We start from the raw sequence: 115343 nt of genomic DNA, 5'->3' as shown, positions 1-115343 counted from the left end.
CCTACCCTGGCGACGATCCCGAGGGCTTCATGGGCCGCGACGCCATTGTTGAGTACATCGAGCGCTACGCCAACCACTTCGACCTGCCGCTCAAAACAGGGATTAAGGTAGAACGGGTGCGCCAGCCCGAGGGCGTCGGTTTTGAAGTGGTGACCAACCAGGGCATCTTTACTGCTGATCAGGTAGTGGTAGCCACAGGCGGCTACCACACACCCAAAATTCCCCGACTAGCGGAGCGTTTGGCACCCGATATTGTCCAACTGCACTCGGCAGAATATCGCAACCCTGAGTCGTTGCCTGAGGGAGCTGTGCTGGTAGTGGGCACCGGGCAGTCGGGCTGTCAGATTGCCGAAGACCTGCATCTGGCAGGCCGCAAGGTACATCTATGCGTGGGGGGTGCGCCGCGATCGCCCCGCCGCTACCGAGGCAAAGACGTGGTGGAATGGCTCGACCAAATGGGCTACTACGACCTGGCGATCGACGACCACCCGCAAAAAGAGACCGTGCGCTACAAGACCAACCATTACGTCACCGGGCGCGGCGGCGGGCGCGAAATTGACCTGCGCCACTTTGCCTTACAGGGCATGGGGCTGCATGGGCGACTTACAGATATTCAGGGCACCCAGCTCACCTTTAGCGACGACCTGAAGGAAAATCTCGACAAAGCCGATGCCGTCGCCGAAAGCATCAAGCGCACCATCGACACCTACCTTGAGAAGAACGGCATTGACGCGCCCATAGACCCGCCCTATCAACCGGTGTGGGAACCGGAGATTGTTGATACCGAAATCGACTATCGGGAGGCCAACATCACCTCGGTGATTTGGTGCATCGGCTACGGTCTCGACTTTCGCTGGATCGAGCTACCCGTGTTTGACGGTCAGGGCTATCCTGGCCACCGCCGAGGAGTTACTACCGTGCCGGGGCTATATTTCCTTGGCCTGCCGTGGCTCTACACCTGGGGTTCTGCCCGGTTCTCCGGCATTGCCCGCGACGCGGAGTATTTGGCGGAGCAGGTTGCCGCTCGAGCTGGGATCAGCCCGCTTCGCGCCCTGCAGACCGTCAATGAAGTGGCAATGGGTTCATAGAAAATCTCCGAGATAGTGCATTGCTGAGCGTTTAGCGTTCGTGGCAAGAATACTCTTTCCTCAGCCACACTTCAGCACTAGGCGTGCTGCGAGCTTCGTGCTTGAGGAGTTCGGTTTTCGAGCCACCGTTGCAGCGAGGTTTGACTTTCTGCCGAAGGTTGCCCCAGCAAAATATTCTTCAAGCTAATGTCTCCATCAAGTTCTGGCCAGTGGATACCTGCTTGACTACCCATTACTTGCCAGTTGTCACGTTCTGCCGAGGTGCCGTGGAGCAGTCGAGGGTACCAGGCCAGCGGTACAGCGATAACGCGCCCATCAGATAGATCAACCGTGAGCAGGTCGGCAGAAATGGAAACCTGTTTAATCTCAGGGATGTTGAGGATTTCAACCATTGAAGAAGTCATGCCAAGCCTCCAATAACTGCTGCTGATTGTCCTTGGTCAACGCTTGAAGGCAATTTATCTCGTTAGACGAAAACCCCTTGTTGAACTGAAGCCTGACTGGAGTCAGCCAAAATTTGGCCTCACTACTGTCACGCTCAATATGAACGTGGGCTGGCTCATCGCGCTCGCCCGCGTAACAGAAGAAACGGTAGGGACAACGCGAAGTAACGTGGGCATCGTGGCTATATACGCTCCCAAACACTTCAATTGTATGTCTGCATCGTCTGAAGGTTAATCAGGACTGCCCTAGTTCCTTAGACCGCACATAGGCCGATCGCACTGCTTCGATCAGGGCCGATCGCAGCCCACCTGCCTCTAGGGCCGCAATTCCTGCAATGGTTGTGCCGCCGGGGCTGGTAACCCGGTCTTTGAGCACAGCGGGATGGAGGTCGCCCTGGTGTAGCAGCTCACCAGTGCCGCGTACGGTGGCGATCGCCAGCTCCAGTGCCGTTGCCCGAGGCAGCCCCACCGCCACGCCGCCGTCGGCCAGGGCCTCTACCACCAGCGCAATGTAGCCTGGCCCAGACCCTGAGAGCGCGGTCACCGCATCCATCTGCGATTCGGGCACCTCGACTACGGTGCCCACACTGGCAAAAATAGCGCGAGCTTGTTCTCGTTGGGTAGCGCTTACAGTCTCTCCGACGGCCAGGGCCGTTACCCCGGCCCCCACCGTAGCGGGAGTATTTGGCATCGCTCGCACCACTGCCCAGCCCGAGAACTCTTTTTCTAGCCGAGCCAGGGGCACCCCGGCCAGGATAGACAGCAGCAGCGGCGGTTGCTCGCGCGCTGGGGTTTCTAAATCTGCCGCTACCGCCGACAGCATCTGGGGCTTAATTGCTAGCAAAACTGTTTCAGCCGCATCGACAACCGCCTGGTTATCGCTAGTAGTCTGCACACCGTAGGTGTGGTGCAAGACCTCTCGTCGCGCTGCCTGGGGGTCGCTCACCACTACCGCCCCAGGCTCAAAAATCCCTTGATCAAGAAGGCGGGCGATGAGAGCTTCTCCCATCATCCCGCCACCGATAACCCCAAATGTTGCCTCAGGCATAACCATCCTCACCGACGACTCGATTATTTGCGATCGCTAGTGAAGACAATAACCTAAGGTAGCCCCCGGCACTAGACCGGGGGCAGTGATAGTCACGTGTTACTTAAGCGTGGATAACGCTAGGCCATGCGGGCCATAGCCTCGGCACCCCAGGCTGGAGCGGGGGGCATTTGGCCAGGCATGGGCATACCTTGAGGCTGACCCATGAAGACTTCTTCTTCATATTCGGTGGGGGTGCTCACCTGCACGCAGTTGGGCGTAAACAGGAAGATGCTTTCGCCAATGCGCTCTTGGTGCCCGTCGATGGCATAGGTGCCGCCTGCCACGAAGTCAACGGCGCGCTGAGCCTGATCAGGATCCATAATGGTGAGGTTGAGGACAACCGATTTCCGCTCCCGCAGGGCCTGAATGGCCTGGGGCATTTCCTCAAAGGAGCGGGGTTCCATCACCACCACTTCGGAGGTGCCGTTCATGGCACCGGGCATACCAATTACGTTGCTGGCCATTGGGGTCATTCCTGCATCAGTGGGCATCATTCGTTCGCGGCGGGGGCGGCTCCGGCGAATTTCTTCGGGCTGGGGCTGCTGCACAATGGGCTGGGTGTTCTCTTCTTGGTAGAGGTTCTGGTACTCCTCTCCATCCATTTCTTCGTATTCGTAATCGTAATCTGCTGGGTCGTTGAGGCCAACGAAGTCCCGCAGTTTAGAAAACATGTTGCTCACAACTTACACTCCACGATGACTATCACTCTGGTAGACCAACCCCGTGGCCTTCGACCAATGGGGCACATCATGCTCCGGTTATCCGAGGGCCATGATAGCGCCAATTTTCCATTTGCAACGGCTGTTTTGAAAATTAGTGGGGCTAGCCTGGGGTTATGGGTTAGCCAGGCCCTTTAGAAGGGTTGCTGACTGCCTAAACCTAATCTTAAAAACCCAGCGATAAAAACAACACTATCAGTGACGCTTCTCTCTGAGCTAGGGAAGACTTAGGGTTTTGCCTTAATATCCTGTACATAGAATATTGAGTCCACAGTATACACGAAATCAAAAAAAGGAAAAGCCGATTCACAATTAGTTAAGGTTTTCTCAATCTCGTTTCAGTTGTGCGTCAGAACACAGATTTTTGACTGGAAGAATAACCGGTATCAGTGGCCGCTAGCGATCGCCCCAACCCGTTACCCTACCGCTGTCTCTGCTCCCGGTTCAAGTTAGGAACCCAGGGCGAAAATAGCCGGATCCTGTCCTAGCTAATTTGGGGAGATGGCGGTCGAGAGCCAAACAGTATGGTGCCTAGGCGGACCATAGTAGCTCCACAGGCGATCGCAGCCTCATAATCCCCTGACATGCCCATAGAAAGTTGGTCGATATGCAATCGGTTAAAACTGGTTTGGTTGATAGTGTCAGCCAAGGATTTGGCCCTCGCAAACACCTCTCGTGCCGTAGCTTCGCTCGAGCCCTGGGGAGGAATGGTCATCAGCCCGCGAACTTTGAGGTGGGCGAGCTGATCAAACTGGGGCAGTAGCCCAGGCAGTTCGGCGGCATCAAGGCCAGCCTTAGGCGGGTCGGGTACCAGCTTGACCTGAAGGCAACACTGGGGCACTTTCTCCAATTCTTGAGCCGCTTGATCGAGCCGCTGGGCTAGATTCAGGCTGTCTACTGAGTGAATCCAGTCGAAGTGTTCGACGGCTTTGCGAGCTTTGTTGGTTTGCAGGCGACCGATCAGGTGCCAGGTGATGTCGGGCAGGTCGCTGAGGTCGGCTTGTTTGGCGATCGCCTCCTGCACCCGGCTCTCGCCAAAATGGCGGATTCCTCTGTCGTAGGCAGAGCGGATTGTTTCTACCGGCAAAAACTTAGTGACCGCAATCAGGGTTACCGTGGGGGGAATGCTTTGCTGAATCCGATCAAATTGCTCAGGTAGAGCACCGGGGGCAGCGGTCATTGAAAAGTTTGCTTGTAGGTGTGCTGAAGGCGATCAAAGTCGGCTTGCTGACCTGCCCGCCGCAAAATACGCAGGCGACTTTCTAGCATCATACGAGCGTTACTCCGACCTAGGGGTTGAAACACCAACCCCTCAGCGGGGGAATTGGTGACCAAAAAAAACAACCGCTGGGCATATAGCGTAGCGTACAGTTCTTGACCGTCGTCTACTATACACACTCTAAAGAGCAGGCCAAAATTTGGGTGATTTAGATAGGTTTCTGTGCTCATTCAGGTATGAGAGAGGCTCTTCCTTACGGTAGGACGATGGTTGTGTCTGTTCAATTCGCCACATGCATTCTAGAACCTGGTGCGCTGTCTGCATGCATTCTCAAGCAGATCAACCGTTATTCACGGGGAATGGCGAAACTACCCCAACCCCAATGCCAGCAGTTGTGCCCTGGCTTTTTGCAGTGATTCTTGCCACTCTTTCGCGGGATCGCTGTCGGCCACGATGCCAGCGCCGACTTGCCCCCACACAGTAGATGCCGTCGATAAGCTATCAGTATGCCCAAACAATAGCGTGCGGATCAGAATATTTAGGTCGAGGTGGCCGCGGCGATCGAGATAGCCACAGGAGCCGTAGAACAAGCTGCGACGGACGGGCTCTAGGGTTTCGATAATTTCCATGCAGCGCACCTTGGGGCAGCCGGTGATGGTGCCACCAGGAAAGACGGCGCGGATCAAGTCGATGGCGGTCTGTTGGCGCAGCTTCCCGAAGCGAGAATCGCTGCCGAGCTTCCCCACCACGTTGCTTACCAGATGCATGACATGACTGTAGTATTCTACCGTCAGCAGCTCATCCACCTGCACAGTGCCCCACTGGCACACCCGCCCCAGGTCGTTGCGCTCCAAATCCACCAGCATAATGTGTTCGGCTCGCTCTTTGGGGTTGCTGAGCAAGGTTTGGGCCAGCTCTGCATCCTGTTCTGGGGATGATCCCCGAGGCCGGGTACCGGCGATGGGGCGAGTCTGAGCAATACCATCCTGCAGTTTCACCAGCCGCTCAGGCGAGCAGCTAATTACATCGCCCCAGGGAGTGCGCCAGTAGCAGGCAAAGGGCGACGGGTTGATGCGGTGCAGCTGGCGGTATAGAGCCCAGCTGTGGGCCGTGGTGACCGTCGAAAAGCGGAGGGAAAGATTGACCTGAAACACATCCCCCGCTTGAATATGCTGCTTCGCCCGAAGGACGGCCTGCTGGTATTCTGCCGCCGCCATGCCCAGGGTCACAGAACGGGGATCGCCCTCTGGCAGGGCAGAGCAGGTCTCTGGGGCAGGCAGTTCTAACTGCTTCTCCATAGCATCTAGCCCTATGGGAGAGGGGGCCGCTAGCCACAGGCGCTGATTCTGGTGGTCGAGGACGGCAAAGGTAGCTGGCTCGTACCACAGAGCTACCGGAAAGGGTAAGAGATCACTATTTACTGTGGGCAGCCGCTCGATTTCCCACGCCAGATCGTAGCCTAGCCAACCTAGCCAGCCCCCCGTAAACGGCAGCGTTTGCTCGGCAGTCTCAGCTTCATCACCTAAGAGCTGGAGCTGTGCTCCCTCGGCTAGACGTTCGCTCAGCATGGGCAGAATGCTTCCCACCGCTGGCGTCCATACCTGGGGCGCTCCGGTGGGGCAAGGTGGCCCAGCACAGATGGAGTAGCGGCTGTGAAGAGCGTGGGGCTGGGCCGCAGCGGTTAAAGGGTAAGGACTCTCTAGCAGGGCAACCAGGGTGGCAGAGGTAGGGGGCTGCCGCAACAGATCGCCATAGAGGGCCTGGAAGATGTCGCTGCCGGTGCGGTGCGCTAGGGGCTGCGATCGCACCCACCAGTTCAAATCTCGCCTCCCCAGACCCACCGCGCCCACCAAAACACCACCAGCAGCCCCAGGGCAAACCAGTCCCACGACCGGAGCACCATCTGGTACCAGCGCACTCGGTGCTCATTGGGGCTGGTGAAGCCGCGCACCTCCATCGCTGCTGCAATCTGTTCAGCCCGCAGCAGCAGATTTTGCAGCAGGCGTTCCATCACCGATAGCCACACCTGGGCCGAGCCGCGAAAGCCCAGCTTCTTCCAGTTGATGGCGCGGGTCTGCACCGATCGCACTAAATTCTGCACTTCCTCCAGCACCAGGGGAATGAACCGCAGGGAGAGCGTCACCGTAAGGGCAATCTCCGTCACCGGCAGGCGAAACCAGCGCAGCGGGGCCATCAACGCCTCTAGGGCTACGGTGATTTCTTCGGGCGCAGTAGTGAGCAGGTAAAGGTTGGTGCCGTAGATCAGCGTGAACAGCAGGGTGCCAATGCGAATGCCCAGATCGAGCGATCGCCGCGTTACGTTGATCGGCCCCCAGTCAAACATCACATAGCGATACGACGTGGGCTGAGGTAACTCTGGCAGCACCTCCGGCGGATTTTCCAGGGTAACCATGTCAGCTGGAGTAGGCAGCCGAGGCGTCTGCGCCACCTGAAGCCCGTCGGGCATCACAAAGGTCAGCAACATCACGATGCCGCTGAGCGCCACCAGCCAGCCCATCTGCTGTCGCCACACCCGCAGCGGAATTAGCGCCACCAGGGTCAGCAGCACTAGCAGCGCCACCAGCCCAAATCGCCAGTAGGCATTGGCCAAAATGGGCGTCACCAAAATGCTCATCAGCCAGGCCATCTTGACCCTAGGATCAAGCCGGTGCAGCCAGGTTACCGGCTGCTCCAGATAAAGGCCAATGGGAAGAGAGCGAAGAAGATCCATGGAGTTGTGGGTTGGTCTCTGACTACCTTTACCGATTTCGGATTTTGAATTTGCGGTTTTGGGTTGCGGCTATCTCGTCAGAGAAAGCTTGTGAACTCAAGTCGCAAAGATTTTAACCAACACGCCTAACTAATCCTAAATCCAAACTTCACTTCACCTTCGTCGCTCGGTTGGGGTTGTTGCGCTCTAAGTCACGCATCGCCTTGCCCCGCCAGAAGATACGAATCGGCGTGCCCTCAAAACCCAGGTTCTCGCGGAACTGCCGCTCCACGTAGCGACGGTAGTTGTCCTTCAGAAGGTGGGGATCATTGACAAACAGGGTGAAGGACGGTGGCCGCACGGTGACCTGAGTGCCGTAGTAGATGCGGCCTTGGCGACCCTGGCGGGTGGTGGGCGGCGTGTGCCATTTCACCGCATCTTCCAGCACTTCGTTAACGACTGAGGTGCTGACCCGACGACGGTGCTGCTCCACCGCGTGATCCACCAGTTCTAGAATTTTGGGCACCCGCTGGCCAGTCTTGGCGCTGACAAAGATGCGCTTGGCCCAATCGAGAAAGTTGAGGCGAGCAGAGATTTGGTGGTCAAAATCGTAGATGGTATGGCTGTCTTTTTCCACCGCATCCCACTTGTTGACGACGATGATGCAGGCGCGGCCGTCTTCTTCAATGCGGCCCGCCAGCTTTTGGTCTTGCTCGGTAACGCCGTCGAGGGCGTCAATCACCAGCAGCACCACATCGGCGCGGCGAATGGCCTTGAAGGCGCGGTTAATACCAAAAAACTCTGGCCCGTATTCCACACTCTTTTTCTTGCGAATGCCGGCGGTGTCGATCAGGCGATAGATTTTGTCGCCGTGCTGCACCTGCATGTCGATCGCATCCCTAGTCGTCCCCGAGATCGGGCTAACAATGGCGCGAGTTTCCCCCACAAAAGCGTTCAGCAGGCTCGATTTGCCTACGTTGGGCCGCCCCACAATGGCGACTTTGACTTCCTCTTCGGCCGCTTCTTCTACGGTTTCGGGTAGGAACTCTACTAGGGCATCCAGCAGTTCCCCCGTGCCGTTGCCGTGGATGCCGGAGACGGCGTAGGGCTCACCCAGCCCCAGTTCCCAAAACTGCGCCGCCTGCACTAAGCCGTTATCCAGCGATTCGCATTTGTTGACTGCCAGCAGCACCGGCACCGACTGCTGCCGCAGCCAGGAGGCAATTTCACGATCTGACTCGGTAGGGCCAACTTTCCCATCGACGACAAACACCGCAGCGCTAGCTTCAGTAAGAGCGAGTTGGGCCTGTTCGCGAATGTATGGTAAAAATTCGGTGTCGTCGTCAAATACTAGGCCGCCGGTATCAACCACCAGGTAGTCGCGATCGCGCCAAAAGGCAGGCTGGTAGGTGCGATCGCGCGTCACTCCTGGCTGGTCGTAGACAATGGCGTCTTGAGCCCCGGCCAGGCGGTTCACTAAGGTAGATTTGCCCACATTTGGGCGTCCGATAACCGCAACAACAGGCAGTGGCATAGATTGGGCCTTTTAGGCAGATGAATGGTTCAGTAGACCTGGAAGCCACACATTGCTAGACGCCCAGATCATCAATGAGAAAATCTTCTCAATCTTTCCATTGTAGTCAAGAGATCACTGTCTGGGGAAGTTAGGCAATTAATAGGAGCTAAGAGTTCTACTGATGAAGAGACTTTGACACTATCTATCAAATTGAGTAAAGCCTTGGGTTGCGATCGCCACAACAACCACTCTCAGCTCGGCAACAACAGCTTTACCAAAAATGCCGCCGCATCGATAATCAAGGCCACCGTGGCCGAAATCAGTAGCGCAAAGGCGAGTTGCACCACCCAACGCATACCGGTTTTATAGGTATCCAGCTGCCCGTTCAACCGCCCGATATCATCAGTCACTTGTCAATCGCTGCGGCATTCTTTTCGATCAAAGCTTCGAGGTGATCATTGCTGGTGGTCATAGCACGGGAGATAGCCACCCCGCCATGATTACTCAGACATAGGGTGGGCTATGCCCACCCTGCCCACTCATTGCGAGGGCTTTTACGCCGCTAGAATTTTGTCGTCTAGGGCAAAATCGACCTCAATTTTGTCTGCGCCAGAGGCAAGATAGTCGTTCTGGAACGAATCTTTTAGACCCGCAACTAGGTCGTAGGTGGGTGCCCAACCCAGTTCTGCCTGAGCCTTATCAATGGCAGTAAAGAAGTGCTGCACCCGCATGGGGAAAGCCTTGGCTTTGCCAAAGTCAAAGGCTTTGGGGTCGTAGTGGACAATCTTGAGGGCGTCGGCATCCTTGCCAGCTGCCAGCGCACAGGCGCGGGCTAAACCGTCGAAGGTAACGGCTTTTTCGCCGGAGATGTTGTAGATTTGGCCGATCGCCGTCTCGTTGCCCAGCACTGCCGCCATTGCTGCCGCCAGGTCTTGCACGTGGCCCAATTGGGTGAGGTGCATGCCGTTGCCGGGGATGGGAATGGGGCGATCGCGCACCACCCGATCAAAGAACCAGGCCTCTAAGGGGTTGTAGTTCTGTGGACCATAGATGTAGACCGGGCGCACCGAGGTAAAGGGCACCCCTTGGGCTTGCAGGTAGGCTTCGGTTTCAAACTTGCCCTTGTGGCGGCTCTTAGGATCCACCGCATCGCCTTCAATGTGGGGCATTTGGTCAGACTTGAGATAGACTCCAGCAGAGCTGACGTAGACAAAGTGCTGAAGCTTGTCGCCAAACAGTTCTACCAGCGGCTGGGTATCGCTCAGCTCGCGCCCGTTGTTGTCGAAGATGGCGTCAAAGGTTTCGCCCGCCAGCTGGGTTTTGAGGTTGTTTGGGTCGGTGCGATCGCCCACAATGGTCGGCACCCCCTCCACCGGCGCGGGATGGTTGCCCCGGTTAAACAACACCACCTCGTGGCCCTGCTCAATCAACAGTTTGGTTAGATACACCCCAATAAACCGGGTGCCACCCATGACCAGTACACGCATTGCCCTCTCCTTCCTGCTAACCAGCCGCCTAGAACATGCTGAAAGCAACATGCTGGAAGACGCACTGAACTTAATGTATGTATATTAAGCTGCGTCGATCCCCCAAATTCTTTCGAAGAATCAAGGGATTTAGGTTCAAACCCGTTAAGCAAACCAGTAGATAACGGCCCAGGTCTTACGCTAGCGGCGGGAACCCGCCTAAAATGTTATGAGTTGAGCACTGGCCTTAACACCCTAAGCGCGAGATTGTCTCTACATGCGAGAGCTGGACAACGCCTATAGACTTTTGGAGCTAGAGCCCGGTGCCTCGATCGAGGATGTCAACCAGGCGTATAAAGATCTAGTGTTTGTCTGGCACCCCGATCGCATTCCCCAAGACAACGAGCGACTGTATCAAAAGGCCCAAGACAAGATTAAAGCGCTGAACCACGCTCGAGATTTGCTGCGATCGCACAACCGCAACAGTCGCAGCAGCGCCAGCTCGGCCAGCAGTCGCTATGGCACCGCCAGCGGCTATCGCCCCTCGTCCGCCAGCGGCTACGGCACCAGCGACTATCGCTCGTCCTACAGCAACGGCTATAGTAGCAAGGGCTACGGCAGTGCCCAGTCCCGAGATGACGACAGCGAAGAGGAGCAGCGATCGGGCTCCCACAATCGCTATTACCGCTATCAGCGCAGCACCTACGGCAGCAGCTACTACGGGGCCAGCCAGAGCGACGGCAACCCATCCTCAGGCTCTAGCACATCTAACGGTGGGCCCTCTTCAAATTCCAGCACCTCCGGCAACGGCACCTCTTCCTCAAGCTCTAGCACCGGCCAGTCGCAAACCTACCGCCAGCGGCGCGATGCAGCGGCGGGGGTAGGGGGCGATACCGCCAGCGCCAAAGGCAGTTCGGACACCCAGAGCAAGGCCAGCTCTACCAACGGCAAAGCACCTAGCTCTCCCCCCAGCAGCCAGGCCAGCTCCAAACCCGCCAACGACTCCTACAACAGCTACAACGCCCACACCCGTAGCGGAGCCGCGCGATCGCGCCAAAGCCCCGACCTCAGTGGCACCGACATGAGCGGGGCCAACCTGCGCGAAAAAGACTTCGGGGGACGCAACCTCAGCGAGGCCAACCTCAGCGGAGCCGACCTTAGCGATGCCTTTTTGCACAAGGTCAACCTCAATCGGGCCAACCTCAGCAAGGCCAAGCTGTTTCGCGCCAACCTGCTTCAGGCCGACCTCAGCCACGCCAACCTGCGCGAGGCCGACTTGATTGGGGCTGACTTTAGCGGGGCCGACCTCAGCGGGGCCGACCTCAGCGGCGCAAAGGTGGCAGTTGGGGGTCGCACCATGGTCAAGCTCACCGGCGCCATTCTCACCGGGGCGATCATGCCCGATGGCTCTATTCACGATTGATTTGTGATGGGTTGGAATTAAGGTTCAGGGTACAAGGTATAGGGTTCAGGGATCAGAACGCTGCCTTAAACCATATACTCCCGTCCCCAATCACCGTCCCAGGTAGTCGGCCACGCTTTGATTAAACCCCTCAGGTTCCACCAGGTGAGGCTAGTGGTTGCCAGGGATGGTCTGTATTTTCAGATTGGGTAGGTGGGTGCAGTAGGGTTTGAGCTGCCAGGCCTTGCGGTTGAGCCCGGCTTGGGGCAGCAGCAACAGGGTCGGCACCGCCAGCTCTGTGGTGAACCCTGCCCGATGCAGAGTGTCGCGAAACACGCCGTTGCGGGCAGCGATCGCAAACTTGCTCCCCCAGCGGCCATCAGGCTTCTGCTCTATGCCGGCCTTAAACACTGCCGCTTGCAGGGGGCTCCAGCCCCGGTACTGCTTCAGGGTGCGAGCAACAGATTCTGCTGCCTCACAGCTCTCAAATGGCCCCATCACCTTCAAAAAGGGCAGAGTGCGATAGAACAAGGGGAACGTGGGCTGCAACCACCTTGGCAGCTGATTCACAAAAAACGGATCCACCAGTACCAAAAGACGAACGCGCTGGGGTTGCCGCTTGGCCCACAGCAGCGCTAGTTTGGCGGCCCAAGAATGGGCCACGACGGTGAGCTGCTCAGCGTGACAGGCGATCGCCAGAGCTTCTAAATCGTCAACCAGTTCAAGCGCATCGTAAACGGCAACATTGTCGGGCTTGCCGCTGTCGCCATGACCGCGTAGGTCGGGAGCCAGACAGCGATAGCGCGTCCTCAAGGTTTCGGCCAAGCTCTGCCACACTAACCCGTGGTCGGCCAGCCCGTGGAGCAGCATCAGTGGTTCTCCGTCTCCCCACTGCCGGTAGGTCAGAGGCACAGACGCGCTAGATAACGTGTGGCGAACAGGAGACATCGTTCTATTAGCCTCTGCCGGAGAACAGGCAGGGTTGCCACTTGGGTAGGGTATCTGAGCGCGATCGCCAGGCCACTAGCCTGAGCAATCCCCTACCGCTCAACGTTTTCACCTTGGACTGCCTCTGGCAAAACTAGCATGGCATCGCCAAAGGAATAGAAGCGATAGTCGTGCTGAATAGCGGTTTCGTACAGCCCCAGCAATCGCTCTCGGCCTATCAACGCGCTGACCAGCATCAGCAGACTAGAGCCCGGCAGGTGAAAGTTGGTGATCAACCCATCGATCGCTCGGTACCTGTAACCGGGGTAAATAAACAGGTTTACTTTGCCCTGGTAGGGTTGCAGCTCGCCGCCTTGGGCAGCCCCTTCTAGGGCACGCACCACCGTCGTACCGACGGCAATCACGCGCCCGCCTCGGGCTTTGGTGGCGTTGATCTGCGCTACGGTTTCTGGCGAAACATCAATCCATTCGCCGTGCATTTTGTGGTCGAGAATGTTGTCGGCCTCCACCGGGCGAAAGGTGCCCACGCCGACGTGGAGGGTGATGTGCGATCGCCCCACCCCCTTCTCTTCTAGCCGCTCAAACAACTCTGGCGTAAAGTGTAGCCCCGCCGTCGGAGCCGCCACCGCCCCCGGAGCCTCAGCATAAACCGTCTGGTATTGCTCAGGGGAAGCCGCCCTATCGGTGATGTAGGGCGGTAGGGGGACTTCCCCCAGCCGCTCAAACAGGTCTAATAGGGACTCATTTCCCTGGGGCTCAAACTTCAGCAAGCGACCGTTGGTCTCAGGGTCGGTAGCCAGCACCTGGGCTATTAGGTCAGGCTGGTTGGGATTGGGGCCAAAATGCACTGTGGCTCCTGGCTTCAAACGGCGGCCGGGGCGCACTAGAGCCAGCCACTGGTTATCGCCCTGGTCTTCCAGCAAAAACACCTCCACTTGGGCACCACTGGGTTTATACCCAGGTAGCCGGGCCGGAATCACCCGGGTGTCGTTGAGGACAAGTAAGTCGCCCGGCTGCAGCAGCGTAGGTAGGTCGCGGAAGTGGTGATGACGGTGGGTAGTGGGGCTATCGACCACCAGCAAACGAGACGAATCCCTTGGTGTGACGGGAGTTTGAGCAATTATTTCTGGTGGGAGAGAATATTGATAGGCCGCCAGGGAATACTCATCAGAAGGGCTTTGAGCCCTCGGATCCGTCTCTGGAGCAAGGTTTGAACTATTGCACATCGCCTAGCAGGTTGGGTGGATACACCCAGGTCGAGTAGGGGGACTTAACCCTAACAACCTGAGAGCTGATCCCAGACAATAAGGACATAAGAACTCTAGCACCTGCCTAAAGGTCAACGATGGAATACACCTACTATCTCGCCAATGCCAGTTTGACCCTCCGCGTAGTCGAACACCTGCTGGGCACCCCGAGATTGCCTCTGGAGTTTATGACGGTGATCCATCAGATCGATGGGTGGGTCGTCCGCGTCAAAATGAACGACAACATTGGCGTTCCCGACGCCGAAGATTTTCGCGCTTACATGAATGAACTGGGCGTAGCCTACGACCCCGGCATTCGAGTCCGCATGGCTCTGTGGGGCCTAGAAACTGGGCAGTCACCTATTGATGTCATGCGCCGCTACCAAGTAGCGATCGTGTCCCACGGCAAGCCCGATCGCGAAGAGATTGAAGCTTTTCGCCGTCAGTTTGTGATGGGCCTGGGCTACTGCCCCGAAACCTTAGCCTAAGCGGCTTTGCAGGGGCATCCCTACCGTTGGCCTCTGATCATCTCAAGACATGTCCCTTCGGGGCTGGGTTGACCCCGCCCCTATTTTTTGACCCAAAGGGCCAGCCCCCCGCTGCGCCCCCGAGCGGCAACATAGCCTTCCTCGGCCATAAAGAAGGAGAAAAACGGCAGCTTAGCCACCGAAGTAGCCACAAAATCGCCTGCTTTAGCGGCTTTGCTGCGTAGGGGTAGATTGATCAGCGTTAAACTACCCACCAACACCTGAAGGCGAACGAAGTCAAAGGCCAGTAGGTTCTTCTTAGGCAAAAACTTGGCTGGCCCCGTAAACCGCAGTTTGACCGGCCCCACCTGAAGCTGGTTTTGAATCGTCAGCTGGTCATTGTCGTCTCGACTGAAGCAGAGAGAGGCGATCGCCAATCCCGGCATATAAAATCCACTCCCCTGGGGTTTTCCCGCTTTGTAGGTAGGCTTTTTAGGGGCCGTAAACCGCAGCCGCCAGTTGCCCAACAGCGCCTCGGGGGAAAACTGCCGCCGCTCTACCTTGGTTTGCCGCTCGGCGTCTAGCAGGGCGGCCGTTACTTGCTGAGCACTACGTTTTGCCCCAGAGGCAGCGGCCTCCAGAACCTGCGGTGTAACAGTGGCGCTATTGGTGACGGTCATGAGGGCTCCAGAAAGATCGGTAGGGCGATCGCGGTCTCGCCGTGCTTGCCAAAATTTGGCCAGACACTAGGCTAAGGTCTAGCTAAATTTATTATGACAATGCCAGCCAGTGAACTGGGCGATCGCCTTTAGCCCCAGTCTTTGACCCTGCCTCTGGCATAATAAGAGCCTATTCACTACTGCCCGGTGCGCTGCTATGGCTACCACTCCGCGATTGCCCCTGCTGCGCAACCCAGCCGCCAAACCGGCCACCAACGTATCTATGGTGCTGATGGGGGTGGGCTTGGCCATCACCCTGGCGTTCATTCTGATTGCCCTGCTAGCGCCGCTAATGGCGAGCTGGGGCTGGCTGATTGACCCCACCACCGCCCTACAGAATCCCATCCACGAGCCCCCTGGGGGTGCCCACTGGTTTGGCACCACGCGACAGGGTTATGACGTATTTTCGCGCACGCTATTTGGCACCCGCGCTGCCTGGCAGGTGGTGCTGCTGGCCACGCTGCTCAGCGTAGCGATTGGGGTGCCTCTGGGTATGGTCAGCGGCTACCTGGGCGGCTGGCTCGATCGCGCTTTGCTGTTCTTTATGGATACGATCTACACCCTGCCGGGGCTGCTGCTCTCGGTCACCCTGGCCTTTGTGGTGGGTCGAGGAGTGGTGAATGCCGCGATCGCCCTCAGCATTGCCTACATTCCTCAATATTACCGAGTGGTGCGCAACCACACCGTCAGCGTTAAGACCGAGCTATTTATCGAAGCCGCCCAGGCCATGGGGGCTTCGACCTGGACAGTGCTGTCCCGCTATCTGTTTCTCAACGTGATTCAAAGCGTGCCGGTGCTATTTACCCTCAACGCCGCCGACGCCATTCTGGTGCTGGGGGGTCTGGGCTTTTTGGGATTAGGTCTGCCCGAGCAGGTACCCGAGTGGGGGGCCGACATTCGCCAGGCACTCGATGCACTGCCTACGGGCATCTGGTGGACGGCATTATTTCCCGGGTTGGCCCTGACCCTGATGGTGACGGGGCTATCCCTGGTGGGTGAGGGGCTAAATGAGTTTATGAACCCCCTGCTGCGCCGCGAAAACTGGCGCTAGCGCCCCATCAAAATACCTCTCGAGATACTATCAGTCCCAAGCTGACCCTAGCCTGGGCAGCAAATCTATGTTGAGGATAGGAGATCTGCCATGACGAAACCCTTGAGACCCCTAGCCGTTGTGCTGGTAACGGCGGCGATCGCTTGCGGCTTAAGCCCTACTGCCCTGGCCCAAATCCCCAGGGCCATCATTCAAGGCCTGCAAGAAAATCAAGGTTTAATTCGCCAGTGCCGCCAGCTCAACCAGGCCGCTGAGGTGTTTGACAACACCAGCCTCGGGCCAGTCACTAATCGCCTGGGCACCCTGCCAGGGGGTACCCAAGTGCGCTTAACCGGGGTGCTGGCCCAAGGCCGCGCCCAGATCTTTTTAGGCAATAACTTTAACGGCCTGTCGTCTGTACAGCCTATGGGCTGGATTAGTGCCTCATTTTTAGGCCCCTGCGGCAGCCCACCGCAAGCGGTGCGAGCCTGCTTTCGAGCCAATGTGCGGCTGCCGGTGAGGGCCACAACCACCAACAATGCCGCTATCTTGGCCAACTACAACGCTGGAGACACAATCTACACATCTGCCAATCCGCCCCGGCGCCGGGCACCTGGCGATGGTAGCACCTGGCTAGAGGTGACTATCTTTGACGGCAGCACCGGCTGGGTGGTGGAAACCAGCGCCAACGGCCAAGTGATCGGTGCCAGCGCTGTGCCCTGTCCCTAGATGGCGCCAGGGCACTAACCGTTGGCAAGCTTTCGTCATAGGCTGCGATCGCTCCCTCGAGCCCGCAGCGCCGTGACGGAATATAGCAGCAGCGCCGTCCAAATACAGCCAAAGGTGACCACGTGAACTGGAGTGAACGGCTCGTCGTAGACAAACACCCCCAGCAGCAGCGATAGCGACGGAGCCAGGTACTGAAAGAAGCCGAGGGTAGCCAAAGTCAGCCGTTTGGCCGCTTTGTTGAACCACAGCAGTGGCATCGACGTCGCCACCCCAGCCCCGATAAACAGCAGAGTGATCGGCAGGCCTTCCCCAAAGTGCCCCTGGCCGCTGGCCGCGAGCCAGCTCACAACTAGCAGCACCAGGGGGGTAATCAGCAGGGTTTCGACTGCCAGGCCCACCAGCGGGGCCACCGCCACTACCTTGCGGAGCAAGCCGTAAAACGCAAAGGAAACCGCCAGCGCCAGGGCAATCCACGGCACGGTGCCCAACTGCCAAATGAAGTAGCCCACACCCACCACCGCCAGCGCTACGGCCACCTGTTGACCTCGGTACAGGCGCTCTTTGAGAAAGATAAACCCCAGCAGCACAGTCACCAATGGGTTAATGTAGTAACCCAGGCTGGCTTCGACAACGCGATCGCTATTCACCCCATAGATATACAACCCCCAGTTGAAGGTCAGCAGACTGGCGGTGAGCAGCAGCACTAGTACTTTGCGGGGCGATCGCAGTAGCGTTTGCAAATCCTCCAGCCGCCGCTGCACCAGCAAAATGCCGACTAAAAATACCGCTGACCAAATCATGCGGTGGCTGAGCACCTCTACGGCAGAGGCAGTGCCCAACAGCTTCCAGTAGATGGGCAGCAGCCCCCAGGTGCTGTAAGCCAACAGAGCATAAATCGCCCCCGTCTTGGCATCGGAGCGATCGCCCGGGGCAGCCGGCGCAGATTTAGGTGAGGTCAAAGAACAAATTGCCGATCAAAGCACACATTCTAACGGTCAGGAACGACGATGGTGAATGGGCAGCCGCACCACCATCGTTGTCCCTTCGCCGGGCTGGCTGCGGGTTACTACAGTGCCGCCACAGTACAACAGCAGCTGCTGCACAATCGATAGCCCCAAACCGGCCCCCTCGGTTTCAGCAGGCGGCAGGTTGCGGCCCCGATAGAAGTGCTCAAAAATGTGGGGCAGATCGCCAGCCGAAATGCCGATACCAGTATCACGCACTTCGATCTCGGCGTGGTCTGCGGTGCTAGAAGCCGTCACCCAAACCTGACCGCCGCTGGGGGTGTATTTCAGGCTGTTGTTCAGCAGATGAATCATCACCTGTCGCAGCCAGCTGTCGGGGCAAAGCACCGGCGGCAACTGGCTAGGGATGGTGTAAGCCAGCATAATGCCCTTTTCTTCAGCCAGGGGCTGATAGGTGCTGACTACTGGGGGCACGGTTTCCGACAAATTTAGCGGGTCAAGCTGGGCTTGGCTAACGCTGGTCTCCATCTGTAGCAGGTTGAGAACGCCGCTAATCAAAGCACTCTGGCGATCGCACTCATGGCTAATCATCTCCATATACCGCTGCCGCTGGGGAGGCTTAAGGTGGGGCGAGTCAAGCAGGGTCAGGGCGGTTTTGATGGTGGTCAGAGGAGTGCGTAGTTCCTGGCCCACCGTGTTGAGAAAATCATCCTTGAGGCGGAGAGTATTGATTAACACCTCGTTTTGGGATGACAGGCTCGACATATTCAACGCCTGTCGGCGGTAGGTCGAGGCCGACTGGCGCAGGTGCTCCTGACGCTTGAGCTGCCAGTTGAGCCAGCGATCGACCAGGGTGAGGTAGGTCGGGGTGAGTGAATGGGTGGGTCTCAGCTGGGGCCACTGCTGGGTCAGGGCGGCCAGATCGAGCCCGACATCGGCGGTGCCCAGACCTTGATCAATCTGGCGGCGAATGGCGCTTACCACTGTCGCCACCAGGTCAGGATTGATAGAACAGCACACTGATAGATACGACGATCGCGCCGCCGTCGCTTCTTCTAAGAGCGGTGAGGCCTCTTCGTCATCCTCGGGGTCATGTTGGCCCTCAGGGGTCAGTCGTTGACTCTGCCCTGTGGGAGTAGCCGACAGCGGCTGCAGCCGATGGGCGATCAGCATGGCCGCAAAGGACTCAGATTGCACCACCACAAAGTAGTCACCTCGCCAGGTGTGGCTCTCTGGCAAGGGCACCACTACCTCGTTGCCCAAGTTGGGCGAGGGCTCTGCATCAGGGCGCGCAAACCGCAGCACTCGATAGGGCAGCTCCAGCCCTTGACCGTAGCGCAGCACATCCTCATTCCACGGATCGCCCACTGGCAGCTTTACCAGCAGGTGGGCTTGAATGTCGTGGGCTTCAAGGAACTCTACAGTCGATTGTAGAATCGCCTTAAACCCCTTAGGTTTTACCTGGACATAGTCTGGGGCTGCCGCAGTCAGCTGTAGAAGCCGGTGCAGCGACACCTCTTGTTCTTGGTAAGACTGCATAGTGCTCCAACGGGCCGGGGCCAGGCTAGCGCCTACCCAAAACGAGGTCAGCACTAACACTTATTAGGGTATCTTTAACCACTAAAAATGGCGGCGAGAATGTTGCGTGTATTCACATAACGCCGCCATGTCGCCCCTGAAATGTTAGCCTGAATACCGTTTTTCAAGAAAATAGCGGGCCTGCTCGCGATCGTCAAAGTGAATTTTTTCGGTGCCGAGAATCTGATAGTCTTCGTGCCCCTTGCCCGCGATGAGAATGCCATCCCCCGGCTGGGCCAAGTTGATCGCCAACTGGATGGCGGTGGCGCGATCGCCCACCACCTGATCTTCCCCTAGCTCCGCCGGGATGCCAGCCACCACATCCTGCAAAATCTGCTCGGGGTCTTCGGTGCGGGGGTTGTCGGAGGTGACGACCACCACGTCGGCCAGCTCATAGGCAATGCGGCCCATCTGGGGGCGCTTAGTGCGATCGCGATCGCCTCCGCAGCCAAACACACAGATCAGTCGCCCCGGTACAAACGGCCGCGCCGCCTGAAGGGAGTTCTTCAAACTGTCCGGTGTATGGGCATAGTCCACAATCACGCTGATGTCCTGGCTCTCGGAAATCTTCACCTGCTCCATGCGCCCCGGCACGCCGCCAAAGCCCGGCAGAGCGGCTGCGATCGTGTCGAGGGCCACGCCCAGGTGCAGGGCCGCCCCCACCGCTGCCAGCAAATTCTCTAGGTTAAACTGCCCCACCAGCGGCGAGCTAAAGGGCACGGTGCCCGCTGGAGTCTTGAGCGTGCCTGTGACGCCGTTGGCCTGATAGGTGAGGTCCCCGGTATACAGGTCAGCATCAGGATTTTGGGTGCTGTAGGTCCAGACGCGATCGCGGGGCAGCTGGGCGACCAGTCTCTCTCCGTAGGGCGTATCGATGTTCACCACCGCGCGACCCGCCAGGTAGGCCTCGCTAAACAGCAGCGCCTTAGCGTTGAAGTAATCCTCCATGTCGCGGTGGTAGTCGAGGTGGTCCTGGGTCAGGTTGGTGAAGACCGCCACCTCAAAGGGACAGCCCCAAACCCGCTTTTGAGCCAGGGCGTGGGAGCTGACTTCTAACACCGCGTAGCGACAGTCCGCATCCCTTGCCGTGGCCAACTCAGCCTGAAGCTCGACCGCAAAGGGCGTGGTATAGAGAGCGGTTTTCTGATGCCCCGGCCAGCGGGTGTAGAGCGTTCCCAACAGCGCCGTGGGTTGCTCTGCCGCATTCAACAAATGCTCAATCAGGTGGGTCGTTGTCGTCTTGCCGTTGGTGCCTGTCACCCCCACCAGCCCCATCTGTCGGGCCGGGTAGTTGTAGAACCGGGCGGCCACTTCAGCACAGGCTACCGCCATATCGGTCATGGGCACCACGCAAGCATCGCTTTCGGCAGGGCGAGCCTGTAAGGCCTGGGTAGACACCAGCGCCGCTGCTGCCCCAGACTCCATCGCGCTGGGCCAAAATTCGCCGCCATCGACCCGCGTACCCGGCATGCCAATGAACACATCCCCCGGCTGGCAAGCGTGGGAATTGGTGCAGATGCCTTTGATGTCAGGGTCGCCCATCCCCTGCGGCAGCGAAAACCCAGTCTCGATCAGCCTACCGGGAAGGTTCTCAAGCAGTTGGCGCAGCTTCATGTCAGCAACTCCTCACATCATTGAAGTTGCCCTATTCTGCCTTACTCTGACCCACATAAGTCTGTATCAATTGCTCCACCTTGGCCTGAGGTGCCCTGGGCGACAGACGTGGCAGGGGAATTTCTTGAGGGCCAGAGACACCCTCGCGTACGCAGCACAGCACCGGAATCTCGTACTGGTAGCGCTGAAACCAGTCGTCGCGGGTAGTGATGTCGCGCACTTCTAGCTCAAAGGGCAGGTGAGCGGCGGCAGCCAGTTTTTCTTCGAGCCCTTCGCACAGGTGGCAGCCGGGCTTGCTGTAGAGCACAAATTTGGTCACGGGGTCAGTCACGGGAAGGGCGGTTACTGCACGATCGCTCGGTAGGCGCTGGGGGTGGTGCCGGTGGTCTGGCGAAACTGCTTGCTCAGGTGGCTATGGCTGTTGAACCCACACAGCAGGGCGATTTCCACAATAGAGTGGTTGGTTTGTTTCAACAACTGCTTGGCCCGCTCGACCCGCTGTTGCAGCACGTACTGGTAGGGAGCCATCCCCATCGCCTGTTTGAACTGATGGCTGAAATGGAAGGGGCTGAGACCTGCGATCGCCGCCAAATCCGCCAGCTTAAGGTCGGCATCTAGGGCTTCGTGAATGTGATCTAACACAGGCAACAGCTGGCGCTGGGGCAATCCGCTGGGGTGAATGGGCAATGGTGGTCTAGCGACAGCGTACTGCCGCAGCAAATGCACCGCCAGCAGGTTAGTTAACGACTCGACGTAGAGTTTGCCGCCAGGGTTTGCCTGGTTGAGTTCGTCGAGCAGCATCAGGGCGATCGCCTCCAAGCGCCCATCGCGCAGGCGAAATTCTGGAATTAGCTCGATGCGGTTGGGGTTTAGCCCCAGGGATTCTTGGGCGATGGTGGCCATAAAGCCGGAGTCAAGCCGCAGCTCAACGTAGTGATCGTCATCCTGCCAACGGGCAAAAAACGACGTCTGGGCCGGCGTAATGGAGATGTCGCCTTTGCCGTAGAGGCTGCTGTGGGTCTTGCCGTCTTTGATCTGCAAAAATCGTACCGGACGGGTCGCCAACGACAGGCAAACCGTATGCTCCGCTTCTGAGGCGATCCGACATTCCCCCGGCGGGTGCTGGAACTGCTCCACCTGAACATGATCCCAACCCAATTCCCGACTTGATAGCTTGGGTAGACAGGTGAATTCAGCGCTATCCGTCCCTAGGCGGTTTTGCAAACCCTGAGCATGCCTGGTTTTAGCTGCGTTCATAGCTAAATTCTCTGTTGGCGACAGGTGACGCCAGGCCCGTCTGCCCAGCCCCTCAAGTCTATCTGGCAGAATGGAACAATAGGCGAGTTCTCACTCTCATAGCGGTAGATAAAAGCGATGACCCCCAACGTTGCGATCGCAAAATGAACCGCTTGCTAGGTTAACCACCAGTTCACCGCAAGATTTTGACAGCTTCCCAAGAATCAAATAGCGCCCAGCCAACCAGGTTTTCTAGGCTAAACGGGTACCGACTTGGAGGCCCTATGGCGCACCTTTTGCATATTGACTCAAGCCCGCGGGGCGATCGCTCCCACTCTCGCCGCATGACCCGCGAATTTGTCGCAGCCTGGCAACAGACCCACCCCAACGACACCGTCACCTACCGCGATGTCGGTCGCCAACCCGTACCCCATGTGGATGAGCCCTGGATTGCCGCCGCTTATACCCCCGACGACCAACGGACACCCGAGCTATGGGAGGCGATCCGGGTGAGTGACCAGCTCATCGACGAACTAATCGCCGCCGATGTTTTGGTGGTTGGCGTGCCCATGTACAACTTCAGCGTGCCCAGCACCTTCAAAGCCTATATCGACCAAATTGTTCGCCTGGGCCGCACCTTTGCGATCGACTATGAGAACGAAGCAGACCCCTACAAACCGCTGCTCCATGGCAAAAAAATGTTTGTCATCACCGCTCGGGGAGCGTCAGGGTTTGGCCCCGGCGAACGTTACGGCCACATGAATCATCAAGATCCTTACCTGCGGGTAGCGTTTGGCTTCATTGGCATCACCGATATCACCTTTGTTCATATCGAAAATGACGAGCACAGCAGCGAAAGCTTAGCCGCCTCGATTGCGGCGGCCCAGGCCCAGGTGGCAGAACTGGTTGCCGCTTGATAAAACCTTTGTCTCAAATAGCGGGTGTGATTTCAAAGAGCAAGCCTTCGTCACCATCACACCCTATTCCCCATCAGGAGCCACTATGCCCTCTATTGATGCTGGATTCACCCTCAGACTCTGCACCGCTCTGGGTTGCGGGCTAGTTGCAGGCGTCTTCTTTGCCTTTTCTACCTTTGTGATGCAAGCCTTGGGCCAGCAACCGCCTGCCCAAGGCATCGCCACCATGCAGTCAATCAACATCACGGCGATCAACCCGTGGTTTATGGGCGTGTTGTTTGGCACAGCGGCAGGCTGCCTTGGCCTAATCGCTGCTTCGCTCACCAAGGGATTGCCTGGCGCTAAGTATCTGCTCATCGGCAGTCTGCTCTACCTGCTCGGCACCATTCTCGTCACCATCGCCTTCAACGTACCGCTCAACGATGCGCTGGCGAGGGTAAACCCAGACAGTGCCGAGGGAGCCAGTCTCTGGGCCAAATATTTGATCAACTGGACGCTGTGGAACCACGTTCGCACCGTAGCAGCCCTGGCGGCGGCAGCATTGCTTACGCTCTCCCTCCGTCTGTAGGGTGGTAAGTTTTGGGAATGTAACGGTTTGTGCGATCGCACAACCACTGAATCCATCCAGCACATTGATCAACGCGGTTAAATATAACTGCATGCCACCGGCCCACCCACTGACTGGTCCTTTTGCACTCCAGCTACCCCACGGTGGGTTTGCTACTCAAACGGGCAGTTGAGCAACCTGGGAATTCGGTTGACTGGCGTCGTAGCGCTGATAGATCTAGCCGTCTTCAACCCTGCATAGGCTAGACAAGTACCCAGGTACTATGTACAGTTGATTCCGCGCCAAAAAATTGCCCTTTTAGGAGATCAATATTGTGGATCGTGCCTATCGATGGTTCTTTGGGTTAGCCGTCAGCGGCTTGGTTGCTATGCCGATGCTGCCTACCGCTGCTCAGTCCAGCGTGGAGCCGATCGCACCGACGATCGCCCAGCAAACGGCCAGTTTAGAAGCTCAATTTGCCCAACATTTTCAAGCTCTGGGGGTGGAAGGGGCGATCATCATCCACGATGTGAACCAGAATGTGACCTATGAGCACAATCGCGAGCGCAACCGCCAAGCCTTTCTGCCCGCCTCCACCTTCAAAATTCTCAATTCGCTGATTGCGCTTGAAACTGGGGTCATCCCCAACGATCTGGCTATCTTGACCTGGGATGGCGTTGAGCGCATGGTGCCCGCCTGGAATCAAGATCAAAACATGCGAACAGCGTTTAGCCTGTCCGCCGTTTGGTTTTACCAGGTGCTGGCGCGGCGAGTTGGGCACGATCGCATGCAGCAGTGGGTCAGCGAGGTGGGCTACGGCAACCAAACCATCGGCAGCCCCGATGCGATCGACAGCTTCTGGCTAGAGGGCGACCTGCGCATTACGCCCCAGCAGCAGATCGAGTTCTTGCAACGTCTGCACCGCAACGAATTGCCTTTTTCTGAAGCGACAATAGCTACGGTAAAAGACATTATGATCGCCGAGCGCACCCCCGACTACACGCTACGGGCCAAGACCGGCTGGGCAGGTTTGGGGGAAGCCGATCAGCCTCAAATTGGCTGGTATGTCGGCTATCTAGAACGGGGGGACAACGTTTACCTGTTTGCCACCAATATTGACATGCGTCAAGACTCTGACGGTCCAGCTAGGCTTGAGCTGACCCGCCGCTGCTTTGCCAGCCTAAATCTTTTGTAGCGTAGTTCAGACCGCCGAAAACCTGACTTCATACCGGGAGCAAGAGATCGGATATGGCCACCATTTACTACACGGCTACCAGCTTAGATGGCTTTATCGCCGACCCAAACAATTCCCTCGACTGGCTATTTCAGTTTGGGGAGCTAGAGCCCAACACATTTGACGATTTTCTGGCTGGGGTGGGCGCGATCGCCATGGGTTCCACCACCTACCAGTGGATCTACGACCATGATTTTTCTGCTGAGGCAGAGACCCCCCAGCCCTGGCCCTACAAAGTACCGTCCTGGGTCTTCAGCTCGCGCCAGCTGCCGACGATTGAGAATGCCGATGTTCGCTTTGTCAGCGGCGATGTCAAGCCCTTTCACGAGGAGATGGCGATCGCCGCTGGCGACAAAAATGTGTGGATTGTCGGCGGCGGCGATTTAGCGGGTCAGTTCTACGACGCCGGGCTGCTGGATGAAATCGTGGTGCAAATTGCCTCGGTCACCCTGGGGGGCGGCGCTCCCCTGTTTCCGCTGCGGGTCGATCCGCCCCTCAAGCTGTTGTCAGCCAAAACCTATGGCCACAACTTTGTGGAATTGCACTACCAGGTTCCGCGCCAGTAATACAGATCAGGCAATTTCGCGGCCGCCTGCATTGACGCCCTTGAAGATTGATTTCGCCTTCTGACGAAATAGCATGCAAAAACTATAGTGGTTGGGCGGCTAGCCAACATTGAATCAGCAGGTAACGACCATGCCTGAGTCAAGCACCATTACCCTGCGGCCCGCTACCCTAAGCGATGTAGACCTACTCCACCACTGGGATGAGCAACCTCAGGTGATCGCCGCCGACCCCAACGACGACTGGGGTTGGGAGGTAGAGCTAGCCCGCACCCCCACTTGGCGCGAACAGCTCGTAGCCGAGCTTGGCGATCGCCCCATTGGCTTTATTCAAATCATTGATCCCGCCCAGGAAGACAGCCACTACTGGGGCGACGTACCAGACAACTTGCGGGCGATCGACATTTGGATTGGCGAAGCTGATGAGTTGGGCAAAGGCTACGGCACCACCATGATGCGGTTGGCCCTAGCTCGCTGTTTTGCTGATCCCCTAGTGACAGCGGTGCTGATTGATCCGCTAACCAGCAACACCCGCGCCCACCGCTTCTATGAGCGCCTGGGGTTCAAATTTGTGGAACACCGTCGATTTGGCGACGACGACTGCTCGGTTTATCGCCTCGATCGCACCGATTGGGCCAATGCAACACCTGCTCTGGAGAGCGTAGCAAATGATGATCAACCGCAGTTAACCTAATGGTTCTACCCCTTCTGAACTAGTTTGACCCAAGCAAACTGCTTTTATCTAGACCCGTCAGGCTAAAGCTTTATGACCCTTGAAGAGCTACAAACTGAACTCGCCGAGATCAACCACTTGGTGTCTAATTTGCAAACATCAGTGGTTTTGGAGAAATACTATGCCGAGAACATAGTCATGATTGAGGGAGATGGCACAGTGACTTCAGGTAAAGAAGCTTGTCGCCAGGGTAGAGAAGTCTTTTTTAGAGACATGCTGGTCGAGTTTAGACAGTCACGGTTAATTAGCCAAGATGTTGCTGTTTCGGCAGATCAAGATTATGACTTTGTCGTTGTCTCTAATTGGTATAACGATTTCACTGTAAAAGTTGGTGATCAGTTAATCGAAAACAAAAGCAACCAGCTTTCAATTGGCTTTTGGAAAGATGGATTGGTTGTCAAAGAGAGCTACAACTATCCTGTCATGTCAATCAGGTAGTAACCCCTCCACAATTTCTCAGCCATTCATACCTAAGCTGTGTAAAATTTAGAGCCTTCAACATTGTCACAGCTACAATATCCTGCTCGATAGGATGTTGTGGCCGTACCTCATAGTCAAGGACAACAGACTCTATCGTTATTGACGCCGTAGGGCGATCGCTCGATCAGAGTTTGACTGAGAGGCTGAAAGCATCAGAGAACAAGGCCTTAAGGGCATGTCCGATCGCCGGAGTTGCAGGTTGTAGTCCTAAGGGCGATCGCGCCTTGCCTGCTTGCAGTATTTTGTAGTACGCTGTAGCATACTGAGGCGCGATGCTTGTGCGTCTCCAAAGTTACGCAGAAATAGTTGCTCAGGCTAATGACAAGCTTTGGCAGTCTGTTGGTGCTGAAAAGCGCAGCGGGCTGGTGTTGTTCTGCGGGCAAAAACCCTCGCGGGTTGCTCATCACCAGAACAACTGTATTTTTAGTCTTAACCACCGAGCGCTAACACCCAGTCGAGAAAAATCATGCTGCTCTACCTTCGCATCCCCGATTACTTCAAAGATAAAAGCTCCAATCCGCCGATTCCTGAGCCGACAAACGTTCTGTTGCAAGACTCACTTGCTCGCCATCACCAAGTAGCAGCGAGCAAACTTTACCAACGCGCCAGGGAGGACTATTTTTGTCAGCGGCGTTTAATTCTCTGATCTAAATTCTGGATTTGGCCGTTTCAGCTCTATTGCTTTCAGATGCAGCGATCGCTTTGCTGCTGTTGCGATCGCGTAGCACTTGAGCTTTAGCCACCAAATCTTGGAAAAAGTCAGTTTCGACAATTTCTTGCACCTGTTTTTGGCGCTTGGTTTCATCGATTTCGATCCGGAGGTCGCGCACCTGCTGCTTCAGCTTTTGTTCGCGGCTGTAGACCTGCTGAGCCATGCGGTCAAACACGCGAGCGAGTTGGCCAATTTCGTCAGTGCGGCGGGCGATCGCCCCGAGCTGGCCCAGATCAAACTTCTCAGCCTCAATGGCGGCCGCCGTTCGAGCAATGCCGAGCACCGGGCGGGCAATCAGGCGATCGGCCATCAGCACCGCCGCCCCTGCCGTTAGCCCTGTAAAAACAGCGATCACACCCAGCAGCGTGCGCTTGTTGCGGTTGACCTCTACTAGGTAGCTCGACTCGGGGATGACCGTGCCTACCACCCAGTCCAGCTGTTCTAAGGGGGTAAACGAGATCGAGTAGCGCTCCCCTGTAGCGGGGTCTTTAAAGGAAAACCGCTGTAATTCGTTTAACCCCTCCAAGTCAACCCCCTGCTCCCGCAGGGTCTGGCTGGCAATTTTCAGCAACGAGTTTTCTACGGTCTCAAGCTGCTGGAGGTGAGGGTCAGCGGCATCTTGTCCTTGGGCGGGCATCACTTCGGCCACGTCGGTAGAGGCAATCAACTCTTGCTGAGCGTTGACGATAAAGGCCTCGCCCCCATGGCTACCCTTTAACTGCTGCAAATAGTGCGAGAGCTGAGTCAGCTCAATACCGACTCCAATCACCCCCCATACGTCTCCCTGGGCATTGACCAAAGCCGTAGTGGCATCTAACCCTGGGCTTTTGGTCGTGCGGTAAACGTATACCGTCCAGGCCCGTTTTTGAGGAGATTCTAGGGCGCTCCGATACCAGGGGCGATCGGGGGCAAAGAACGACGGCTCCATTTTGTAGGTCTCAGTACCCACTGGTATGAACCCTTCAGCTTCGGCGTTGTAGGTGTTGACCGTAGCGGTAGTACTTTGGCTTTTCTCATCCCAATCGCGCAGGTGAAAGTGCATCTGGCCATCAGGAGTGCGCTGAGCGCCGAAAAAATCGCCGTTGGCTTCGCCGTACTGCACCCAGGTAAAGTTGGGGTTGGCCCGCAGCACGCTGAGCAAAAACAGCTCTCGGTCCTTAGGATTCGTGAGATCGATCAAATTCTGTCCCAGGCTGCTGTTTAAGAGCGACTGCGCCGAGTCGGCATTATTAAACAGCTTCTCCACCTCCTGAGAGGTACCTAGGGTAATCTCCTGGTTCACCTGATCAACAATGGTGTCAATGTTGCGCTTTGACACCAGCGACCAAGGCACATAGACGATCGCTGCCGTCGTCCCCACCGTCAGCAGCATGGCTCCCACAAGGGTGGCTTTAAGACCGGGCGGTTTAGGAAAGCGAAGGGGCATGGGAAGGAGGAGGTAGAAGGCAGAGAATAAACGGGTGTTTGAGGGCAAGAAGCAAAGGAGACAGGTGCCAACCCCCTTATCTCTCTACCTTTCGCGCTCCGCCACCAGGGCCGTAGCCGCCATTCCCGTGTGCACAATGCCCAGGGTGCGGAAGGGGTCCATCAACGGGTCAATGGCAATAAATAGAACGAGCACCGCTTCTAAAGGAAGCTTGAGAGGATCCAGCACCAGCCCTAGCATGGTCAGAGTAAGAATGCCTGTCACCCCAGAGGTGGCCATCCCCGCGAGAATAGAGCCCACAATTACTATGCCCAGACCGGCTAGTCCTAAATCGCGCTGATAGAGCTGCACCACAAATAATGTGGCGGAGGCAAAATACACCACTGAGCCAAAGCGACACAGGGTAATAGCCAGGGGCGTTACTAAATTTGTGGTTTGCGAGTTAAATCTGAGGTGATCGCTGAGGCTAGTGATTGCTGCTGGCAAGCAAACTAAGCTGCTAGAGGTGGCTAGAGACAGAATGGTGGGATCTTTAAGGGCTAGCAGAGTGGGCCATAGCCCAGCCCCCGATCGCCGCCAGATCACCAAGGTGCTGATCAGGTAGATCAGGGCAAAAGTGGCGATCGCCACCACCACAAAATCGACCATCGACAGCAGCACCTCTATCCCCACCTGAGACAGTTGGTAGGCCAGCAGGCTGCAAAGGCCAAAGGGCAGCAGATAGGTCAACCCATAAATTACTTTGTTAAATGCTTGGTAGAGGCTGTCGAGGGTGTCGAATAGGGCAGCCGTGGTCGAAGCTTTGACCAAGCCCAGCGAAACCCCAAAAATCATCGCAAACAGCAGCACCTTCAGGGTTTGGCCTTCGCTAAGGGCAGCAAAGATATTGTCGGGCACCATACTGTTGACCAGGGCGTTAACATCGCTCCCTGAGGCTTCCGGCAGGGGTCCGCTTAGGGCCATTTCCAGATCCACACCCGACTGGTTGACCAGCACCCCCAGCGTTTGCAGGGTATCTGTGGTGAGGTTGCGCCCAGGGCCAGCGAGGGCGGCGATCGCCGCGGCGATCGCGCTCACTCCCAGCAGGCTCAGCGGAAACACCACCACAATGCGCTGCACATACTGCCGAGCATCGTGGCTCTGCATCAGTCGCCCCAAGCTGTTAGTAATGGCCGCCAGCAAAATCGGCAGCACGCACATCTTCAGCAACCCTAAGTAAAGGGTGCCAAAGGGAGCAATCCACAACGCCACCTGGGGTTGGGTGGTACCAATCAATACGCCCAAGCCACCGCTGATCAAAATTGCCCAGGGGCTGCGTAACCATTCAACAGAAACCCGACGGGGAAGATAAGCTTTCAAAGGGACCATGGGTGTTGTCAAAAACTACGGTTGCGGCGGGCTTTGGGCAGCCCAGTAGGCGGCATATTCATCCAGCACCGTATCTACGGTGTATTGGGCCGTCAGAGTATCCAGATACTGATCGACAAAGGCGAGCAGATGGGCACTGCTCCAGGGCAGCACCACGGCCAAAGAGTCTTGGGTGTCGGTCAGGGCAATAGTTTGCAGCTGTAGCGCCGCATCAGGTCGGGTGCGGACCACCTTCTTCACTTCCAGCTCATCCCGGTAGGCGGCTAGAATATCGCCCCGCACCACCGCTTCCACAACGTCTTCCCAGGTGGGATATTCCACGATGGTGGCCTGGGGAAACTTCTGCTTCAAAAACCCCACGTAGGATGATCCCTTGATCACCCCCACCTGGCCTCGCAGATCGCGAATGGTTTCAACTATCGATCGCCCCTGGGTTTGCTCCGCCATTTGCAGACGGTTCACTAGCAGCCCCTGGCGCATGCGCAGGTAAGGCTGCGAAAAGCGCACCCGCTGCGCCCGCTTGAGGGTGCGGCTAATTTTAGAAATTGCCAGATCGGCCTTTTGCCCATAGACCGTATCTACCACCTGATCAAAGGTTTGAGCCGAGCGGGTAATGTCGAGACTCACCCCTAACTGATCAGCCAGGGCGCGAGCCAGTTGAATGTCTAACCCACTGAGCTGTGCCTCCGTCTGCATAAAAAAAGGCGCATTGTCTTTGGCCAGCACCGCCACCGTCAGCTTGCCTCGCTGCAAAATGCCTTGAATATCTGGCGGCATCGCTGGCAGCTGCGCTGGGGTTGGGGCAGAAGCCGGTGGTCGAGACTGGGAAGATCCAGTAGCACGAGCCGCTGTGGCATTGACGCTAGTAGCCACCTTAGGAGCCGCTTGGGCGACATCGCTCAATCCAAGAGTCAAGACTAAACAGAAAGGCAGCACGAATCCAAGCGCCAGATTACTTAGCCACTCGCTGGTTCTCGCTCTCCTCAATCTGAGCCATGCTTTCGGAGAATAAGGATCTGGAATTGCCATCAATTTCTGCGCCATCTTTCTCCTAAGCAGCTTGCCAGAGCGGCAGAGACCGAACCCCCCAAGCTAAATCCAAAGTGATGTCGGCCACCACCTCTAACGGATCCACCCAGGGCAGGGGAAGCGATGGCATTTGGGCAAAAGCCACAGACAATTCTGTGCAACCCGCTATTACTACCTCAGCCCCTTGGGTTTTAAGCCAGCTCGTCGCCTGCTCCAATACGGTCAGTGCTTTAGTAGATACCTGAGTCCCTGTGGTCTTTATGCCCCAATCGGGGTGGTAGATCGACTGCATCACCAAATCTTGCCAAGGAGACTGCTGCTCAAAGCCCATAGGGATGAGTCCCACCTGACTCAAGCTGCGGCTATACAAACCGCACTGTAGGGTACCGTCAGTGGCTAGCACTCCAATCCGCTGCATTCTGGGATGGGTCTGGCGAATGTAACTCGTGGTGCAGGCCATGAGGTGAATCCAGGGAATGCCAAGCTGAGCCTGCACCTGGTCGTAGACGCCGTGGGCCGTGTTACAGGTGACGATTAAAAAGTTAGCCCCGGCTCGCTCTAGCAGCTGACCGTAGCGCACCAGATCCGGCACGCAGTCTGGACCAGTGCCCTGCAAGCTTGCCGTGCGGTTAGGGATTGTGGTGCCGTTGACCAGGAGCCACACGGGATGATCTTGATCGCCGGTGGCACCTCGGCTCACATTGCGCTGAATTAGCCGCTGCTCAAACTGCACATGGGCCATGGGGCCAAGGCCGCCTAAGATCCCTGGAACAGCGACTTGTTGATTCTGGGAGAGTAGCGGCGCAGTCATGGAGATCCTTAGATGAATCTGAAGTCAGCAACAGAATCCAGCGACCTTTGAGAGCTGCGTTCCCTAGCTAAAAGCAACTAGCTAGTCGGCTAAGTCTTACCCCACCGCTATCACCAAGGAATGCCCTCACTTAGAAGGGAAACATGCGCGTCTGCTACGAGCACAGGGTTCAGGAGGGCGGGTACTAGCCCCAGACACCGACCGAAGGGCTCAGCTAATGCCACGCTTATTCATCGATCGCTGGCCTCGACACAAAAGCTCTGCCTGAGATTACCCAAGAGGGTTAAACGAATAGCAGTGATAAAGCTCAGAATTTAGCTATTTAGCTAAGAACCCGTAAGTTTTGACCACCAGCTTAGAAAACTGGTTTGTTTTCTCGGGGTAATTACTCAAACATCAAAAAAGGGACCCTCCACAGAAGATCCCTATCAAGTCCAAAATCCACAGCGGCCTACAGTGTTTTAGTCTCCAAGGGCAAAAATACCGTCAGCACTTCGCCAGCCTGAGGACGCTGCCGCACGATGAGTTTGCCGCCCAAGGCCTGAAACAAATTCTTAGTGGCGTTGAGGTTAAGGCTGAGGCCGCCGGTTTCAGGCTGAAACATCAGCAGCTGCCCCAAAGCTTTAAAGGGCGATGAGAAGGGATCATGCTTGAGCTGATCATCACTGCCTGTGGGAGGCAGCGACTGAAACTGTAGCTTGAGCTGGTGCCCAGCCAGGGTGACCGCCAGCTCAATGTGGCTGTAAGGGGGCAAGCTGTGGGTAAAGCGATCGATTAACCCAGTCAGCACCTGGGTCAACATGGCTGGATCGCTATTTACCATGGGCAGACAGGGGGGTACATTCACCGTCAAACTGAGGTTGCGGCGACTGGCCTGCTGCTGCCAGCGAGGAATGGCATCGTCAAACAGCTGGTTGAGAGAAATTGCCGACAGGGGCGATCGCGGCCTAGCCGTCCGATCAGTCTCTAGCTCTACGGCCCGAAAAATCAGGCTAAAGCGATCGATTTGCTGGGTGCATTCGCGATCGATCAGCCGCAGACGCTTACCCACTTCATCGCTGATATCTTTGCGCTTGAGCAGCGATCGCGTCAGCGTGCGAATCGTTGTCAAAGGCGTGCGAATTTCGTGGGCCATCGCCTTGAGCAGCTCGGTGTCGGGGCTACTCTCCGCAGCGGGCTCAGGGTTTGCCTCAGCAGCACTGCCGAGTACAGGTTCAAAATGAGGGGGCGAGTCAGTCTGAAAGGCTGCCACGGTAGGACGAGCAGGCAGCGCCAAAGCCGGCATAGTCACAGCCGATCCATGGACCTCAGCCTCTGCTGCCCCATGAGGCAGATGGCGCAGTTGTGCCATGAGCAAATGGCTGTAGCGAGTCACCAAACGATAGTTGGGCTCGACTGGAGGAAACTGTTCGATCAGGCGATCGAGGGCCTGCACCAGGGGGGGACGGGTAGCCACAACGCGATCGCGCAAGCGTTGCCAGCCCTGCTCCACCACCTCAGGAGCAAAGGAAAACTGAAACTGGGGGAGGCCATGGGCATCGTAGCCCAACACCAGCAGCAGGCTGAGGTGCTGGGTCAGCAGCAGACAAAACCGTTCTCCCACCAGCGGATCACTGCTGGTTAGGGGCACCATCTGTAGATCACAGGCGGGAGCGGCTGCCACTCCCTTGCCTTGGCCTGGCAGCAGCGGGCGGGTTACGGCCAGAATCTGCTCCAGTTGTTCGGGCACCAAAAGCCAGTGATTCAACCGCTGCCCATTGAGGCGATCGGGCAGCACCGGGAATGGCCCCGACAGCACACCTCCCATCAGCGGCATCAGCCCCCCCACCTCTGACTCAGCAGAGTTGGGAGGAAACTCGAGTAGCAGTCGGATCAGGGCTGTAAGGCCGCTCAGCCACTCCTGCTCAGCCTGAATATGGGCCTGGGGTGCGCTAGCACCAGCTCCAGGCTGCCAATGGGCCGCCTCTGGCCGAGGGCCAGAGGGAAGCTGCTGCTCACTGAGCAATGGACTAAGGGGTAGAAACTGCTGCACCAAGGCGTCACCTGTCTCTGCGATCGGCCAACTACGGCATTTAGGCCACAGTCAGCAGGTTGCCCACTCAGACAACCCACCGTCTATTACGAGACTACGCCCTTAATCATGATTGAGCTATGGGTAGAACCGAACGGAAACCCGGCCAATCTATCCGAACCAGCTTGATGGAATGGGCTCAGCCTCAACCCGCTCAGCGCTAGGGCGACGCTGCTCAATCTCAGGCCGACCCAGCAAAGCCTCAATTCCTTGATGAATCAGCTGATTGATCTGATTGTGCTGTTCAGAGGAGTAGCAGTGCCCTGTCGGTGCCATATCGCCGGCAGTTCTGCTGTCCATCGTGACGTAGACAACGGGCAGCCGAGCTAGAACGTAGGCGGTCAGTTTTTGCCGCAGTTCAGGAACCGCAAAAACCTGGCGATATTCGTAGAGCGGATAGGCTGCCAAAATAGCGTCAATCTTATCTGTTACGATCGGTAAAGTTAGGTTGACAATGGTTTGAGCCATTTGAATTAAACTCCAGGAGTATTAAGCGGCAAGATCAGGAGTAGATACTTCACTCACGAACTGGGGATCAGTCTAAACAAGCTAAGAAAAGCCTGTGAGCAATGTTAAATAGTTGAAAAACTGGTTCACCGAATAGACCAGCTCAGCTTAGGGATTGATTTGAAGCGACGGCTAAAGCCGGTCAATAGAAATGTTCTAAAGCTTTGCAGTGAAGCACCTCCCAACTGACCTTAGATATTCCCTATATATGTGCGCCGATGGCGATCCCCTTACCTAAGTTTTAGGAAAAAATCATTTTTCTCTTTCGAACGATTATAAAAACTACGTAAACTGACTCGTTTCTCAATCGTTGTTGTTTCTAGCAGGAGTGTTATTCTCCTAGCTATTACGATGCGTGTCTGTTGAGCAAATCTCGACCCAATCAACAAAGAATGTGGTAAGCGGTGGCACTGCGGCAAATTGTTTTATTGATCTGTGGCGGCATACACCCGCCTAGCTACACAGGGCAGATTTTGGCTACGATCGCCAAAGATGAGGCCCTGAGCCAATACAGCCAGGTTGTTTATGCGCCTCGTTCCACTCTGGGCGTGCTCTCACCTTTTGCCCTGCGCCAAGCTCTTGAGGCTAGGGTTGAGTTAAGCAACGAGCTAACAGGAGCGTCAAGCCTCACAACTCCGAGAAATAACCTAGACCACACCCTCCCTGAAGGTGCACCGCCAGCACTTGTGATTTGGGCATTTAGCGCGGGCTGTGTAGGGGCAGCGGCCCTGGCTACTCACTGGCACCGTTACCAAGGGCCAGTGCTGGCCCTCTTGATGGCAGACGGCTGGGGCGTGCCCCGCGACCCCAAGGTGCCAACCTATCGACTCAGCCACGATCGCACCACCCACAACACCTCTCGCTGTTTGGGAGCAGGAGATGTCGATTTTTACGCCGATCCGGCCGTGCCGCATCTCCACCTCTGGCAGCATCCTCAGTCGGTAGTGGGTTGGGCCACGGCGCCAGGGAAAGCTAAGGAAAGCTTAACCGCCGCCGATTTTCTCTGCCTGCGATCGCGCCACGCCATTGCTCGCTACACCGCCGGTTCACTGTTGAATATCAACACCCCATAACCAGACGGCCCAAACTAAGCCCTGCGGCTAGGATGACCCTAGCCTCTGCTGCTAATATGATGAGGATAATGAGGAAATGTTCTTCATTTAACAGCATTTAGCACCACAATTCCTGTAAAGCAGCGGCGGTGAGCCTATTCACTGCCCGTGTGGCCTGAGGGAGAAAATGTTCTGACTTTATTTTCTTCTTAACTAATGCAACCTAGCCCTAGCCCAACTCAAGCACCCGCCGCTATGACAACTCCCATTGCCGCTCCTAATAGTGTTCTTGTGCGCCGCGCTTCTGGCGCTTTTGCCCTGATCGATAGTCTCAGACGGCACGGGGTAGAACATATTTTTGGCTATCCGGGTGGGGCTATCTTGCCAATCTATGACGAGCTGTACCGCGCCGAAGCCGCCGGGGGGATCAGTCATATTTTAGTGCGCCATGAGCAGGGCGGAGCCCATGCCGCTGATGGCTATGCCCGCGCCACGGGGAAAGTGGGCGTTTGCTTTGGCACCTCTGGCCCTGGAGCCACCAACCTGGTGACCGGCATTGCCACCGCCCAAATGGACTCGATTCCCATGGTGGTAATTACGGGACAGGTGCCCAGCCATGCGATCGGCAGCGACGCCTTTCAAGAGACCGATATCTTCGGCATTACGCTGCCCTTGGTCAAGCATTCCTACGTCGCTCGCACCCCTGAGCAGATTCCGCGCATGGTGGCGGAGGCCTTTTACATTGCCCAGACCGGTCGCCCCGGTCCGGTACTGATCGACATTCCTAAAGATATCGGTCTAGCAGAATTCGACTACGTGCCTGTGGAGCCCGGCCAGGTGAGTCTGCCCGGTTACAAACCTACCGTTAGGGGCAACCCCCGCCAGGTCAATCCGGCTTTGCGCCTCCTGCGCCAGAGTGAGCGCCCCCTGCTCTACGTGGGCGGTGGTGCCATTACTGCTGGCGCCCATGCCGAAATTCGCCGCCTGGCAGAATATTTTCAAATTCCCGTGACTACTACGCTGATGGGCAAGGGCGCCTTTGATGAGCATCACCCCTTAGCCCTTGGCATGCTTGGCATGCACGGCACTGCCTACGCCAACTTTGCCGTCAGCGAATGCGATCTGCTGATTGCCGTTGGCGCTCGCTTTGACGATCGTGTTACCGGCAAGCTAGACGAGTTTGCCTCCCGCGCCCAGGTCATCCATATTGATATTGACCCAGCTGAGGTGGGCAAAAATCGCGCTCCCCAGGTGCCTATCGTGGGCGATGTGAAGCACGTACTGACCACCATGCTCAGCCGTCTAGAGGAAGAGAATCAGCTGCCGCCCCCCAACCAAACGGCGGCCTGGCGCGATCGCATCGATCGTTGGAAGCGCGACTATCCCTTGGTCGTACCCACCTATCCCGACGAGCTGTCTCCCCAGGAAGTGATCCACGAGCTGGCCATTCAGGCTCCCCACGCCTACTTCACCACCGATGTCGGGCAGCACCAGATGTGGTCAGCTCAGTTCCTCAAGAATGGCCCCCGCCAGTGGGTGTCAAGCGCGGGACTAGGCACCATGGGCTTCGGCATGCCCGCCGCCATGGGAGTACAGGTGGCGCTGCCCAACGAAACGGTGATCTGCATCAGCGGCGACGCCAGCTTCCAGATGAACTTGCAAGAGCTAGGTACCCTGGCTCAGTACAACATTCCAGTCAAAACGGTGATTGTGAACAACGGCTGGCAGGGCATGGTGCGCCAGTGGCAGCAGGCCTTCCACGGCGAGCGTTACTCCTCTTCTAATATGGAAGTGGGCATGCCCAACTTTGAGGTGCTAGCCCAAGCCTATGGCATCAAGGGCATGGTGGTGCGCGATCGCGACCAGCTCACCCCAACCGTGGCGGCGATGCTGGCCCACGACGGCCCCGTACTGCTTGACGTGCGCGTGCGCCGCAACGAAAACTGCTACCCCATGGTGGCCCCTGGCAAAGGCAATCACCAAATGATCGGTCTACCTGAGGTACATGGCACTGGCAGTAGTACAGGTCTGACACCCTGTGTTAGCTGTGGGCACCAAAATGTCTCAACCAGCAACTTCTGCTCGGAGTGCGGCACAAAGCTATAGAGCATAAAAACATCATTTAGGGCTGTAGAAAGGGTCAAGATTTAGAGAACGATCCTACTTTTTGGACCTTAAACTCCAGCCCTTAAATGACTCATTCATTTTGCTGGTTAATAGATCAAATTTTTCAGAATGCAGTATCCTGACTTCAGTTTCATTACTGGTGTGGGTCATCTATGTCCGCTGCGCTGAAATCCTATGTGCCCCGTCCGGTGCCGTCTCGGCCTAGGGCAGCGACAGCACATGTCCAAGGCTCCGCCACTCGACCAGCAGAAATTAGGCCAGGGGTTTCTGCGCCCGTAGTTCTGCCCCAGGCCCCAGGCTTAAATTCTCCGAGCCCAGCGGTGCGGCGATTGGCCCAGCTGCACTTGGTATCGTCAGCGCTGACCGCGTCTTTAGTAGCGCTGACTTTGGTGAGCTATGGCACGTCAGTTTATGTCAATCGCCAGCTCAATCAGGCCAGTCAGCAGCTCAATCGCCTGCAGCGCAACGAGCAGCAGCTCACCACCGCCAATGAGGTGCTTAAAAATCATTTAGCCCAGCAGGTAGAGGGGAGTGAAATGGGGTTTCAGCCACCTCAGCCGGGCAGCGTCATCTTTCTCAAGCCGGCGTCACAGGCTGCTGTGGCGATGCCGGCTCCCGTACCAACATCGCTGATGGGACGATTGGCGTTACCCAAGGTGGATGTCCCTTTAGGTTACTAGGCCCTAGCCTCACCGTTTACCCGCGTTGCACCCATGGCTAGCTCTGCCTACTCTACCCGTCGTCGCCGTCGCCGCAAACAGCCTCAGCCTCGCCCACCGGCGGTGGTTCCCTTCAACCCAGCAGCTAACCGGGTCAGAATCCTGCTGGTGTGGGGGTTGCTGGTGCTGTCGCTGGTCGCGATCGCCGGGCGATTAGCCTGGCTACAGTTAGTCCAGGGCGACAGCCTATCTAGTTTGGCCCAGCAGCAGCGCCTCACATCGCCAGTGCAGCGGCAGGTGCGACACTCCATTGTCGATCGGCAGGGCAATGTGATCGCCGTCGATCGCGTGGTCTATACGCTCTATGCCCATCCTCAGCTTTTTGATCTATCGATTCCAGAGATGGCAGCGACCCTAAGCCCGCTGCTAGAAAGCCCAGAATCTGATCTAATTAATCAGTTTAGCCAGCAGCCTACCGGCATTCGGCTAGCCGACGGATTACCCGAAGCGACGGTCGATCGCCTGCGCGCCCTGCGCCTTGACGGTCTCGAATTTAATCCGCAGCAGCAGCGCTTTTATCCGCAGCAGCAACTGTTTGCCCCCATCGTTGGCTTTGTCAATTTTGACGGACAGCCCCAGGCGGGTTTAGAAATTGCCTATCAGGATCAGCTGGCTCTGACACCGACTGAAAAGGAATCTCCAGCTGAGACAGAAACTCCGTTAGAAATCTATGGGCCGCCAGCGCCTGGTGCCACCGCAGAGGTTACCGCTGCTAGCCCTGCAGATCAGCTTGATACTGAAAGCAGCACCGTTGACTCGGAGCTAGACAGCACTGCCAGCCTGCGTCTTACCCTCGACAGTCGGCTGCAACGGACTGCCCAGCAGGAGCTACAGGCGGTGGTCGATCGCCATAACGCCAAACGCGGCACGGTCATGGTCATGGAGGCCCAAACAGGTGAAATGCTTGCCCTGGCAAGTGTGCCTACCTACGACCCCAACCAGTATTTCAAAACCGACCCCGAAGCTCTCAAGACCTGGGCTGTGAGCGATCTCTATGAACCCGGCTCTACCTTCAAACCAATCAACATTGCGATCGCTTTAGAAGCTGGACTAATCAGCCCCGACGAATTCGTTAACGACAGTGGTCAAATGCAGTTTGGCGAATGGAAGATCAGAAACCACGACTACGCCACCGCTGGTGGTCGCGGGCCGATTTCCATCACTGACGTGCTGAAGTACTCCAGCAACGTGGGCATGGTGCGAATCATGCAGAAGATGCCCGCCGCCGACTACTTTACCTGGCTGCAGCGACTCAGCCTCGACCAACCCACCGGCATAGATTTACCCGCAGAAGCCACTGCTCAGATGAAAGACCGCGAGCAGTTTGTTCGCAGTCGAGTCGAGTCAGCCACCACGGCCTTTGGCCAAGGCTTTTCGCTGTCACCTATCAAGATGGTGCAACTGCTTGGCACCCTGGCCAACGGCGGTAAACTGGTTACCCCCCACGTAGTCAGCGGTATGGTTACTGAAGGTGACAACGAGGTATGGACGCCAGATCGTCCCCAGCCTGAGACCGTCTTTTCGCCCCAAACCACCCAGCAGGTGCTCACCATGATGGAGGCCGTCGTCAGCGAAGGCACTGGCGATGCCGCCAAGTTATCTGGCTACCGCATCGGGGGCAAAACCGGTACGGCCCAAAAGGCGACCGTATCGGGGGGCTATGGCCGAGGCCGAGTCACCAGCTTTGTAGGCATTTTGCCCATCGAGTCACCCCAATACGTGGTGCTGGCCGTTATCGACGAACCCCAGGGAGACGATGCCTATGGCTCAACGGTCGCTGCTCCTCTGGTTAAGAAGGTAATCGAAGCGCTGGTGGTGCTTGAAGGGGTACCACCCAGTGCCGCTGCTACGCCATAGCAGGGCGATTTCTCAAAAGGGAGCTTCTGTCACTGTGCCGCCTAGGTTTTCAACGATCGATCGCGTATTGGCCACCACCATTTTGAGGTAGCTATCCCCGTCGCTACCAGGAGCACCAATAGAGTCGGAGTAGAGAGGTTGGGGTGCCAGGTCTACCCTAGATTCGTTGGCCACGGTGGTAATGAGCTGGGGGTTAATGGTGGTTTCGGCAAAGATAGCGGGTACTCCCAACCCCTGGATGGACGCAACCAGCTGCTGCACGGTGCGAGCGCTGGGTTGCTCCTCGGTACTAAGACCAATTAGGGTGCCCGCTACCGTGAGACCGTAGGCGTTGGCATAGTACTGAAAAGCATCGTGGGTCGTGACCAATTGCCGCTGCGTTGGGGGAATGGTAGCCGTTTGAATCTTGACCCAGCCGTGGAGCTGCTCAAGTTCAGCAATGTATGCAGCGGCGTTAGCAGTAAACAATTCTGCCTGGTTGGGGGCTAGCTCAATCAGCTGATCCCGAATTGTTTCGACCATAGGCACCACGTTGCTCACATCGCCCCACACATGGGGATCGGGTACGGTGGTCGTCCCTTTTTGCAAATCTAGGGGCGGTACCACCTCACCTACGGCTACTCGCTGGGCATCTACTCCGGCCGCATTGAGCAGTCGCACCAGGTTGGGCTCTAGGTTATAGCCGTTGTAGAAAATTAGGTCAGCATCTTCAAAGGCAATAGTGTCGGCAGGTACAGGTTCATAGACGTGAGGGTCAGCACCAGGCTGCAAAATGCTGGTCAGGGCAACTTGATCGCCACCCACTTCGGCTACCCAGTCAGCAATCAGGGTGCTGGTAGCCACCACGGCAGGACGCGAATCGTCGGCTTCACCGGATGCAAGTTCTGACTGTTGAGCAGAGTCACAGCTTATCAATCCCAGCCCTAGGAGCAATACCGCAGCAGCGGTTCTTCCATACCGTGGATACAGATTCACGCGTTGCATAAGCTACTTTTCATAATCATTTCATTTTCAAGATACAATACATTTCATAATCATTTCATTTTTGAGATTGCAGCTCCTCACCCCTGCGTTAGAGATACCATCATGGCTCCTGCTCCTTACATCACCATCGATCACCTAAGCGTCAACTACCGCGATGTGCAGGCCCTGCGCAACATCAACCTCACCCTGCGCCCCGGCAAGCTGGTGGGCGTCTTTGGCCCCAACGGTGCGGGCAAAAGCACACTGATCAAAGCCATGCTAGGGCTGATGCCATTGGTTACTGGACGCGTCACCTATGGCGAGGACACCTTGGCTCACCAGCTCGATCGGGTAGCTTACGTGCCCCAGCGATCGCAGATCGACTGGACGTTTCCCGCCACCGTATGGGACGTAGTGATGATGGGCCGGGTGCAAAAAACCGGCTGGTTTAAGCGGTTTTCGACCATTAGCCACCAAATTGCCAAAGAAGCCCTAGAACGGGTGGGTATGGCTGAGTTTTGTGATCGCCCCATTGGAGCTCTTTCTGGCGGGCAGCAGCAGCGAGTGTTTTTGGCTCGCGCTCTGGCTCAGGAAGCCGACATCTTCTGCTTTGACGAGCCCTTTGTCGGAGTCGATCAAAAGACTGAGGATGTGATTTACAAAATTTTCCGCGAGCTGGCCGCCGCAGGCAAAATCGTTCTGGTCGTAAACCACGACCTGGGCGAGTCGATTATGAACTTTGACCAGCTCATTCTTTTGAACAAAGAACTAATTGCCACTGGCCCCCGTGACTGGGTACTCACCCGCGACAACATGACCCGAGCCTATGGCGGCCACGTAGGCTTCTTTGGCCATGTCGCCTGATCTGGCATTGCTGAACGGGCTGACTGAGCCATTGCAGTACGCCTTTATGCAGCGATCCCTAGCGGTGGCGATCATGGTGGGGATCATTTGCTCAGTGGTAGGCAGCTACCTGATGGTGCAGCGATTGGCTCTGCTGGGCGACGCCATTAGCCACTCGGTACTGCCGGGGCTGGCGATCGCATTCTTGCTAGGCGTCAATATTTTTATCGGTGCCTTTATCGCTGGGGTACTCAGCACCGTGATAATTGGCTGGATTCACACGCGATCGCCCATCAAAGAAGACGCCGCTATGGGACTTGTCTTTTCGGCCTTTTTTGCCCTGGGCATAACGCTAATCACCACTATCCAAAAAGACAACAAGATTGACCTTAACCACTTTCTCTTTGGCAACATTTTGGGCGTAACGGCCGGAGAAGTGCGCGATACGGCCATTATTGCCGCCTTAGTGCTCCTGGTCGTGGTTCTGCTCTACAAAGAGCTACTGTTCTATAGCTTTGACCCCCTCGGAGCCAAGGCCAGCGGCCTGCCTACGGGGCTGCTCCACGCCGGGCTAATGGTGCTGATTGCCCTCACCGTTGTGGCTAGCATGAAGGTGGTGGGGGTGATTCTGGTGCTTTCGCTGCTGATTGCGCCAGGAGCCACCGCCTACCTGCTGGTACCCCGTTTGCACCAGGTAATGCTGCTGGGCGCAGGGGTAGGGGTATTTTCGAGCGTCAGCGGCATGTACCTGAGCTATTACCTCAACCTGCCCTCCGGCCCGGCCATTGTGATGGTGGTATCGACGTTGTTTGCCTTAGCGTTTTTGTTTAGCCCCCGTCATGGGGTGCTGATGGGCCCAAAGCGATGGCCCTTTAGGGTCAGTCGTTAATCATCGCAGTTATAGGAAAAACTATCCTACCCTTCTGTCTGGGTGCGCAACTCCTGGGCACGCAGGTAAAGCTGCACCCACTGAGCCTGAATTTGCCGACTTTTGAGCCCTAGACGGCGGGCTAAATCGTCGGGGGGATGCTCAGATTTATAGGCTGTCAAAATTGCCTGTTCTTCTGGGGAGAGATCTTGCCAAAAGCCTTCCCATTGGGCCGGGGTGAGACCAAAGTTATGCTCTTGCAGCGAGGTTTTTAGCCAGCCGAGCACCATGGCCGGCTGCTCTCGTAGAGCGAAAATTCGAATTGCGTGGTAACTAATCTTTTCGCGCAGCCGATAGACCTGCTGCACAGGCATACCGAGCGCCTGGGCAATCTGCTCTTGGGAAAGACCGTTGAGGTGTAGCTCTAGCCATCGAGCCGCCGTGTCATCTAGGTTACGGCTGAGGTAGTTGACAAAGGAGTTTTTGACCTGCTGGCGCATACTCTGCTGCTCCAGTTCGGTTTGCTCGTCCTGGTACTGGTTCCAAGCCTCTACATCGAGCAGGCTGAGCGAGTCTTCACTGTCGTTGGGGGCAATTTCGTCAGAGACTAGGCGAATTAGTTCTCCAGTGGGCACCTGAGTCATGCCGCCCTTTTGACTGCGGTGCAGATAGTTAACGAAGCGATAAATGATGAGGGGCTGGTTGCGAATGGGGCGCAGGCAGTATTCCTCAATGCTGGCCAACATCAGCAGATTGCGCAGCCGTGAGTTTTGGGTGCAGGTTGAGATCCACTTGAGCTGCTGGGCTAAGTGGCGATCGCTGCGCATCATCTCCTGAATCACTTCCTGGATCACATCAACCACGGTGCGGCGGCGATCGCGGCTGAGCGAGATCCAAGTTTTAATCTTGTTGCGAATTAAGAACAGGCTGCTGAGCCGCTTGATCAGCCGCTGATAGCCCTGCTCTGGGCTCACATCCCAATAGCGCTGCTGCAGAATGCGGTAGCGATACTCAATCGCCTGACGAGCGATCTTGAGGTCAGCATCAGCTAGGGTAGCTAACCGCTCTGGCGATTCTCCTAACAGCCAGCTGACAACGCTTTGGCAAACCGACTGGGGCTGATTGGGAAAGTCCTCCCGCAAACGGGACAACCAAACCTCGGCTATAGTGTCTGCCGCGACCATGCAATCAAATCCTTTCCGGGTGTGCCCAAGCTGGCTGTAGGCTTTATCTTAGTATCTGATCTCTTCAGACTCACGCTCTAAAGCGTGTTTTTTAGCCTGCACGGACTGCGGTAGCTAGCACTGAGTCAAAAGCTTTACACAAAATTTATGTCTGTTGTCGCTCTAGTAAGATTGTGCGAAGGGTGTTCTCTGCGGCCAGATTTGCCCTTTCTAGGCTGATAGTGTGCACATGAACCCATATGTACTTATACGGTAATCGCTCTGTGACAAAGGTCACACGGATTACCGCTCAGCTCCAGTACAATTTCGGTTAAAGCAGTATTTACGTAAAAAAAAGCACAAACTCACTTGTTTTTTAAGCGTATCTACGGATAGATTAGTATAAATTTTTCAAGCATCTCAGCACACGCGTTCCGTCAACAGGGTCTACCATGTTATCCCTTCAGACAGATAGCTCTGGAAGTGCTCCTCCAGAGATTTCTATATCTATTGCTCATCCGTCGGCCCGGTGCCTAATTAAGCGCTCTATAGATATTTTGGGCGCCCTGGTAGGATTGGCCATACTGATTTTGGTAGCGCTGCCAGTTGCTCTGGCCATTAGGTTAGATAGCCCTGGCCCTATTTTCTACGCCCAAACTCGCTACGGTCTCAAAGGTAAGCCTTTCACCATCTGGAAATTTCGCTCCATGGTGCAAAATGCTGATGCCCTTAAGAGAACAGTATCAAATCAGGCCCAGGGGCTAATTTTTAAGAACGAAAACGATCCCCGCATCACCCGAGTTGGCCGTGTTTTGCGAAAGACGAGCCTAGATGAGTTTCCACAATTTTGGAATGTACTCAAAGGCGACATGAGCCTGGTTGGCACTCGCCCTCCCACCGAAGATGAGGTCTCTCGCTACAGCCCTCACCATTGGCGGCGACTCGATGTTAAGCCTGGCATCACAGGACAGTGGCAAATCAGTGGTCGCTCAGCCATCAAAGACTTTGAGGAAATTGTGCACCTAGATTTGCAGTATCAGGCCATTTGGTCGCCCTGGTACGATCTTCAAGTCATTCTCAAAACGGTCACAGTACTGCTCGATCGCAAAGGTGCCTTTTAAGGTTACTAATCGTTACTAGTCCTGCAGATCGATGCCCTCATCGGCCTCAGTATCTGTAGCAATAACTAGGTTATCGCGATGGATTACCGTATCTGCTCCGGCGTAACCTAGAATGGCGGGAATATCTTCTGACCGGCGACCCAGAATCTGGCTGAGATCTCGGGCGCTGTAGTTGATAATGCCTCTGGCGATATCTTCGCCGCTGGCAGCACAGATCAAGACAGCATCCTGGGCTTCAAAGTCTCCCTCTAAACGAGTAATACCGGCGGCCAAGAGCGACTTTCCCCCCTGCAGAATGGCTAGAGTTGCACCCTGGTCTAGGTAAAGGCGGCCCGAGGGAGCAAGGCCAGCAGCAATCCAGCGCTTGCGGGCACGGCTAGGTCGGGGCGAGGGGGCAAATTGAGTGCCTACTGCTTCTCCCGCGATCGCCTTGATCACATTCTGGGGCTGACGACCATCGGTTATGACGGTGCGCACCCCTGCCGTAGTAGCGATTTGAGCAGCTTCTAGCTTAGTTAGCATACCGCCCGTACCCCAGGCCGATCCCTGTCCACCCGCTACTGCTTTAAGCGCCTGAATGTCTGCTAACCGATCGATAGCAATAATCGGCTGAGCCTCGGGGTTAGAGCGGGGATCAGCAGAATACAGGCGATCGATATCGGTCAGTAAAAACAGCCACTGAGCACCAATCAAGCTGGCGACCAGGGCCGAGAGGGTGTCATTGTCGCCGAACTTGAGTTCTTCCACAGCAACAGTGTCGTTCTCGTTGACGATGGGGATCACGCCCATCTGCAACAGCTGACGAAAGGTGCGGTAGCTGTTGACATAGCGCGATCGCTGGGCTAGGTCGCTGCGAGTTAGCAGTACCTGGGCAATGGGCTGGTTTAGGGCCGAAAACAGGTCGTCATAGATGCGCATGAGGCGTCCTTGCCCCACCGCCGCTACAGCCTGCTTCATCGCCAAAGTTTTGGGACGCTCAGCTAGGTTGAGGCGGCGGCAGCCAATGCCTACAGCCCCTGAGGAGACCAAAACGACCTGATGCCCCTGCTGACGCAGAGTGCAGAGGGTTTCAACCAGTGCAGCCAGGGTGGAGAGGGCAAACTGACCGGTGCTAGTGCCGGTCAGGCTGGAAGTACCGATTTTGACCACTAGGGTTTGAACTGAACTCACGGGCGGGCTGCATCAGTAGAGATAGCCCTGGCAGTATAACAACCGACCTAGACGTAGAGCACAGTCGCGTTGGTTAAAGAGCGGTCTAGATGGACAGTGAAGTCCCCAAAAAACTTTGGGTGCCAACCCGAAAGTCGACACCCAAAAATGGCTTATTAAATTTAAGAGCCTATATAAACTGGCCCCTGTTTATGTATTACTACTATCGCAGCGGTCCTAAGGTTTCAACTTAACTCTAATGTTTTCTTTATATTTAGCCCTACGAAGTTTCTCGCATCAAAGATTGCGCTGTGTAAACTTTTCCTGGCTGTGTTAAGTCAATACTTGAGCCGCTAATCTTAAAACGTGACTCCAAAATATTGGGAGATTATCACCTCAATCGTCCGTAGGGGCGAAGTGCGCGCTACCTGGTTGAGCCCCGGCATAGGGTTGACCAGAATAGTAAACAACCCCACTCGGTTGCCAGCTAAAACATCGGTAAATAAGCGATCGCCTACCATCGCCACCTGATCTACCGGAAGATCCATAGCCGCCAAAGCCAGCTTTAGCTTGCGTCCTGAGGGCTTGCCAGCACTGGTCAGGTAAGGCACATCAAACAACGAGGCAATCCGACTGATGCGGTGAGCGTTGACGTTATTGCTCACGAGCCACACCGTCGCGATCGCCTTCATCTGATGCATCCAGTGGGCTAGGTCAGGGTTGGTTTCAGCCTGACGCAGAGGCACTAGGGTATCGTCCACATCCAGAATTAGCCCCTTCAGGTTGTGCTGAGCCAGCAGCTCAGGCGAAATTGCCAAGACGTTGCCGTCCAGCACTAGATCGGGTTGCAGCAGGCGAGAAAACGACATAAAAAAACCATAGCCCCAAACGTAGCATAGTCTAGATCGACGGCCTAAAGCTGCTTAAAAGGACAGCAGCAACCTATCCACAGCGGTTGAACCACGGCGATCGGTCAAAGATGTTAGAGCCCATCTATGGGGGCTAGTTATCAATAGTGGCGCGAATCGCGTCGCGGGCGGCTTCGTGCTCTGCTAACGTGCGGCTAAACACGTGAGTTCCGTCATAGCGAGCCACAAAAAATAGATAATCGGTAGCCTCGGGGGCTAGGGCCGCTTCTAAACTGGCCTTACCCGCGCTAGCGATCGGAGTTGGGGGTAACCCTGGGTTGATGTAGGTATTGTAGGGCGAAGGAGTGCCCACCTGAGTCCATGTGAGGGGCTGCTCCGGTGTCTGCACAATGCCCAACCCGTATTCAACTGTAGGATCGGCCCCTAGAGGCATGTTCTGCTTGAGCCGGTTGGTAAAAACTCCGGCAATGGTGCCGCGCTCATCGGCAATTACGGCTTCTTTCTCGACGATGCTGGCTAGGGTAGCCCACTGCAACAACGTTAGGTCGGTCGTTGCCTGTTGGTACACTGGTAGCGCTACTGTCTCAAAACGGCTCAGCATTGCATTGACCACCGCCTCCGGCGTCACCCCCTCAGCCGGAAGCTGATAGGTATCGGGGAATAAAAAGCCTTCCACGTGGGGAATACCATCCGGCAGCCAAGGGTACGCATCCTTTGACACTCGCTCAGTAGCCGATAGAAAGGCATCGGCAGAGAAAAACCCCTCTTCCTGAAAATAAGTTGCCATTTGGCGACGGTTCCAACCCTCAGGCACCGTGAACGAGGTTTGCACCACCTGACCACTGCGAATCACGTCGGCGATCGCGGTCATCGAATCAGCAGGGTTCAAAGCATAGGTGCCCGCCTGAAACCCACCCTCGGCATTTTGCCAAGTTTGCCAACGCGACCACAGCTTCCAAGCCAGGGCTGAACGAATCAGACCGGCCGCCTCCAGATCTTGGCCAATTTGCTGGCCTGGAGTGCCCGGCGGAATTTGAATTTGCACCGTTTGAGGCGCAGTTTCGGCAGGAGTTTCGCTGACCGGTTGATTGGCCCAGCTCCACCAGGCCCAACCCTGCCAGGCCGCTACCCCCGCAGCCAGAGGCACCAATAATCCCAAAAAACTCAACCGAACCCAGCGTGAACCTTTAGCCATGATTGCACTATCGATAATCGCCGTTACCGACGTCCCTACTCTAATAGATCAAACAGTTTTTCCTCTAGCCCGCCGCGAATGGTTTGAAATTCTTCCGGGGTCACCACTTCTAGAGAACCATCGCTAGTGCGGTGAGCAAAGATCAGCAGCGGGTCGAGGGGAGTGCACAGAGTATATTCTTCGTCATCGTAGAAGCAGGTTGCCAAAATCTGAAATTCTTCAGTGACGGGGTTACCCGCGTCATCGAGGTCATCTAGTTCCAGGGTAAGGCAGTTATCTTCCTCAGCCTCGGGAATCTCTCCCGAAGCCGTCAGAGTAATGGCGGTACGCTGGAGGGTCAAATTTTGCTCAGCTAGCACGGCCTTAGCGGTAAGAAAGACTTGATCGATCTCCTCTTCTTCCACATCCATCAAGACGTCGTCGTCATTGTCGTCTTGCTGCCAAACAAAAATTTCGATGGGGGCATCAATGGGCAGCAAAAGCAGGTATTCGCGATCGTTGAGCTGAAAGCTCTGCTCTACCTGACAGGGCAAAAACCGCCCGGCGTCATCGGTGAGCACTACGGCTGACTCGTCAATGGGTTGTGTGTTATCCGCCATGGAGGCTACTCTTCTCTCGGTAACCGGGCACAGTGGGTCAACACCGCAGCCCAGTATGAATACTGAACGGTGTTATCAGAATATCCCATTCGGTTACGTCTGATTACGATGAGCGCCGTTCATCTAGCCAGCGCTGCAGGATGATGGCCGCCGCTTTACGGTCAATCAGGGCTTTCTCCTGGACTATCGAATGACCCGCGGCACGCATTAAATGTTCGGCCTCCACAGAACTCAGCCGCTCATCGACATAGACCACGGGCAGCGCCAGGGCCTGACTGAGGCCCTCGGCCACCTTGCGCACTTGACGAGCCTGAAAGCCTTCTTCCCCGTCCATAGTTAGGGGCAACCCCACCACCAACACCTGGGCCTGTCGAGCTGTGACGAAGTGCTGCAGATCGGCCACCAGGTCTTGAAACGATCGCCGCTGTAGCGTCGTCAGCCCAGTGGCAATCAGACCCGTGCCATCGCAACCCGCAACCCCAATCCGCCGCCGACCAATATCTAACCCCAAGGCTGAAACCAGCGCCATAGCCTTGCGGAACCTCAGCGATCGCCTTCTGAAGGCGCATCAACATCGGCATCTGGTTTTTGTCCTAGCACAGCCTGCCAACGCTCTACCGACCAGGTCATGCGTCCAGGCACCGGCTTGCCTGCAGGCTGTAGTCCCGTCAACACGTCTGATAGCTGGAGCCCCTCTAGGGAAAGGTGGCGAGCTTCGCGCACTTTATGCCATACCGATCGCGACATCAGCAGCGCGTGGGACTCAGGAGTCGCTTGAATTTGAGTAAAGCACTCCTCTCGCTCGGGTTGATAGTCGAGGGAGGTCAGTCGTAGGGACTGAGCCGGGAAGGGCTGCAGAATTTTAGCCATCTGCGTCATCAGCTCGGGGTAGAGCCAGGTGTAGGCCGGGTGCACTGTTAACCCTGCCTCGTGGGGCTGCTGCCCATCGCGGGAAATAGCGAGCTTAAATTGGCCGATCGCCGCTTTGCGCTGTTGCTCAAACACATAGGCGCTGACGGTTTCTACCTGGTTGACCAGGCGATCAGCAGTGGCGGTAACGCTGCCCAACAGCCCGGTCTTAAAATCTTGGATTTGGTGATCAAACACCTGACGGACCAGCGGTGGCATGGAAGCTGTGTCTAGCTGATACAAAAGCTGAGAATCAGCGTTGCTGATTGGCAGCAGATTCGGCAAATCAGGCTCACGCTGGGCCAGGGCTTCGATCTGCTCAGCCGCCATTTCCCAATAGGTCATCTGAGCTAGAGGCTGAAACCCATTGAAGCGATAGAGCGCTAGAGCCGAGGTGTGGTTGACATCCACTTCGAGCATCCAGGTTCTGGCTTCCCAAAGTACCTCAAAGCAGTGACGCAGCAGTCTTGAACCAACATCCATATAGCCCGAGGCCGCCACATACCCAGAGGTTGCCGTATCGGCTAAAGCGCGGCGGTTGATGACCACCTGCTCGACTCGCCAAGTGCTGCGAGTTTGATTGAACGGCGACACGTGAATGAACCCCACCAAACTTTTTTGGCGCTCGGCTACGAAGGTGGTCTGACTTTGCCGCTGCACAGAGCGGGGCAGCCAGCTTAAAACTTTAAGGGGACCATACCAGCGGCGCTGATGATCTAGCCATGTCACAATGGCCTCGGCAGCGTCAAGGTCACCGCCAGCTTCCAGATCCTCTGGCTGCCACTGCTTTAGGTCGTCTAAATCGCGATATTGCAGCGGCCTTACTGTTAAGGTATGGCCAGGGGTCGTCATAGGTGCCATGGGATCTCAGAGATCTGACCTGTATGCCGTCATCCTAGCCGATTTTCCGGATTTCCACACCGCCCCTTGGCGAAGCGAGAGCCGTGTCAGCTAGCTTCTGGCCAGGTATAACTTCTTTTATACAGAATAAGGATTCAGCGTTGGAGAGGCTGCAAAACTCACCATTTACAAAACTTATGATTTAAGCGACGATTGCAACTATGGCTGTTGCTCAGCCCTCATTTATGAAGAACAGTTAGAGGTCGAGCTACACAGCCCGACCAGCGGTATCTAGGAATTACCATGAGAAATCTTTTAGCCATCGAACGGTTTTGCCTATACGGTCACGTTGTCTCCATGGCCTTTGGCCTGGCCGGGCTGCTGTGGGTGGTGCCTCACCCTGGCATCGTGGAATACTTACCAGCAGGGCCCACCCTCTTCCAGTGGAGCATGGCCGGGGGCGGCGTTGGCTACATTTTGCTGGGAACCGTGGCAGTGGCTCTATATGCCTATCGCACCCTAGGACTGGGTAGCTTGATTACGTTTGCGATCGCAGCAGTCGGCGTTTCGCTCACGAGTGAGCTGCTGGGCACCCGTACTGGTTTTCCCTTCGGCAACTACACCTATCTCAACGGGTTGGGCTACAAAGTAGCTGGTCTCGTGCCTTTTACCATTCCGCTATCGTGGTTTTATCTGGGACTGGCATCGTTTTTGCTGGCTCGCAGCGGTTTGGCTGCTGGGGGAGGTGCCGGCCGCTATAACTGGGCGCGATCGCTAGCTGCCGTATTTCTAGGGTCTATACTCCTCACCTCTTGGGATTTTGTGCTCGATCCAGCCATGAGCCAGACCGCTTTACCCTTCTGGTACTGGCATGAGCCGGGCGCGTTTTTTGGTATGCCCTACCAGAATTTTGCAGGCTGGCTTGGCACCGGGGTCGTATTTATGGGTGTAGCCCTAAGCTTATGGAAAACCTTCAAGTTTTCCCCTGAGTTAGACCAGGGGCAACTCACCCTACCCCTCGTCGTATACCTGGCTAACTTCGGATTTGCCCTGGTGATGAGCCTGGCGGCTGGCTTCTACGTCCCCATCGCTTTGGGAATTTTGACCGGAGCCCTGCCTGCGGTGCTCTGCTGGCGTGCCACCGCCCAAGAAGATCTGTCAGGTGTATTAGTCGAACCTACCCAGGTCATTGAGGCTCCGGTAGCCGCGACTAAGGGTTCTTAAATAACACAGCTCTCATTTCTGCCCAATTTCGGGATTAACTTCTAGGCCTCGGATGGTAGATACTATCCGAGGCTAAATATTCTGAAATTGAGCTCGTGAGCTTACAGTCAGTAGATTCAATAGTTGTAATGTCCGTTTTGAGGTGTTCCCTTGCCCACTAATGCGGCCGCCCTATTTCTCTGGCCAAGTTTTGTAGCGGTCGTGCTGCTGTTGGTGCAGTTGCCGATGGCGGCGATACTGCTGTCACGGTTGATGCAGGGTCCCTTTCGCAGACCACCTCTAGCCCCAGCGACCCCCGACCTCGATCTGCTAGGCACAGTTTCGGTGGTGGTGCCCACGCTCAACGAAGCGGATCGGATACGTCCCTGCCTAGAGGGTCTGATCCGTCAGGGCTACGAAGTGCGGGAAATTTTAGTCGTCGACAGCCGATCAACCGACGACACCCAGTCAGTGGTCAGGGCTTACCAGGCCCACGACCCACGGTTGCGGCTGCTAGAGGATGACCCTTTGCCCCAGGGTTGGGTTGGGCGTCCCTGGGCCTTGGACTACGGCTTTCGCCAGACCTCAACCGCTAGCACCTGGGTGTTGGGCATTGACGCCGATACCCAGCCTCAGCCCGGCCTAGTGGCAGCTTTAGCTAGAGCGATGCACAGCGAGGGCTATGACCTAGTCTCCCTCGCGCCCCGGTTTATTCTGAAGCACCCTGGCGAATTCTGGCTGCAGCCCGCTTTGCTAATGACACTGGTGTATCGATTTGGCCCAGCGGGCAGCCCCAGTGGCTCGTCTCAGCGGGTCATGGCTAACGGCCAGTGCTTTATGGTGCGGCGATCGCTGCTCGAAAAACTCAATGGCTACCAGTCCGCCTCTACCTCTTTTTGCGACGATGTGACCTTAGCTCGCCACGCTGCCGCCCAGGGTGCCAAAGTGGGCTTTTGGGATGGCACTCGACTGCTGAAAGTGCGCATGTACGAAGGCATGACCGAAACCTGGCGCGAGTGGGGCCGCTCCCTCGACCTCAAGGATGCAGCTCCAGCCGCTCAGGTCTGGTGGGATTGGATGTTTCTTGCCCTGGTGCAGGGGTTGCCCTGGGTGCTCGTACCTGGGCTGTGGATACTTCAGCACTTTGCACCCGTATCGTGGTCTTTGGCGCTACAGATCTTGCTCGTCGTGAACATGGTCTTGATCTTCATGCGCTTGGGTATGCAGGTGGCGGTAGCGACGGCTTACGATCTCAAAGGAGCGCCAGGAGCCTGGGCCTTCTGGCTGTCGCCTCTGGCTGACCTGGCAGCGGTGGCGCGCATTGGTCTCTCTTCCCTGCGGCGACCTACCCAGTGGCGGGGGCGACAGTATCCCGTTAACGAGCCCTAGTCGTTCCAGTTTTTGAAAGGGTGGCGGGCGAGGTTGGAATTTTGGTAACGCGGATCGTAGCTCACCTCTGCCCCTATCCAGGCGGGCAGGTCGATAGCTTGATCGGGACTGGTTAGCTCAACCTCTGCAACAATCAGTCCCTGGTTTTCACCCAAGAATTCGTCTATTTCCCACACCACATCCCCCAGGGGAAGGCGATAACGCGTTTTTTCAATTAAGGGTGGCTGACAGAGGGTTGCCAGTATTGTTTGGGCATCGGCAACGGGAATGGAATACTCAAACTCAGGGCGCACTAAACCCACGGCAGGGCCTTTTAGGGTGAGATAGGCGCGATCGCCCACTCGCCGCACCCGCACAGTACGCGCATCCTGGGTAGGAATGTAGCCCTGGCACATCAATTCGCCCTGGGCGCCCTGACGCCAACTGTCGCCCACCACCAAAAATTTGCGCTCGATTTCCTGACCCATCGGCTTACTCTAGGAGCTACCTTTGCAGCGTAACCTAACCCCTGGCCTAAGAGATTCGGTTAAAGCTATGCATCAAGCGCTCCAATACCTTAGGAAATACGCCGCAGTACATAGCTAGTCAGGTCTTGAAGAGCCTGGCGAGCAGCGGAAGGGGGCAGATGCTCTAGGCAAGATGCCGCTAAGCGAGCGTGAGTAGCGGCAAGTTCACGCGATCGCGCAATACCGCTGCTCTGATGCACTAGGTTAATGGCCTGGTTAAAATCATCCGCCTCAGAAAACTCCCGCTCAATTAAAGTCGTGAGGAAGGGATGCTCAGCCATGGCATAGAGCACAGGAGCCGTTAAGTTGCCGCTCTTGAGGTCAGAGCAGGCGGGCTTACCCAACACCTCATCAGAGCTAGTGAAGTCGAGAATATCGTCAACCACCTGAAAGGCCAGGCCCAAATGCCGACCATAGTCGTAGAGCTGCTCGATCACGGTTTCCGACATGTCGCTCAGCACCCCTGCCGCCTTAGCGCTATTAGCCATTAGCGATGCTGTTTTGAAATAGCTCTTGTCTAGGTAAGCATCAATGGAGAGGCTAGTATCAAAGCGGTTAAGACCCTGCTGAATCTCACCCTCGGCCAGATTCATGATCACTTGGGAGAGGAGCTTGACCACGCGCAGGTTGTCGAGGTTAGCCAAATACCATGAGGCTTGGGCAAACAAAAAATCCCCTGCTAGCACCGCAATGCGGTTGCCAAAGCTGCTGTGCACGGTGGGTACTCCACGCCGCACGCTGGCTTCGTCGACCACATCGTCGTGCACCAGGCTAGCCGTGTGGATCATCTCGGTAATCTCGGCCAGGCGACGGTGCTTGGGAGTGATCTCTTGCCCCGGCAGAGTGGCCTTAGATAACAGCAGCACAATGGCTGGGCGCACCCGCTTGCCCCCAGCACCAAACAGGTGCTCGGCCGCCGCCGACAGAATGGGATGTTGTGCCCCAACCAACCCCTTTAGATTTTGGGTCATCAGGTCGAGGTCGGACTCAACCGGCGCGAAAAGAGAAGTTACTGAAGTCATAGACCCCGGCAAGAGCGCTAAAGTTACGAATTTTTACATATTCTATCGTCATTCTAAGGCAACCCCGGGAGGAGTATTGGTAAAAGCTTGGCCTTTTTTGCTGCCTGTCAGTCTACGGTCGTAGCGTAGCCAGCTATTGGCCATAGGCTTGAACCCGTTGTTAGGCCTGCGTTTCACCCTCCCAAACCGGCACCGCAGCACTGGACTATACAGCGCAAACCGAGTTCCAAAAATAGCTAAAACTTAAGCGACTGTACACCTCATATTTCTCACCCGGGGGCAAAATACCGTGGTAGGATTAACTTAAGAATTTCTAAAGGAAATGCAACAAAGTCGACAAGTTTTTTGCTTGGATTTTGTCTCGTTTCCTCAATTAAGTCGATCGCGGTGCTAAGTGGAGTTTCCACTGGCTTCTTGAGCGCTCGGTCGTGTTTTTACTAGCGTCTACGGGCGGGTTGTCGCCCGAGATTGTTGGCGAGCAATGTTCTTTCTGTAGAGAGGGAGCTGGTTTTTGCAGCACCTTGCTGCTCTCGGCCGTACCTAAGCTCGTCACGCATTTACGGTCTTCTCCCACCTGCTGCTGCCGACCATGACTTACTCTGCTTCTTTAATCGTTATTCCGCTGCTAGCGATCGCCTACCTACTCCTAATCTACGGCATGCTTGTGCTAGCCCAGCGACTGAGTACTCGGCGCCGCTCCCAAGGATAGCCTTGGGAGTTTAGCCTTGGGGATTGGCCACCAGCTCAGGCAGACGAACCTGGCGCACAGTGGGTTGGTGACCTAACCACTGCACTGCCAAGCTCTTAAACTCAGGAGCCGAGCCACTCACATAAAACTCTGTCGACCAGGCAGGGATACTACTGCGGAGCCCTAAGGCGTCGAGTTCTTTGGCAGCGGCGGCCACCATAGAAATCGCTGGATCAACGTACTGGGTTGTGACTGGCAAAATCGGCTTCAAGACTGGAGCCAGGTGAGGGTAGTGGGTACATCCATATACCAGAGTATCAATGTTGGCAGCAATTAGCGGTTGTAGATAGGTAGCGGCAGTGCGCTGGGCCTGAGGCGATTGAATCTGGTTCTGCTCGACGATAGGCACAAAGTTAGGACAGCCCACCTCCCACACTTGGCAGGTTGGGTTGATCTCTTGAATGGCATGGGTATAAGCGCGGCTAGTAACAGTAGCCTGAGTCGCAATCACGCCAATGCGACGACCCTGCAAAGCTGCCGCTTGAGCCCCTGGCCGAATCAGCCCCAGCACTGGAAAGGGGAACTCCCCCTGCACCGGGTCGAGGGCTAGGGCTGAGCTGGTGTTACAAGCCATAATCACCATCTTGACTCCCCGCTCAGCCATCCAGGTCAGGATTTGGCGCACAAAGTAGAGAATTTCTTCGGGCGATCGCGAGCCATAGGGCAGTCGCGCCGTGTCGCCAAAGTACAGTACCGACTCGTTGGGCAACTGGCGATAGATTTCTCGCAGCACGGTGAGGCCACCCACACCGCTATCAAAGATACCAATAGGAGCCGGTCGCGTAGCCAATAGGCGATGGTCTAACCCGTTGTTCATGGGTGCTTGTGCTTAGGGATGAAAAATAATCTCACTGAGTCTACCGGTTTTTGAGCAGTCGCTAGCAGGTTGTGTGCCAATGCCGGTGAGATCAGGTTAAGAGAGCCATCAGGTTGTAGTATGCCGCTGTCCCGCCATAGAGTTGCCATACCGCCGACACACCCCTGCTACACAGTTTCAGTACCCTGGAACTTGAGAAGTCTTTACCTACTTTTACGCCTATATACATTCAACAGGTTCGGTTTTCTCAGGAGGGAAACCCCCACGCCCAAAGGCCTCGATCATTGAAAATGAAGATGTTCTTGTAAAGCATCAGTCTCAAGTTCAGTTTGGAACTGAAACATCTGATGCAGACCGCCTGACTGCAGTTGGCTAACCTAAATCCCTAGGGAAACAAAGTGACCGCTACGCCCGTCAAACGCATAACTACACCTGTAGCACTTTACGCAACCAGAGAGTTGTTATATTCTGGAGGAGTAAACTCATAATGGCTTCGAGTTTTGTTGAGAACTCTAGCCCTCCGTATCGGCCTTAGGCTTTGCAACTTTGGTCAGACCGCAGCTTCAGCAGATACAAATCTGGATAACTGTTGGATTGGTGACTCTGCATTGCGAGTGATTAACTTAGTCCTGATCTCTAAGGATCAGGGACGAAGATTGTAGAACCGCATCTCGTCAGAGCAAAGGGATGTGTGTAAGAGACAGAACTTAAGGTTGATTGCTCTCAGTTCAGTATTGAAGTCGATACAAGGCCGAGAAGCTCGCTATCTCTCCGTGATTCGGCCCAGGCATTTTTGAAAGGTGATGGTTTTTTTATCAATTTTTGGGTTTCAGCATTCAGCGTTTGCTGCATCGTCAGTGGAGGACAAAGGTTAATTCATGGCTAAAACAAAGACCCGTACGTTAAAAAGCAAGCCCCTCTACAGTGCTGACGCTGTACGAACCTACCTCCATGAGATTGGCCGAGTACCGCTGCTCACTCACGAAGAGGAGATTATCTTCGGTAAGCAGGTGCAGTCCTATATGGCGCTGCTAGAGCAAAAAGAAGGCCTGACTGAGACCTTGGGCCATGAACCCAGTCTAAACGAGTGGGCCGAAGCTGCTGGTTTAGACGAAGCTCAGCTCAACCATACTGTGCGTCAGGGCGAGCGAGCCAAGCGCAAAATGATTGAGGCAAACCTGCGTCTGGTAGTGGCGATCGCCAAAAAATACCAGAAGCGCAACCTAGAATTTCTAGACCTCATTCAAGAGGGCACCTTGGGTCTAGAGCGTGGCGTTGAGAAGTTTGACCCTACTAAGGGTTACAAATTCTCAACCTATGCCTACTGGTGGATTCGCCAAGCTATCACCCGTGCGATCGCTCAGCAGGCACGCACCATTCGACTGCCCATTCACATCACCGAAAAGCTCAACAAGATCAAGCGGGTACAGCGCGAGCTGTCTCAGCAGCTAGGCCGTAGCCCTAACGCCAACGAGATTGGTGAGGCGTTGGAGTTAGAGCCTAAGCAAATTCGCGAGTTTTTGGTGCTGGCGCGGCAGCCCATTTCGCTGGATGTGCGCATTGGTGACAACCAGGACACCGAGCTGCAAGAGCTGCTAGAAGACGACGGCATTTCGCCCGAAACCTTTACTGCTCAAGAGTCGCTGAAGCAGGACATTCGCAATCTGCTCTCTGAGCTTACCCCTCAGCAGAAAGAGGTGATTACCCTACGCTACGGCCTTGAGGATGGCAACGAGCTGTCGCTGGCCAAGGTGGGTAACCGCATGAACATTAGCCGCGAGCGGGTGCGCCAGCTAGAGCAACAGGCTCTTAAACACCTGCGCCGCCGCAAATCTACCATGCATGGCTATATCGCCAGCTAGGTGATTGCGCCAACTATTTACCGCCCCTTGCTTAGGACATGTTTTCCTGAGCAAGGGCCGGTTTTTGCGTATGTAATTTGGCTATTCACAGTAGAACTAAGCTATGTCACATGCACCCATAGGTAGTGCCCAATGGAGAGTGCGATCGCCTATTTCGCCATCTTTGAGGGGTTAGGTGGTCGTAGGCAGCGGCAGCAGCTCTGTTAAAACTCACCAGTGACGCGCTTCTCAAACTCTTGCCGCACGTCCTCAGCAATTTCTAGCGCCTTAGGATAAATGTCAGCGTGGGACTCCTTGAGCCAGGCGAGCAGACGACTGAACTGAGCGTTGCGCAATTCTAAATCGGCCTGAAAAATAGAAGCAGTAGCCATGTGCTGAGCATAGCTGGGGGGATGACCCTGCTTAACAAACTGGGCCGTTAGAGCCACAAGGGCTTCCTTGCGAACATCGGGCTGGCTAGAGGCCATTGGAAAGTCCATGTGCAATCTCTCCCTGGGTACAAAAGCCCGCGGCCGTTAGTCAAGCCTGTGACCCGAGCAATGGGCTTAGAATGCCCATCCTTCAGCTACTACCCCGATGTGCAAGAAAATGTAACTTGGCGGCCCAGCACTTAAGGCAGCGGCTATGCCCCTGTTTTAGCGACGTTTAGAGAGGACTGAGCTCTAAAGAACCACAGCCAATCGCTAATCGTCTCCAATTCGATAGGATTTGCGTTAGACCCTAGTGATGGTTATTTTTTGAAGTCCTAGCTTCTTGACGACCTCAGGAGTTACACAACTTCACAAAGATGCCGCGGTTCGTTGACGGAGTTGAAGCAAATCAGAAGTTTCTTAAGCCAGACTAGATCTGACCTTTAGCATGCGAAGAGACATGGCTGATGGTTTTTTAGCCCTGGTAGTTAATTCACGTTCCAGGTGCATATCCTCATTAGGGTGAGGTTTGCATCTTTCGCAACATCTCCTTAGGAGAGTAGCCATGAAACAAATTCCCGCCCCCTTTTGGACGCTGGTTCTCGGTATCGTTGTCACCCTGGTCAGTCTTTGGGTGGGGCAAAACCACAATCTACTACCGGAGCAGGCATCTGAGCAGGCACCCTTGGTAGATGACCTGTTTAACGTCATGATGACTATTGGTACGGCCCTGTTCATTGTGGTGCAGGGGGCGATCGTCTATTCGCTAATTCGCTTTCGCCAGCCCAAGGGCGATGAGACTGATGGTCTGCCCATCGAGGGCAACCTGCCCCTAGAGGCATTTTGGACCGCCATTCCCGCTGTGATCGTTGTGGGTTTGGGCCTATATAGTGTTGTGGTCTTTCAAGAGATGGGCGGTTTTTCGCCCGGTGGTCACCACGGACACGGGGCTATGGTGGCCATGGCTCCACAGCAGTCGGTGATCGATATTGCCCCACTAGTTGCTCAAGCGGCGGCGACTGACGAAGACATTTTTTCTAAAACCCAGGTCTATGGCTTTGGTGCCAGTCCTTTGGTGCAGATGAATCAGCCTGACGTGACGGTGAACGTCACAGGTATGCAATTCGCCTGGATTTTTCGCTACCCCGATACGGGCATTACCGATGGAGAACTGCACATTCCCGTAGGCAAAGATGTGCAGCTCAAAATTGAAGCTCAGGATGTAATCCACTCTTTTTGGGTGCCTCAGTTTCGCCTGAAGCAGGACGCCCTGCCCGGTGAACCTGGTGAACTGCGTTTTGTGGCAACCCGCGAGGGCACCTATCCGGTGGTCTGTGCTGAACTGTGTGGGTCCTACCACGGCGCTATGCGGACCCAGGTGATTGTGCACTCCCCCGAAGATTACGCCGACTGGGTAGCGAGTCGTGTAGCCGAGGCGATGCCCACCACTACTGTGGCTCAACCCGCTGATGCTGCTACCGATGCCGAATATTTGGCGGGAATTGCCCCGGATTTGGCAAAATCTCCGGTTCAGATCGCCCAGATGACCTCGATGAGCCATTAAATTCATCTCTGCTGAACGTCTCTCTGGGAGATTGCTTCCTCAAATTTTCCACAGTTTTTATAGCCGTTTAGACAACCCCAATTCATGGCTCAAGCAGATATTTCGATCAAGCCCACGGAGCTTCAGGGTGGCCACGGCCATCCGGATAAGTGGAAGTGGTACGACTACTTCACCTTTAACGTCGATCACAAGGTAATTGGTATTCAGTACCTGGTGACGTCGTTTTTGTTTTACCTGGTGGGCGGTTTTATGGCGGTGCTGATGCGCACTGAGCTGGCCACCCCCAACTCTGACTTTTTGAGCCCCGAGCTTTACAACGCCTTTTTGACGAACCACGGCACAATCATGATCTTTTTGTGGATTGTGCCGGCGGCGATCGGGGGGTTTGGCAACTTCTTGATTCCGCTGATGATTGGAGCACGGGACATGGCATTCCCTAAGCTCAATGCCATAGCCTTTTGGCTTAATCCACCTGCAGGTGCGGTACTGGCCGCCAGCTTTTTCCTAGGCGGTGGTGCCCAGTCGGGGTGGACCTCGTATCCGCCTTTGAGCGAGATTACCGCCAACCTGCCCCAGACCCTGTGGTGCGTGGCCTTAATTATGGTGGGTACTTCCTCCATTTTGGGATCGGTGAACTTCTTGGTCACGATCTGGAAGATGCGGGTGCCCAGCATGGCCTGGGATCAGATGCCGCTGTTTTGCTGGGCTATGGTAGCCACCTCAGTTTTGGCGTTGTTTGCCACCCCGGTACTGGCTGCAGCTATGGTGCTGCTGCTGTTTGACATTAACTTTGGCACCTCGTTCTTTAAGCCCGATGCGGGCGGCAACGTGGTGGTGTATCAGCACCTATTCTGGTTTTATTCGCACCCGGCGGTGTACCTGATGATTTTGCCGATTTTCGGCATTATGTCGGAGGTGATCCCGGTGCATGCTCGCAAGCCGATTTTTGGTTATAAGGCGATCGCCTATTCGTCCCTCACCATCTGTCTGGTAGGGCTATTTGTGTGGGTGCACCACATGTTCACCAGCGGCACTGCCCCCTGGATGCGGATTTTCTTCACCATCTCGACGCTAATTGTGGCGGTGCCTACGGGGATCAAAATCTTTAGCTGGGTAGCGACTCTGTGGGGCGGCAAAATTCGCTATACAACCGCCATGCTGTTTGCGGTAGGGCTGCTGTCGATGTTTGTGTTTGGCGGCCTCAGCGGCGTCACCCTAGGCGCAGCTCCCTTCGACATTCACGTGCACGATACCTACTACGTAGTAGGCCACTTCCACTACGTGCTGTACGGCGGCTCAGTGTTTGGCATTTACTCAGGGATCTACCACTGGTTCCCCAAAATCACCGGGCGCATGCTGAATGAGCCCTTGGGCAAGGTGCATTTTGTGTTGACCTTCATCGGCACCATTCTTACCTTTACCCCAATGCACAACCTGGGGATGCAGGGGATGCCCCGCCGGGTAGCCATGTATGACCCGCAGTTTGCTCACTTAAACCAGCTAGTGACGGTAGGAGCCTACATTCTGGCGGTGTCGGTGATTCCCTTCTACTTCAACGTGATCTGGAGCTGGATGAAAGGTAAGGAAGCTGGCCCCAACCCCTGGAATGCTATGACGATGGAGTGGACGACCGATTCGCCGCCGATCATCGAAAACTGGGAAGTGCTACCGGTGCTCACCCACGGCCCCTACGCCTACGGTATGGAGAGATCTGACGAGGTAGGACCAGCGGGCGAGCCGCTACCCGCGTCGCGCTCCTAGGGAGGTTATAGCCTAGCGTTGACTTCGGATTTGGGAGATCTAACTTTGGTAAGTTTTCTCACGGCGATCGCCCCAGTACCCTGCCAGTCATAGGCGATCGGGTTAGGCTTTATGACAAGTCAAGCGGGGGCGATCGCTTTGAGATCACCGCACTCCACCTCCTTATCTCCTCATTTCCCCATCTTCCCCACTCATCCTCTGCCCTTTACCCTGGATAACCCTATGCAAGGCGCAATTGACTCTACCCCTGTGGTTACTGGCCACGAGGTGGCGGCCCACGAAGAGCACCAGGATTTGCGAGTGCTGGGCCTGATTACCTTCTTGGCCTCAGAATTTTTGATGTTTGCTGGCTTCTTTGCTGTCTTTCTCGTCTTTCGCGGTAGCCATGTGCAGTGGCCCCCAGAAGAGACCGAGGTTGAGCTGCTGCTACCGGCGGTGAACACCCTGATTCTGGTGTCGAGTAGCTGGGTAATCAACCTGGGCACCAAGGCGATCAAGAAGAATGACCTAGCGGGTATGCGCAAGTGGTTTGGCATTACCGCTGCCATGGGCGCAATCTTTCTGGCTGGCCAGGTCTATGAGTACATGAACCTGGGCTACGGTCTCAAGACCAACCTGTTTAGCAACTGCTTTTACCTGACGACGGGCTTCCACGGAGCCCACGTGTTCATTGGGCTGGTGCTAATTTTGGGGGTGTTGTGGCGATCGCGCCGAGCTAACCACTACACCGACATCACCCACACTGGTCCTGAGATGGCCGAGATCTACTGGCACTTTGTGGACGTAGTGTGGATTGTGCTGTTTAGCTTGATCTACCTGCTAACGCTGATTTAGGACTATTGTCTCTAAGACGAAGAACCCCGGTTTCTCACGAAACCGGGGTTCTTTTTGCGCTACAGCCCTAGCGTTTGGGTTGGATTTAGCAAGCGTTACTTCTCTAGCGCGGTGAAGCGTTCCTTAGGAATCACTCCGTGGATGCCTTTGACGATATCCACGACCTGAGACACCTCAAAGTCGATGTCGGCACTGCCGTAGAGCAGGGCATCGGCCTTGGTCAGACCGTACTTTTCCTCCATGATGCGCAGGTATTCGCGCACCGACTTTTTCATCGCTTCGTTTAAGTCGGTGTCGAGGCCAACGGCAATCCAGGCGTCGGCGGTTTCACCCATAGGGGCAGGTAGCTCCATATCTTTGTGGAGCACTAGCTCAAAGGTCGGTAAGAGAGAACACTCGATCGCCGTTAAGGCCACTTCGCCATTGCCCTGGGCACAGTGCGGGTCGCCCGAGTAAAACAGCGCGCCGGGCACTTGCACCGGTAGGTACAGACTGCTGCCTCGTCCCAAATGCTTGATGTCGACGTTGCCGCCATAGAGGCCAGGGGGTACAGAGTTGGCCGCGTCCTCCACCGCTGCGGGGACTACGCCCATCAGACCCATAAATGGCTTGAGGGGAATTTCGAGATCCGGTAGCCCGTTAGAAGGCTTAAAGATACCAATTTCTCGCTCGGCGTCGATGGGAATGATCTTGGTGTAAATGGGGGCATCGTTTTCGGGATATTCGCCTGGTAGCGACCCCTTACCGTGGCGGTTGGAGATGACGCCGTAGGGGGCGCGGTAGGCGATGTCGAGGGTTCTGATTTCGAGCACGTCCCCGGGTTCGGCATCTTCAACGTAGATTGGCCCGGTGATGACGTGAGGGCCTGGCCCAGATTTAGGCACGGTACCCTTGATGGTGAGCTGATCGGGCAGAATGTCATTGGCCTTGATGCCGCCGCCGGTCAAAAACTCAACGGTGTCGCCCTGATCGGCCAGAATGCCTTCGTGGGAGACCGTCTCCATGCGAATGCGATCGCCCGATTTGACGGTCAGAATCGGCTCGCTATCAGGCTTAAACAACTCTCCCCAAATCACGTTGCCGGGCACTGACTGAACGTCGTAGATTTCAAACTGGGCGGCAGCGGGATCAAACCACGACGACCAGGCTGTTGCCACCAGCAGACAAACCCCAACTCCACTGACAAGCTGCAACAGCCGTTTGGACGCTTTCAGGGGCGACTGGCGCTTAATTCGCTTAAACAATTTCATTGGCTAACTGACCATAAACGCCTAATTGACCAGATCTAGTGAACAGGGTTCTAGGCGCTGCCGTTGTAATGTTTATTACCTAAATTCTGACAAAAACCACCTTTGGATTGGTCTTTGGGGAGAAAGCAGGATAAATAGCCGCTTTTGTGAGGCGCACCTCTGCAAGAACAGAAACTCTGTCGAACCTTAGTGCTGAGTAAGCCAGCCGACTGGACTATAAAAAGCGAGATTCAGTACAAAGCACTGGAAACTGAGGTTCAAGACCTCCCGCGACACCTATACCCTGCGCCTTGTACCTGAAACCCTTTCCACTTCGGATTGTTTGAAGCGCTAAATCCCCAATCGGCCTTTAAGCACCTCGTAGAGCACGCGAGAGAGTTCACGGCGCTGGAGGTTTTGGCGATCGATGGGGGTGCGACCAAAGGCTTTGTCGTAGACCTCGGGCATAGCTCGCTTGACCAAAAACGAGAGCTGTTCGCGGGTGATCGGGGCATCGGGGGCAAAGCGGTCATGGCCGACTCCAGCGATCATGCCGTGGGCATAGAGGGTTTCGATGGGCATGTAGGCCCAGTGCTTGCCGGGGAGCACGTCCTTAAACGTTGGCCCTGAGGTGGACGGGTCAGGCAGCTTAGTGGGCAGCTTGAGCACGTTGACCAGAGCCGTGGCCACCACCGCCCGGTTGACCGGAGCGTGGGGTCTAAAGTTGAGATTCTTCGGGTTTTCGCTGCGGATAATGCCCGCCGCCGCCAGCACTTGGATGGCCTCAAAATCGGCGTCATCGTGGCTGACATCGTTGAACCAAAAGATGGGAATGCCGTTGCGGGCCATGAAGCCCTGAATCTTACGAATGTGCTGCTCTTCGGTAGCCAACACTCTAGGATCCAATCCTGTCCACACAGCAAACACCGCGAGGAAGCCGCTGGCTTCGCCGATCGCCCACTCCATTGGGTGCATGCGGTAGGCGGCGTTGGTGATATGGGTGGTGCCTAGGCTCTTGGCCGATAGCACCAGGCCATCGGTATCCCTGGGCACTAGGGAGCCTAGGGGCAGGCTAAAGGGCAGGGCCACCACATCTTTACCCCGAGGGCTGACGTGACCCTTGGCGTCATTGCCGTGCAGATCCATGTAGTGGTATTGGCCAATGCCTACCGAATCGTCGAAGCACCGCGCCCGCGCCTGATCGGGGAAAAAGGTTTCGGCCACATCCTCATGGCGAACGGTGGCTAAGGCAATGCCGCGGCGGGCTTCGCGAATGTAGGGTTCGAGGGCGATGCCGTCATTGGTCCAAGTGAGGTCGCCCCGGGGTTTGAGGTCGGCGGCCCCGTGGGTTTGCAGATAGTGAACATAGGCTCGTGCCCGCTGCCGCGCCCGCTGGATGTGCAGCTGCCGCTCTTCGCGGCTAACACCCACCAGTCGTCCTGGGCGGTAGTCGTTGCCGCAGCAAAAAGCGCGATCGGGCTCGCTAGAGGTGCCCCAGTTGAGCACGGCAACATCGCCAGGAACGACCTTTTTCTCGTTGGTTTGCGACCTGAGCAGCCTTCGATAGCGAAAAATGCCAAAATCGCTAAAGAAACCCCACTTTTGCCACTGGTCGGGCTTAGCTTTGGTCCAGAAGTTGCTGGTGAATTCTTTGAGGCCAACCCAGCCTTCGGTTTCAAACCCGTCGGGCTTGCCGATGGGCACTCCCTTGCCCCGCGCCGTGTGCTCGACTACCACGTCGAAGGTGATCGACTGCTGGCACTGGGGACGGGCATCTTCGGGCAGAATGGCCTCGCCAGTTTCGTGGCGGGCCTCCTGCCCCACGCGGGAGGGAATGTTGCCGACTTCTAGCAGGTCGCCTAGGTCAGTGGCTTCGACGGTGACTTTGGCACTGACGGTGAAGGTGTAGCCCGCCTGGGTATCGCGGCAGACAACGGCCTGCACGCGCGATCGCCCGTTCACTGTCTGCATCACCACCTGCACCGGCTCCGCAAACGGAATCAGGGTGAGGCGACCGTCGCGTAGATAGGGTAGCAGCGCCTCATTCATTGCCGTCGCGGCCACCACTGGGGTGGTCGCCAGCGGGCTGACCCATCCGCCGCCGGGGTTAGCCACCTTTTGGCCACCCACCGGTTGCAGCTCGCGCTGGCGATCGCGAAAGGCTCGCTGCGCTTTAGAAATCGCAAATTCTTCGCCATCGACGGTGTAGAGCGTAGCCTTGGCCTGGAGCAGGTCGCCGTCGTCGGAGGCGGGCAGCGCCTGGGCAGTAAACTGTCCCCCCACGACTTTGTGGGGCTGCACCAGGCACACATCTAAATTCAGCCGCAGGGCGGTCAGTGTCGTAGTGTAGGCCGCCGTCGAGCCACCGACAACAAGAATCGAGCAGGTTAGCGCTGCGCCGCTGACCGGGCGAGTAAAAGCCCCCTCCGAAAAAACGCCATTTCGCTGGGTGATCGGGTTAGAGGCATTGGCCATAGTGAGGGTAAGACTTTAGATTGCAACGATTTTAGGCTAGGCGGCCCGTGGTGCGCTAGAGCTGCCCACGGGCGACACGAAGATTTAGGGCACGAATAGTTGGTTGACAGACCGTCAGCCAAAAGTAAGAGACCGGGTGGTTGCAATATGTAACTAAATTGCTAAACCAGATCTACCCGCTGAGCGAGGTCTCACTGTCTCTGCTAGCTCTATAACAAGACAAGCACCAACACTTTACTAATTACTGGTGAGTGTGACTTTTCTCGGGAGACTTTTCATGACTGTTAATGCGATCGCGTCCAAGCTTCAGCGCCTTTTGTGCGTTGGTCTCGCTACTTTGGTAATTGGCTCTGGCCTGTTGTTTGGCTTTAGCACCCCAGCAGCAGCTCTGGGCAACGAAGCCGGAGACATTGTGCAACAGCGGGCTGAGCGTGAACTTGACCGCATTACCAAGGACGGCGACACCGTCAACCAGGTCAAGCTCCGGCTCCAAGAAGGCCTAGGTGGTGTGCCCGCTGATGTAGACAAGGGCACCGATCGCGGCCTCAGCGAGCGCGAGATTAACCGGGCTAAGCAGGGTCTTGATCGCGGCCAGAACGCTGTTGAAGATGCCGGTAACGCCGCCAAAGACTCCGCTGAAGGCGTCGTGGACTCCGTCAAAGGCTTCTTTAAGCGGTAGAGCGGTTGCCTCGGCAAAATTGCTTTTAATTTTTCACTTTCGCTGATTTGCTTGTAGCAGCTTCAACTTTGGAGCTGCTTTTTTGTCAGGTTTTGAGGGCTACCCTAAACCCGAAAGCGCTGCCTGGACAGTCTTGATAGTGCCGACGCCCCCGGTTCCTGTGGTTCAAACGATTTAGATTTAGACTGGAAGCAGTATTCTGTGGCCTTTTGCGGCATTTTATGAGCCTGACTGAACAAATGCTTTCTGGCCTAGCAGGCCATCCTTTAGCAGGGCTTCAGCGGGCTGACGACCTGTGGCTGCGCTACCGCACCGGCAACCTATCCAAGCCACAGGTTATTCACCAGGCTGAAACGCCGCTGGAATCGGTTGAATGGGATGTCGTGATTTGCGGCGGCACTCTAGGGGTGCTGGTGGGAACAGGGCTCGCCCAGCGAGGGTGGCGAGTGGCGCTGCTAGAGCGCGGCCAGTTGCAGGGCCGCGAGCAAGAGTGGAATATTTCGCGACGCGAGCTGACCGCCCTAATAGATCTAGGCTTGCTGACAACAGCAGAATTAGAGGAAGTTATCGCCTCAGAATACAACCCGGCCCGCATTCAGTTTGGCGATGGCGAGCCGCTGTGGGTTGAGGACGTGCTCAACGTCGGGGTTGACCCCAAGGGCTTGCTAGAACGGCTTAAGGCCAAGTTTTTAGCCGCTGGGGGCCAGCTGTTTGAGCACACCGCCTTTGACTCTGCCCAGGTGCACCCCAATGGCGTAGAGGTAAAAGCTGGCCAGCCATTTACCACTCGCCTGCTGATTGACGCGATGGGCCACTTTTCACCCCTGGTGCAGCAGGCGCGGGGCACCGCCAAGCCCGATGCGGTGTGTTTGGTGGTGGGCACCTGCGCCCAGGGCTACTCCCAGAACGACACAGGCGATTTGCTCGCGTCGTTTACGCCCCTCCGGCACCAGTGCCAATACTTTTGGGAGGCGTTTCCGGCGCGGGACGGGCGCACCACCTACATGTTTACCTACATGGACGCCGACCCTCGCCGCCTGAGCCTAATGGACTTTTTTGAAGAGTACTGGACGCTGCTGCCGGAATATCAGGGGGTGAGTCTGGAGGATCTGCGGGTACAGCGGGCGTTGTTTGGCTTCTTTCCCTGTTATAAAGAGAGCCCGCTGCGATATCCGTGGGGGCGCACCCTGGCGGTGGGCGACAGCAGTGGCAGCCAGTCGCCCCTGAGTTTTGGCGGCTTTGGAGCGATGATTCGCCATTTGGAGCGGTTGGTGACGGGCATTGATGAGGCTTTGGGGTGCGATCGCCTCAGCTCCACGGCCCTAGGTGCGCTCCAGCCCTACCAACCCAACCTATCGGTCACCTGGCTATTTCAAAAATCGATGAGCGTGGGGGTTGATCAAACCCTCTCTGAACAGCACATCAACACCATGTTGACGGCGATCTTTGCCGCCATGGCTGAGCTGGGCGAGCCCACCCTCAAACCCTTTTTGCAGGATGTGGTGCAGTTTCCGGCCCTGGCCAAAACCCTGGCGGTGACATCCATCAAATATCCAGCGCTGGTGGCTAAGATTATTCCCCAGGTAGGGTTAGGGGCTTTGGTCAGCTGGCTGGGGCACTATAGCAGCCTGGCAGGGTATAGCGCTTTGGAACCCCTGGTCCGTGCCCTGAGTCCAGTAATTGAGTCATTGCCACCGGTGCCGCGATACTATAGCCATCGGTGGCGCGATCGACTGTTTTATGGCAGCGGAAAGGATTACGACGTTTAAATGACCCATTCTGCATTGTCCCGAGAGCGCCTCTACCAAGAACTGCAACGGCCAACAGCTCAGGTGAGCTTGGCCCGAGCGGCGCTGTATATTGCCCAAGAAGACTACCCTCATCTGGTGGTGGATGACTATCTGGCAATGCTCGATCGCATGGCCGAGACCCTGCGGCAGCGATTACCGCAGGATCGTTACCCGCTCAAGATCATTGGCGCGATCAACGACTATCTGTTTAGCGAACTCAACTTTAGCGGCAACAGCGTTGACTACTACGACCCGCGCAACAGCTTTCTCAACGACGTCCTTGAGCGGCGGGTGGGTATTCCAATCACGCTGTCGCTGGTGTATTTAGAACTAGCCGATCGCATTGGCTTCCCGATGGCGGGGGTGAGCATGCCGGGGCATTTCTTGATTCGCCCTACCGTGAACGAAATGGATGTTTTTGTCGATCCATTCAATCGGGGCGAAATTATGTTTGAGCAAGACTGCCGCGAGCGGCTCAAGCAGATGTTTGGTGACCCCACCCAGCTAGAGCCCCAGCACCTAAGTCCGATTACTCCGGCCACCTTTCTGGTGCGCATTCTGACTAACCTGAAGCTAATTTACCTGCAAAATAGAGATGTACCCAAGGCGCTAGATGCCATCAACCGCATCTTGCTGATCGCCCCAGAGGCGGTGGGCGAATGGCGCGATCGCGGCCTGATTCACTATCAGCAGGGATTGCTCGATCAGGCTCGGCTTGACCTAGAGCGCTACCTTCACCAGCATCCCAATGCCGGCGATGCCTTTGAAATTCGCCGAGTGATTGAGCAAATCGAGCGCGTGCAAGACGAACCATGACCAACACCCTCAAAGCTCCTCAACAAAAGCCTGAATCTTCTACAACTGGAGCGTCGCCTTTGCTGACGTTCTATCGTTCGTCCATTGGCAAAAAGTTAATCACTGGCTTCACTGGGCTGGCGCTGGTCACCTTTGTGCTGGTGCACATGGCTGGCAATCTGCTGCTGTTTGTCGGCCGCGATGCCTACAATGCCTACGCTCTGCTGGTGAGCAACTTTCATGTTGTCTACTACACCTTTGAGCTGGCGCTAGCGGCGATCGTGCTGCTCCACGCCTGGGTTGGCATTGAGATCTTCTGGCGCAAGCGGCAGGCGCGGCCCGAGGGCTACAGCACCTACGAGTCAGCGGGTGGCTCTAGCTACCAAACTCTCAGCTCGCGCACGATGATCATCACCGGCCTGGCGCTGGCGGTGTTTTTAGTCATTCACCTGCGGACGTTTAGGTTTGGCACCTACTACCCCACTGAGTTGGGCGGCGACACCGTGCGCGATCTGGCCCGGTTGGTGATTGAAAAGTTTCAGGAGCTGCCCTACGTGGTGGGCTATACGGTCATTTTGGTGCTGCTGGCCTCTCATCTGCGCCACGGGTTTTGGAGCGCGCTGCAATCGATGGGGCTATTAGATAAAGGGATTCGGCCCTTGGCCTACGGAACGAGTGCGGTGGTTGGCGTTGGCGTTGCGGCAGGCTTTTTGCTGCTGCCCTGGGCGATTTATTTGGGTCTGGTGAGCTAGGGGCGATTGCACCTCAAATCAGCGAGTTTGCCCTCTCCCCAAACCCCTCTCCCAACCTTGGGAGAGGGGCTTTGAGTCGTTGTGGTTTACCTTTTTCCAGTTCGGAGTCTGCTTAATGGCTAAGTGGAGGGGGCAATGGTTGACCTGCCGTGCCTCAGTGGCGCTCAGCTGCATCGCATTGACGATCTGAGGGTGCAGATTGCTTCGCAGCGCTGTGCAAACGTTAAACTACTGTGCCAGATCGCTAAACAGCTGTGCCACATTGGCGATCTGCTGTGCCACATTACTAAACAGCTGTGCCAGTTTGGCGATCTGAGGATGCAGATCACTAAACAGCTATGCCACATTGGCGATCTGCTATGCCGCATTGGCGATCTAAGGGCGCAGATCGCCTTGCAGCGCTGCGCGAACGCTAAACAGCTGTGCCAGTTTGCGACTAGAAACCAGGTGCCCGCTGCTTGTAGCCCAGTTTGGGTAAGAACAGCAGGCACACGGCTTCTTGGTGAGAAACTACTCAATCAGCAAGATCTTGGTCAGTATCGCCATCCACTGGTTGGGTTGGTCGGTGGGGATGGGGTCACTCCAGTCGTTGGGGTCGGCGTAGCCGTAAGCGTGGAGGATTTTGATCGTGCGGTCTATGGCGGCGCGGCTGCCGTAGAGCAGGTGGCGCAATCGCTCAGAGCGAGGCTGGGGCTGAGAATGCTGGGCAGGCGGAAAGTTTGACGCACCAGATGCGTCGGGTTCGAGGTATTCAAACATCGGTTCTGTCTCCAGTTGTGGTTGAGGAAGACAGAACGCGAAAACCCCAGCCACCCGCAGTTGAAGTGCAAACTGAGGGGGCTAGGGTACGATGAGCCTAGCCTCGCAATCTGCCTGCTAGATTTGCGGGGTTAGCTGTCTGTCGGTGTTCCCGCACCTTCAGGCAGCGCCAAGATTTTCGAGTTCTGTGTGGTCACCGCTCTGGTCGAACGGCTTAGTGAATGAGTGTACTGGTGCGATCGCTACCCGTCAACAGTGGAAGAGCAATCGGGGTCACAGATGCTCTTGGAGATTGCAAACCCAAAAGCTATTGGAGAAGCACCCAGTGAGAGGGCTTATCCAGCATAATTGACCGATAAGACACCTAAATTTAGGTGTTAATCCTCAAAAGTGACCGATAACACTCTGAAATAAGGGGCTTATCCAGCAGATTTGACACTTAATACAGAGTTAGACGGCAAGAGCCTCTTAATATTAAAAGCTACCAAAAATCCATATGAGTACAGACACTCAAACTGAGTACATCACCGCTTTGATTAATTTACACTGTGGACGCGATCGTAAAGGGCCAGGTGACTCTGACTTCTCGCGCCACATTTTGAGCCATCTTTCTACTTTGCCGATCAAGCCGCGAATTGCCGATCTTGGATGTGGAAGCGGTGCTGGTGCATTGCTGCTTGCACAACACTACCAAAGCACGGTCATGGCAGTTGATTCTTCTTCGGTTTTTATCGACGAATTGGCAACGCGTGCAAAACAGCTTGGTCTTGAGCATTTAATCATTCCGATTCAGGGTGATATGGCTCAACTTGATTGGTCAGCGGGTTCAGTTGACCTGCTTTGGTCTGAGGGAGCGGTTTATCATATTGGGTTTGAGCAGGGTCTTAAACTCTGGCGACCGCTTCTTACTAACAGCGGTATTGCCGTTATATCTGAGATGAATTGGTTTATTGATGATGCACCAGATCCTGTGAGCGCGTATTGGCAAAATGCCTATCCGATGATGGGGACTGAAGCTGAGAATATCGCTCGGGCAAGTCGGTCTGGCTTTAGCGTACTCTCTACGCATCGGCTGCCGAGTCAGGCTTGGTGGGTCAATTACTATGAACCGCTTCGTGAGCGAATACAGCAGATCAAAATCACCCCAATTACTCAATCCGTTATTCGTGAAACTGAAGAAGAGATGCGACTGTTTGAAAAATTCAGCGACTCTTATGGTTATACGTTCTATGTTCTGCAAGCAGCTTAGAAAAAAGCCGTCCGTCTAACAATTCAAATGCAGGCGGACGGTTGAAAGCCTCTGGTGCTAAGTTCGAGTTTATCTGCCGCCGCTAATTTGATTTGTTATGCCTCTACTGATCGCTGGTGTTAACGTAGTAACACGCCATGGCAGCGGACTGTTGGTTCAAGCTGGTGGCAAAGTAAAATCAATTACAGCCGCTACATTTAGCGTTATCTCACCTATGGGTGTGCCGCTCGACGTTTTCAGACTTTACCGAATTTTGGGCAATCCGACCCCGCATTATGTGTTGGCAAAAGCTGTGCGTCCGGACTTTCCAAACTGGAACCAAACAGCTGAGGACGCGGCGATCGACGAGGTAGAGCGACGACTCAATACAGTAGTGGAGAAGCAAGTTGGTCCGCTCGCTGCAAGAAATGCGGAAATTATCGCAACTTGGGAGGGGGGACTGCCCGCCGGCGATTGTTTCTACGAGACTGCGTCAGGCATCAACGTGCCAATCTGGTTTGCACTCGACGCAGTGCATCCAGGATATTTTGTCTTTGGCATGCATCCCAACGAGGCGACTTTCTGGCAATCCATCGAAGAGCTGTCGCGGGACGGTGAGATTTGTCCAATCACGGATTACGTCCGTCCCGCAAAAAACGTGAAAGTTCGCTTCGTTCAGTTATGACTAGCTCCTGTAGCGAGTAGGTTGGGTTTCGCTATCGCCAACCCCAACGAAACCATTGCTAGCGCCGGGTTATTGCCTTTGACAAAGCTGCACAACCTAACTGACAGGGATTGCAAACCCAAAAGCTGCTATACAAGCATCCAGTAAGAGGGCTTATTCAGGCTAATTGACGGATAAGGCCCCCAGACTCAGGCGTTAACCACCAAAAGCGAGCGATAACACCCTAGAATTAGGGGCTTATTCAGCAGTTTTAGCGCTTAATACGTAATTAGATCACTTGGGTTCATTGTGCAGGACGTAGTTGTCAAACCATTGGTAGGGCATTCAGCACTTGTAAGAATGTGTACCTAATATTTACTTGTCACACTACAGATATAGTTGCTTTATTAAACGTAGTTGGGATGGTGCATGACAGTCCTACAGAAGCTGAAGCAACAAGCCAAGCGATTAAAAACAGAGTTGTACGCGCTGTATTTGGCATATCGTGATCCTCGCGTACCTTGGTATGCACGAGTCTTTACAGCCTGTGTTGTTGGCTACGCTTTTAGCCCTATTGACTTGATCCCCGATCCTATCCCGATTTTGGGCTATCTCGATGATTTAATTCTTGTTCCAATCGGTATTACGCTTGCACTCAAGATGATTCCTCTAGAGGTAATGGCAGAATGCCGAGTACGGTCGCAGTCTACTACACAACGCAATAAGCCAAAGAATTGAATAGCAGCAGGAATAATTTTGATTATTTGGGTTCTGCTTGCAGTGTTTGCAGTTCGTTTTATGCTCCACTTTCTAAACAAATAAGCTCAGAGGATGCTCTCATTTGTCAAAATCATGCCCTAATATCAACTTCCAGAAGCTAGAAACCCACTCTCGCGGCACAAACCGAGGCAGCGTAGCCAGAATAGGATTAATTAGACTGCCAGGAATCACGATCGGCTCTCGTTTCTCAAATGCCTCAAGGGCATCTTGTACAACAGTCTTAACCGGCGTATCGATTTTTTCAGCGACGTTAATCAGGGACGACGGAAATCCCGCTTCTTTGAAGAACTTAATGCCAGCTGGTCCTGGACAAACAGCTAGTACATGCACGCCGTAGCTGCGATTCTCGGCCCACAATGCTTCGCTAAAGCTGAGAGTAAATGCTTTTGTTGCCGCGTAGATCGAGAAGTAGGGCATAGACTGAAACGCAGCCACTGAAGACATATTGATTATCCCTCCAGTTCGACGCTGCCGCATTCCAGGCAAGAAGCGATGGCTCAAATCCACAATCGTTGCAATATTAAGCTGCACCATCTTAAGCTGAAGGTCTCGATTGCTTTCGGTGAAATCACCGTAATCTCCAACTCCAGCATTGTTGACCAATAGGTCGATCGATCGCCCAAGCTGCTGCACAGTTTGAAAGATAGTTTCTGTTGCGTTCGGTGCTGTCAAATCTTGGACGATAATGTCTACTTGGATTTGATGTTGATGCCTGAGGGAATTAGCAAGTTCCTGTAACTTGTCCTGGGAACGAGCGACCAGCACAAGATCGGTTTGATGCGCTGCTAATTGTTGGGCAAATGCTGCACCAATGCCAGCAGAGGCTCCGGTGATCAAGGCTGTCGTCATACAAATTTATTTTTCACTCTACTAAAGTAGGTTCAGCTAAGTTTATGATTTCTGCATCATTCCGAAGAGCTATTACTAAGATAATTAGGGGAGCAGTAATACAGTAGCTATGTTTAACTACTCGGTTGCAGCTAACAGACAGACACTCTGGCGCAATTCTAAGGGGTGCTCCGTACCGCTGAAATGACCCGTCATTAGGCTGCTTGCAATCAATCGATGAAGCGTTGGGCTAGGGCAGCCTAGTAACCTCATCACTCCAAATTGTGTCTATGGGGCGAGGGCCGAAGACTTGTTTGAAGGGCGATCGCGACTAACCACCCTTACTCCTTGTTGGCTAACCCAAAAGACAGTGCAATCGCAAATCCCTTGTAGATACTGTTTAGGCCGGTTGAAAGCAGAGGTTATTAGCATCTGGTAATTGCGATCGTTAGGCTCACAGTTAGCTATCGGTGGAAGAATCCTGTGGTTTGTCGATTTTGTATTGTGCCATTCGACTAACGAGAGCAAGCACACAATCCGTCAAGGAGCAGGAAAATGGGCAACCGGAGTTCTCAAATGGTCCCCACCATCACCGCCTTTGAACAGTCGCCCGATCGCGGCCAAGGACTAGCGCGTGACATGCCCGTGCGCTGGGCGCTTGAGGAAGTGGGCCAGCCCTATAACGTTCGTCTTGTTTCATTCAGCGCAATGAAAGAAACTACCCATCGTGCGCTTCATCCTTTTGGGCAAATACCGACCTATGAAGAAGGCGATCTCGCCTTGTTTGAGTCGGGGGCGATCGTGCTCCATATTGCGGAGCGCCATGCGGGTCTGCTGCCACAAGATGCCAATGCTCGGGCGCGCGCCATCACTTGGATGTTTGCCGCGATCGCCACGGTAGAGCCGCCCATAGTGCAGCGCGAAGCCGCGATGTACTTGGAGCGCGACAAGACCTGGTACGAAGAGCGTCTGCCCCTCATCGAGGATCGCATCCGCAGCCGGTTAGATGACCTTTCCATGCGGCTTGGCGATGCCGATTGGCTCGACGATGTTTTCAGCGCCGGTGACTTACTGATGGTGCAGGTGCTGCGCAGACTGGGCGGCTCAAATATTTTGGAGCAATATCCGACCCTCGCCGCCTACGTCGCCCGTGGCGAAGCGCGACCCGCCTTCAAACGTGCTTTTGACGCTCAATTAGCAGTTTTCACTGGGCAAGCAACCGGCTGATAACAGAAGGGGCGAAATCAGAGCCAACTTGCCCTACTCTTTTCAAGAGCAAGGGACAAACCCGGAAAACCAGCGCACGTCCATGGCTAGCTTACGTCTACACTGTATGCCCAGCACTTTGGTTGCGTCCCTATCAGGTTGGCGTTTGTCACTGTTTCGACTGCCGCAACACTATGGAGCCCTCTTCTACGCTGCCGCGCTCTTCCCTCAAGATGCCGTAGCGATCGCTGGCGAAACCCGCGACTACTACGGTCGATTTTTCTGTCCTCGCTGTGGCTCATACGTTTTTGCGCGCACCGCAGACAAAATCGAAGTGCATCTGGGCTCCCTAGATGCCCCTGACCAATTGATGCCAACCTACGAAAACTGGAGCATTCGTCGTGAGTCCTGGTTGCCACCGCTTCCACTAGCAAGACGGTATGAGCGCGATCGCCACGCCACAAGTCGCGTTGAAGAGTAGGTCATACGATTAGATCTTCATCTCCAGCCGCAACAGATACGATGGCTCAATGGATTAAGCGCTAGGGTCGGTAGCCAACTGACCCAACAGTGGAAGTTGAGTTCCGCCAGCCCAAACCAATCTACAGCTCGTAAACACTCGTACAAACCCTTGAAAATTTTATAGATCTTGGTACGTCAACTCTGGGTTTGCCCAGCTGGTTTCTGCTAAAAAATCAGCAAAAGTAGTGAGCAACCCAGGAAATTCCTCTCTTAGAGCAGAGACATCCGCTTGATAGCCCTGCCGGCGATACCACTGAATCAAATCAAACAGCGACTTGCGAAACAAAAGCAAGAAAATCCAGGGAGGTACTTCTTTGTAAACCACAGTGCTTCCCTGTGCGTTAGCAAATGCCGCCGTCATTTGTTTGGGGGTCAACACGTCTCCAGCCAGCTCAATGTCTTTGCCAACATACTCAGAGCGGTGCTTCATCACGTATGCGGCCACTCGCCCCATATCTTTTGTTGTAACCAAATGAAGCGGTCTATCGGGTTGAACTGCGAAAGGAAAAGACCCTTTGAGAATAGACGGACGAGTGTATTGCTTCCAAAACTCCTCCATGAATAAGCAGGCGCGCAACATAGTTGTAGGCAAATTTGCCTGCTTGAGAATTTGTTCTACTCGATATTTTTGCTCAATGTGAGCAATGCCAGACTTGCGATCGGCTCCTCCCGCAGAGTTGTAGACAACGTGGCTGACATTGGCTTGCTTAGCAGCTTGGGCTATTCGTTGTGCCCTTACCACTTCCTGGGGGTCAGGTTTAGCAGAATCTGGAGCAGTTGCGTGACAATAGACGGCTGAAACATCTGCGAAAGCTGCTTTCAATGAAGACTCATCATCAAGATCAGCTTCAACTAGCTCAATACCGCTGTTGTGTAATTTAGATAGGGAAGGACGCTCAAGGTCAATTTTGCGGGTGATTGCACGAAGGTCAGTTACCTTTTGTTCAAGCAATCCCTTGACGGCATTACTGCCCGTTCCCCCAGTCACACCGATGAGTAGCACTTTGCCGATCGCTGCTTCTGAGTTACTCATAGTCCTTACTCCACAAGGCACGGATCAATTGATCTGCCAGCTCTTTCCCAAAAATCTGCGTGGCTACAGCATTGCCTGGATCTCGCTCGGCCACAGTTTTTCGCATCAGTAGATCCCGTTTTGCCAACGCAGCTTGGTGCTCTACGGGGACAGGTGCTGCCTGCTTAACCCAGGTGAGCCAGCGAGAACACATCTCTTGGGCAGTACGTTCAATCAATGCGAGAGAGTCTTGGGTCGTAGGGCAGGTAAAGCAAAGCGGTGTTGGGGACTGCAACTGCCTAATGTACAGCGCCTTGCTCACAAACAAAGACAGATTAGGGTTCTCCCGCAACGCCATGTAAGTGGCATTCAAAGGTTCATAGTATTCTTCTGTATAGCTTAAGTCAGTCCATAAATCGACTCTAGGTATGTAGTCGATGTAGAAGAAGAGATCAGGCTTTGTGCCAAATTCAAAGGCTAAGTGAGGCACTTGAATCAGCGGACTTAGCCAAAGAGTCAAGCGCGTAGTGCCAAATTTCATTTGAGCGGCATCAAACCACGAATAGACCAGCCAATCTAGCTCTTCTCCAGTAAAAGTCAGAAGCGAGCCTGTCACGTTGCCATCAGGGCTCTGAAAGCTTCGAAGCGGTTGATTTAGCTGAGGAAGAGCCGAAATTTGTTGGGTTACTTCTCTTTGCAACTCACTCAAAATGCTTTGGAGCTTTGCAAATAAGGTGGCATAGTTTAGATCAGTTTGAGAAGTCATTACTGATTCAAACAAATTAACTGCTCGTCAAATTGTGGTTTCACAGGCCGGCATCAAAAAGCTAATTCTTCCAGGTTTTAGGCTTGCAGAGGAGGGTGCGATCGCCACTACACAATATTCTGTGACCGCGAGTAAATAATAGGGCGACTAGAGCCTGTGTCCAGTGGGAGTCTAACATATTGTCGAAACAGACCGATCAGAGAGGCTTACTCAGAGTTTTGGATGGTTTTGCCACTCAACTTTGTCATTATTGCTAAGCCACATGCAATGTAGAGAGGGTGAAACCGAGTAGGCAACTCGTTTGATAAAACTATGATTGAGCAGGTTTGAGCAGTGGTTGAACAGGTAGCGCGAAGCACAGCGACTGTGTAAATGCAGACAGGTCTAAAATACACGTATACGCTGCGCCTCATCTTCCCCACATCCCCATGCTTGACCCCCGCATTCCTGCTGGCCCGCTAAATCAGAAATGGAGCGACTTTAAAGACCACTGCCGTCTGGTCAGCCCCAAAAACAAGGCTAAGCACACCATTTTGGTGGTGGGTACTGGCCTAGCGGGGGCCTCGGCGGCGGCCACCCTGGCAGAGCTAGGCTACAACGTCAAAAGCTTCTGCATTCAAGACTCACCTCGGCGCGCCCACAGCATTGCCGCCCAGGGAGGCATCAACGCAACGAAGAATTACCCCAACGACGGCGACAGCGTGTGGCGGCTGTTCTACGACACCATCAAAGGTGGCGACTACCGCTCGCGCGAGGCCAATGTGCATCGCCTAGCCGAGATCAGCAGCGGCATCATCGATCAGTGCGTAGCCCAGGGTGTGCCCTTCGCACGGGAATATAGCGGGCTGCTCGACAACCGATCCTTTGGTGGGGCGCAGGTGTCGCGGACGTTCTACGCCAAGGGGCAGACAGGCCAGCAATTACTCCTCGGAGCTTACAGCGCCATGATGCGCATGGTGCAGGCCGGCAAAATCGAGGTGTATGCTCGCCGCGAAATGCTGGAACTGGTGGTAGCTGACGGCAAGGCGCGGGGCATTGTGGTGCGCAACTTAGTCACAGGGGAGCTGGAGCGCTACGCCGGAGATGCGGTGCTGCTCTGCACCGGGGGCTATGGCAATGTCTATTACCTCTCGACCAACGCCAAGAACTCTAACGTGACAGCGGCTTGGCGCTGCCATCGGCGGGGGGCCTACTTTGCTAACCCCTGCTATACGCAGATTCACCCCACCTGCATTCCGGTGTCGGGCGATTATCAATCGAAACTCACGCTGATGAGCGAGGGCCTGCGCAACGACGGGCGGGTGTGGGTGCCGCTAAAACCTGGGGATAACCGCCATCCCGATGACATCCCCGATGCGGAGCGCGACTATTACTTAGAAACTCGCTACCCCGCCTTTGGCAACCTGGTGCCTCGGGATGTGGCCTCGCGCAATGCCAAGGCCATGACCGATGAGGGGCGCGGCGTAGGTGATACGGGGCTAGCGGTGTATTTAGATTTTCGGGATGCGATCGCCCATCAAGGCCGCGACACCATCGCCGCCCGCTACGGCAACCTGTTCGACATGTACCAGCGGATCTCGGGCGAGAACCCCTACGAAACGCCGATGCGCATCTACCCCGCTGTGCACTACACCATGGGCGGCCTGTGGGTTGACTACCACCTGATGAGTAATATCCCTGGGTTGTTTGTGCTGGGCGAGGCGAATTTCTCTGACCACGGCGCTAACCGGCTAGGGGCCAGCGCGCTGATGCAGGGCTTGGCGGATGGCTACTTTGTGATTCCCTACACACTGGGCGACTACATTGCGGGGCAGTCTTTGCCCACCGTAACCACCGACGACGATGCCTTTGGAGAAGCCGAGGCTAGCGCTAAGGCCCGCATTACCAAGCTGCTGAGCATTCAGGGCAACAAGACGGTGATGGAGTTTCATCGCGAGCTGGGCCGCATTGTATGGGACTACGTGGGCATGGCGCGGAATCGGGAGGGCTTGGAGAGTGCGATCGCCCAGCTTCAAGACCTGCGAGCTGAGTATTGGCAAAACCTCAAAATTCCTGGGGAGGCCAACACCCTAAACAAAAACCTGGAGTTTGCCGGACGCGTCGCTGACTTTATCGACCTGGCAGAGCTGATGGCCCGCGATGCTCTGCAACGAGAAGAATCCTGCGGAGGGCACTTTCGCGAAGAGTACCAAACCCGCGATGGTGAGGCCAAGCGCGACGACGAACACTTTGCCTTTGTAGCAGCGTGGGAATATGCGGGGGAAGGGCGAGCGCCCCAGCTGCACCGGGAAACTCTCGAATTTGAGAATGTGCAGCTCACCCAGCGCAGCTATAAGTAGTTAAACGAAAGCCCCTAAAATCGATGCTTCCAGGGGTTACCCCAGAGTGCCTGGCGTTGGGTGTAGATGGCGAGCGCTCGGCAAGAATGAGCCCAGATCAAAGCGGTGCAACCATGACGCTGAGCTTATGAAGCACTGCTTTCAACCTTTTCGCTCTTCTGTTTTCGTTCTTTTGCTGTATTTCTATACCCCTCGCCCACCTGAACCGCCGGGCGAATGCTGCGGTAGCGATCCTGGCGAATCCAGTCCAGCACCGACTGAATTTCGATCGACTGTTCACCCAGGGTATTGAGCACGTGAGAGCCCAGCTCTAGAGCCGCCTCAAACTCGGGCTGCACCACCTCCCTGGCTCCCAGTTGGGTGAGCACGTCGATCTCTTCGTTGTTGTGCGATCGCGCAATGATATCCAGCTCGGGTGCTCTCAGCAGTGCCCGTTGCAGCACTAGGCGGGTGGTTGTCGGATCAGGCAGGGTAATGGCCAGGGCCTTGGCGGTTTCTAGAGAAGTTTTCTCGAGCACCAGCTCGCTGTCGGCGTCACCGTAGACAAAGGGAATTTGCACCAGAGGCGCGTGGCGGTTGCGCAGGCGCTGAATCGCGGTTTCGCTATTGTCGACCACCAGCACCGAGTAGCCCCGGCTGAGCAGCACATTGACCAGCACCTCGCCCACCCGGCCATAGCCCGCCACAATCACATGGTCGTGAATGTCGCCGGGCACCGACAGCAGCTTTGGGTCTTCGGCCTGGTTGAGAAAGTCTTTGAGCACCGGCAGGTTGTGCAGCCAGTCGGCCACCTTGGGGGCTAGGTTAATCCACAGGGGGGTGAGCATGAGAGAAATGGCGATCGTGCCCAGCAGCAAGGAGTAGCGCTCCTCGTTGATCAACCCCAGCTCTAGCCCCATCAGCGCCAGCACAAAGGAAAATTCACCAATTTGGTTGAGCCCAAAGCTGGCCCTTACCGCCGTTTTGAGCGAATAGCCAAACCCCAGCACAATTGGCAAAATAATCAGCGCCTTGCCCACCATGATCAGCGCCACCAGCTCTAGAATTCGGCCCAGGTCGCTGACGATCAGGTGGGGGTCGATCAGCATACCAATGGAGGCAAAGAACAGGCAGGCAAAGGTGTCGCGCAGGGGCAAGATCTTGCCCAGGGCCTGGTCGGCGTAGTCAATCTCAGAAATCATCAGGCCAGCGACAAAGGCCCCCATGGCGATGGAGAGGCCCAGGAAGGAGGTAATCCAGGCAACGCTCAGGCAAAGGGCGACCACGGTGAGCAAAAACAGCTCGCTGCTCTCGGTGGCAGCAATGTGCTGAATTAGCTGGGGCACTACCCAGCGGCCCAGGGCGATCGCCCCTGCCAAAAACAGCCCAAACTTGAGCGCCGCGATCGCCAGGGCTGGCCCCAGGGCATCGGGCTGGTTGAGCACCGGCAGCACCGCCAGCATCAGCCCCAGGGCAAGGTCTTGGGAGATCAGTAGCCCCAACATCACCTGTCCGTGGACGGTAGCGGTTTCGCCGCGATCGGTCAGGGTTTTGAGCACTACCGCCGTAGACGACAGCGACAGCACCAGCCCCAAGAAAATGCCCTGAAGCGGGGAGTTGGCCGTGCCCGACAGCAGCGACACTGAGCACACCAGCAGCGTAGTCAGCCCCATCTGCAAAAAGCTGCCCTTGAGGGCGATATCTTTGACCCGCTTGAGCTCTGTCAGCGAAAACTCGACCCCTAGAGCAAACAGCAAAAAGGCAATGCCCACCTCCGCCAGGCCCTGAATTTGCTCCACATCGGTTTGTAGCCCGAGGCCAAAGGGGCCGATGACCAGCCCGGTAACGAGGTAGCCCAGCAGCGCCGGCTGTTTGAGTCGATGGGCAATATAGCCGCCAATAGCAGAGGCCCCCAGGGCCAAGGTTAAATCGAGAACAAAGTTCGGTTCAGCGGTCATACAGGATCACGTTAGGGCATTGAGAATGAGAACGTCTTACAAAGCCCCCTGCACGAGTGGACGCAAGGGGCTGAAAACAGCCAAAAACAGCAGCTTGAGCTAACAAGGGCTAGATGTTGCCCTGGCTAACCGCTCAGCCAATCGAAAGGAGCGAGATCCCCGACTTCTATTGTCACTAATAAGTGGTGTGCGCGCTATCAACTGGGCTGAGTTAAATTAACCTCTGAATAATATTTCCTGTGCTGCGATCGCACCGTTGACCCATCTTGCCTAGATAACCCCTGTCGCTCAGAGCTATCCGTCTTGCGATCGCGACGCCTCAGCCCTTGACGCTGCTTTGCCGCGCGGTTACTATGCGGGTGTTGTGCAATTCTGCGCCGTCGCTCGTCAATGTCTTCTTTGCAGCTATCCCTCGCCCCTCTCTTCAGCCTGCTACTAGGGCTGGGGCTGCTGCTGCGCCTTGGGCGCAACTAATTTTTGAAACAAAGGCGAAATGCCCTGCATAGCTCGACTCCCTAGGTCACAGGTTTTCCCTAGACCTGAGTACTGCTGGGAAGTTTAAACGCTGTTAGCCAACTCCCCACGGGTAACTTACCGTTCCGGTGGCAATTGGTGCAGGGTATAAGGTTTACGGCCTGCCTCCAACCTTTCACCTGAAACCCTTCACCTCACCTTAGTCACAGTGAATGACTAGGCAAGCTTTTTTACTACTGAAATCTTAGAGACAAACCCATGTTGACCAACCCCGCCGAGAAGTACCGCCCCTTTGTGCCGATCGCATTGCCCGATCGCACCTGGCCTAGCCAGGTAATCACCCAGCCCCCGATCTGGCTGAGCACTGACCTGCGCGATGGCAATCAGGCGCTCATCGAACCAATGTCTGTCGAGCAAAAGCTGCGGATGTTTGAGTTACTGGTGGCGATCGGCTTTAAGGAAATTGAGGTAGCGTTTCCGTCGGCTTCGGAGACCGACTTTATCTTTGTGCGCCGCCTGATCGAAGAAAACCGCGTGCCTGACGATGTGGAAATTCAGGTGCTCACCCAGGCGCGAGAAGACTTGATTCGTCGCACCTTTGATTCCCTTGAGGGAGCCAAGCGGGCGATCGTCCACGTCTACAACGCTACGGCTCCAGTGTTTCGGCGGGTGGTGTTTCGCAACGACTCTGTCGCAACGATCGCACTGGCGGTAAACGCCGCTACGCTGATTCGCGATTTGGCGGCAGAGCGCCCTGCAACCCAGTGGCGCTTTGAATATTCGCCAGAGGTATTTTCTCAAACCGAATTGGAGTTTGCGCGGGATATCTGCAATGCGGTGTTGGAAGTCTGGCAGCCGACGCCCGATCGCAAAGCAATCATTAACCTGCCCGCCACGGTGGAGAGCGCTACCCCCAACGTGTTTGCCGACCAGGTGGAATGGATGCACCGCCAACTCGCCTACCGCGACAGCGTGAACTTAAGCGTGCACAACCACAACGACCGGGGCTGCGCGATCGCCGCTGCCGAGTTGGGCCAGATGGCTGGGGCCGATCGGGTGGAGGGCTGCCTATTTGGCAACGGTGAGCGCACCGGCAATGTCGATATCGTCACTCTGGCGCTTAACCTCTACACTCAGGGCATTCACCCGGGGCTAGATTTCTCGCGCATTAACGAGGTGGCGCGCATTGTCGAAGACTGCACTCAGCTGCCCATTCACCCCCGTCACCCCTACGTGGGCGACCTGGTGTTCACCGCATTTTCAGGCTCTCACCAGGATGCAATTCGCAAAGGCTTTGCGGCCCGCAACTCAGAAGATCTGTGGGACATGCCCTACCTGCCCCTCGACCCCGCCGACCTGGGCCGGTCCTATGAGTCGGTGGTGCGGGTAAATAGTCAGTCGGGCAAGGGAGGCATTGCCTTTTTGCTAGAGCGTGACTACAACCTCAGCCTGCCCCGCCGCTTGCAAATTGAGTTTAGCCAGATAGTGCAGCGCGCCATGGATGCCACCGGCAAAGAAATGACCGCGCCCATGCTATGGGATCTCTTTGAGCAGGAGTATCTGCGGGTCAACTTGCCGTTTAAATACGTTAGCCACCACTGGCAGGATGATGAAACACCATCGGCCATTTCCACAACCTTGGAATGTTGTGATGTAAGACTCACCCGAGCAGGACATGGCAACGGCCCCATCGACGCCTTTGTAGATGCGCTAAATCTAGGGATTCGGGTGCACAGCTACGAAGAGCGAGCGATTGGGCACGGCAGTGATGCCGACGCGATCGCGCTAATCGAGATTGCCGCCGACTGGTTGGAGGGCACTATCCACGGGGTGGGCATTCACAGCAGCATTGTCACGGCCTCGCTGTTGGCGGTATTGAGCGCGGCTAACCGAGGGCTGGCGACCCTAACCCCTAGTCAGAGACAAGCAGTTTTGTCCTTGCCGCAAACTGTTTCCTAGACAGTGCTTTTACGGGTGAATGATGGCTGCCAACGGTCGAGCTACATTCACCCGTAGATTTCTACTACATACTCGTTGCCAACTCTGGCTCAGATCTCACGTAGTCTATAGCGAAGGGCGTGAGCTGAGTGACCACCTGCTCAATGAGTTGGCGATCGCTCTGGCTCCACACCCGGGGCTCTTCAAAAACACAGGCCTGCAAAATGCCCCAGAGGGTTTGATCCGAGCGCAGGTGGGCATGAATCAAGGCTCGATGGCCAAAGGTTTGGTGCTCAAACTCGCGATTCAATACCTCTGGACCAGCGGTTTCCACGTCCTCTACAAAAATACTGGGCTGGGCTTTGAGGGCAGCCGCAAACATGGGGTCGTCCTTTGCCAAGGAGGGATCTTCTGGTTTCCAGGCAGGGTCATAGATTGTAGGTATCGATGGCTGCTTTTTCCAGCAGAAGGGCACTCGCCCTAGCTGAGTGTCGGGAGAGCGCAGGTATAAAAAGACGCGATCGCACTGCAACTGCTCTCCTAACTTGGTCAAAATACTGTCCATTACTCGGGTTGAATGCTGGCTATGGAGCGGTGCCTCAAACAGTTGATGAATCAGGGTTTCGAGCGTATCGTCGTGGGTCACATCAAGGATGAAGTTGTTTAGCTTGGGCATAGCTCTCTCTAGGGGTTACATCAGTACCTTAGAACCGATTTCTACGGCTTTTCCCCTGTCATGATGGGGTTTTAGTCTCGTTCTTTCGAGAGAAATACTTTGGTTAGGGGATGTGAGCATCTGGAACATTCAGCGATTTTTAATGCTTGTGAAGATATACCTTTTGAGCGATAAGCTTTCTAAGAGAGTTACCTAACGTGTCACTAGAGGTTCAGCAAGCAGTTCGCTTACTGACTCGCAGTATTGAGTGAATATTAGGTAATTTGTGATGAAGAATATTTTTGGTGCCTTAAAGGAAATGCTCGGCCGCGTTTACTGGAAGCAGTTTGCGGTGGCTTGCTCCGCCGTGGTTATTCTGCTAACCGCTAATGGCGTCAAAGCTGAGCAAAATACTGGCAATCGCGCTTATTCTAATGAACTGCCACCCACCCAAGAAGTCGGTCGCCCCCGCACCATGGGTCAGTGGGAAGCTGAGAAAGATTCACTGGAAGGCCAACCTGGCAAAAGAATCAAGCGCATCGCTGAAGAGTCGGCTGATGCGGTTAAAGATATGGCCGGCATCTACCCCCAAAACGCTAGGACTCTGACGCCTGGAGTAGACAACGGCGAGCTGCCTAACGACGACTAATCGTTAGCCATATTAGCCACCTAGGTTTTAGTTGAGCCATCGTGCTCCGTTGAGGTTTCTTAGCGGAGCACGATGAGTTTGTAAGAGCAAATTTGATACACCTCAGAATTCTGAAACTGAAGCAATTTTTGTTCTTCAAATTCATTTGAAAGTTATGAAGCAAAGATTGGGGAGGTTTGAGACCCTCTGTTTTGCGATCGGGCGAAAGCTTGTGTATTGTTTATTTCCGCGAGAGTTGAGTAAAAAGGGAAGGGCTAGCTGCGATCGCTATCCTTTCAAAACCAGCTCAATTCTGCTCCTACAATGGTATTTTTTATTTGCAGTGATAGAAAAGATCCTTTGAAAAAACACTGTAGACAAGAAGTTAACTACCACCAAAGAACTCACTCTATCCAATGACCTACCAACAACTATTTCTCTTTAGAGAGGCTCAAACCCATCAAACTCTTTAGAGTCTAGTTAATTGTTGCGGGTTCACTCCTAGCTAGGTAGTGACAGGCTTTACCAAGCTGCTGCAAGCTTAACCCAAAACTGTTATCTGACGTTTACCTTAGAGGTATCATGAAAGCTGCACAAAGATTTGCATTGATTATCGGCATATTCTACCTAACCATAGGTATTCTGGGCTTCATTCCTGCCCTAGTCTCCCAGTCTGGCGCTATGCCCCCTTCGATTGAGAAGCTAGGCGTCGTTTCTGGATTTGGCTACTTGATGGGTCTATTTCCAATTAATACGCCTCACAATATTATTCATCTTGTCACAGGCTTGTTGGGAATCGTTGCTTCTATTGCGTTAGATAGCTCTCGTCTATTCTCTGGGCAATTGGGTATCTACTACACTACCCTGGCTGTCCTAGGTCTAGTACCGGTTGCCAATACTTTCTTCGGACTTTTTCCACTCTATGGAGCCGACGTTTTTCTACACGGGTTAACGGGCGCACTGGGTATTTATTTCGGCTTTTTTGCTACTCCCTCCCTGCTAAGCCTGTTTAAGAAAGAGCTGAAGGAAGACGCCACTTCTGGCGAAGTTCTATAGCCAACGCTTAATTGGTAGATGAACCGACCTGCTTGAGATTTAGGCTGTTGGAAGATGGTTCTCCTTCCACCGCACTTAGCTCAAGCAGGTTGGGTTTTAGTTTGTTTGCACGCGAGTTCAACTCAGGATATCTACCGTCATCATGTTGGTCGTCTTGGCTAACCGTTTAGTAATAATCTGAGTACAAGGAATTGTCATGGAACAAGCTTTCAAAAAAGGAGACAAGGTTTCCTGGAGTACGGCTCAAGGAAAAACTACGGGTACGATCATTGAAAAGCTAACATCTCGTACCGAAATCAAAGGTCATACCGTTGCTGCATCTAAGGAAAATCCCCAGTATTTGGTAGAAAGCGAAAAAACTGGCAGCCATGCGGCTCATAAACCAGAGGCTTTGACAAAAGAAGACTAGTTATCCTCGCTAGAACTACGGAGCACAAAAAACATGCCCGCTCAAGAAATTAACTTTCTTGAGCGGGCATGTTTTTGCCAATGGCTTTAGGGCGATCTCTAAATGATCTAAATAGATCATTTAGTAGAACCGGCAACAAGTAGCCCTAGCGACCGGTAGAGCCGGGCAAAATGGGCTGCTCGACAGCCTGGCGGAAGATTTCGGTCTCATCGTTAAATTCGATCGGCAGCACGGCCACCACGTTCTCGTGGGGACGGGGGATGATTACCCAAGTTTCGAGGATGCCACCGGGGGTTTTTTCGGCGGCTTCTACCCCAGCGGCCATGGCGGCCTTAACTTCGGAGACATCACCACGAATGTTGATGGCGAAGCGGGCACTACCGGCACGGATGTAGCCAATGAGCGTAACGCGCCCCGCTTTTACCATCGCATCTGCGGCGGCAAGCACCGGGGGAAACCCTCTGGTTTCGAGCGACCCGACGGCTTGTGGCATGGTTGTACTCCTGAGAAAGTTTTGCAGGTAAAAAATTCAACCTTCATTGTACGGGGCGGTGGTAGCGATCGCGCCGTGTCGAATTATTAAAGACTGTGGGGGGGTTGTAATAGTAGACCTTATACCCGAAAGGATTCTGAGGCCGAAGTAAACCCAATGGGCAGAATCGCGTCGATGTTGTCGGTGGGGTTAGGAATGATCACGTGGGAAGTGACTTCGGCCAGGTTAGGGCAGGCTTTGGCTGCGATCAGCCCGGCTTCCATGGCGCGCTTGACCTCGGCCACCAGGCCGCGTATGACCACGAATTGCCGCCCACTCTCGGAGCGATCTTGCACCGAGACGGTGACGTTGGCCGCTTTGACCATGGCATCGGCGGCGGCCAGCACTGCGGGAAAGGTTTGGGTTTCAATGACGCCGACGGCAATGGCCATAGGGGGTGCTCCTAAAGTTGTGGTTGAGCGCTGCTCGATGCTCAACTATAACTTTATACCTTGATGCCGCTGGGTTCTCCGGCGGTGGCGATGATGCGATCGCACCCCGACTCCGGCTTTGCCCAGTCGCAGTGGCAGTCTTTGGGATCGCCCCAGCACAGGCTGAGATACAGCTCATCTCGTGTGGCGGATAGCTCGGCCCATTCACTGGCGGCAATCAGCTGTTCTACCTCCTCTGGGGTAGTGGGTTGGGGCTGATTGCCGGCCATCCACAGGCGCAGGCCAGCGATGGATTGTCGCCAAAACTCGACTATGGCTGGCTTTGCCCCCACTAGAGCCAGCTTATCGGCGGGAATAGCGATCAGCTGGGGATGCAGCTCGGGCACGCGCAGGCTGCGGCCCTGAAACCGGCAGGTGTACCACATCAGACCCGACACCCCGTGCTCGTGCTGGTAGTCGTGAATTTGGGCACGAAAGTCTTGAATGGCAAATACTTTGCTCAGCTTGTCGGCCCCGATCGCCTTCGAAAGCACCGGATTGTCAATGCGATCGGCAGAGGACAGCACCACCCGCTCGCCCTTCCAGGTAGCGCGAAGTTCCTGATCGAGAAAGTCCAGGAGTTGTTCGGTGGTGTAAGCCATAGGGCTATCTTATCAAGCGAGCTGGGGGAGTTTTGTGCCCGACTATAGTTTCCTAAGGCGTTCTATCAAAAGTGCATAGATACCGTCGGCAGCAGCAGTTTCGATGATGGTGGCGTTGGGGGTCAGGTGCCTATTGGCCACGGTGCGTCCCAAGCAGAGGGAGCCCTCGGTTTCAATTGCCAAGTGCATGGGTCGACCGGTAAAGAGCTCGGGGCGCAGCAGATAAGCGATCACACAGGGGTCGTGGAGGGGCGGTGCAGTTAGCCCGTGACGTTCCACATCTAGCTGGCCGTAGTAGCGCAGCATGCCCGCAGCGGCTTTGCTCACGGAGGTGCCCAAGGCCTCAAGCGCTGCCAAGCGATCGGGGGTGGTTACGACTTGGTGGGTGACATCTAAGCCGATCATGGTCAGGGGCAGACCGGCCTCTACGACTACGTTGGCTGCATGGGGATCGACGTAGATATTGAACTCAGCGGCGGGGGTAATGTTGCCGTTTCCCAAGGCTCCACCCATCATCACTACTTGGTCGATGCTTTGGGCGATCTCGGGACACTGGATCAGTGCTACCGCTAGGTTGGTGAGCGGGCCGAGGGTAGCTAGGGTAATGGGCGTCGAGGTCGTGGTGAGTTGTTCAACCAGAAACGCGACGGCATGTTGAGATTGCAGCGGCAGAGTGGGTTCGGGTAGCTCCGCACCCTGCAAACCCGTTGCCCCGTGAATGTCTTCAGCGGTGGTGAGCGATCGCAGCAGCGGGCGCGGGCAGCCCGCATACACTGGCACATCGGTGCGCTGGGCCAGGTGACAGATGCGCCGAGCGTTGGCCTGAGTGAGCTCCAGCGGCACGTTGCCCGACACAGTGGTAATGCCCAACAGGTCGAACTCAGTGGAGGCGAATGCGAGGAGAAGGGCGATCGCATCGTCAACCCCAGGATCGCAGTCAATAATGATGGGTCGGGGCGGCATAGACAGGTTCCAAGCGGGGTTCTACAGGGGTGGCACAGCGTAGCCAGCAGAGGTCACGGGCGCTGTCCTAAAATACGCTGTGTAGGTACTGCATCAATTCCCCCGCTAAGGAGGTTGCCCCCTTGTCTGCTGCGCTGCGTCTCACGATCATGGTATCTGGGCTGAGTCTGCTACTGGTCGCCGGTTGTGCGGGCAGTCCCTTAGAGCAGTCCTTGGAGGCCGATCCGCAACTACAAGATCGGCCCGTATTCAACGGCGAAGAGCCCGAAACCCCTGCTGAAGCAGAGACCGAACCCGATCCGGCCGAGACAGCCGCCGAGGTCCCCACTCCCACTGAGGCCGAACCCACCGAGCCAAAACCCTCACCTGAGGACAGCACTGCGACCCTGGCCGAAGTGCCCGAAGACCTGCGCCCCTATGTGCAAAACTGGCTAGACCTTGGGATTGTCGAGTCAGCACGGTCAACAGCCGGTGGCACCCCCGTAGAACTCGAATTTGCTCCTAACCAGACCATCACGCGGGGTGAGTTCGCTCACTGGCTACTCACTGCTAACAACAGATTTTATAAAGATGTGCCAGCCAAGCGCATGCGCGCTGCTGCCGCTGGTACTGCCCCCGCTTTTCAGGATGTGCCCGCTTCACACCCTTACTTTGCCGCCATTCAAGGGTTAGCCGAAGCGGGGATTATTCCCAGTGCCAAGACCGGCAATGCCACCGCTGTCACCTTTCGGCCCGACGCGCCCCTTACCCGCGAAACCCTCGTGCTGTGGAAGGTGCCTCTAGACTCTCGTGCACCGCTGCCAACCGCGGCGGCCGACACGGTTGCTACCACCTGGGGCTTTCAGGATGCCGCTAAGATTGAGCCGTTGGCGATGCGCGCGGTGCTGGCCGACCACCAAAATGGCGATTTCGCTAATATTCGCCGTGCTTTTGGCTATACCACCCTTTTTCAGCCCCAAAAAGGCGTTACCCAGGCTGAGGCCGCTGCTGCTCTGTGGCGATTTGGCAACCAAACCGAAGGTATTTCTGCCGAAGATCTGCTAAAACAATCTTCCACCGAGTCAAGTTCCCCAGAACCGGCTAACTCTACAAACTCGCCTTAATTTCCTAAATCATTTACCTGTCGAAGCAAGGGTTCTCATCCACCCTTTCTCCTTTCTCGGAAAGGCTACGCAGTTGCAAGGTCAGGATAATTTCAACTACTCACCACTCCCTAGATAACGCCGAACAGCGAAAGCCCCATCCCCATAAACGCCAGCACCCCTGCCACAATCATGATGGCGGCGGGCATGGCTTTGCGAGTCTGTATCCAACGGCGAACGAAGATAAATACTAGGGCTACCGTGACTCCCATAGCCATCCCGGCCCCGCCAGCAGAACCAGCCTGCCACAGCCAAGCTCCGGTCAGCAGCAGGACGGCGCTCACCAAACCAGTGACCAAGGACACATGACTGCGGGCTTGGGCATAGCCTGTCAGACCGCCGATCGCAGAAAGGGCAGCATAGGCGATCGCACACAGGGCTCCAGTGGGCATGGCAGCTTGCACAATAAGAACATTCCCAGGCTAGCGAGGTTTTTGCTGCCGCACAACCCTAGCCAGCAGGGTGCACCGAAGGGGGCGATCGCTACAATTGTGGCCAGGTTTTAAGCAACTAGCCATGTATTAAGCAACACATCTCTCTTGTACTGGTTAACACTTCGAGCTCTATCCAGAAACCAACTCCTTACGCCCTAGCCTCAGTTTTGCTACCTCTCTAAAAATAGAGATTGGAAATAAGCAGCCTTCGTAGAAGGCATTACAAGAAAATCATGAAGAGGCAAATTTTTTCATGATTCCTGCAAAATGACTGTGATGGTTTTCCCACCATGAAGTGCTTTAATTTACTGAAAGCTCCATAAAATAGATTTCTTAGACCTTCCCGAAGTCGCTCGAGACATCACCAAAGACATTTACTCTTTCTCAGAGATGCTCTACTTCGAGAAAAGTTGGCGGTTAATTCCCTACGTAGTCATATTTTTCGCAGAGCTCAGCACTTATTCTTAGGCATAATTGGTTCATGAGTTTTAGCCCAGGTCATGCATCAAGACCCAATATTTCTATCATTATCCCTGTGTATAACGGTGGTGAAAGCTTCCGCCGCTGCCTCGATAGCCTGAGACAATCGGGTCGGCAGCCTGACGAGGTGATTGTAGTTGCCGACGGCGACACCGACGGTTCATGGGAAGTGGCCAAAGCGTTTGGGGCTAAGGTATTTCGCTACGACTCGGCAGGTGGACCAGCCCGCGCCCGCAACCGAGGGGCGGCTATGGCTCAGGGAGACATTCTGTTCTTTATCGATGCCGATGTCACCGTTGGTCAAGACACCATTCTCAACGTCGAAATTGCCTTTCAAAAAGACGTTAACCTGGCAGCGCTGATTGGCTCCTACGATGACCAGCCGGGGGCCTCTAATTTCCTGTCGCAGTATAAAAACCTGCTTCACCACTACACCCACCAGGTGTCGTCCGAAAAGGCTTCGACCTTTTGGGGGGCCTGCGGAGCCATTCGCGCCGAGGCATTTCATGCTGTGGGCGGGTTTGACGAGCGCTATGTCAAGCCCTGTGTCGAAGATATTGAACTGGGCTACCGGCTGCGGCGGGCGGGCTACACCATTCGCCTGTGCAAGCACATTCAGGTCAAGCACCTGAAATGCTGGGAGCCCGTTTCACTGCTGCGGGCCGAAATTTTCTACCGCGCCCTGCCCTGGGCTGAGCTAATTCTTAGCCAGGGGCAGCCGACGAATGACCTCAACCTAGACCGCACTAGCCGACTGAGTGTGGTGCTTAGCTTTGCGGCGCTAGGGTGCCTGCTGGGCGGAGTAATTGAGCCCTTTTTGTGGATTGTTGCGATCGCTATTATGCTCGGGTTGCTGGTCATCAATCAGCGGGTTTATCGCTTCTTTTGGTACAAGCGCGGGCCGCTCTTTGCCCTGCGGGTCATCCCTTGGCACTGGTTCTATTTTCTCTATGGCGGTGCCGCCTTCGCCTACAGTTTCGCAACCTATCGGTTTCGGCAATTTTCTACCCTAGCCGACTAGCCAGCCATCTCTTCCAATTTTGATCAGTGTAGGCCCCCCAAATTTGGTTGGGGGGCCTACTGCTTTCACTGGTGCGATCGCGCCGCATCCTAGAGCAGATCAAAATCGAGCCGCTGAGATCTTATTGGAGTTACTAACCTAACCATGGGCTCGCTATGTGCTGCCCCTGGCAGTAGCCTTCTGGTATCTCAAATCCATTCGCTACCTTGACATCGACGTCCAGGCTCGTGACACCGACCCTCAGCCTCTAGAACAGCCCACCACACTCGGGCAGGACGCCAGAAGAGCCTAGAGACCGATGCCTAACCAGCGCCTTTGAACCGGCATGTAGCGATCCCAGGGAATTGCTACGGCAGACGATCCGACCCGGCTTCTGGCAGCGGTTGCACCTAGGTCGACTACCTGCGCACCAAGTGCAAGGTTGCCGAGGGCGATCGCACTCTTTGCACTGACCTCTAAATCTCTCTGTCATTGCCCACAGTGAGCTTGCCTAGCCCTAAAACAAATCCCCAGAAACGTTGTTCTAACCTTCCTGGGGATATAAAGAGCTAGCTCAAGCTGGCCTAGAGAACACCCAGGTTCGCCAGGCCCAAAATTACCCCGGTTCCAATCAGATGGCCAAAGCTGGCGCTGGCCAGCACTGCCGGCAGGCCAAGGTTGCCAAACAGCGCACCGCCGGGCATTGCCGGCGGTGCGCTAGGGTATTTAATCCTGAGTCTGCCAATGACAAGGGCCAAAATATTACAGAGAATCATCACGACGGCCACCTTAGGGCTCCAGTCGGGCGTATGCGGAACCGCAGCTAAAATTGGTAGGAATGCCAATGTACCAGCCTCCATAAATGCAGTGGAACGGCAAATCAATTGCCTAGGCCCACTTTTTCATGGAGCCAGGAAGTTCTGTCAGCAGCTGTTGCAAGACTTTACAATTTATAGGACAGGTGCTTAGGTTGAGCCGGGAGAATTGCTGAAAGTCACTGCGCTAACTTTTGCTTTCCCATGCCCTGGTTCTTCTCGCAGGCCTCACCCCAGGTCTGTTGGACCGTCTGCTAACCCGCGAGGTAAACACAATTTTATGGAACGAGGACTTCTGTGGCTGCCCCTGCTGGCGGTATTTATTGGCTTAGCCTGGGCGGGCTGGCACGAGTTTCAAAAGGTGCAGGCTTACGAAGCGTGGGCTACCGAGTTCGATCGCAGCAAATATGACATTCGCTCGATGCTAGGGCAGCGGGGCGATGAGCTCACCTGGGGCCGCCCCACCCGCCAAGGACCTATTGACCTGACCACGCTGTCACTACACCAGGTGACCACCCTCCAACTCGAAATCAATGGAGCAACGGTGCCCGTCGACCAGGCTAGCCCCACAGGTAAATCAGTAGAGCTAGCTCTGGCAACCGCCAGCGGCGAAACCTACCGGATTCCCTTTACTGACGGCGATTTAGCCCGCCGCTGGGAAAAAGCGTTGCATCAATCTCTTCAGGCGCTAAAATCGGCATCAGCTTAACGGCAGCTGGGCATTAGCGGGGGTTTGAGCCCTTTCTAACCCTTGAGCCGTTTGCGGCAGATCCGATCGCCGGGCTTCTTAGCCCCCACCCTCGATGCCATGACCCGTGTTTCCTCCCTGTCTCGTGATGAACTCAAGACCCGGCGAAAAAGCCTCCGCCGCCGGCGGCGTGTTTCGATTAGCCAGGCACTCTGGCGATTTTGGGCGCTTTCGGGGCTGACAGCCGCCATTTTTTGGGGGGCTACGCGTCCGGTATGGCTGATTAACAGTCCCGCTCAAATTAACGTGACGGGCAACGAACTGCTCAGCGACGAGATGGTGCAAAGCCTAATGCCGCTGACCTACCCTCAGCCTTTGATGAAGGTGGAGCCAGAGGTGCTGGCCCGACAACTGCGCGATCGCGCCCCCATTACTACCGCAGAAGTCACCCGTCAGCTCTTACCACCGCGCCTCAACGTCAAGGTGCAGGAGCGGGTGCCCGTAGCGGTGGTGCTGCCCGTAGGCAAAGCCGACGGTAGCGACACTCAGTATCTTCAGGCCGGGTTTCTCGACGCCCACGGAGCCTGGATGCCCCTAGCCAGCTTTGGTTTGGGTAGCGCCTCACCGCAGCTGCCCACTCTCCAGCTGCGAGGCATTCAGCCCCACTACCAACGCTACTGGCCGCAGATCTATGAAACCATCGTCGGCAGCCCAGTAGCCATTACCGAAATTGACTGGCACGATCCCAACAACCTAGTGCTTGAGACGGCCCTGGGCACGGTCTACCTAGGCCCTTATAGCCCAGAGCTAGAGCAGCAGCTGGCCACCCTCGATAGAATGCGCAATCTGCCCGGCCAACTGTCCGAGTCTGAGGTAGCCCGCATCGACCTCAGCAACCCCGACGCGCCCTCGATCGCCGTAGTCGACACCGCCGATCCAAAGGCAAGCTCAGCGCAGACAGACTCTGACGCTAGTCCATAAACCGCTGAGGATACCTAGTTTCCTAGAACGCTACTGCATTTGAATAGATATGCATCCTGCATCCAAATAGATATGCATCCTGCGTCTGAATAGAGATATATAAAGGATGAAGCTATTGACGCAAAGGGGCTCATTTTTCTGATTTCAATGGTTAAATCAAGTAGTTTAAGACTTGCCAAGGCAGTTTGGTTTTTTCCAATGAAGTACTCTATAGTTGTCTAGCATCAGCCAGGGTTTAGATCTTTAGGGCTTAGATGTTATCTTCGGTTATCTAGTACGGGTAATTACTATATTGTCTACGGCCTTCAACTCTATGACCCCCGACAACCCCCACGGCAATGGTGCTGGCCACAGCAACGCTGACTACGAGTCTTACTCGACTCATCAGGCTGAGACTGCAACCTCTGACCTGGTTCCGGCGGCCGATGCTGTGACCGCCTTCGCTGGCCCGTCTAACCCGTTTAGCCACGGCGAGCTTAACTCCAGTCAACCCCACAATGCCAGAGCTATGCCCGGAGAAACGTACACCAAAAACACGGCTTTGCCCAGCAGCGTCGCCCGCATCAAGGTAATTGGGGTCGGCGGTGGCGGCTGTAACGCCGTCAACCGCATGATTAGCAGCGGCCTGTCGGGGATTGAATTTTGGTCCATCAACACCGATGCCCAGGCCCTCGACAACACCACTCAGACCAACAGCCTGCACATCGGTCAAAAGTTGACCCGTGGGCTCGGCGCTGGGGGTAACCCTGCTATTGGCCAAAAGGCGGCCGAAGAATCTCGGGAAGAAATTTCCGCAGCTCTAGAAGAGTCTGACCTGGTGTTTATCACCGCCGGCATGGGGGGCGGTACGGGCACAGGGGCGGCGCCCATTGTGGCCGAGGTAGCTAAGGAAGCCGGAGCGCTGACCGTTGGCGTGGTCACTCGCCCCTTCACCTTTGAGGGACGCCGTCGCATGAACCAGGCCGATGAGGGCATTGCTGCCCTTCAAGGTCGGGTCGACACGCTGATTATTATCCCCAACGACAAGCTGCTATCCGTCATCTCTGAGCAGACCCCGGTGCAGGAAGCCTTTCGCACTGCCGACGACATTCTGCGCCAGGGCGTGCAAGGCATCTCCGACATTATTACGATCCCCGGTTTAGTTAATGTTGACTTTGCTGATGTGCGGGCCATTATGGCCGACGCGGGCACGGCCCTGATGGGCATTGGCATGGGTTCAGGCAAGTCACGGGCGCGGGAAGCCGCGATCGCGGCGATCTCTTCTCCCCTGCTAGAGTCGTCCATCGACGGTGCTTCCGGAGCCGTATTCAACATCACCGGCGGGTCCGATCTGACCCTCCACGAAGTCAACGCCGCCGCCGAGATTATCTACGAAGGGGTCGATCCCAACGCCAATATCATCTTTGGTGCGGTCATCGACGAGCGCATGCAGGGCGAAGTCTGCATCACGGTGATTGCTACCGGCTTTAACACCCGTGCCGGGGCCCAGCCCGAAATTGAGGTAGCCCGCGTTACGCCCTTTAAGCGCACCCTGGCCACGCCGCCGCCCGCCACTCCTCCTGCCAACAGTGGTGGCGGCGGTTTGGGGGCCGGATTAGATATCCCCGAGTTTCTGCAGCGGCGGCGGCCTAACGGCAACCGCTAGCTATGACAATGACGCCTACTTGGCCTGCGGCTCTGACCGTTGCCGGTTCTGACAGCGGTGGTGGGGCTGGCATTCAGGCCGACCTGCGCACCTTTGCCTTTCACCTGGTCCACGGCACCAGTGCCCTGACCTGCGTAACCGCTCAAAATACTGTGGGGGTCATGCGGGTTGATGCCCTACCGCCCGAAGCTGTGGTAGCCCAGATTGAAGCAGTGACCAGCGACATTGCCGTGCAGGCAGTCAAAACCGGCATGCTGCTCAACCAGGAGATTATTCAAGCAGTCGCATTAGCGTTGAAAGCGTTGCCCGACACAACTCCGGTAGTTGTGGATCCGGTGATGGTGTCACGCACGGGCGCGCAGCTAATTGACGACGATGCGATCGCTACCCTGACCCGCCACCTGATACCCCAAGCTCGCGTTCTGACCCCAAACCGCTATGAAGCGCAGTTGCTCAGTGGTTTAGCTATCACTACCCTGGCCGATATGGAGGCAGCAGCCCGCCAGATCTACCAGCTTGGCCCTCAAGCCGTTTTGGTAAAAGGAGGTGGCATGATGGATGCTCTGCGCAGTACCGATGTCTGGTTTGACGGCAGCGAGGTGGTGATTTTAGAGGCTGAGGTCGTAGAAACAAAACATACCCACGGCACCGGCTGCACGCTATCGGCGGCGATCGCCGCCAACCTGGCCCTGGGCAAAGACCCACTGACCGCCGTTAAAGACGCCAAAAACTACGTCACCAACGCCCTCAAGCACGCCCTCGCGATCGGTAAAGGGCAAGGTCCTGTTGGTCACTTCTTTCCTCTGATATCTCAGTAGATAAGGCTTAGTAGTCTGCTAAGTCAACAGCGGCAGATTAGTGAGGGTTAGGGTTCATGGTCTTCGGTTTAAGGCAGACCATGAAACGTATACCTTAAACCCTAGAGCTTGCTAACACCTAACTTAGTCAGGTGTTAGCCCAAACCCCGCCTTACTAACCTACTGATCTTTCGGTTGCGGCCAAACCGATTCCCAGTCAGAGCATTGACGTTCTTCTTCGGGGCCAAAGGGGTGCATAGCGCACACCAGCGTATTGCCGCCGTAGGACTGGCCGCAGAAATTACGACAGCCCACACAGACCGGATAGTTTTGCAGCAGGGGTTCCACAGTACTGTTGAAGGGGCCTGAGACCTCTTCAAACCACTGATCAATGCCTGATAGTCCTGCCAACAGCGGCCCTAAAATTTCGTTGAGTTCGTCAGCTACATCATCAATTTCAGCGTTGACCGTAACTCGAAACGGCTCTACTACATGGTTGAACTCGACTACAATGCGATCGATTTCGGGGTCAATGGCTTCTTGCACCTGCTCAGCCCATTGATCCGTCGTCTGCACCAGAGCGTCAGAAGCACTAGCTATCTGTTCGACCAGGTTATCAAGCCAACGCTCTGTATCCTCAGAGACCTGCTGAGTAAAGTCCTGCACAGCATTGCCAAAGGCATCAAACAATTGCTTAGACCAGTCATCCATAGGGCTAGTTGCTCGACTTTTGTTTCAAAGTTTCTAATTCTTGGCGCAGAGTAGCCACCTGCTCACGCAAAGCAGCAGTTTGGGCGTCGGTGGGGTTAGACAGAGGGGCGTCGTCATCCAAAATTTCAATGGGCCGGGGCTGCGGTAGGTTTTCGGTGGGTGAGGTTGCCCCATCCTGGGCACGGTTGACCATCTCATTTACCAAGCGCTGGGCTTCCTCAGCCGTAATCTCGCCCCGCGCCACCAGTTCATTGACAATGCCCTGGGTCTGCTCGCGCAAATCTTTGAGGGTGTCGCCCGCTTTCTCACCGGCGTAGGAAGCGACCCCAACCCCTAGGTAGAACGCCTTTTTCACCAAATCTCCAAAACCGGCCATAGTTGGCAGCCTCCCCATTGCTCTGTATACACTGCCAGCTTAGAGAAGACGCTGGCCCAATGACCAGGGGCAATGGCACGCTGTCTAAGGCGGAAAACCCCACCCCCTAGCCCCAGGCTAAGCAAAACTAGCAAAAATGAGGATAGTCAGAAATCTTACGTTACTCTAGCCGCTTAAATGGTGTAGCGAAGTCCTACTTAAGCGCCAAATTAAAAGACCCGGAGTCCACGCCTGTCACAAGCATCCCGTAATGCTGCTACCTTCCGGTCCTGACATGATTTGGGCGTTGCGACCGCATGGGTCCGAGTCATCTTCATTATAACACTTGCCTTCATGACCAACCAACGACTCCAGCAACAAATCGCCTTCGTGGTCGAGATCGACCAGCTCAAGCAGGTTTTGCGCCAAACCCAACTGATGGATGCCTCCCGCCGTGAGAACAGCGCCGAGCATTCCTGGCACCTGGCGATGATGGCCTTGGTGCTGGCAGAATACGCCCCTGCTGAGGTGGATATGCAGCGGGCAATTCACCAGGTGCTAATTCACGATCTGGTGGAAATTGATGCGGGCGACACCTTCTGCTACGACGCGGCGGGGCATGACGACAAGGCCGATCGCGAGCAACGGGCGGCCGATCGCATCTTTGGCCTGCTCCCAGGGGCGATCGCCCAAGACCTCCGCCAAATCTGGGACGAGTTTGAAGCCCAGGCCACCCCCACCGCTCGCTTTGCCGCCTCGCTGGATCGCATCCAACCCCTGCTGCACAATTGGCAAACCCAAGGCGGCACCTGGAAGCAGCACGGCATCAGCCGCTCCCAGGTGATGAGGCGTATGGCTCCAGTGGAAAAAGGTGCTCCAGAACTGTGGCCCTTTGTACTGGAGGTGATTGAAGAGTCCGTAGCGAAGGGGTATTTGACAGCTTGAAAGATGCCAGATGCAGAACAGATTTATCTACCCTACCGATGATTAGTTAAGGCAGTAACGAGCTTGTCGCCGAGATTGGCGCAGTCGCCGTGGGTGGCTTCATTGTTCACTGCATGCGATCGATGGTGCGGTATTGAATCGCCTCGGCGATGTGGTGGGTTTGCAGATCCTCAGCGCCATCCAAATCAGCGATGGTGCGGCCGACTTTGAGGATGCGATCCATGGCGCGGGCTGACAGCCCTAGCTGGCGTACAGCTCCTTCTAGCAGTGTTTTACTGGTATTATCCAGCGGGCACCAGTGCTTTAGGTGGCGGCTCTGCATATCGGCGTTGCATTGCAGACCAGGCTCGGTTTTGAAGCGATCGTGGGCGCGCTGGCGGGCAGCCAGTACGCGATCGCGTACTGGTTCCGACGCTTCCCCTGGCTGGTGCTGGGTCATCTCTTCGGGCTTGATGCGGCTGACCACCACCTGCAAATCGATCCGATCCATTAGGGGACCTGAGAGGCGCGACCAGTAGTTTTCGCGGCTGCGGGGGCTACAGGTACAGGGTTGCACCGAGTCACCGTAGAAGCCACAGGGGCAGGGATTGGTGCTGGCGATCAGGGTGAACTGAGCCGGGAAAACGACAGATTGGCGGGTGCGAGTAATGGTGACGTAGCCGTCTTCGAGGGGTTGGCGCAGATATTCCAGCACATCGCGCTTAAATTCCGTCAGCTCATCGAGAAAAAGGATCCCTCGGTGGGCCAGAGAGATTTCTCCCGGCTTGGGGTAGCTGCCACCGCCAACCAGGGATGGTCCGGAGGCAGAATGGTGGGGACTGCGAAAGGGGCGCGTATTCACCAGAGTCCCTTTCTCCTTTAATAGTCCAGCAACGGAGTGAATCTGGGTGACATCTAGGGCTTCTTCAAATTGCAGCGGTGGCAGAATGGAGGGTAGACGACGAGCCAGCATGGTTTTGCCACTGCCAGGAGGTCCGACGAAGATAAGATTATGGCCGCCTGCAGCGGCGATCTCCAGAGCACGGCGAGCTTGAGCCTGACCTTTCACATCTCGCAAATTCAGCGCGTTTGCAGTTGAGTTCATTGCTAGTTTGGTATCGACCACCACGGGGTTGTGGCCTGAGGGGTTGTTAAGGAAATCTGCAACTTCCGATAGGTGATTAAAGCTGTAGACCGTCAGCCCTGGCACTACGGCGGCCTCGCGCCCGTTGTCGGCGGGCACTACCAGGCAGCGAATACCAAGTTTTTGCGCTGCTGCTGCGATCGGCAGTACTCCGGCCACCGCCCGCAGGCTGCCATCGAGGGAGACTTCTCCCAAAAACAGCAGGTCGTTGAGGGCATCGGTGTTCACCTGTTCTGAGGCGGCGAGAATGCCAACGCTGATGGGCAGGTCAAAAATAGGGCCTTCTTTGCGAAGGTCGGCGGGGGTGAGGTTGATCACCACCTTGCGCATGGGAAAGGGAAAGCCAGCATTTTTAAGGGCGGCCTTGACCCGCTCGCGGGACTCTTGGACAGCGGTATCGGGCAGGCCTACAACAACTACACCAGGCAAGCCGCCCGAGATATCGACTTCGACCCCAACCTTGAGGGCATCGATGCCCACTAGCGCCGCGCTCCAGACCCTTGCCAACATGTTGTGTTATCCCCTGAGAGAGCCCTGATACTAGGGTTTAGGGTGCCCAGAGGGTGGGGTGCGATCGGCAGGCAAGAAGTGTCAACTGCAATTTGGCTGATTGCGCTCCCGTTGCTCAAGCCAGGTCTAACGGACTTCTGCCGCCTCTGCCGCCCCGACTTAATACATGGGTATATTGTGCTCAACAACCGACTAATTCCCTGCTTCAAGATCAACGACGTGTGGCTATTAGGCATTTATCGACAGAGGCACGGAGTATTGTAGCAACGTGCCCACTACGAATACCACGGGAATCTGTGAATTATTTTACCGCCCTCTTCTCGAAGAGTTCTACCAGGTGGCGTTTCGCAAAAAGGTCTATCAAATCGTCAGCGAAACAGCAGTTACCGGGTTAGCAGGAGAACGGCATCTTCTCTCCCAAAGGATTTCTACTCAATACCATCAAACTTAGACCCCCTTAAGGCTGAAGGATTGGCAACTGATGAATCTTTGACAAATTGAGGGCTATGCAGCCTGTCTGTGTGTAGGTAATTACTCATTTGTTAATTACTAAGGAATCATGTTGTTTTGTGGTATACGGAGGAAAAAGAAGGGCCGCATTCTTCTAAATAAAGCAAAATAATCAGCCAAGGAATACATCATGAATGACGACAATTTAGCGTTGCTGAATATAGATATGCTTTTGCAGAACTTTGAACGAGTCCTCAGTATTCGCAGAATTCAGTTCATACTCTGAATCAGCAACGCCTTAGTGCAGGCTTTGCGAGCTTCTCGTCCAGGTCAAACGCTTCCCTCTTAGCTGCTAATGTAAAGCCGCACCCCTCGAACGTATGGCAGGAGTCACCACTTGACAATAGATAAAAATCTATAAAAAGAATAAGCTCAGCAAGTAATCTAAGTTGTCGTTATTTTTAACGTATTTTTCACGAGAATCTTCTCGTGCTTTACGCCTCTCTCATAAGGAGGATATTATACTGAAGCGAGTCATGTTAGTAAATTTGCCTATCGTTTGTCTTTAGGTAGACACGAAAAGAGCTGTCATTGTGCATTGGGCACGAATTAGGCGTTTTTGATTTGCTGTGTACAAGTAATTGTATGCCACTTCAAATTCAGCGGTTTCTGTCGCTCTCACAGCATCTATGCCTAATTCTGTTAGTGGGTTCTAATTAGCAATCAATGTTCGATGACTTGCAATTATTTTTGTGCATTTACTGAAATTAGTTAGTCATCTTGATTCATGACTAATGGATTAATTCATGCCTAATGGATACAGTCTTTGGGTGTTTGGAGCTTAGTCAATAAATGATCTTAACGGGTCCTGGATCTAACAATCAGGAAAAATCGCAGCTGAACAGCCATCCTTCTCCGGTTGCAGAGGCTTTGACACTACGCGAGAGCTTACATCGGTCTAATTGTCACAATCCATATGATTGTGTTCATGAGTGGTTTGAAGCTCAGGTTGAGGCTACACCGCACGCGATCGCAGTATCTTTCCTAGAACAATCCCTCACTTACCAGGACCTCAACGAACGGGCCAACCAACTTGCTCATTTTCTTCTGGCGCAAGGCCTGCAGCCTCAGGAATTAGTAGCAATTTCGATGGAGCGTTGCCTGGAACTGATAGTTAGCATTTGGGGTGTATTGAAGGCCGGAGGCGCTTATGTACCGATTGATCCAACCTACCCGCAACAACGGCAGCAGTACATGCTGCAAAATTCCCAAGCCAATTTTTTATTGACACAAAAACACCTGATCTATGGGTTGCCAGACCATTCGGCCCGGGTGATCTCTGTAGACACCGACTGGGAAACCGCGATCGCACCTTACCCTAGGCACAATCTAGGACGACCTATTCTCCCCGAACATCCCGCCTATGTGATTTACACCTCTGGTTCCACGGGAGCTCCCAAAGGGGTAAAGATCACCCATCGCGGCGTTATCAACCATAGTGTTGCAATAACCCAAGCATTTGAATTGGACAGCCGCGATCGCGTGTTGCAATTCTCCAGCATTAGCTTTGACATCATTGTCGAAGAGCTATTTCCCACGCTGCTTAACGGAGCTACACTGGTTTTGCGGACAGCCGAAATTTCCACATCTATTCGCCAGTTCCTAGAGTTTGTCGCAGCTCGTGACATCACGATCCTTAATTTGCCCACTGCCTTCTGGCACGAATTAGTGAGTGGGCTAGCTCTTCTACAACTCTCAATGCCTCCGTCGGTGCGCTTGGTCGTCGTCGGTGGAGAAAAAGCCTCCCGGTTATCCTACGCAGAATGGGTTCGCTTGGTGGGCCATTACCCCCGCTGGTTGAATACGTATGGTCCAACCGAAACCACAGTTACAGCGACCCTCTACGATCCTGCCCAGTCTCAGTACCATCCTGATCAGGGCGAAATTCCTATTGGCAAACCAATCGCCAACGTCGAAGTCTACGTGCTCAATCCAGATTTAGAGCCAGTCCCCTTTGGCGAAGTAGGAGAACTCCACATTGGAGGCCCTGGGGTAGCCATTGGGTATCATCAGCTTCCCTCTCGAACTGCCGAAAAATTCATACCCAATCCATTTAGTGACGACCCTCACTCTCGGCTCTACAAAACTGGGGATACCGTGCGCTACTTACCCGACGGCAACCTAGAATTTATTGGGCGGGTCGATTTTCAGGTGAAATTGCGGGGCTTCCGGATCGAACTGGGTGAAATCGAAACGGGTCTGGAGCAGCATCCCTCAGTGCGGCAAGCAATCGTCCTGGCCCGCGAAGATGTGCCTGGAGACAAACATCTTGTGGGCTACTTAATCGCTCAACCCAATCACGCACTTAACCTGAGCGACATTCGTACTTTTTTGTGCCAAAAACTCCCTGAATATATGGTGCCAGCGGCTTTTGTGGAAATGGATACTTTTCCTCTGTCGCCGAACGGCAAAGTCGATCGCACCAACTTTCCCGCCCCTGATACACGCAACCAAGGTGAGACTAAACCAGTCGTTGCTCCTTCTAATTCCACTGAAAGCAAGCTATTGGAGATTTGGGAAACTATTCTAGGCATCACCAATATCAGCATTACGGACAACTTTTTTGAATTGGGCGGCCATTCTTTGTTAATTGCCCGGTTGTGCCAGCACATCGAATATCATTTCAATCGATCGCTTCCACCCGCTGCAATTTTCCAGGCCCCAACAGTGGAACAACTAGCGAACTTCTTGCAGCATGATCAGGTGCCTGCTATGAGTTCTTCCATGATTGTTATCCAAGCCGGAAATCCTGCAACAATATCGCCTTTATTTTGCATTCATGTGTTAGGGGAAAACGGTATTTTCCTCCGTCCACTGGTTAGTTATTTAGATCCTGCGCAACCCGTTTACGGCTTATCTGCTCAAATGCTTGAGCGCAAAAATGCACCCCCAAATCAAATCAAGGATCTTGCGGCATTTTATGTGCAAGAGATGCGGATAGTCCAACCTGTGGGTCCATATTTCATAGCCGGAGTCTCATTCGGTGGGGAGATTGTTTTTGAAATTGCTCAACAACTGGTAAGACAAGGAGAAACCGTAGGGTTACTAGCCTTGTTGGACACCTTTGGCCCAGAAGATATCAGTGCAAAACTTGGAAGAGCATCATCCCACTTTGCTAATCTCTTCGACCAAGGCTTGCCCTACCTGCTGAATAAAGTGAAGCGCCGATGGAATGATATTTGGCCAAGTTTGTTGTACCGCTATAACAAGTTAAGTTTGAAGCTAGGCCAGAATTTGTCCTATGAACAGCAGTTCCTGATGGTTCTAGAAGAGAATAAGGCGGCATCTAAGAAGTATATTTACGAGACGTACCCTGGTAAGCTCACTCTCTTTCGGGCAACAGAAGAAATCTACTATTCCCAAGCTTACTTGGATGAAGGGTTAGGTTGGCGAGATTTTGCAGGCGGAGGGTTAGAGGTTCATGATGTACCTGGAGATCATGTGAATATGTTGCATGAACCCCACGTACAGGTATTAGCCCAAGAATTTGCTAATTGTTTAAGCAAAGCTCAGGCAAGTCAGCACATTTCCTGAATCCAGTGAACAGCTTTCTTTCTTATAGCAAACCTAAATGGAGCATCAACAATAGCTAGGGTACATCCCACTTTTTCGAAGAGTACAAGTACTCAGGGGTTAGCTTAGCGCTGATGCACTAAGCTAAAAGCATCCGTAAGCCGATAAACGTGCTCAGATCCAAGCCGATGTCGAACAGATCGTCGAACTGTTGTGCGAAGAGACGAACTCTGCGCATGTCAATACTCTCGAAGGGATAGAAGTCATCGCTCGAGCTTATCTACTGGAGTTGGTAGGGCCTGACATTGGACATTTTTTATCCGTAGCAGCAACAGCGGCACGATGCGTGGGCGAGAGCGGCACATCTAAAGCATCGTCGGACCGTTAAATCTGAGTGAGCAACAGAGTCACCGGCTAGCGGTCAAGGCCTAAAGTCAGTGGAGTCCTCTAGATAACGTGGGTAAGGCTCAACAGCGGCTTGATGTCGTCGAAGCCCGCTTATGGCAAGGGGTTGTGGACGGAGCAGTCAGCTATTCAGACTGGAATGCACCCCCTTAAGATAGCTGGGGCACTATCCAAGACACTCTGGTAGGTTTGGTTAGTTGTCCTCTGGGCAACCTAGCGTTGAGGTATTCAGCGCTGGATCGCATATCCCATGGCCCCTACTGCAGACATTATCATCATTGGCGCTGGCATTTCTGGGCTAGCCGCCGGGTGCTATGCCCAGATGAACGGCTACCGTAGCCAAATTTTTGAAGCTCATGATAAACCTGGGGGTCTGTGCACAGCGTGGCAGCGGCAGGGCTACACCTTCGACGCTGGCATTCACTACATCTTTGGCACAGGGGAGGGGCAGCCGTTCTACGAGCTGTGGCAAGAACTGGGGGCGTTGCAGGGGGTAGAATTTACCAACCAGACCGAATTCATGCAGATTCATGGCCCTCAGGGGAAGGTGCTGCAGGTGCACAGCCAGCCCGACGAGCTGCAAGCGCACTTGCTGGCTCTAGCTCCGGAGGATGCCAAGCTCATCGAAGGATTTTGTAAGGGGGTGCGCACCTTCAAGGGCTTTGACCTGTCGATGTTGCAGCAAAAGCCCAAGTCGATGATGACAGCGGCGGATTGGGCGCGGCTGGGCAAGCAGGTACTGCCGTTTATGGGAGTGCTGGGCAAGTGGAGTCAGCTCTCCCTGCGAGATCTAGCGGGGCAGGTGAAGAACCCGTTTCTGCGATCGGCGATGCCCCACATGTTTGCTTGGCCCGATGTGCCGGTGATGGTAGGCATGTCGCTGCTGGCTTATCTGGATAACGGTAATGCCGGCTCGCCAGTAGGGGGGGCGATCGCATTTGCCCGCGCCATTGAACAGCGCTATTTAGAACTAGGCGGTGAAATTCACTATTCATCCCCAGTGGAACGCGTGCTGGTGGAGAATGACCAAGCCGTAGGGGTGCGCCTAATCAGCGGCGAAGAGCACCGAGCTGCTCGGGTGATCTCTGCCTGCGACGGTCGCCGCACCATCTTTGACCTGCTCAAGGCCGAGTACGTCAACCGCCGCATCGAAAAGCTCTACGACGGGCATCTACCGATGCATTCCCAGTTTCAGGTGTCGCTGGGAGTGAATATGGATTTTTCCCATCGGCCCCACTGGGTGACGCATTTGTTGGAGGAGCCGATCGCGATCGCTAATCAGCCCCATGCCGAAATTGGTGTCAAACACTATTGCTTTGATCCATCGCTTGCCCCTCCTGGCAAATCAGTCGTGAGCCTCATGGTGACCACCCACTACAGCGATTGGCAAGGAAGCCATGTAGCCCATCCAAACCAAGCGGCGGAGATGCTAATTGAGCGCATGGAGGAGTTTTACACAGGCTTGGGGGCAGCTGTGGAAAACATGGAGGTAACCACTCCCCTCAGCTACGAAAAACTCACCGGCAATTGGCAGGGTGCCAGCTGCGGCTGGCTGCTGACCAAAGACACCCTGCCGCTGATGATTAAAGGCGTGCCCAAGCGCCTCCCCGGCCTAGACAACTTCTACATGGTGAGCCAGTGGACCGAGCCGGGTGGCAGTCTGCCCATCGTGGCGCTGTCGGGTCGCAACATGATCTACGAAATCTGCCGCGAAGATGGGCGCACATTTGAAGCTACCGTGCCGGGGTAGTAAAAGATTATCTTTGGCCAAAGATAATGAATTGCGATCGCACATCAAGCTTCGTTGCAGTCCTTTGCCCACCCCAAAACCCAGCAGGACAATGGAATGAAGAGGCCTGGTTGCCAAGAACCATCCCTCGAGGTGCGATCGCACTGGGAGAACCACGCCATGCTGTTTTTCACTCCGAGCTACCACGACCTGTTATATCTGACGACCCAACTAGGTGCGTTAGGTCTAGTGCTACTGCTTTACTGGCTAACCTTTCGCCTCAGACCCCGCTGGCCTGGCCCTAGACTGCGATCGCCTCACGCCTGATTTGCTTTAGTCATCGGGAGAACACCCCATGTATCGCAAAATTTTAGTGGCCCTAGACAACAGCCCCGCCAGCGACACCCTCTTTACTCAAGCCCTTGAGCTAGCCCAAGCCACTGATGGCGCCCTCTTACTGGTACACAGCCTGTCAAACCAGGAAGAAAGCAGTCCCTTGCCCATGTCACCCCGGCTCGACAACATCTACTGGGCACCCGGTACCGAGCTCGATCTAGAGGCGTGGCGACAAGCTTGGGTGCGCTACGAACACGAGAGCTTTGATCGCCTGCGTCACCACGCTGCTACAGCCAATACAGCGGGAGTCCCCGCCGAGTTTCGGCAGTTGATTGGCAACCCCGCAACCGTCATCTGCAAAGCCGCTCAAGAGTGGGGAGCCGACCTCATTCTCATCGGCAACCGAGGCCGCACAGGCTTGGCCGAGTTGGTTTTAGGCAGCGTCAGCAATCACGTCATGCACCGTGCTACCTGCTCTGTGCTGGTGATGAAGGCCAATGTCCTCAGCTCCACCGCAACCTCTGCTACAGCCGAAGTTGCGTAACTTCAATTTCCCTTTTTGAGGCGAAAGGTTTTTGCTCGTGCAAGAACCACAGCCTGACTCAAGGGCATCAATTTGATCTCAGCGCCGCAAAGATCCTCTTATGGGAAGAACTCTCTAAGAGGAACCGAGTTCTTTGGGCATACAAACATACGCGCTTGTGAGAAATGGCTGGTCTCCTATTACAAAAGGAACCGAGTAAAATCATCTCGCCAAAAAGCGAATACGGATCCGATTTAGCAAATAACTTATCTGTTAATAGCAACACAGAACAGTCAGCAAAAGGGCAAAGATTACCCCGTAGTAAGCGGATAGAATCCTAATTAAGCCGAATACGGATCCGATCTAGCGAATAATCTATTGATCAACAACAGGGCAAAACAATCATCAAAAGGACAAAGATTATTCCGCAATAAGCGAATGGGATCCCAAGAAAACAGAAGCTTGAAAAAGACGTAACAAATTGTGATCATTTCCTCAAAATTTTCTGGGGAAAACGGCGTAAAAACCCTGGGAAATCTCTTCCTTTAAAGGGGATAACTTCTCTCTTTGGAAAAACATTAATGCTGTCGCTTATAGGGGTGTGGAAACCCCAAACTTTTTTCCACCCCTTTTCCCCAAGGGAGTTAGTAGTGCAGCCTATACTCATTAAACAGTTCAGCGGTTATCCCCAGTTTTCACAGGCTCTACTATTACTACTATCTTTTAAATTTTTCTTATTCCGGAAGGCAGAGCTTGTTTAACAGGGCCAGCCCTGATGAGGTAAAAAAAGGGTGATAGGATGAGCACCAATTGAAAAGTAACTTCTTTCAAAAACGTTAGAAAGCCTCTGAGGTAAGGGATCCAGCTCTCCAAGATCCTCTAAAAGAGTGGTTCTATACAGCAATTCATAACAAAAGGAAATTGGCCTAATTTGGCGCCACAAAGGATCCCTCTGTGGAAGAAGTTTTTAGAGGAACCGAGTTCTTTTGAGGTACAAACATACGCGCTTTTGAGGGATGGCCTATCTCCTTTTACACAAGGAGTTGAGTAAAACCATTCCGGCAAAAAGCAAATGCGGATCCAATCTAGCGAATAATATATTTGCTAACGGTAAGACAAAACAGTCGTCAAAAGGGCAAAGATTATCCTTACAGAGATGAATGGGATCCTAAGAAAACCAAAAAATTGTCCGATTAAGGAACTGAGTAAAACTATCTCGGCAAGAAGCAAATGTGGATCCAATTCAGTGAACAAATTATCTATGAACAGCAAGACAAATAAGAGGTGAATATGGATCCTATCTAGCAAATCATCTATATATCAACAGTCAGACAGGACAGTCATCAAAAGACAAAGATGACCTCGCAATCAACGAATGGGATCCTAAGAAAGCCGAAATCGAAAGAGGCCTAGAAAACTGCAATTTTTTCTTAAGTCCTCCTAGGAAACACGCCGGGAAAGCTCTTCCTTAAACGGGCTAGCCTCTCTCCTTGGAAGAACATTGATGCTACCGCTTCCACAGTTGTGGAAACTTCGGACTTTTCTCCACCCTTTTTCCCAAATGGTGTTAGCAGTGCAGCCCATGACAGTTAGATAGTTCGGCGGTTATCCCCAGTTTCCACAGGCTCTACTGCTACTGCTGTCTTTTAAGTTTTCTTCTTCTGGAAAGCAGAGCTTGTCTGACAGGTCAGAACTGATGGGGCAAAAAAGAGTGACGGGATGAGCACTCAGTTGAGAAGTAACTGCTTTCGAAAGCGCTATAAAGCTCTCGAAGTGGAGGATCCAGCTCTTCAAAATCCTATAGAAAGAGTAGTTCTACCCAGCAATCCATAACAAAGGTGAGATACTGCTAGTACGGAATTAGTCATTCTCACAGATAAATATTCTGTGCTGGCGTTCCTAATCGGTTGCGTTTCCTTTTCTCCGTTGCTATGAAGTTTATCTGCCCCCAGAACGAGCTGAGTGCCCAACTGTCTTCAGTTAGCCGTGCTGTGTCGTCGCGTCCTAATCGGCCAGTGCTGGCCAATATATTGGTTAAGGCCGATATTGAGAACCAGTCAGTAACCTTGGTGGGCTTTGACGAAGTGTTGGGCATTGAAAGCCGCTTTAGCGCCCAAGTAGAGGAACCCGGCACGCTGACGCTGCCCTCTAAGCTTTGGGGCGATATCGTTTCTCGCCTAGCCAACGAAGACATTACCCTAGAGTCTGAGGGCGACAGCACTACCGTGACGCTGACCTCTTCCTCTGGTCGCTACGAGGTGCGGGGCTTGAGTGCCGAAGACTATCCCGCGCTGCCCACAGTAGAAGATGGCGAATCGATTACTCTTTCTGCCGACGCGCTGCTCAGTGGCCTGCGCGGCTCGCTCTTTGCCACCAGCGGTGACGAAACCAAGCAGGTGCTCACCGGCGTACACCTGCTCTCTGAAACCGATGCCCTAGAGTTTGCCGCCACCGATGGCCACCGCCTATCCGTAGTGCAAACCACTGACGAATCGGCCACGGATACCCCTTCAATGGATGTTACCGTGCCAGCCAAGGCCCTGCGCGAGCTAGAGCGCATGATTCAGGGCTATACCTCTAATGAGCCGGTGGCCTTGCGGCTCGATGAAACCCAGGTGTTGTTTGACCTGGGTCACCAGCGCCTCACCACTCGCCTGCTCGAGGGGCAGTACCCCAACTACCGGCAGCTGCTGCCGAAGCAGTTTGCCCGCCAGGTGACGGTCGATCGCAGATTACTGATGGCTAGCCTGGAACGTATTGCTGTGCTGGCTAGTCAGAAGAACGACATCATCAAAATTACCCTCAACCCTGGCAATCAGAGTATTGCCCTCTCGGTGGAAGCTCAGGAGGTAGGCAGCGGGCACGAAGAACTGCCCGCCCAGGTGAGCGGCGATGAGCTCGATATTGCTTTTAACGTGCGCTATCTGCTGGATGGGCTAAAGGCGTTTGACACCACCGAGGTGCAAATGCAGTGCAATGCAGCGACCAGCCCAGCGGTGTTTGTGCCCCTGGGGGAAACTAAGATTACCTATCTGGTTATGCCTGTGCAGATTCGAGGGTAGGTTGCCAGAGTCAATAGAGGTTCAGATTTTAGCGGGTGAACCGATAACTAGCGCGATCGCAGAGCTCATCTCAAACGAATTGGTGTTTGATATCAAAGTTTGGGGTGGCGCAAGGAGTTTAGCAACCTGCTGACTGCGGTTGGGTCTTTGTTTGCCACCTTGGAGCCTCTCAAAATTAGCTATCCGCTGGTTAGCGGCATTGCCAGGCTAAGCTACACGGGCATTCTGCCTTGTGGTCAACCGCCAGCGGCGACGCTCATCGGGTAATCCGCTGAAGGAACCGGATGCCGTCGAGGATCTCGACTACCCGTGCTTCGGCAAGAGTGCCGATATAGGGGCCGAGCTGGGTTTTTTGCAGCGACGTGATTTTACCCGCCTCGACAAAGCTTCGCTTCGGCAGGTTGGCCTCGCCAGCTTCAAGGGCCACATTGCCGGGAAGGCTGATGCGCTTGTGGTTGGTAGTCAGGGCGCAGGCGACGACGGTGGGGAGGTGGCTGTGGTTGAACAGATCGTCTTGCAGGATGACATAGGGGTGAGGAATATGGGAATCCAGCGTGACCCAGTAAATATCGCCGCGGTTGATCAACATAGCTGTTCCTCTTCAAGTGCATTAGGCCCCTCGGGCGACTTCGGATGACCGTGCCTCAAACCCAGCTCCAGGAGACCCAAATCCTCTGGGGCAACCAATTCCGATATGTAGACTATTTGAAAAATGGCTTTACTAGGAGAGGCACAATCCATCTATATCTTTAGCAATTAGATGGTTGAGGTCGTGCTGCATTTTATGGTGAACCTGCCGGTAGCAGGCATCGACGTAAGTGCGATCGCGCGCCGCCTCTACCCCATAGCGCTCAAAGTAGATCGGTGCGCCAACATGGGTAGCTATGGGCCGAGGCAAGGGAATATTTGGCAACGGCCCAAACGCAATGCCCCAGGGCAGCCCTAGGTACACAGGGAACACCTCTGGATCGATGCCCAGCAGCCAGGGCATGCCCAACTCGTGAAGACGTTCTACGAGGGGATAGATGTCGGCCAGCACCAGCAGCGTTTCGTGGGCACCCCAAGAGACTACAGGCACAATGGGAATCTGGCGCTGAATGGCAATTTTGACAAACCCCTTGCGATCGCCTAGATGAACCTGATCGCGCTGATAAAACGGACGAAAAACATCCTGCGCCCCGCCGGGATACACCAAAATGCTAGCACCGCGCTCGAGGGCAGCTAGGGCTGTTTTGGGATGAGCGGCGATCGCCCCAGCCCGTTCGGCCAGACTAGCCACAAACGGGCAGGCTTGCCACACCTTGGGGTGCATCAGCCCGTAGACGAGGCGATCGGCACCAAAGCGCCGCACCCAGTCGTAGATCATCATAAACATGTCGGGTGTCGACAATCCGCCATTGTGAGAGCCCACCAGCATGATCTGGCCCGCAGGAATCTGCTCCCACCCTTGGGTCTGCACACGAAAGTAATGCTCGTACAGCCAAGCCCAAACCGGTTGAAAGTTCTCAATAAACTGAGGATCACGACGATCTAATGACCAACCTGGTTTCTGCATTGCCTTAAGGCCGTAATTCCTCATTTATCGGTATTTCCTGACCGTACTAGGCGAATGCATTGTATTACTAAACGCCATTTAGAACTAATACGGAGCCTCAATGGCTTCAAACATCATGTCATTGAAGTCAAATAACACAGTTTCGTTGGTCAATCCGGCTTTGCAGACCTGAGCGGCATAAAGCTTGCCCGCAGCCGCCCAGACAAGCCGTTGATGGTCCATCTCGGCCCACTCCCATGTAGGGCAAGCTATGACTGTGGCTGCGTCAGGGCCAATTAATTCGTGCTCATCCCAATAGCAGCCCTTGCCCACTGGAGCGCCCACCTCTGCATGGGCGATTTTGCGCAGCGTCCAGCCTTGGCCGATGGGCTTCTCAAAAATGTCTTTGTCCTGCCACTGTCTAACCTTGATGCGATCGACCCAGGTCCAACCATCCCGCAGCAGGCGAGGGTAATAGACGCTCAAACACTCGCCACCGCACCCGCCCTCGGGTTGGTACTGGGTGTCGCGTTGCAGAGATGATGGGCAATGCGATTCTGTGTGGGCGTAGCAGCCATTTAACCAATATTTCGTCTTCCCAGTCCATAGGCCGCCGCCATGCCAGCAATCACCTTTCGGGAAAAATGCGATCGCCTTCAGGTACGGCACTCGCGAAATTGCCGTCCACGACCCCCGCGACTCCGATTGCCATTGGCCGTTCATTGCGAAGTAGATGACGTGCTTGCCGTCAGGTGAAATATCGCTGCGGCGCTCGTAGATGCGGCCGCTGAGCCATTGACCGAGATGAAAGGTGTCGCGATCGCGATCCCAAAGCAGAGTCGCAACTCGTTTTGACGGCCCCCTGCGAATCACAAAACCGACGGATGCCTGACTAGCCAGCAGAATGTGAATACGTGGGGGAAAATGCGCCATAGTCTAACCGGGCTAAGGTTGAGATAGCCAAACAGCTCACGCTTAGAGCGATGTATCGCCTACCTCTGTTCACTGCCCTTAAAGGTTCCCAATAGCGGCAGTACCTTTTGCTTTAGCAACTTTACTAAAGCTGGATCCATGTACCCATACTTATCGGGAATGTCTAGGCAAATCACCCGTTTCTGTTTGAGCCAAGGCTGAAACTTCTTTGCGAGCTGGCTGCGGTGAGACTGCTCCATGACAAAAACAATGTCTGCCCACTGAACAGCTTCGCTCGTCAACGGCATGTCTGCCTCTGGGTTCAACCCAGCTGAATCCACTTCTAACCCGTCATACTCTGCAAATACGGCTTCAGCAGTCGGGCTGCGCAGTCGGTTGCGACTGCAAACAAACAACAATTTCATGGATAGCGATTTACTTGAATCAAGGAACTACCTTTCTAACAGTAGTTGGGAGGGCTCTCTGTGTTGGCTACATTTCACCCACAAAAAACGCCCCAGATTTCTGGGGCGCTTCATACCTTCATTCGACCTGTTCACAGGATGGGCAAGGCGTTAACCCCGCCCGAGTTTCACAATCTAGCCGTTGATTACAGGAGTCTGTAGTGCAACGGGGGTAGCCTCACCAGCCGAAGCCAGGTCGAGGGGGAAGTTGTGAGCATTGCGCTCGTGCATCACTTCCATACCCAGGTTCGCCCGGTTGATGACATCCGCCCAGGTGCCAATCACGCGACCCTGAGAATCTAGGAT

The 115343-nt window shown here is 54.9% G+C and carries 106 protein-coding genes, 1 other RNA gene and 3 pseudogenes (1 of these 110 running past the window's edge); 50 read left to right on the top strand and 60 right to left on the bottom strand.

What is annotated here, in order from left to right:
* On the top strand, positions 1-1088 hold the 3' portion of the coding sequence (locus tag H6F59_RS12965) for an MSMEG_0569 family flavin-dependent oxidoreductase (protein WP_190700259.1). 193 nt of this gene lie to the left of the window's left edge; the window shows 1088 of its 1281 coding nt (coding positions 194-1281); its start codon lies beyond the left edge, outside the window; its stop codon occupies positions 1086-1088.
* A gap of 77 nt (positions 1089-1165) precedes the next feature.
* Here H6F59_RS12965 and H6F59_RS12960 read toward each other — a convergent pair whose 3' ends face one another.
* The 11 genes from H6F59_RS12960 to H6F59_RS12910 all read right to left on the bottom strand — a co-directional run bounded on the left by H6F59_RS12960 (position 1166) and on the right by H6F59_RS12910 (position 10272).
* Positions 1166-1492 (bottom strand): DUF2442 domain-containing protein, encoded by a 327-nt coding sequence (locus H6F59_RS12960; protein WP_190700257.1) that lies wholly within the window; start codon positions 1490-1492, stop codon positions 1166-1168.
* A complete protein-coding gene (locus H6F59_RS27060) occupies positions 1473-1733 on the bottom strand; it encodes a DUF4160 domain-containing protein (protein ID WP_313887203.1) in 261 nt (86 codons plus the stop codon). The genes H6F59_RS12960 and H6F59_RS27060 overlap by 20 nt, the downstream gene beginning before the upstream one ends.
* Positions 1734-1766: 33 nt before the next feature.
* Positions 1767-2579, bottom strand: coding sequence for a pyrroline-5-carboxylate reductase (proC, locus tag H6F59_RS12950; RefSeq protein ID WP_199325773.1), 813 nt, complete (start codon positions 2577-2579; stop codon positions 1767-1769).
* A 119-nt stretch (positions 2580-2698) separates the two neighbouring features.
* Complete coding sequence (locus H6F59_RS12945) at positions 2699-3301, bottom strand: cell division protein SepF (protein WP_190700249.1); 603 nt, start codon at positions 3299-3301, stop codon at positions 2699-2701.
* A 523-nt stretch (positions 3302-3824) separates the two neighbouring features.
* The gene (locus H6F59_RS12940; protein ID WP_190700246.1) at positions 3825-4520 is read right to left on the bottom strand and encodes a YggS family pyridoxal phosphate-dependent enzyme; all 696 of its coding nucleotides are present in this window, start codon (positions 4518-4520) and stop codon (positions 3825-3827) included.
* Complete coding sequence (gene pipX / locus H6F59_RS12935) at positions 4517-4789, bottom strand: transcriptional coactivator PipX (protein WP_190516518.1); 273 nt, start codon at positions 4787-4789, stop codon at positions 4517-4519. Before pipX ends, H6F59_RS12940 begins: the two co-directional genes overlap by 4 nt.
* Before the next feature lie 138 nt (positions 4790-4927).
* The gene (locus tag H6F59_RS12930) at positions 4928-6409 is read right to left on the bottom strand and encodes an anthranilate synthase component I (RefSeq protein ID WP_348251303.1); all 1482 of its coding nucleotides are present in this window, start codon (positions 6407-6409) and stop codon (positions 4928-4930) included.
* Positions 6376-7290, bottom strand: coding sequence for an energy-coupling factor transporter transmembrane protein EcfT (locus H6F59_RS12925; RefSeq protein WP_190700243.1), 915 nt, complete (start codon positions 7288-7290; stop codon positions 6376-6378). Before H6F59_RS12925 ends, H6F59_RS12930 begins: the two co-directional genes overlap by 34 nt.
* A 148-nt stretch (positions 7291-7438) precedes the next feature.
* Positions 7439-8803 (bottom strand): ribosome biogenesis GTPase Der, encoded by a 1365-nt coding sequence (gene der, locus H6F59_RS12920; protein ID WP_190516513.1) that lies wholly within the window; start codon positions 8801-8803, stop codon positions 7439-7441.
* A 233-nt stretch (positions 8804-9036) separates the two neighbouring features.
* Positions 9037-9195, bottom strand: a complete 159-nt coding sequence (locus H6F59_RS12915) for a hypothetical protein (RefSeq protein ID WP_190700239.1) — start codon at positions 9193-9195, stop codon at positions 9037-9039.
* A gap of 144 nt (positions 9196-9339) precedes the next feature.
* Positions 9340-10272 (bottom strand): NAD-dependent epimerase/dehydratase family protein, encoded by a 933-nt coding sequence (locus H6F59_RS12910; protein WP_190700227.1) that lies wholly within the window; start codon positions 10270-10272, stop codon positions 9340-9342.
* A 256-nt stretch (positions 10273-10528) separates the two neighbouring features.
* Between H6F59_RS12910 and H6F59_RS26425 the strand changes: the two genes are divergently transcribed.
* Entirely contained in the window at positions 10529-11674 is a 1146-nt protein-coding gene (locus H6F59_RS26425) for a pentapeptide repeat-containing protein (protein WP_190700223.1), read from the top strand.
* A 150-nt stretch (positions 11675-11824) separates the two neighbouring features.
* Here H6F59_RS26425 and H6F59_RS12900 read toward each other — a convergent pair whose 3' ends face one another.
* Both H6F59_RS12900 and queA read right to left on the bottom strand, forming a co-directional pair.
* On the bottom strand, positions 11825-12601 hold the full coding sequence (locus H6F59_RS12900; protein WP_190700219.1) for an alpha/beta hydrolase: 777 nt from the start codon (positions 12599-12601) through the stop codon (positions 11825-11827).
* A gap of 92 nt (positions 12602-12693) precedes the next feature.
* Positions 12694-13827: a tRNA preQ1(34) S-adenosylmethionine ribosyltransferase-isomerase QueA gene (gene queA, locus H6F59_RS12895; RefSeq protein ID WP_190700214.1), complete on the bottom strand. Its 1134-nt coding sequence runs from the start codon at positions 13825-13827 to the stop codon at positions 12694-12696.
* 119 nt (positions 13828-13946) lie between these two features.
* Between queA and H6F59_RS12890 the strand changes: the two genes are divergently transcribed.
* Positions 13947-14336 (top strand): hypothetical protein, encoded by a 390-nt coding sequence (locus tag H6F59_RS12890; protein ID WP_190700211.1) that lies wholly within the window; start codon positions 13947-13949, stop codon positions 14334-14336.
* Positions 14337-14416: 80 nt separating this feature from the next.
* On the opposite strand, the gene H6F59_RS12885 is transcribed toward H6F59_RS12890, so the two are convergent.
* Positions 14417-14995 (bottom strand): hypothetical protein, encoded by a 579-nt coding sequence (locus H6F59_RS12885; protein WP_190700209.1) that lies wholly within the window; start codon positions 14993-14995, stop codon positions 14417-14419.
* Positions 14996-15191: 196 nt separating this feature from the next.
* On the opposite strand from H6F59_RS12885, the gene H6F59_RS12880 reads away from it, so the two are divergent.
* Both H6F59_RS12880 and H6F59_RS12875 read left to right on the top strand, forming a co-directional pair.
* Positions 15192-16085, top strand: coding sequence for an ABC transporter permease (locus H6F59_RS12880; protein WP_190700206.1), 894 nt, complete (start codon positions 15192-15194; stop codon positions 16083-16085).
* A 90-nt stretch (positions 16086-16175) separates the two neighbouring features.
* The gene (locus tag H6F59_RS12875) at positions 16176-16793 is read left to right on the top strand and encodes a hypothetical protein (RefSeq protein ID WP_190700203.1); all 618 of its coding nucleotides are present in this window, start codon (positions 16176-16178) and stop codon (positions 16791-16793) included.
* A gap of 35 nt (positions 16794-16828) precedes the next feature.
* Here the strand turns inward: H6F59_RS12875 and rarD are convergent, their stop codons facing one another.
* The 5 genes from rarD to H6F59_RS12850 form a co-directional block, all read right to left on the bottom strand.
* On the bottom strand, positions 16829-17752 hold the full coding sequence (gene rarD, locus H6F59_RS12870) for an EamA family transporter RarD (RefSeq protein ID WP_190700200.1): 924 nt from the start codon (positions 17750-17752) through the stop codon (positions 16829-16831).
* A gap of 36 nt (positions 17753-17788) precedes the next feature.
* Positions 17789-19351, bottom strand: a complete 1563-nt coding sequence (locus H6F59_RS12865; protein ID WP_190700197.1) for an ATP-binding protein — start codon at positions 19349-19351, stop codon at positions 17789-17791.
* Positions 19352-19441: 90 nt separating this feature from the next.
* On the bottom strand, positions 19442-20950 hold the full coding sequence (locus tag H6F59_RS12860; RefSeq protein WP_190700194.1) for a UDP-N-acetylmuramoyl-L-alanyl-D-glutamate--2,6-diaminopimelate ligase: 1509 nt from the start codon (positions 20948-20950) through the stop codon (positions 19442-19444).
* Positions 20951-20981: 31 nt separating this feature from the next.
* Positions 20982-21281 carry a glutaredoxin family protein gene (locus H6F59_RS12855; protein WP_313887201.1) on the bottom strand — a complete coding sequence of 100 codons (300 nt, stop codon included), beginning with the start codon at positions 21279-21281 and terminating at the stop codon, positions 20982-20984.
* 11 nt (positions 21282-21292) lie between these two features.
* A complete protein-coding gene (locus tag H6F59_RS12850; RefSeq protein ID WP_190700191.1) occupies positions 21293-22207 on the bottom strand; it encodes a helix-turn-helix domain-containing protein in 915 nt (304 codons plus the stop codon).
* A 263-nt stretch (positions 22208-22470) separates the two neighbouring features.
* Between H6F59_RS12850 and H6F59_RS12845 the strand changes: the two genes are divergently transcribed.
* From H6F59_RS12845 to H6F59_RS12820, 6 genes are all read left to right on the top strand, one after another.
* Positions 22471-23103, top strand: coding sequence for an FMN-dependent NADH-azoreductase (locus H6F59_RS12845; protein ID WP_190700188.1), 633 nt, complete (start codon positions 22471-22473; stop codon positions 23101-23103).
* 85 nt (positions 23104-23188) lie between these two features.
* The gene (locus tag H6F59_RS12840) at positions 23189-23671 is read left to right on the top strand and encodes a DUF1772 domain-containing protein (protein ID WP_190700185.1); all 483 of its coding nucleotides are present in this window, start codon (positions 23189-23191) and stop codon (positions 23669-23671) included.
* A 313-nt stretch (positions 23672-23984) separates the two neighbouring features.
* Positions 23985-24845 (top strand): class D beta-lactamase, encoded by an 861-nt coding sequence (gene blaOXA / locus H6F59_RS12835; RefSeq protein WP_313887200.1) that lies wholly within the window; start codon positions 23985-23987, stop codon positions 24843-24845.
* A 53-nt stretch (positions 24846-24898) separates the two neighbouring features.
* A complete protein-coding gene (locus H6F59_RS12830; RefSeq protein ID WP_190700182.1) occupies positions 24899-25450 on the top strand; it encodes a dihydrofolate reductase family protein in 552 nt (183 codons plus the stop codon).
* Positions 25451-25580: 130 nt separating this feature from the next.
* Positions 25581-26141 (top strand): GNAT family N-acetyltransferase, encoded by a 561-nt coding sequence (locus tag H6F59_RS12825; RefSeq protein ID WP_190700179.1) that lies wholly within the window; start codon positions 25581-25583, stop codon positions 26139-26141.
* A gap of 72 nt (positions 26142-26213) precedes the next feature.
* Positions 26214-26618 carry a hypothetical protein gene (locus tag H6F59_RS12820; protein ID WP_190700176.1) on the top strand — a complete coding sequence of 135 codons (405 nt, stop codon included), beginning with the start codon at positions 26214-26216 and terminating at the stop codon, positions 26616-26618.
* A 689-nt stretch (positions 26619-27307) separates the two neighbouring features.
* Here the strand turns inward: H6F59_RS12820 and H6F59_RS12815 are convergent.
* The 6 genes from H6F59_RS12815 to H6F59_RS12790 form a co-directional block, all read right to left on the bottom strand.
* Positions 27308-28798 (bottom strand): cache and HAMP domain-containing protein, encoded by a 1491-nt coding sequence (locus H6F59_RS12815; protein WP_190700173.1) that lies wholly within the window; start codon positions 28796-28798, stop codon positions 27308-27310.
* An 84-nt stretch (positions 28799-28882) separates the two neighbouring features.
* Positions 28883-30166 (bottom strand): dicarboxylate/amino acid:cation symporter, encoded by a 1284-nt coding sequence (locus tag H6F59_RS12810; protein ID WP_190700168.1) that lies wholly within the window; start codon positions 30164-30166, stop codon positions 28883-28885.
* Positions 30167-30181: 15 nt separating this feature from the next.
* On the bottom strand, positions 30182-31081 hold the full coding sequence (locus tag H6F59_RS12805; protein ID WP_190700165.1) for an ABC transporter substrate-binding protein: 900 nt from the start codon (positions 31079-31081) through the stop codon (positions 30182-30184).
* 136 nt (positions 31082-31217) lie between these two features.
* Entirely contained in the window at positions 31218-32006 is a 789-nt protein-coding gene (locus H6F59_RS12800) for an aspartate/glutamate racemase family protein (RefSeq protein WP_190700161.1), read from the bottom strand.
* Between the two features lie 451 nt (positions 32007-32457).
* Complete coding sequence (locus tag H6F59_RS27330) at positions 32458-34038, bottom strand: sensor histidine kinase KdpD (protein ID WP_190700158.1); 1581 nt, start codon at positions 34036-34038, stop codon at positions 32458-32460.
* 150 nt (positions 34039-34188) lie between these two features.
* Complete coding sequence (locus tag H6F59_RS12790) at positions 34189-34545, bottom strand: hypothetical protein (protein ID WP_190700155.1); 357 nt, start codon at positions 34543-34545, stop codon at positions 34189-34191.
* A 443-nt stretch (positions 34546-34988) separates the two neighbouring features.
* Between H6F59_RS12790 and H6F59_RS12785 the strand changes: the two genes are divergently transcribed.
* From H6F59_RS12785 to H6F59_RS12770, 4 genes are all read left to right on the top strand, one after another.
* Positions 34989-35657 (top strand): hypothetical protein, encoded by a 669-nt coding sequence (locus H6F59_RS12785; RefSeq protein ID WP_190700152.1) that lies wholly within the window; start codon positions 34989-34991, stop codon positions 35655-35657.
* A gap of 234 nt (positions 35658-35891) precedes the next feature.
* Complete coding sequence (ilvB, locus tag H6F59_RS12780) at positions 35892-37742, top strand: biosynthetic-type acetolactate synthase large subunit (RefSeq protein ID WP_190516441.1); 1851 nt, start codon at positions 35892-35894, stop codon at positions 37740-37742.
* Between the two features lie 173 nt (positions 37743-37915).
* Positions 37916-38443 (top strand): hypothetical protein, encoded by a 528-nt coding sequence (locus tag H6F59_RS12775; RefSeq protein WP_190516439.1) that lies wholly within the window; start codon positions 37916-37918, stop codon positions 38441-38443.
* 33 nt (positions 38444-38476) lie between these two features.
* Complete coding sequence (locus H6F59_RS12770; RefSeq protein ID WP_190700148.1) at positions 38477-40339, top strand: penicillin-binding protein 2; 1863 nt, start codon at positions 38477-38479, stop codon at positions 40337-40339.
* Positions 40340-40351: 12 nt separating this feature from the next.
* Here the strand turns inward: H6F59_RS12770 and H6F59_RS12765 are convergent, their stop codons facing one another.
* Complete coding sequence (locus H6F59_RS12765; protein ID WP_313887199.1) at positions 40352-41182, bottom strand: metal ABC transporter solute-binding protein, Zn/Mn family; 831 nt, start codon at positions 41180-41182, stop codon at positions 40352-40354.
* A gap of 243 nt (positions 41183-41425) precedes the next feature.
* Between H6F59_RS12765 and H6F59_RS12760 the strand changes: the two genes are divergently transcribed.
* The gene (locus H6F59_RS12760; protein WP_190700132.1) at positions 41426-42166 is read left to right on the top strand and encodes a metal ABC transporter ATP-binding protein; all 741 of its coding nucleotides are present in this window, start codon (positions 41426-41428) and stop codon (positions 42164-42166) included.
* Positions 42156-43034, top strand: a complete 879-nt coding sequence (locus tag H6F59_RS12755) for a metal ABC transporter permease (RefSeq protein ID WP_199325772.1) — start codon at positions 42156-42158, stop codon at positions 43032-43034. The genes H6F59_RS12760 and H6F59_RS12755 overlap by 11 nt, the downstream gene beginning before the upstream one ends.
* Positions 43035-43060: 26 nt before the next feature.
* Here H6F59_RS12755 and H6F59_RS12750 read toward each other — a convergent pair whose 3' ends face one another.
* Positions 43061-44197 carry a HetZ-related protein 2 gene (locus tag H6F59_RS12750; protein ID WP_190700129.1) on the bottom strand — a complete coding sequence of 379 codons (1137 nt, stop codon included), beginning with the start codon at positions 44195-44197 and terminating at the stop codon, positions 43061-43063.
* A gap of 431 nt (positions 44198-44628) precedes the next feature.
* On the opposite strand from H6F59_RS12750, the gene H6F59_RS12745 reads away from it, so the two are divergent.
* Positions 44629-45297, top strand: coding sequence for a sugar transferase (locus H6F59_RS12745; RefSeq protein ID WP_190700124.1), 669 nt, complete (start codon positions 44629-44631; stop codon positions 45295-45297).
* A gap of 15 nt (positions 45298-45312) precedes the next feature.
* Here H6F59_RS12745 and proB read toward each other — a convergent pair whose 3' ends face one another.
* The 6 genes from proB to H6F59_RS12715 all read right to left on the bottom strand — a co-directional run bounded on the left by proB (position 45313) and on the right by H6F59_RS12715 (position 50879).
* Entirely contained in the window at positions 45313-46467 is a 1155-nt protein-coding gene (proB, locus tag H6F59_RS12740; protein ID WP_190700120.1) for a glutamate 5-kinase, read from the bottom strand.
* A 338-nt stretch (positions 46468-46805) separates the two neighbouring features.
* Positions 46806-47315 carry a YqeG family HAD IIIA-type phosphatase gene (locus H6F59_RS12735; protein ID WP_190700117.1) on the bottom strand — a complete coding sequence of 170 codons (510 nt, stop codon included), beginning with the start codon at positions 47313-47315 and terminating at the stop codon, positions 46806-46808.
* Between the two features lie 133 nt (positions 47316-47448).
* The gene (gene mltG, locus H6F59_RS12730; RefSeq protein ID WP_190700115.1) at positions 47449-48510 is read right to left on the bottom strand and encodes an endolytic transglycosylase MltG; all 1062 of its coding nucleotides are present in this window, start codon (positions 48508-48510) and stop codon (positions 47449-47451) included.
* A gap of 35 nt (positions 48511-48545) precedes the next feature.
* Complete coding sequence (locus H6F59_RS12725) at positions 48546-49109, bottom strand: DUF3727 domain-containing protein (protein WP_190516423.1); 564 nt, start codon at positions 49107-49109, stop codon at positions 48546-48548.
* Between the two features lie 103 nt (positions 49110-49212).
* Positions 49213-49638 carry a Holliday junction resolvase RuvX gene (gene ruvX, locus H6F59_RS12720; protein ID WP_190700112.1) on the bottom strand — a complete coding sequence of 142 codons (426 nt, stop codon included), beginning with the start codon at positions 49636-49638 and terminating at the stop codon, positions 49213-49215.
* Positions 49639-49652: 14 nt separating this feature from the next.
* Entirely contained in the window at positions 49653-50879 is a 1227-nt protein-coding gene (locus H6F59_RS12715; protein WP_242021448.1) for a GNAT family N-acetyltransferase, read from the bottom strand.
* Positions 50880-51161: 282 nt separating this feature from the next.
* Here H6F59_RS12715 and cruF point away from each other — a divergent pair, with 282 nt between their 5' ends.
* Both cruF and cruG read left to right on the top strand, forming a co-directional pair.
* Positions 51162-52082 (top strand): gamma-carotene 1'-hydroxylase CruF, encoded by a 921-nt coding sequence (cruF, locus tag H6F59_RS12710; RefSeq protein ID WP_242021447.1) that lies wholly within the window; start codon positions 51162-51164, stop codon positions 52080-52082.
* A 150-nt stretch (positions 52083-52232) separates the two neighbouring features.
* The gene (cruG, locus tag H6F59_RS12705) at positions 52233-53450 is read left to right on the top strand and encodes a 2'-O-glycosyltransferase CruG (protein WP_242021446.1); all 1218 of its coding nucleotides are present in this window, start codon (positions 52233-52235) and stop codon (positions 53448-53450) included.
* Here the strand turns inward: cruG and H6F59_RS12700 are convergent.
* The 3 genes from H6F59_RS12700 to murI form a co-directional block, all read right to left on the bottom strand.
* On the bottom strand, positions 53447-53917 hold the full coding sequence (locus H6F59_RS12700) for a CYTH domain-containing protein (RefSeq protein ID WP_190700109.1): 471 nt from the start codon (positions 53915-53917) through the stop codon (positions 53447-53449). The two genes, cruG and H6F59_RS12700, sit on opposite strands and share 4 nt — an antisense overlap.
* Before the next feature lie 89 nt (positions 53918-54006).
* Positions 54007-54978 (bottom strand): solanesyl diphosphate synthase, encoded by a 972-nt coding sequence (gene sds / locus H6F59_RS12695; RefSeq protein WP_190700105.1) that lies wholly within the window; start codon positions 54976-54978, stop codon positions 54007-54009.
* A 719-nt stretch (positions 54979-55697) separates the two neighbouring features.
* Positions 55698-56543, bottom strand: coding sequence for a glutamate racemase (murI, locus tag H6F59_RS12690; RefSeq protein WP_190700102.1), 846 nt, complete (start codon positions 56541-56543; stop codon positions 55698-55700).
* Between the two features lie 878 nt (positions 56544-57421).
* On the opposite strand from murI, the gene H6F59_RS12685 reads away from it, so the two are divergent.
* Entirely contained in the window at positions 57422-58405 is a 984-nt protein-coding gene (locus H6F59_RS12685; protein WP_190700097.1) for an RNA polymerase sigma factor, RpoD/SigA family, read from the top strand.
* Between the two features lie 203 nt (positions 58406-58608).
* Here H6F59_RS12685 and H6F59_RS12680 read toward each other — a convergent pair whose 3' ends face one another.
* The gene (locus H6F59_RS12680; protein WP_190700094.1) at positions 58609-58884 is read right to left on the bottom strand and encodes a hypothetical protein; all 276 of its coding nucleotides are present in this window, start codon (positions 58882-58884) and stop codon (positions 58609-58611) included.
* A gap of 496 nt (positions 58885-59380) precedes the next feature.
* Here H6F59_RS12680 and H6F59_RS12675 point away from each other — a divergent pair, with 496 nt between their 5' ends.
* The 3 genes from H6F59_RS12675 to H6F59_RS12665 all read left to right on the top strand — a co-directional run bounded on the left by H6F59_RS12675 (position 59381) and on the right by H6F59_RS12665 (position 62974).
* A complete protein-coding gene (locus H6F59_RS12675) occupies positions 59381-60379 on the top strand; it encodes a cytochrome c oxidase subunit II (RefSeq protein ID WP_190700090.1) in 999 nt (332 codons plus the stop codon).
* A gap of 84 nt (positions 60380-60463) precedes the next feature.
* The gene (gene ctaD, locus H6F59_RS12670) at positions 60464-62140 is read left to right on the top strand and encodes a cytochrome c oxidase subunit I (RefSeq protein WP_190516400.1); all 1677 of its coding nucleotides are present in this window, start codon (positions 60464-60466) and stop codon (positions 62138-62140) included.
* 222 nt (positions 62141-62362) lie between these two features.
* Positions 62363-62974, top strand: a complete 612-nt coding sequence (locus tag H6F59_RS12665) for a heme-copper oxidase subunit III (protein WP_190700777.1) — start codon at positions 62363-62365, stop codon at positions 62972-62974.
* Between the two features lie 95 nt (positions 62975-63069).
* Here the strand turns inward: H6F59_RS12665 and H6F59_RS12660 are convergent, their stop codons facing one another.
* Both H6F59_RS12660 and H6F59_RS12655 read right to left on the bottom strand, forming a co-directional pair.
* A complete protein-coding gene (locus H6F59_RS12660; protein WP_190700086.1) occupies positions 63070-64224 on the bottom strand; it encodes an acetamidase/formamidase family protein in 1155 nt (384 codons plus the stop codon).
* Positions 64225-64554: 330 nt separating this feature from the next.
* A complete protein-coding gene (locus H6F59_RS12655) occupies positions 64555-66678 on the bottom strand; it encodes an FAD-dependent oxidoreductase (RefSeq protein WP_190700083.1) in 2124 nt (707 codons plus the stop codon).
* Positions 66679-66955: 277 nt separating this feature from the next.
* Between H6F59_RS12655 and H6F59_RS12650 the strand changes: the two genes are divergently transcribed.
* The 4 genes from H6F59_RS12650 to H6F59_RS12635 all read left to right on the top strand — a co-directional run bounded on the left by H6F59_RS12650 (position 66956) and on the right by H6F59_RS12635 (position 70694).
* Positions 66956-67357, top strand: coding sequence for a hypothetical protein (locus H6F59_RS12650; RefSeq protein WP_190700078.1), 402 nt, complete (start codon positions 66956-66958; stop codon positions 67355-67357).
* A gap of 221 nt (positions 67358-67578) precedes the next feature.
* On the top strand, positions 67579-69126 hold the full coding sequence (locus tag H6F59_RS12645) for an NAD(P)/FAD-dependent oxidoreductase (protein WP_190700075.1): 1548 nt from the start codon (positions 67579-67581) through the stop codon (positions 69124-69126).
* A complete protein-coding gene (locus tag H6F59_RS12640; RefSeq protein ID WP_190700073.1) occupies positions 69127-69963 on the top strand; it encodes a SirB1 family protein in 837 nt (278 codons plus the stop codon).
* Entirely contained in the window at positions 69960-70694 is a 735-nt protein-coding gene (locus H6F59_RS12635; protein ID WP_190700070.1) for a succinate dehydrogenase cytochrome b subunit, read from the top strand. The genes H6F59_RS12640 and H6F59_RS12635 overlap by 4 nt, the downstream gene beginning before the upstream one ends.
* 510 nt (positions 70695-71204) lie before the next feature.
* Here the strand turns inward: H6F59_RS12635 and H6F59_RS12630 are convergent.
* Entirely contained in the window at positions 71205-71453 is a 249-nt protein-coding gene (locus H6F59_RS12630; RefSeq protein WP_190700067.1) for a hypothetical protein, read from the bottom strand.
* Positions 71454-71949: 496 nt separating this feature from the next.
* On the opposite strand from H6F59_RS12630, the gene H6F59_RS12625 reads away from it, so the two are divergent.
* The 3 genes and pseudogenes from H6F59_RS12625 to H6F59_RS27655 form a co-directional block, all read left to right on the top strand.
* Positions 71950-72702 carry a cyclopropane-fatty-acyl-phospholipid synthase family protein gene (locus H6F59_RS12625; protein ID WP_190700064.1) on the top strand — a complete coding sequence of 251 codons (753 nt, stop codon included), beginning with the start codon at positions 71950-71952 and terminating at the stop codon, positions 72700-72702.
* Between the two features lie 97 nt (positions 72703-72799).
* Positions 72800-73366, top strand: coding sequence for a hypothetical protein (locus tag H6F59_RS12620; protein ID WP_190700053.1), 567 nt, complete (start codon positions 72800-72802; stop codon positions 73364-73366).
* A gap of 408 nt (positions 73367-73774) precedes the next feature.
* Positions 73775-74080: pseudogene (locus tag H6F59_RS27655) on the top strand (YkvA family protein); the annotation flags it as partial.
* 102 nt (positions 74081-74182) lie between these two features.
* Here H6F59_RS27655 and H6F59_RS12610 read toward each other — a convergent pair.
* Positions 74183-74974 carry an SDR family oxidoreductase gene (locus tag H6F59_RS12610; protein ID WP_190700045.1) on the bottom strand — a complete coding sequence of 264 codons (792 nt, stop codon included), beginning with the start codon at positions 74972-74974 and terminating at the stop codon, positions 74183-74185.
* Positions 74975-75529: 555 nt separating this feature from the next.
* Here H6F59_RS12610 and H6F59_RS12605 point away from each other — a divergent pair.
* Both H6F59_RS12605 and H6F59_RS12600 read left to right on the top strand, forming a co-directional pair.
* Positions 75530-76180: a glutathione S-transferase family protein gene (locus tag H6F59_RS12605; RefSeq protein ID WP_190700772.1), complete on the top strand. Its 651-nt coding sequence runs from the start codon at positions 75530-75532 to the stop codon at positions 76178-76180.
* 122 nt (positions 76181-76302) lie between these two features.
* Positions 76303-76640, top strand: a pseudogene (locus H6F59_RS12600) (GFA family protein).
* 159 nt (positions 76641-76799) lie between these two features.
* On the opposite strand, the gene H6F59_RS12595 reads toward H6F59_RS12600, so the two are convergent.
* Entirely contained in the window at positions 76800-77714 is a 915-nt protein-coding gene (locus H6F59_RS12595; RefSeq protein ID WP_190700042.1) for an NmrA family NAD(P)-binding protein, read from the bottom strand.
* Complete coding sequence (locus H6F59_RS12590; RefSeq protein ID WP_190700025.1) at positions 77707-78459, bottom strand: red chlorophyll catabolite reductase; 753 nt, start codon at positions 78457-78459, stop codon at positions 77707-77709. The genes H6F59_RS12595 and H6F59_RS12590 overlap by 8 nt, the downstream gene beginning before the upstream one ends.
* A gap of 428 nt (positions 78460-78887) precedes the next feature.
* On the opposite strand from H6F59_RS12590, the gene H6F59_RS12585 reads away from it, so the two are divergent.
* On the top strand, positions 78888-80798 hold the full coding sequence (locus H6F59_RS12585) for a fumarate reductase/succinate dehydrogenase flavoprotein subunit (protein WP_190700022.1): 1911 nt from the start codon (positions 78888-78890) through the stop codon (positions 80796-80798).
* Positions 80799-80923: 125 nt separating this feature from the next.
* Here H6F59_RS12585 and H6F59_RS12580 read toward each other — a convergent pair whose 3' ends face one another.
* Entirely contained in the window at positions 80924-82735 is a 1812-nt protein-coding gene (locus tag H6F59_RS12580) for a cation:proton antiporter (protein ID WP_242021444.1), read from the bottom strand.
* 732 nt (positions 82736-83467) lie between these two features.
* On the opposite strand from H6F59_RS12580, the gene leuA reads away from it, so the two are divergent.
* A complete protein-coding gene (leuA, locus tag H6F59_RS12575) occupies positions 83468-85168 on the top strand; it encodes a 2-isopropylmalate synthase (RefSeq protein WP_190700018.1) in 1701 nt (566 codons plus the stop codon).
* Positions 85169-85232: 64 nt separating this feature from the next.
* Here the strand turns inward: leuA and H6F59_RS12570 are convergent, their stop codons facing one another.
* Entirely contained in the window at positions 85233-85823 is a 591-nt protein-coding gene (locus H6F59_RS12570) for a GAF domain-containing protein (RefSeq protein ID WP_190700015.1), read from the bottom strand.
* Positions 85824-86091: 268 nt separating this feature from the next.
* On the opposite strand from H6F59_RS12570, the gene H6F59_RS12565 reads away from it, so the two are divergent.
* From H6F59_RS12565 to H6F59_RS12555, 3 genes are all read left to right on the top strand, one after another.
* The gene (locus H6F59_RS12565) at positions 86092-86451 is read left to right on the top strand and encodes a hypothetical protein (protein WP_190700012.1); all 360 of its coding nucleotides are present in this window, start codon (positions 86092-86094) and stop codon (positions 86449-86451) included.
* A gap of 561 nt (positions 86452-87012) precedes the next feature.
* Complete coding sequence (locus H6F59_RS12560) at positions 87013-87486, top strand: DUF4383 domain-containing protein (protein ID WP_190516361.1); 474 nt, start codon at positions 87013-87015, stop codon at positions 87484-87486.
* A gap of 196 nt (positions 87487-87682) precedes the next feature.
* The gene (locus H6F59_RS12555) at positions 87683-87895 is read left to right on the top strand and encodes a DUF2945 domain-containing protein (protein WP_190700008.1); all 213 of its coding nucleotides are present in this window, start codon (positions 87683-87685) and stop codon (positions 87893-87895) included.
* Between the two features lie 145 nt (positions 87896-88040).
* On the opposite strand, the gene H6F59_RS12550 is transcribed toward H6F59_RS12555, so the two are convergent.
* From H6F59_RS12550 to H6F59_RS12535, 4 genes are all read right to left on the bottom strand, one after another.
* On the bottom strand, positions 88041-88388 hold the full coding sequence (locus H6F59_RS12550) for a carbon dioxide-concentrating mechanism protein CcmK (protein ID WP_190516356.1): 348 nt from the start codon (positions 88386-88388) through the stop codon (positions 88041-88043).
* A gap of 119 nt (positions 88389-88507) precedes the next feature.
* Positions 88508-88819 (bottom strand): BMC domain-containing protein, encoded by a 312-nt coding sequence (locus H6F59_RS12545; protein WP_190516354.1) that lies wholly within the window; start codon positions 88817-88819, stop codon positions 88508-88510.
* A 53-nt stretch (positions 88820-88872) separates the two neighbouring features.
* A complete protein-coding gene (locus H6F59_RS12540) occupies positions 88873-89460 on the bottom strand; it encodes a hypothetical protein (protein ID WP_190700005.1) in 588 nt (195 codons plus the stop codon).
* A 42-nt stretch (positions 89461-89502) separates the two neighbouring features.
* Positions 89503-90423, bottom strand: a complete 921-nt coding sequence (locus H6F59_RS12535) for a nucleoside hydrolase (protein ID WP_190699999.1) — start codon at positions 90421-90423, stop codon at positions 89503-89505.
* Positions 90424-90572: 149 nt separating this feature from the next.
* On the opposite strand from H6F59_RS12535, the gene H6F59_RS12530 reads away from it, so the two are divergent.
* A complete protein-coding gene (locus tag H6F59_RS12530) occupies positions 90573-91526 on the top strand; it encodes an S-layer homology domain-containing protein (RefSeq protein WP_190700768.1) in 954 nt (317 codons plus the stop codon).
* A gap of 110 nt (positions 91527-91636) precedes the next feature.
* On the opposite strand, the gene H6F59_RS12525 is transcribed toward H6F59_RS12530, so the two are convergent.
* Entirely contained in the window at positions 91637-91957 is a 321-nt protein-coding gene (locus tag H6F59_RS12525) for a TMEM14 family protein (RefSeq protein ID WP_190699996.1), read from the bottom strand.
* Between the two features lie 523 nt (positions 91958-92480).
* Between H6F59_RS12525 and H6F59_RS12520 the strand changes: the two genes are divergently transcribed.
* Entirely contained in the window at positions 92481-93500 is a 1020-nt protein-coding gene (locus H6F59_RS12520; protein ID WP_190699993.1) for a glycosyltransferase family 2 protein, read from the top strand.
* A 563-nt stretch (positions 93501-94063) separates the two neighbouring features.
* On the opposite strand, the gene psaK is transcribed toward H6F59_RS12520, so the two are convergent.
* Positions 94064-94339 (bottom strand): photosystem I reaction center subunit PsaK, encoded by a 276-nt coding sequence (gene psaK, locus H6F59_RS12515; protein ID WP_190516342.1) that lies wholly within the window; start codon positions 94337-94339, stop codon positions 94064-94066.
* 235 nt (positions 94340-94574) lie between these two features.
* Here psaK and H6F59_RS12510 point away from each other — a divergent pair, with 235 nt between their 5' ends.
* The 4 genes from H6F59_RS12510 to thiD all read left to right on the top strand — a co-directional run bounded on the left by H6F59_RS12510 (position 94575) and on the right by thiD (position 98426).
* Positions 94575-95003 carry a hypothetical protein gene (locus tag H6F59_RS12510; protein WP_190699990.1) on the top strand — a complete coding sequence of 143 codons (429 nt, stop codon included), beginning with the start codon at positions 94575-94577 and terminating at the stop codon, positions 95001-95003.
* A gap of 42 nt (positions 95004-95045) precedes the next feature.
* A complete protein-coding gene (locus H6F59_RS12505; protein WP_190699987.1) occupies positions 95046-95963 on the top strand; it encodes a cell division protein FtsQ/DivIB in 918 nt (305 codons plus the stop codon).
* A gap of 508 nt (positions 95964-96471) precedes the next feature.
* Positions 96472-97608, top strand: a complete 1137-nt coding sequence (ftsZ, locus tag H6F59_RS12500) for a cell division protein FtsZ (protein ID WP_190516905.1) — start codon at positions 96472-96474, stop codon at positions 97606-97608.
* Positions 97609-97610: 2 nt separating this feature from the next.
* Positions 97611-98426, top strand: a complete 816-nt coding sequence (gene thiD, locus H6F59_RS12495) for a bifunctional hydroxymethylpyrimidine kinase/phosphomethylpyrimidine kinase (RefSeq protein ID WP_190699983.1) — start codon at positions 97611-97613, stop codon at positions 98424-98426.
* Between the two features lie 159 nt (positions 98427-98585).
* On the opposite strand, the gene H6F59_RS12490 is transcribed toward thiD, so the two are convergent.
* The 3 genes from H6F59_RS12490 to ffs form a co-directional block, all read right to left on the bottom strand.
* The gene (locus H6F59_RS12490; RefSeq protein ID WP_190699980.1) at positions 98586-99116 is read right to left on the bottom strand and encodes a hypothetical protein; all 531 of its coding nucleotides are present in this window, start codon (positions 99114-99116) and stop codon (positions 98586-98588) included.
* A gap of 4 nt (positions 99117-99120) precedes the next feature.
* Positions 99121-99492 carry a phasin family protein gene (locus H6F59_RS12485; protein ID WP_190516331.1) on the bottom strand — a complete coding sequence of 124 codons (372 nt, stop codon included), beginning with the start codon at positions 99490-99492 and terminating at the stop codon, positions 99121-99123.
* 212 nt (positions 99493-99704) lie between these two features.
* Positions 99705-99801: signal recognition particle sRNA small type (gene ffs / locus H6F59_RS12480), an RNA gene on the bottom strand.
* A 24-nt stretch (positions 99802-99825) separates the two neighbouring features.
* Here ffs and H6F59_RS12475 point away from each other — a divergent pair.
* Positions 99826-100416: an HD domain-containing protein gene (locus H6F59_RS12475; protein ID WP_190699977.1), complete on the top strand. Its 591-nt coding sequence runs from the start codon at positions 99826-99828 to the stop codon at positions 100414-100416.
* 106 nt (positions 100417-100522) lie between these two features.
* Here the strand turns inward: H6F59_RS12475 and H6F59_RS12470 are convergent, their stop codons facing one another.
* Positions 100523-102049, bottom strand: a complete 1527-nt coding sequence (locus tag H6F59_RS12470; RefSeq protein WP_190516328.1) for a YifB family Mg chelatase-like AAA ATPase — start codon at positions 102047-102049, stop codon at positions 100523-100525.
* A gap of 1302 nt (positions 102050-103351) precedes the next feature.
* On the opposite strand from H6F59_RS12470, the gene H6F59_RS12465 reads away from it, so the two are divergent.
* From H6F59_RS12465 to dnaN, 5 genes are all read left to right on the top strand, one after another.
* Complete coding sequence (locus H6F59_RS12465) at positions 103352-106093, top strand: amino acid adenylation domain-containing protein (protein ID WP_190699974.1); 2742 nt, start codon at positions 103352-103354, stop codon at positions 106091-106093.
* Between the two features lie 634 nt (positions 106094-106727).
* Positions 106728-108227: an NAD(P)/FAD-dependent oxidoreductase gene (locus H6F59_RS12460; protein ID WP_190699971.1), complete on the top strand. Its 1500-nt coding sequence runs from the start codon at positions 106728-106730 to the stop codon at positions 108225-108227.
* Positions 108228-108323: 96 nt separating this feature from the next.
* A complete protein-coding gene (locus tag H6F59_RS12455) occupies positions 108324-108533 on the top strand; it encodes a hypothetical protein (protein ID WP_190699966.1) in 210 nt (69 codons plus the stop codon).
* A 28-nt stretch (positions 108534-108561) separates the two neighbouring features.
* Positions 108562-109086: a universal stress protein gene (locus H6F59_RS12450; protein WP_190699963.1), complete on the top strand. Its 525-nt coding sequence runs from the start codon at positions 108562-108564 to the stop codon at positions 109084-109086.
* 1910 nt (positions 109087-110996) lie between these two features.
* The gene (gene dnaN, locus H6F59_RS12445) at positions 110997-112127 is read left to right on the top strand and encodes a DNA polymerase III subunit beta (RefSeq protein WP_190516317.1); all 1131 of its coding nucleotides are present in this window, start codon (positions 110997-110999) and stop codon (positions 112125-112127) included.
* A 256-nt stretch (positions 112128-112383) separates the two neighbouring features.
* Here dnaN and H6F59_RS12440 read toward each other — a convergent pair whose 3' ends face one another.
* The 5 genes and pseudogenes from H6F59_RS12440 to H6F59_RS12420 form a co-directional block, all read right to left on the bottom strand.
* Positions 112384-112716: a type II toxin-antitoxin system PemK/MazF family toxin gene (locus tag H6F59_RS12440; protein WP_190699960.1), complete on the bottom strand. Its 333-nt coding sequence runs from the start codon at positions 112714-112716 to the stop codon at positions 112384-112386.
* A gap of 132 nt (positions 112717-112848) precedes the next feature.
* A complete protein-coding gene (locus tag H6F59_RS12435; protein WP_206755210.1) occupies positions 112849-113682 on the bottom strand; it encodes a lysophospholipid acyltransferase family protein in 834 nt (277 codons plus the stop codon).
* A gap of 84 nt (positions 113683-113766) precedes the next feature.
* Positions 113767-114594 carry a hypothetical protein gene (locus H6F59_RS12430; RefSeq protein ID WP_190699953.1) on the bottom strand — a complete coding sequence of 276 codons (828 nt, stop codon included), beginning with the start codon at positions 114592-114594 and terminating at the stop codon, positions 113767-113769.
* Between the two features lie 59 nt (positions 114595-114653).
* Complete coding sequence (locus H6F59_RS12425) at positions 114654-114998, bottom strand: low molecular weight protein tyrosine phosphatase family protein (protein ID WP_190699949.1); 345 nt, start codon at positions 114996-114998, stop codon at positions 114654-114656.
* Between the two features lie 174 nt (positions 114999-115172).
* Positions 115173-115343 (bottom strand): annotated as a pseudogene (locus H6F59_RS12420) (photosystem II q(b) protein); the annotation flags it as partial.

It is taken from the genome of Nodosilinea sp. FACHB-141 (genome assembly GCF_014696135.1).
Classification (GTDB): Bacteria; Cyanobacteriota; Cyanobacteriia; order Phormidesmidales; family Phormidesmidaceae; genus Nodosilinea.
Note: the sequence above shows the minus strand (reverse complement) of the source record. Positions and strands in the feature narration are given on the sequence as shown.

Coding starts and splice junctions, on each gene's coding strand:
- H6F59_RS12960 (WP_190700257.1), bottom strand. CDS start 1,492: ATGACTTCTTCAATGGTTGAAATCCTCAACATCCCTGAGATTAAACAG.
- proC (WP_199325773.1), bottom strand. CDS start 2,579: ATGCCTGAGGCAACATTTGGGGTTATCGGTGGCGGGATGATGGGAGAA.
- H6F59_RS12940 (WP_190700246.1), bottom strand. CDS start 4,520: ATGACCGCTGCCCCCGGTGCTCTACCTGAGCAATTTGATCGGATTCAG.
- pipX (WP_190516518.1), bottom strand. CDS start 4,789: ATGAGCACAGAAACCTATCTAAATCACCCAAATTTTGGCCTGCTCTTT.
- H6F59_RS12925 (WP_190700243.1), bottom strand. CDS start 7,290: ATGGATCTTCTTCGCTCTCTTCCCATTGGCCTTTATCTGGAGCAGCCG.
- der (WP_190516513.1), bottom strand. CDS start 8,803: ATGCCACTGCCTGTTGTTGCGGTTATCGGACGCCCAAATGTGGGCAAA.
- H6F59_RS12910 (WP_190700227.1), bottom strand. CDS start 10,272: ATGCGTGTACTGGTCATGGGTGGCACCCGGTTTATTGGGGTGTATCTA.
- H6F59_RS26425 (WP_190700223.1), top strand. CDS start 10,529: ATGCGAGAGCTGGACAACGCCTATAGACTTTTGGAGCTAGAGCCCGGT.
- H6F59_RS12900 (WP_190700219.1), bottom strand. CDS start 12,601: ATGTCTCCTGTTCGCCACACGTTATCTAGCGCGTCTGTGCCTCTGACC.
- queA (WP_190700214.1), bottom strand. CDS start 13,827: ATGTGCAATAGTTCAAACCTTGCTCCAGAGACGGATCCGAGGGCTCAA.
- H6F59_RS12890 (WP_190700211.1), top strand. CDS start 13,947: ATGGAATACACCTACTATCTCGCCAATGCCAGTTTGACCCTCCGCGTA.
- H6F59_RS12885 (WP_190700209.1), bottom strand. CDS start 14,995: ATGACCGTCACCAATAGCGCCACTGTTACACCGCAGGTTCTGGAGGCC.
- H6F59_RS12880 (WP_190700206.1), top strand. CDS start 15,192: ATGGCTACCACTCCGCGATTGCCCCTGCTGCGCAACCCAGCCGCCAAA.
- H6F59_RS12875 (WP_190700203.1), top strand. CDS start 16,176: ATGACGAAACCCTTGAGACCCCTAGCCGTTGTGCTGGTAACGGCGGCG.
- H6F59_RS12860 (WP_190700194.1), bottom strand. CDS start 20,950: ATGAAGCTGCGCCAACTGCTTGAGAACCTTCCCGGTAGGCTGATCGAG.
- H6F59_RS12850 (WP_190700191.1), bottom strand. CDS start 22,207: ATGAACGCAGCTAAAACCAGGCATGCTCAGGGTTTGCAAAACCGCCTA.
- H6F59_RS12845 (WP_190700188.1), top strand. CDS start 22,471: ATGGCGCACCTTTTGCATATTGACTCAAGCCCGCGGGGCGATCGCTCC.
- H6F59_RS12840 (WP_190700185.1), top strand. CDS start 23,189: ATGCCCTCTATTGATGCTGGATTCACCCTCAGACTCTGCACCGCTCTG.
- H6F59_RS12830 (WP_190700182.1), top strand. CDS start 24,899: ATGGCCACCATTTACTACACGGCTACCAGCTTAGATGGCTTTATCGCC.
- H6F59_RS12825 (WP_190700179.1), top strand. CDS start 25,581: ATGCCTGAGTCAAGCACCATTACCCTGCGGCCCGCTACCCTAAGCGAT.
- H6F59_RS12820 (WP_190700176.1), top strand. CDS start 26,214: ATGACCCTTGAAGAGCTACAAACTGAACTCGCCGAGATCAACCACTTG.
- H6F59_RS12815 (WP_190700173.1), bottom strand. CDS start 28,798: ATGCCCCTTCGCTTTCCTAAACCGCCCGGTCTTAAAGCCACCCTTGTG.
- H6F59_RS12810 (WP_190700168.1), bottom strand. CDS start 30,166: ATGGTCCCTTTGAAAGCTTATCTTCCCCGTCGGGTTTCTGTTGAATGG.
- H6F59_RS12800 (WP_190700161.1), bottom strand. CDS start 32,006: ATGACTGCGCCGCTACTCTCCCAGAATCAACAAGTCGCTGTTCCAGGG.
- H6F59_RS12790 (WP_190700155.1), bottom strand. CDS start 34,545: ATGGCTCAAACCATTGTCAACCTAACTTTACCGATCGTAACAGATAAG.
- ilvB (WP_190516441.1), top strand. CDS start 35,892: ATGACAACTCCCATTGCCGCTCCTAATAGTGTTCTTGTGCGCCGCGCT.
- H6F59_RS12775 (WP_190516439.1), top strand. CDS start 37,916: ATGTCCGCTGCGCTGAAATCCTATGTGCCCCGTCCGGTGCCGTCTCGG.
- H6F59_RS12770 (WP_190700148.1), top strand. CDS start 38,477: ATGGCTAGCTCTGCCTACTCTACCCGTCGTCGCCGTCGCCGCAAACAG.
- H6F59_RS12760 (WP_190700132.1), top strand. CDS start 41,426: ATGGCTCCTGCTCCTTACATCACCATCGATCACCTAAGCGTCAACTAC.
- H6F59_RS12755 (WP_199325772.1), top strand. CDS start 42,156: ATGTCGCCTGATCTGGCATTGCTGAACGGGCTGACTGAGCCATTGCAG.
- H6F59_RS12750 (WP_190700129.1), bottom strand. CDS start 44,197: ATGGTCGCGGCAGACACTATAGCCGAGGTTTGGTTGTCCCGTTTGCGG.
- H6F59_RS12745 (WP_190700124.1), top strand. CDS start 44,629: ATGTTATCCCTTCAGACAGATAGCTCTGGAAGTGCTCCTCCAGAGATT.
- H6F59_RS12735 (WP_190700117.1), bottom strand. CDS start 47,315: ATGTCGTTTTCTCGCCTGCTGCAACCCGATCTAGTGCTGGACGGCAAC.
- mltG (WP_190700115.1), bottom strand. CDS start 48,510: ATGGCTAAAGGTTCACGCTGGGTTCGGTTGAGTTTTTTGGGATTATTG.
- H6F59_RS12725 (WP_190516423.1), bottom strand. CDS start 49,109: ATGGCGGATAACACACAACCCATTGACGAGTCAGCCGTAGTGCTCACC.
- ruvX (WP_190700112.1), bottom strand. CDS start 49,638: ATGGCGCTGGTTTCAGCCTTGGGGTTAGATATTGGTCGGCGGCGGATT.
- H6F59_RS12715 (WP_242021448.1), bottom strand. CDS start 50,879: ATGGCACCTATGACGACCCCTGGCCATACCTTAACAGTAAGGCCGCTG.
- cruF (WP_242021447.1), top strand. CDS start 51,162: ATGAGAAATCTTTTAGCCATCGAACGGTTTTGCCTATACGGTCACGTT.
- H6F59_RS12700 (WP_190700109.1), bottom strand. CDS start 53,917: ATGGGTCAGGAAATCGAGCGCAAATTTTTGGTGGTGGGCGACAGTTGG.
- sds (WP_190700105.1), bottom strand. CDS start 54,978: ATGACTTCAGTAACTTCTCTTTTCGCGCCGGTTGAGTCCGACCTCGAC.
- murI (WP_190700102.1), bottom strand. CDS start 56,543: ATGAACAACGGGTTAGACCATCGCCTATTGGCTACGCGACCGGCTCCT.
- H6F59_RS12685 (WP_190700097.1), top strand. CDS start 57,422: ATGGCTAAAACAAAGACCCGTACGTTAAAAAGCAAGCCCCTCTACAGT.
- H6F59_RS12680 (WP_190700094.1), bottom strand. CDS start 58,884: ATGGACTTTCCAATGGCCTCTAGCCAGCCCGATGTTCGCAAGGAAGCC.
- H6F59_RS12675 (WP_190700090.1), top strand. CDS start 59,381: ATGAAACAAATTCCCGCCCCCTTTTGGACGCTGGTTCTCGGTATCGTT.
- ctaD (WP_190516400.1), top strand. CDS start 60,464: ATGGCTCAAGCAGATATTTCGATCAAGCCCACGGAGCTTCAGGGTGGC.
- H6F59_RS12665 (WP_190700777.1), top strand. CDS start 62,363: ATGCAAGGCGCAATTGACTCTACCCCTGTGGTTACTGGCCACGAGGTG.
- H6F59_RS12660 (WP_190700086.1), bottom strand. CDS start 64,224: ATGAAATTGTTTAAGCGAATTAAGCGCCAGTCGCCCCTGAAAGCGTCC.
- H6F59_RS12655 (WP_190700083.1), bottom strand. CDS start 66,678: ATGGCCAATGCCTCTAACCCGATCACCCAGCGAAATGGCGTTTTTTCG.
- H6F59_RS12650 (WP_190700078.1), top strand. CDS start 66,956: ATGACTGTTAATGCGATCGCGTCCAAGCTTCAGCGCCTTTTGTGCGTT.
- H6F59_RS12645 (WP_190700075.1), top strand. CDS start 67,579: ATGAGCCTGACTGAACAAATGCTTTCTGGCCTAGCAGGCCATCCTTTA.
- H6F59_RS12640 (WP_190700073.1), top strand. CDS start 69,127: ATGACCCATTCTGCATTGTCCCGAGAGCGCCTCTACCAAGAACTGCAA.
- H6F59_RS12635 (WP_190700070.1), top strand. CDS start 69,960: ATGACCAACACCCTCAAAGCTCCTCAACAAAAGCCTGAATCTTCTACA.
- H6F59_RS12630 (WP_190700067.1), bottom strand. CDS start 71,453: ATGTTTGAATACCTCGAACCCGACGCATCTGGTGCGTCAAACTTTCCG.
- H6F59_RS12625 (WP_190700064.1), top strand. CDS start 71,950: ATGAGTACAGACACTCAAACTGAGTACATCACCGCTTTGATTAATTTA.
- H6F59_RS12620 (WP_190700053.1), top strand. CDS start 72,800: ATGCCTCTACTGATCGCTGGTGTTAACGTAGTAACACGCCATGGCAGC.
- H6F59_RS12610 (WP_190700045.1), bottom strand. CDS start 74,974: ATGACGACAGCCTTGATCACCGGAGCCTCTGCTGGCATTGGTGCAGCA.
- H6F59_RS12605 (WP_190700772.1), top strand. CDS start 75,530: ATGGTCCCCACCATCACCGCCTTTGAACAGTCGCCCGATCGCGGCCAA.
- H6F59_RS12595 (WP_190700042.1), bottom strand. CDS start 77,714: ATGAGTAACTCAGAAGCAGCGATCGGCAAAGTGCTACTCATCGGTGTG.
- H6F59_RS12590 (WP_190700025.1), bottom strand. CDS start 78,459: ATGACTTCTCAAACTGATCTAAACTATGCCACCTTATTTGCAAAGCTC.
- H6F59_RS12585 (WP_190700022.1), top strand. CDS start 78,888: ATGCTTGACCCCCGCATTCCTGCTGGCCCGCTAAATCAGAAATGGAGC.
- H6F59_RS12580 (WP_242021444.1), bottom strand. CDS start 82,735: ATGACCGCTGAACCGAACTTTGTTCTCGATTTAACCTTGGCCCTGGGG.
- leuA (WP_190700018.1), top strand. CDS start 83,468: ATGTTGACCAACCCCGCCGAGAAGTACCGCCCCTTTGTGCCGATCGCA.
- H6F59_RS12570 (WP_190700015.1), bottom strand. CDS start 85,823: ATGCCCAAGCTAAACAACTTCATCCTTGATGTGACCCACGACGATACG.
- H6F59_RS12565 (WP_190700012.1), top strand. CDS start 86,092: ATGAAGAATATTTTTGGTGCCTTAAAGGAAATGCTCGGCCGCGTTTAC.
- H6F59_RS12560 (WP_190516361.1), top strand. CDS start 87,013: ATGAAAGCTGCACAAAGATTTGCATTGATTATCGGCATATTCTACCTA.
- H6F59_RS12555 (WP_190700008.1), top strand. CDS start 87,683: ATGGAACAAGCTTTCAAAAAAGGAGACAAGGTTTCCTGGAGTACGGCT.
- H6F59_RS12550 (WP_190516356.1), bottom strand. CDS start 88,388: ATGCCACAAGCCGTCGGGTCGCTCGAAACCAGAGGGTTTCCCCCGGTG.
- H6F59_RS12545 (WP_190516354.1), bottom strand. CDS start 88,819: ATGGCCATTGCCGTCGGCGTCATTGAAACCCAAACCTTTCCCGCAGTG.
- H6F59_RS12540 (WP_190700005.1), bottom strand. CDS start 89,460: ATGGCTTACACCACCGAACAACTCCTGGACTTTCTCGATCAGGAACTT.
- H6F59_RS12535 (WP_190699999.1), bottom strand. CDS start 90,423: ATGCCGCCCCGACCCATCATTATTGACTGCGATCCTGGGGTTGACGAT.
- H6F59_RS12530 (WP_190700768.1), top strand. CDS start 90,573: ATGGTATCTGGGCTGAGTCTGCTACTGGTCGCCGGTTGTGCGGGCAGT.
- H6F59_RS12525 (WP_190699996.1), bottom strand. CDS start 91,957: ATGCCCACTGGAGCCCTGTGTGCGATCGCCTATGCTGCCCTTTCTGCG.
- H6F59_RS12520 (WP_190699993.1), top strand. CDS start 92,481: ATGAGTTTTAGCCCAGGTCATGCATCAAGACCCAATATTTCTATCATT.
- psaK (WP_190516342.1), bottom strand. CDS start 94,339: ATGGAGGCTGGTACATTGGCATTCCTACCAATTTTAGCTGCGGTTCCG.
- H6F59_RS12510 (WP_190699990.1), top strand. CDS start 94,575: ATGGAACGAGGACTTCTGTGGCTGCCCCTGCTGGCGGTATTTATTGGC.
- ftsZ (WP_190516905.1), top strand. CDS start 96,472: ATGCCCGGAGAAACGTACACCAAAAACACGGCTTTGCCCAGCAGCGTC.
- thiD (WP_190699983.1), top strand. CDS start 97,611: ATGACAATGACGCCTACTTGGCCTGCGGCTCTGACCGTTGCCGGTTCT.
- H6F59_RS12490 (WP_190699980.1), bottom strand. CDS start 99,116: ATGGATGACTGGTCTAAGCAATTGTTTGATGCCTTTGGCAATGCTGTG.
- H6F59_RS12485 (WP_190516331.1), bottom strand. CDS start 99,492: ATGGCCGGTTTTGGAGATTTGGTGAAAAAGGCGTTCTACCTAGGGGTT.
- H6F59_RS12475 (WP_190699977.1), top strand. CDS start 99,826: ATGACCAACCAACGACTCCAGCAACAAATCGCCTTCGTGGTCGAGATC.
- H6F59_RS12470 (WP_190516328.1), bottom strand. CDS start 102,049: ATGTTGGCAAGGGTCTGGAGCGCGGCGCTAGTGGGCATCGATGCCCTC.
- H6F59_RS12465 (WP_190699974.1), top strand. CDS start 103,352: ATGATCTTAACGGGTCCTGGATCTAACAATCAGGAAAAATCGCAGCTG.
- H6F59_RS12460 (WP_190699971.1), top strand. CDS start 106,728: ATGGCCCCTACTGCAGACATTATCATCATTGGCGCTGGCATTTCTGGG.
- H6F59_RS12455 (WP_190699966.1), top strand. CDS start 108,324: ATGAAGAGGCCTGGTTGCCAAGAACCATCCCTCGAGGTGCGATCGCAC.
- H6F59_RS12450 (WP_190699963.1), top strand. CDS start 108,562: ATGTATCGCAAAATTTTAGTGGCCCTAGACAACAGCCCCGCCAGCGAC.
- dnaN (WP_190516317.1), top strand. CDS start 110,997: ATGAAGTTTATCTGCCCCCAGAACGAGCTGAGTGCCCAACTGTCTTCA.
- H6F59_RS12440 (WP_190699960.1), bottom strand. CDS start 112,716: ATGTTGATCAACCGCGGCGATATTTACTGGGTCACGCTGGATTCCCAT.
- H6F59_RS12435 (WP_206755210.1), bottom strand. CDS start 113,682: ATGCAGAAACCAGGTTGGTCATTAGATCGTCGTGATCCTCAGTTTATT.
- H6F59_RS12430 (WP_190699953.1), bottom strand. CDS start 114,594: ATGGCGCATTTTCCCCCACGTATTCACATTCTGCTGGCTAGTCAGGCA.
- H6F59_RS12425 (WP_190699949.1), bottom strand. CDS start 114,998: ATGAAATTGTTGTTTGTTTGCAGTCGCAACCGACTGCGCAGCCCGACT.